The 115,343-nt window shown below is 73.3% G+C and carries 95 protein-coding genes, 1 tRNA gene and 3 pseudogenes (2 of these 99 only partly in view); 35 read left to right on the top strand and 64 right to left on the bottom strand.

All coding sequences use genetic code 11. The features are described from left to right. A protein-coding gene (locus tag C593_RS0117850) for a class I SAM-dependent methyltransferase (RefSeq protein WP_026277802.1) crosses the window boundary here: on the top strand, positions 1 to 349 show its end. The gene continues 476 nt to the left of window position 1, outside the view; 349 of the gene's 825 nt are visible here — the last part of the coding sequence; its start codon lies off the left edge, out of view; its stop codon occupies positions 347 to 349. A 215-nt stretch (positions 350 to 564) separates the two neighbouring features. Then, complete coding sequence (gene hrpB, locus C593_RS0117855; protein WP_018848672.1) at positions 565 to 3,159, top strand: ATP-dependent helicase HrpB; 2,595 nt, start codon at positions 565 to 567, stop codon at positions 3,157 to 3,159. 65 nt (positions 3,160 to 3,224) lie between these two features. Here the strand turns inward: hrpB and C593_RS0117860 are convergent, their stop codons facing one another. Next, positions 3,225 to 4,985: a lytic transglycosylase domain-containing protein gene (locus C593_RS0117860; RefSeq protein WP_037746195.1), complete on the bottom strand. Its 1,761-nt coding sequence runs from the start codon at positions 4,983 to 4,985 to the stop codon at positions 3,225 to 3,227. A gap of 252 nt (positions 4,986 to 5,237) precedes the next feature. On the opposite strand from C593_RS0117860, the gene C593_RS0117865 reads away from it, so the two are divergent. Beyond that, the gene (locus tag C593_RS0117865) at positions 5,238 to 6,260 is read left to right on the top strand and encodes a DUF4184 family protein (protein ID WP_026277803.1); all 1,023 of its coding nucleotides are present in this window, start codon (positions 5,238 to 5,240) and stop codon (positions 6,258 to 6,260) included. Here C593_RS0117865 and polA read toward each other — a convergent pair. Next, positions 6,173 to 8,830, bottom strand: a complete 2,658-nt coding sequence (gene polA, locus C593_RS0117870) for a DNA polymerase I (protein ID WP_078521652.1) — start codon at positions 8,828 to 8,830, stop codon at positions 6,173 to 6,175. The two genes, C593_RS0117865 and polA, sit on opposite strands and share 88 nt — an antisense overlap. 311 nt (positions 8,831 to 9,141) lie before the next feature. Here polA and C593_RS0117875 point away from each other — a divergent pair, with 311 nt between their 5' ends. The 8 genes from C593_RS0117875 (at position 9,142) to C593_RS0117910 (ending at position 19,023) form a co-directional block, all read left to right on the top strand. After that, positions 9,142 to 11,421 carry an FdhF/YdeP family oxidoreductase gene (locus C593_RS0117875; protein ID WP_018848675.1) on the top strand — a complete coding sequence of 760 codons (2,280 nt, stop codon included), beginning with the start codon at positions 9,142 to 9,144 and terminating at the stop codon, positions 11,419 to 11,421. Positions 11,422 to 11,501: 80 nt separating this feature from the next. After that, entirely contained in the window at positions 11,502 to 11,969 is a 468-nt protein-coding gene (locus tag C593_RS0117880) for a hotdog fold thioesterase (RefSeq protein WP_018848676.1), read from the top strand. 284 nt (positions 11,970 to 12,253) lie between these two features. After that, on the top strand, positions 12,254 to 12,871 hold the full coding sequence (locus C593_RS0117885) for a hypothetical protein (RefSeq protein WP_018848677.1): 618 nt from the start codon (positions 12,254 to 12,256) through the stop codon (positions 12,869 to 12,871). A gap of 281 nt (positions 12,872 to 13,152) precedes the next feature. Then, a complete protein-coding gene (locus C593_RS0117890; protein WP_020610346.1) occupies positions 13,153 to 14,385 on the top strand; it encodes a branched-chain amino acid ABC transporter substrate-binding protein in 1,233 nt (410 codons plus the stop codon). Between the two features lie 95 nt (positions 14,386 to 14,480). Further along, a complete protein-coding gene (locus C593_RS0117895) occupies positions 14,481 to 15,410 on the top strand; it encodes a branched-chain amino acid ABC transporter permease (protein ID WP_018848679.1) in 930 nt (309 codons plus the stop codon). Continuing rightward, positions 15,407 to 17,251 carry a branched-chain amino acid ABC transporter permease gene (locus C593_RS0117900; protein ID WP_018848680.1) on the top strand — a complete coding sequence of 615 codons (1,845 nt, stop codon included), beginning with the start codon at positions 15,407 to 15,409 and terminating at the stop codon, positions 17,249 to 17,251. The genes C593_RS0117895 and C593_RS0117900 overlap by 4 nt, the downstream gene beginning before the upstream one ends. Positions 17,252 to 17,254: 3 nt before the next feature. Beyond that, complete coding sequence (locus C593_RS0117905) at positions 17,255 to 18,310, top strand: ABC transporter ATP-binding protein (RefSeq protein ID WP_018848681.1); 1,056 nt, start codon at positions 17,255 to 17,257, stop codon at positions 18,308 to 18,310. Continuing rightward, a complete protein-coding gene (locus tag C593_RS0117910; RefSeq protein WP_018848682.1) occupies positions 18,307 to 19,023 on the top strand; it encodes an ABC transporter ATP-binding protein in 717 nt (238 codons plus the stop codon). The genes C593_RS0117905 and C593_RS0117910 overlap by 4 nt, the downstream gene beginning before the upstream one ends. 149 nt (positions 19,024 to 19,172) lie before the next feature. Here C593_RS0117910 and C593_RS0117915 read toward each other — a convergent pair whose 3' ends face one another. Then, on the bottom strand, positions 19,173 to 19,829 hold the full coding sequence (locus C593_RS0117915) for an ANTAR domain-containing response regulator (protein WP_018848683.1): 657 nt from the start codon (positions 19,827 to 19,829) through the stop codon (positions 19,173 to 19,175). Positions 19,830 to 19,931: 102 nt separating this feature from the next. Between C593_RS0117915 and C593_RS0117920 the strand changes: the two genes are divergently transcribed. Together C593_RS0117920 and C593_RS0117925 are read left to right on the top strand one after the other, a co-directional pair. Then, a tRNA-Leu gene (locus C593_RS0117920) sits at positions 19,932 to 20,004 on the top strand. Between the two features lie 107 nt (positions 20,005 to 20,111). Beyond that, the gene (locus tag C593_RS0117925) at positions 20,112 to 20,882 is read left to right on the top strand and encodes a helix-turn-helix domain-containing protein (protein ID WP_018848684.1); all 771 of its coding nucleotides are present in this window, start codon (positions 20,112 to 20,114) and stop codon (positions 20,880 to 20,882) included. Positions 20,883 to 20,907: 25 nt separating this feature from the next. Here C593_RS0117925 and pyk read toward each other — a convergent pair whose 3' ends face one another. The 7 genes and pseudogenes from pyk to C593_RS33850 form a co-directional block, all read right to left on the bottom strand. Then, entirely contained in the window at positions 20,908 to 22,335 is a 1,428-nt protein-coding gene (gene pyk / locus C593_RS0117930) for a pyruvate kinase (protein WP_026277804.1), read from the bottom strand. Positions 22,336 to 22,458: 123 nt separating this feature from the next. Then, positions 22,459 to 23,181: an SIMPL domain-containing protein gene (locus C593_RS0117935; RefSeq protein WP_018848686.1), complete on the bottom strand. Its 723-nt coding sequence runs from the start codon at positions 23,179 to 23,181 to the stop codon at positions 22,459 to 22,461. A gap of 439 nt (positions 23,182 to 23,620) precedes the next feature. After that, on the bottom strand, positions 23,621 to 25,048 hold the full coding sequence (locus C593_RS0117940; RefSeq protein WP_018848687.1) for a SidA/IucD/PvdA family monooxygenase: 1,428 nt from the start codon (positions 25,046 to 25,048) through the stop codon (positions 23,621 to 23,623). Further along, positions 25,045 to 26,466, bottom strand: coding sequence for a pyridoxal-dependent decarboxylase (locus C593_RS0117945; protein WP_018848688.1), 1,422 nt, complete (start codon positions 26,464 to 26,466; stop codon positions 25,045 to 25,047). Before C593_RS0117945 ends, C593_RS0117940 begins: the two co-directional genes overlap by 4 nt. Before the next feature lie 490 nt (positions 26,467 to 26,956). Then, positions 26,957 to 29,446, bottom strand: coding sequence for an aminopeptidase N (gene pepN / locus C593_RS0117950; protein ID WP_018848689.1), 2,490 nt, complete (start codon positions 29,444 to 29,446; stop codon positions 26,957 to 26,959). Positions 29,447 to 29,636: 190 nt separating this feature from the next. Next, complete coding sequence (locus tag C593_RS0117955; protein WP_018848690.1) at positions 29,637 to 29,963, bottom strand: chorismate mutase; 327 nt, start codon at positions 29,961 to 29,963, stop codon at positions 29,637 to 29,639. An 11-nt stretch (positions 29,964 to 29,974) separates the two neighbouring features. Further along, positions 29,975 to 30,103 (bottom strand): annotated as a pseudogene (locus tag C593_RS33850) (AraC family transcriptional regulator); the annotation flags it as partial. A 38-nt stretch (positions 30,104 to 30,141) separates the two neighbouring features. Between C593_RS33850 and C593_RS33855 the strand changes: the two are divergent. Further along, positions 30,142 to 30,249: pseudogene (locus tag C593_RS33855) on the top strand (hypothetical protein); the annotation flags it as partial. A 139-nt stretch (positions 30,250 to 30,388) separates the two neighbouring features. Here C593_RS33855 and C593_RS0117965 read toward each other — a convergent pair. Next, positions 30,389 to 31,162, bottom strand: coding sequence for a serine protease (locus C593_RS0117965; protein ID WP_018848691.1), 774 nt, complete (start codon positions 31,160 to 31,162; stop codon positions 30,389 to 30,391). 243 nt (positions 31,163 to 31,405) lie between these two features. Here C593_RS0117965 and C593_RS0117970 point away from each other — a divergent pair, with 243 nt between their 5' ends. Beyond that, the gene (locus tag C593_RS0117970; RefSeq protein WP_018848692.1) at positions 31,406 to 32,335 is read left to right on the top strand and encodes a hypothetical protein; all 930 of its coding nucleotides are present in this window, start codon (positions 31,406 to 31,408) and stop codon (positions 32,333 to 32,335) included. Positions 32,336 to 32,565: 230 nt separating this feature from the next. On the opposite strand, the gene C593_RS0117975 is transcribed toward C593_RS0117970, so the two are convergent. The 6 genes from C593_RS0117975 to C593_RS0118000 form a co-directional block, all read right to left on the bottom strand. Next, entirely contained in the window at positions 32,566 to 34,266 is a 1,701-nt protein-coding gene (locus C593_RS0117975; RefSeq protein ID WP_018848693.1) for a DEAD/DEAH box helicase, read from the bottom strand. A 92-nt stretch (positions 34,267 to 34,358) separates the two neighbouring features. Then, entirely contained in the window at positions 34,359 to 34,562 is a 204-nt protein-coding gene (locus tag C593_RS0117980) for a cold-shock protein (protein WP_004985680.1), read from the bottom strand. A 247-nt stretch (positions 34,563 to 34,809) separates the two neighbouring features. After that, positions 34,810 to 35,532: a vWA domain-containing protein gene (locus tag C593_RS0117985; RefSeq protein WP_018848694.1), complete on the bottom strand. Its 723-nt coding sequence runs from the start codon at positions 35,530 to 35,532 to the stop codon at positions 34,810 to 34,812. Between the two features lie 283 nt (positions 35,533 to 35,815). After that, positions 35,816 to 37,276 (bottom strand): glutamate synthase subunit beta, encoded by a 1,461-nt coding sequence (locus tag C593_RS0117990; RefSeq protein WP_018848695.1) that lies wholly within the window; start codon positions 37,274 to 37,276, stop codon positions 35,816 to 35,818. After that, positions 37,269 to 41,828 (bottom strand): glutamate synthase large subunit, encoded by a 4,560-nt coding sequence (gltB, locus tag C593_RS0117995; protein ID WP_026277805.1) that lies wholly within the window; start codon positions 41,826 to 41,828, stop codon positions 37,269 to 37,271. The genes C593_RS0117990 and gltB overlap by 8 nt, the downstream gene beginning before the upstream one ends. Before the next feature lie 433 nt (positions 41,829 to 42,261). Continuing rightward, complete coding sequence (locus C593_RS0118000) at positions 42,262 to 42,990, bottom strand: VIT1/CCC1 transporter family protein (RefSeq protein ID WP_018848697.1); 729 nt, start codon at positions 42,988 to 42,990, stop codon at positions 42,262 to 42,264. A gap of 239 nt (positions 42,991 to 43,229) precedes the next feature. Here C593_RS0118000 and C593_RS0118005 point away from each other — a divergent pair. The 4 genes and pseudogenes from C593_RS0118005 to C593_RS0118020 all read left to right on the top strand — a co-directional run. Beyond that, a pseudogene (locus tag C593_RS0118005) lies at positions 43,230 to 43,634 on the top strand (ADP-ribosylglycohydrolase family protein); the annotation flags it as partial. Next, positions 43,631 to 44,518 carry a ribokinase gene (gene rbsK / locus C593_RS0118010; RefSeq protein WP_018848699.1) on the top strand — a complete coding sequence of 296 codons (888 nt, stop codon included), beginning with the start codon at positions 43,631 to 43,633 and terminating at the stop codon, positions 44,516 to 44,518. The pseudogene C593_RS0118005 and the gene rbsK, both read left to right, overlap by 4 nt. Beyond that, positions 44,515 to 45,756, top strand: coding sequence for a CoA transferase (locus C593_RS0118015; protein ID WP_018848700.1), 1,242 nt, complete (start codon positions 44,515 to 44,517; stop codon positions 45,754 to 45,756). Before rbsK ends, C593_RS0118015 begins: the two co-directional genes overlap by 4 nt. Continuing rightward, the gene (locus tag C593_RS0118020; RefSeq protein WP_018848701.1) at positions 45,753 to 46,553 is read left to right on the top strand and encodes an aldolase/citrate lyase family protein; all 801 of its coding nucleotides are present in this window, start codon (positions 45,753 to 45,755) and stop codon (positions 46,551 to 46,553) included. The genes C593_RS0118015 and C593_RS0118020 overlap by 4 nt, the downstream gene beginning before the upstream one ends. A gap of 600 nt (positions 46,554 to 47,153) precedes the next feature. On the opposite strand, the gene lgt is transcribed toward C593_RS0118020, so the two are convergent. The 11 genes from lgt to hisI form a co-directional block, all read right to left on the bottom strand. Continuing rightward, complete coding sequence (gene lgt, locus C593_RS0118025; protein WP_018848702.1) at positions 47,154 to 48,191, bottom strand: prolipoprotein diacylglyceryl transferase; 1,038 nt, start codon at positions 48,189 to 48,191, stop codon at positions 47,154 to 47,156. A 141-nt stretch (positions 48,192 to 48,332) separates the two neighbouring features. Next, positions 48,333 to 49,169 carry a thioredoxin domain-containing protein gene (locus C593_RS0118030; protein ID WP_018848703.1) on the bottom strand — a complete coding sequence of 279 codons (837 nt, stop codon included), beginning with the start codon at positions 49,167 to 49,169 and terminating at the stop codon, positions 48,333 to 48,335. A gap of 63 nt (positions 49,170 to 49,232) precedes the next feature. Further along, complete coding sequence (trpA, locus tag C593_RS0118035; protein ID WP_018848704.1) at positions 49,233 to 50,048, bottom strand: tryptophan synthase subunit alpha; 816 nt, start codon at positions 50,046 to 50,048, stop codon at positions 49,233 to 49,235. Further along, the gene (trpB, locus tag C593_RS0118040; RefSeq protein WP_018848705.1) at positions 50,045 to 51,346 is read right to left on the bottom strand and encodes a tryptophan synthase subunit beta; all 1,302 of its coding nucleotides are present in this window, start codon (positions 51,344 to 51,346) and stop codon (positions 50,045 to 50,047) included. Before trpB ends, trpA begins: the two co-directional genes overlap by 4 nt. Before the next feature lie 301 nt (positions 51,347 to 51,647). Beyond that, positions 51,648 to 51,905 (bottom strand): tryptophan biosynthesis modulator TrpM, encoded by a 258-nt coding sequence (gene trpM, locus C593_RS0118045; protein ID WP_018848706.1) that lies wholly within the window; start codon positions 51,903 to 51,905, stop codon positions 51,648 to 51,650. A gap of 7 nt (positions 51,906 to 51,912) precedes the next feature. Beyond that, complete coding sequence (trpC, locus tag C593_RS0118050; protein WP_026277806.1) at positions 51,913 to 52,722, bottom strand: indole-3-glycerol phosphate synthase TrpC; 810 nt, start codon at positions 52,720 to 52,722, stop codon at positions 51,913 to 51,915. A gap of 140 nt (positions 52,723 to 52,862) precedes the next feature. After that, a complete protein-coding gene (locus tag C593_RS0118055) occupies positions 52,863 to 53,405 on the bottom strand; it encodes a DUF2752 domain-containing protein (RefSeq protein WP_018848708.1) in 543 nt (180 codons plus the stop codon). A gap of 82 nt (positions 53,406 to 53,487) precedes the next feature. Next, complete coding sequence (locus tag C593_RS0118060; RefSeq protein WP_018848709.1) at positions 53,488 to 53,748, bottom strand: HGxxPAAW family protein; 261 nt, start codon at positions 53,746 to 53,748, stop codon at positions 53,488 to 53,490. 126 nt (positions 53,749 to 53,874) lie between these two features. Continuing rightward, a complete protein-coding gene (locus C593_RS0118065; protein WP_078521641.1) occupies positions 53,875 to 54,531 on the bottom strand; it encodes a TIGR02234 family membrane protein in 657 nt (218 codons plus the stop codon). 41 nt (positions 54,532 to 54,572) lie between these two features. Beyond that, positions 54,573 to 56,078 carry an anthranilate synthase component I gene (locus C593_RS0118070; RefSeq protein WP_018848711.1) on the bottom strand — a complete coding sequence of 502 codons (1,506 nt, stop codon included), beginning with the start codon at positions 56,076 to 56,078 and terminating at the stop codon, positions 54,573 to 54,575. Between the two features lie 11 nt (positions 56,079 to 56,089). Then, positions 56,090 to 56,536 carry a phosphoribosyl-AMP cyclohydrolase gene (gene hisI / locus C593_RS0118075; protein WP_018848712.1) on the bottom strand — a complete coding sequence of 149 codons (447 nt, stop codon included), beginning with the start codon at positions 56,534 to 56,536 and terminating at the stop codon, positions 56,090 to 56,092. 130 nt (positions 56,537 to 56,666) lie between these two features. Between hisI and C593_RS0118080 the strand changes: the two genes are divergently transcribed. Further along, positions 56,667 to 57,299, top strand: coding sequence for a TIGR03085 family metal-binding protein (locus C593_RS0118080; RefSeq protein WP_018848713.1), 633 nt, complete (start codon positions 56,667 to 56,669; stop codon positions 57,297 to 57,299). Between the two features lie 16 nt (positions 57,300 to 57,315). Here C593_RS0118080 and C593_RS0118085 read toward each other — a convergent pair whose 3' ends face one another. The 9 genes from C593_RS0118085 to hisD form a co-directional block, all read right to left on the bottom strand. Then, positions 57,316 to 58,671 (bottom strand): MFS transporter, encoded by a 1,356-nt coding sequence (locus tag C593_RS0118085; RefSeq protein ID WP_486591148.1) that lies wholly within the window; start codon positions 58,669 to 58,671, stop codon positions 57,316 to 57,318. A 225-nt stretch (positions 58,672 to 58,896) separates the two neighbouring features. Next, entirely contained in the window at positions 58,897 to 59,652 is a 756-nt protein-coding gene (gene hisF, locus C593_RS0118090) for an imidazole glycerol phosphate synthase subunit HisF (protein ID WP_018848715.1), read from the bottom strand. Further along, positions 59,649 to 60,101, bottom strand: coding sequence for a RidA family protein (locus tag C593_RS0118095; RefSeq protein ID WP_018848716.1), 453 nt, complete (start codon positions 60,099 to 60,101; stop codon positions 59,649 to 59,651). Before C593_RS0118095 ends, hisF begins: the two co-directional genes overlap by 4 nt. After that, a complete protein-coding gene (gene priA / locus C593_RS0118100; RefSeq protein ID WP_018848717.1) occupies positions 60,098 to 60,838 on the bottom strand; it encodes a bifunctional 1-(5-phosphoribosyl)-5-((5-phosphoribosylamino)methylideneamino)imidazole-4-carboxamide isomerase/phosphoribosylanthranilate isomerase PriA in 741 nt (246 codons plus the stop codon). The genes C593_RS0118095 and priA overlap by 4 nt, the downstream gene beginning before the upstream one ends. After that, positions 60,835 to 61,476, bottom strand: coding sequence for an imidazole glycerol phosphate synthase subunit HisH (gene hisH / locus C593_RS0118105; RefSeq protein ID WP_026277809.1), 642 nt, complete (start codon positions 61,474 to 61,476; stop codon positions 60,835 to 60,837). Before hisH ends, priA begins: the two co-directional genes overlap by 4 nt. 5 nt (positions 61,477 to 61,481) lie before the next feature. Then, positions 61,482 to 61,649, bottom strand: a complete 168-nt coding sequence (locus C593_RS33380) for a hypothetical protein (protein ID WP_018848719.1) — start codon at positions 61,647 to 61,649, stop codon at positions 61,482 to 61,484. Positions 61,650 to 61,653: 4 nt separating this feature from the next. After that, the gene (gene hisB, locus C593_RS0118115; RefSeq protein ID WP_018848720.1) at positions 61,654 to 62,247 is read right to left on the bottom strand and encodes an imidazoleglycerol-phosphate dehydratase HisB; all 594 of its coding nucleotides are present in this window, start codon (positions 62,245 to 62,247) and stop codon (positions 61,654 to 61,656) included. Beyond that, the gene (locus C593_RS0118120) at positions 62,244 to 63,407 is read right to left on the bottom strand and encodes a histidinol-phosphate transaminase (RefSeq protein WP_018848721.1); all 1,164 of its coding nucleotides are present in this window, start codon (positions 63,405 to 63,407) and stop codon (positions 62,244 to 62,246) included. The genes hisB and C593_RS0118120 overlap by 4 nt, the downstream gene beginning before the upstream one ends. Next, the gene (hisD, locus tag C593_RS0118125) at positions 63,404 to 64,726 is read right to left on the bottom strand and encodes a histidinol dehydrogenase (protein ID WP_018848722.1); all 1,323 of its coding nucleotides are present in this window, start codon (positions 64,724 to 64,726) and stop codon (positions 63,404 to 63,406) included. Before hisD ends, C593_RS0118120 begins: the two co-directional genes overlap by 4 nt. 269 nt (positions 64,727 to 64,995) lie before the next feature. Between hisD and C593_RS0118130 the strand changes: the two genes are divergently transcribed. From C593_RS0118130 to C593_RS0118150, 5 genes are all read left to right on the top strand, one after another. Continuing rightward, positions 64,996 to 66,609, top strand: coding sequence for a hypothetical protein (locus C593_RS0118130; protein WP_018848723.1), 1,614 nt, complete (start codon positions 64,996 to 64,998; stop codon positions 66,607 to 66,609). A 121-nt stretch (positions 66,610 to 66,730) separates the two neighbouring features. Further along, positions 66,731 to 67,756, top strand: coding sequence for a hypothetical protein (locus C593_RS0118135; protein ID WP_018848724.1), 1,026 nt, complete (start codon positions 66,731 to 66,733; stop codon positions 67,754 to 67,756). Between the two features lie 5 nt (positions 67,757 to 67,761). Next, positions 67,762 to 68,502: an LON peptidase substrate-binding domain-containing protein gene (locus C593_RS0118140; protein WP_018848725.1), complete on the top strand. Its 741-nt coding sequence runs from the start codon at positions 67,762 to 67,764 to the stop codon at positions 68,500 to 68,502. A 69-nt stretch (positions 68,503 to 68,571) separates the two neighbouring features. Further along, a complete protein-coding gene (gene ybaK, locus C593_RS0118145; RefSeq protein ID WP_018848726.1) occupies positions 68,572 to 69,072 on the top strand; it encodes a Cys-tRNA(Pro) deacylase in 501 nt (166 codons plus the stop codon). Positions 69,073 to 69,267: 195 nt separating this feature from the next. Continuing rightward, a complete protein-coding gene (locus tag C593_RS0118150) occupies positions 69,268 to 69,741 on the top strand; it encodes a carboxymuconolactone decarboxylase family protein (RefSeq protein ID WP_018848727.1) in 474 nt (157 codons plus the stop codon). A gap of 55 nt (positions 69,742 to 69,796) precedes the next feature. Here C593_RS0118150 and C593_RS29965 read toward each other — a convergent pair whose 3' ends face one another. The 4 genes from C593_RS29965 to C593_RS0118170 form a co-directional block, all read right to left on the bottom strand. Further along, positions 69,797 to 70,525 (bottom strand): hypothetical protein, encoded by a 729-nt coding sequence (locus tag C593_RS29965; protein WP_018848728.1) that lies wholly within the window; start codon positions 70,523 to 70,525, stop codon positions 69,797 to 69,799. 124 nt (positions 70,526 to 70,649) lie between these two features. Then, the gene (locus C593_RS0118160) at positions 70,650 to 71,471 is read right to left on the bottom strand and encodes an ABC transporter permease (RefSeq protein ID WP_018848729.1); all 822 of its coding nucleotides are present in this window, start codon (positions 71,469 to 71,471) and stop codon (positions 70,650 to 70,652) included. Further along, on the bottom strand, positions 71,468 to 72,442 hold the full coding sequence (locus C593_RS0118165; protein WP_020610348.1) for an ABC transporter ATP-binding protein: 975 nt from the start codon (positions 72,440 to 72,442) through the stop codon (positions 71,468 to 71,470). Before C593_RS0118165 ends, C593_RS0118160 begins: the two co-directional genes overlap by 4 nt. Before the next feature lie 20 nt (positions 72,443 to 72,462). Next, positions 72,463 to 73,770, bottom strand: coding sequence for an NYN domain-containing protein (locus tag C593_RS0118170; RefSeq protein ID WP_018848731.1), 1,308 nt, complete (start codon positions 73,768 to 73,770; stop codon positions 72,463 to 72,465). A 281-nt stretch (positions 73,771 to 74,051) separates the two neighbouring features. Here C593_RS0118170 and C593_RS33385 point away from each other — a divergent pair, with 281 nt between their 5' ends. Continuing rightward, positions 74,052 to 74,222 (top strand): hypothetical protein, encoded by a 171-nt coding sequence (locus C593_RS33385; RefSeq protein ID WP_018848732.1) that lies wholly within the window; start codon positions 74,052 to 74,054, stop codon positions 74,220 to 74,222. A 185-nt stretch (positions 74,223 to 74,407) separates the two neighbouring features. Here the strand turns inward: C593_RS33385 and dnaE are convergent, their stop codons facing one another. Further along, positions 74,408 to 77,947 (bottom strand): DNA polymerase III subunit alpha, encoded by a 3,540-nt coding sequence (dnaE, locus tag C593_RS0118180; RefSeq protein WP_018848733.1) that lies wholly within the window; start codon positions 77,945 to 77,947, stop codon positions 74,408 to 74,410. A gap of 216 nt (positions 77,948 to 78,163) precedes the next feature. Between dnaE and C593_RS0118185 the strand changes: the two genes are divergently transcribed. From C593_RS0118185 to C593_RS0118205, 5 genes are all read left to right on the top strand, one after another. Continuing rightward, the gene (locus C593_RS0118185) at positions 78,164 to 79,498 is read left to right on the top strand and encodes a DUF2252 domain-containing protein (RefSeq protein ID WP_018848734.1); all 1,335 of its coding nucleotides are present in this window, start codon (positions 78,164 to 78,166) and stop codon (positions 79,496 to 79,498) included. Between the two features lie 108 nt (positions 79,499 to 79,606). Beyond that, a complete protein-coding gene (locus tag C593_RS0118190) occupies positions 79,607 to 80,305 on the top strand; it encodes a hypothetical protein (protein WP_018848735.1) in 699 nt (232 codons plus the stop codon). A gap of 130 nt (positions 80,306 to 80,435) precedes the next feature. Further along, positions 80,436 to 81,251, top strand: a complete 816-nt coding sequence (locus tag C593_RS0118195) for a DsbA family protein (protein WP_018848736.1) — start codon at positions 80,436 to 80,438, stop codon at positions 81,249 to 81,251. A 141-nt stretch (positions 81,252 to 81,392) separates the two neighbouring features. After that, positions 81,393 to 83,039, top strand: a complete 1,647-nt coding sequence (locus tag C593_RS0118200; RefSeq protein ID WP_018848737.1) for an alkaline phosphatase D family protein — start codon at positions 81,393 to 81,395, stop codon at positions 83,037 to 83,039. A gap of 160 nt (positions 83,040 to 83,199) precedes the next feature. Beyond that, entirely contained in the window at positions 83,200 to 84,765 is a 1,566-nt protein-coding gene (locus tag C593_RS0118205) for a serine/threonine-protein kinase (RefSeq protein ID WP_026277810.1), read from the top strand. A 145-nt stretch (positions 84,766 to 84,910) separates the two neighbouring features. Here the strand turns inward: C593_RS0118205 and C593_RS0118210 are convergent, their stop codons facing one another. Next, positions 84,911 to 85,480: a dienelactone hydrolase family protein gene (locus C593_RS0118210; RefSeq protein WP_018848738.1), complete on the bottom strand. Its 570-nt coding sequence runs from the start codon at positions 85,478 to 85,480 to the stop codon at positions 84,911 to 84,913. A gap of 65 nt (positions 85,481 to 85,545) precedes the next feature. Here C593_RS0118210 and C593_RS0118215 point away from each other — a divergent pair, with 65 nt between their 5' ends. Continuing rightward, positions 85,546 to 86,682 carry a mechanosensitive ion channel domain-containing protein gene (locus C593_RS0118215; RefSeq protein ID WP_018848739.1) on the top strand — a complete coding sequence of 379 codons (1,137 nt, stop codon included), beginning with the start codon at positions 85,546 to 85,548 and terminating at the stop codon, positions 86,680 to 86,682. Positions 86,683 to 86,836: 154 nt separating this feature from the next. Here C593_RS0118215 and C593_RS0118220 read toward each other — a convergent pair whose 3' ends face one another. From C593_RS0118220 to C593_RS31825, 5 genes are all read right to left on the bottom strand, one after another. Further along, entirely contained in the window at positions 86,837 to 88,423 is a 1,587-nt protein-coding gene (locus C593_RS0118220; RefSeq protein ID WP_018848740.1) for a Na+/H+ antiporter, read from the bottom strand. 152 nt (positions 88,424 to 88,575) lie between these two features. Further along, complete coding sequence (locus C593_RS0118225) at positions 88,576 to 89,061, bottom strand: GNAT family N-acetyltransferase (protein ID WP_018848741.1); 486 nt, start codon at positions 89,059 to 89,061, stop codon at positions 88,576 to 88,578. Further along, positions 89,058 to 89,999, bottom strand: coding sequence for an RluA family pseudouridine synthase (locus C593_RS0118230; RefSeq protein WP_018848742.1), 942 nt, complete (start codon positions 89,997 to 89,999; stop codon positions 89,058 to 89,060). The genes C593_RS0118225 and C593_RS0118230 overlap by 4 nt, the downstream gene beginning before the upstream one ends. Positions 90,000 to 90,080: 81 nt before the next feature. Beyond that, positions 90,081 to 90,641, bottom strand: a complete 561-nt coding sequence (gene lspA / locus C593_RS0118235) for a signal peptidase II (protein ID WP_018848743.1) — start codon at positions 90,639 to 90,641, stop codon at positions 90,081 to 90,083. 73 nt (positions 90,642 to 90,714) lie between these two features. Next, on the bottom strand, positions 90,715 to 91,710 hold the full coding sequence (locus C593_RS31825) for a TraR/DksA C4-type zinc finger protein (protein WP_078521642.1): 996 nt from the start codon (positions 91,708 to 91,710) through the stop codon (positions 90,715 to 90,717). 620 nt (positions 91,711 to 92,330) lie between these two features. On the opposite strand from C593_RS31825, the gene ileS reads away from it, so the two are divergent. Beyond that, entirely contained in the window at positions 92,331 to 95,480 is a 3,150-nt protein-coding gene (ileS, locus tag C593_RS0118250; RefSeq protein ID WP_018848746.1) for an isoleucine--tRNA ligase, read from the top strand. Between the two features lie 385 nt (positions 95,481 to 95,865). On the opposite strand, the gene C593_RS0118255 is transcribed toward ileS, so the two are convergent. The 16 genes from C593_RS0118255 to rsmH form a co-directional block, all read right to left on the bottom strand. Continuing rightward, positions 95,866 to 96,957 (bottom strand): DivIVA domain-containing protein, encoded by a 1,092-nt coding sequence (locus C593_RS0118255; protein ID WP_018848747.1) that lies wholly within the window; start codon positions 96,955 to 96,957, stop codon positions 95,866 to 95,868. Between the two features lie 49 nt (positions 96,958 to 97,006). After that, positions 97,007 to 97,303: a YggT family protein gene (locus C593_RS0118260; RefSeq protein WP_018848748.1), complete on the bottom strand. Its 297-nt coding sequence runs from the start codon at positions 97,301 to 97,303 to the stop codon at positions 97,007 to 97,009. A gap of 71 nt (positions 97,304 to 97,374) precedes the next feature. Further along, positions 97,375 to 97,980, bottom strand: coding sequence for a cell division protein SepF (locus tag C593_RS0118265; RefSeq protein WP_026277811.1), 606 nt, complete (start codon positions 97,978 to 97,980; stop codon positions 97,375 to 97,377). Between the two features lie 124 nt (positions 97,981 to 98,104). Further along, positions 98,105 to 98,824, bottom strand: a complete 720-nt coding sequence (locus C593_RS0118270; RefSeq protein ID WP_018848750.1) for a YggS family pyridoxal phosphate-dependent enzyme — start codon at positions 98,822 to 98,824, stop codon at positions 98,105 to 98,107. Next, positions 98,821 to 99,579, bottom strand: coding sequence for a peptidoglycan editing factor PgeF (gene pgeF / locus C593_RS0118275; protein ID WP_018848751.1), 759 nt, complete (start codon positions 99,577 to 99,579; stop codon positions 98,821 to 98,823). Before pgeF ends, C593_RS0118270 begins: the two co-directional genes overlap by 4 nt. Further along, positions 99,576 to 100,781, bottom strand: coding sequence for a cell division protein FtsZ (gene ftsZ, locus C593_RS0118280; RefSeq protein ID WP_018848752.1), 1,206 nt, complete (start codon positions 100,779 to 100,781; stop codon positions 99,576 to 99,578). The genes pgeF and ftsZ overlap by 4 nt, the downstream gene beginning before the upstream one ends. A gap of 290 nt (positions 100,782 to 101,071) precedes the next feature. After that, positions 101,072 to 101,896, bottom strand: coding sequence for an FtsQ-type POTRA domain-containing protein (locus C593_RS0118285; protein ID WP_018848753.1), 825 nt, complete (start codon positions 101,894 to 101,896; stop codon positions 101,072 to 101,074). Between the two features lie 13 nt (positions 101,897 to 101,909). Then, complete coding sequence (gene murG / locus C593_RS0118290) at positions 101,910 to 103,004, bottom strand: undecaprenyldiphospho-muramoylpentapeptide beta-N-acetylglucosaminyltransferase (protein WP_018848754.1); 1,095 nt, start codon at positions 103,002 to 103,004, stop codon at positions 101,910 to 101,912. Between the two features lie 6 nt (positions 103,005 to 103,010). Then, positions 103,011 to 104,327, bottom strand: coding sequence for a putative lipid II flippase FtsW (gene ftsW / locus C593_RS0118295; RefSeq protein WP_026277812.1), 1,317 nt, complete (start codon positions 104,325 to 104,327; stop codon positions 103,011 to 103,013). A gap of 335 nt (positions 104,328 to 104,662) precedes the next feature. Then, positions 104,663 to 106,090, bottom strand: coding sequence for a UDP-N-acetylmuramoyl-L-alanine--D-glutamate ligase (gene murD / locus C593_RS0118300; protein ID WP_037746211.1), 1,428 nt, complete (start codon positions 106,088 to 106,090; stop codon positions 104,663 to 104,665). Further along, positions 106,072 to 107,142 (bottom strand): phospho-N-acetylmuramoyl-pentapeptide-transferase, encoded by a 1,071-nt coding sequence (gene mraY / locus C593_RS0118305; protein WP_018848757.1) that lies wholly within the window; start codon positions 107,140 to 107,142, stop codon positions 106,072 to 106,074. The genes murD and mraY overlap by 19 nt, the downstream gene beginning before the upstream one ends. Further along, a complete protein-coding gene (locus C593_RS0118310) occupies positions 107,139 to 108,548 on the bottom strand; it encodes a UDP-N-acetylmuramoyl-tripeptide--D-alanyl-D-alanine ligase (protein WP_018848758.1) in 1,410 nt (469 codons plus the stop codon). Before C593_RS0118310 ends, mraY begins: the two co-directional genes overlap by 4 nt. Positions 108,549 to 108,552: 4 nt before the next feature. Continuing rightward, entirely contained in the window at positions 108,553 to 110,250 is a 1,698-nt protein-coding gene (locus C593_RS0118315; RefSeq protein WP_018848759.1) for a UDP-N-acetylmuramoyl-L-alanyl-D-glutamate--2,6-diaminopimelate ligase, read from the bottom strand. A 136-nt stretch (positions 110,251 to 110,386) separates the two neighbouring features. Next, positions 110,387 to 112,357, bottom strand: coding sequence for a peptidoglycan D,D-transpeptidase FtsI family protein (locus C593_RS0118320; protein ID WP_026277813.1), 1,971 nt, complete (start codon positions 112,355 to 112,357; stop codon positions 110,387 to 110,389). A gap of 4 nt (positions 112,358 to 112,361) precedes the next feature. Next, a complete protein-coding gene (ftsL, locus tag C593_RS0118325) occupies positions 112,362 to 112,922 on the bottom strand; it encodes a cell division protein FtsL (RefSeq protein WP_026277814.1) in 561 nt (186 codons plus the stop codon). A 138-nt stretch (positions 112,923 to 113,060) separates the two neighbouring features. Then, entirely contained in the window at positions 113,061 to 114,047 is a 987-nt protein-coding gene (gene rsmH / locus C593_RS0118330; RefSeq protein WP_018848762.1) for a 16S rRNA (cytosine(1402)-N(4))-methyltransferase RsmH, read from the bottom strand. A 281-nt stretch (positions 114,048 to 114,328) separates the two neighbouring features. Between rsmH and C593_RS0118335 the strand changes: the two genes are divergently transcribed. Next, a complete protein-coding gene (locus C593_RS0118335; protein WP_018848763.1) occupies positions 114,329 to 114,871 on the top strand; it encodes a beta-class carbonic anhydrase in 543 nt (180 codons plus the stop codon). Between the two features lie 211 nt (positions 114,872 to 115,082). Beyond that, a protein-coding gene (locus C593_RS0118340) for an AAA family ATPase (RefSeq protein WP_018848764.1) crosses the window boundary here: on the top strand, positions 115,083 to 115,343 show its start. 786 nt of this gene lie beyond the right edge of the window; 261 of the gene's 1,047 nt are visible here — the first part of the coding sequence; its start codon is at positions 115,083 to 115,085; its stop codon lies beyond the right edge, outside the window.

Below are 115,343 nucleotides of genomic sequence, written 5' to 3' on the forward strand. Positions count from 1 at the left end.
CGAGGTCCGCCGCGTGCTGCGGCCCGGCGGACGGTGGGTGTTCTCGGTGACGCACCCGATCCGCTGGGCCTTCCCCGACGAACCCGGCCCTGAGGGCCTGACCGTCGCGGCCTCCTACTTCGACCGGACCCCGTACGTGGAGCAGGACGGGAACGGCGAGGCGGTCTACGTGGAGCACCACCGCACCCTGGGCGACCGGGTCCGGGACGTGGTCGCGGCGGGGTTCCGCCTGGTGGACCTGGTCGAGCCGGAGTGGCCGGCGTGGAACGGGCAGGAGTGGGGCGGCTGGTCCCCGCTGCGGGGCAATCTGATCCCCGGCACGGCGATCTTCGTCTGCGAACGGGACTGAGGGGCCCGGGAAGAGGGGCCCAGGACCGAGGCACTCAGGGCTGAGGGGCCCGGGACTGAGGTGCTCAGGGCTGAGGTGCTCGGGCTTGGGGGATGGGGGCCGTGGGGTCTGCCCGCAGGCTCCCCGAGGCCGTCGGCCAGTCGTACAAGCACATGATCAACGGTCTCTGTGGACAACGCGGAACGGCGACCCGGCGCCCGTACGAGACTGATGACGTGATCCGAAACGACGCACTCGACCGTCTCCCCGTCCGCCGTGCCGTGCCCGCGCTGCTCTCCGCACTGGAGAGCAGCGGGAGCGCGGTCCTGCACGCCCCGCCCGGCACCGGCAAGACCACGCTGGTGCCGCTGGCGCTGGCCGGTCTGACCGGCGAGGGGCCGCGGCGGAGCGTCATAGTGGCCGAGCCCCGGCGGATGGCCGTGCGGGCGGCCGCGCGGCGGATGGCCTGGCTGCTCGGGCAGGACGTCGGGGAAGAGGTCGGCTTCTCGGTGCGCGGCGAGCGCCGGGCCGGCCCCCGCACCCGGGTCCAGGTGGTCACCACGGGTGTCCTCCTGCAACGGCTCCAGCGCGACCCGGAACTCCCGGGCGTCGACGCCGTGCTGCTGGACGAGTGCCACGAGCGCCATCTGGATGCCGACACCGCCCTGGCGTTCCTGGCCGACGTCCGGGCCACCCTGCGGCCCGAACTGCTGCTCGTCGCCGCCTCGGCCACCACCGACACCGAGCTGTGGTCCCGGCTGCTGGCGGCGGAGGAGAGGGCGGGTCCGGCGCCGGTCGTCCGCAGTGAGGAGGCCGGCCACGGCGTGGAGGTCTTTCACGCGCCGCCGCCGTCCGGGATCCGGCCGCCCCACGGCACCTGGGTGGACTCCCGGCTCCTGGCGCACGTGGCGGCCACGGTGCGCTCGGCCCTCACCAGCCATGACGGCGACGTCCTGTGCTTCCTGCCGGGCACGGGCGAGATCGCGCGGACGGCGGGGATGCTCGGCGGAGTGGGGGCGGAGGTCCTGCAACTCCACGGCCGCGCACCGGCCACTGTCCAGGAGGCGGTCCTGCGCGGCGGGGAGCGCCGGCGGGTGGTGCTGGCGACCTCGGTGGCCGAGTCCAGTCTGACCGTGCCCGGGGTGCGGATCGTGGTCGACTCCGGTCTCGCCCGGGAGCCGAGAGTGGACCACGCCCGGGGTCTGGGGTCCCTGACCACGGTGCCCGTCTCGGCGGCGGGCGCGGAGCAGCGGGCGGGGCGGGCGGGCCGCGAGACGCGTGGGGTGGTGTACCGCTGCTGGGCGGCCGCGGAGGACACTCGCAGGCCGCGCTTCCCCTCCCCCGAGATCCGCATCGCGGACCTCGCCTCGTTCGCACTGAGGGTGGCCTGCTGGGGCGATCCGGAGGCGAGCGGGCTGGCGCTGCCGGACTCCCCGCCGGCGGGTGCGATGGCGGCGGCCCGGGCGGTGCTGGCCGCGGTGGGGGCGGTGGACGAGGGCGGCCGGGCTACGGTGCGGGGCGAGCGGATGGCACGGCTCGGTGTCCACCCGCGACTCGCCCGGGCGCTGCTGGACGGCGCGCCCCGCCTCGGGGCACGGCGCACGGCGGAGGTCGTCGCACTGCTGAGCGAGGAACCACCCCGGGAGTACGGGGACGATCTGTCCGCCGCGTGGCGCGCGGCACGGCGGGGCGGTGACGCGTACGGGACGCGCTGGCGCGCCGAGGCCCGCCGGCTGGAGTCGGCCCTGTCGTCCGTGACGGCGGCGACGACGGCGGCTGCCGGTTCGGGGGCGGGGCTCGGGTCCTCGGCGGCGGACCGGGGTGACCGGGCCGGAGGCGAGGCGTCCGGTCGGGACACGGCGGCGGGGGTGGTCGCGGCCCTGGCGTTCCCGGAGCGGGTGGCGCGCGCTCGCGGCGAGGGGGCGTTCTTGATGGCCTCCGGCACCCGGGCCGAGCTGAGCGGGGAGTCCGGGCTGCGCAAGGCGCCGTGGCTCGCGGTGGCGGTCGCGGACCGGCCGGTCTCGGCCGCCTCGGCCCGGGTGCGGCTGGGGGCGGTGGTGGACGAGGAGACGGCCCGGGAGGCCGCGTCCCATCTGCTGACGGCGTTCGAGGAGGTGCGCTGGGCGGAGGGCGATGTGGTCGCGCGGCGGGTGGAGCGATTGGGCGCCGTGGAGCTGGGAGCCCGGCGGCTGAACGCCCCGGACCGGGTTCTGGTGCGGGAGGCGCTGCTCGACGGGCTGCGGAGCGAGGGCCTGGGGCTGCTCCACTGGTCGCGGGACGCGGAGGGGCTGCGGCAGCGCCTCGCCTTCCTGCACCGGGTGGTGGGGCCGCCGTGGCCGGATGTGTCGGAGGGGGCGCTGCTGGAGCGGCCGGACGACTGGCTGGAGCCGGAGCTGTCCCGGGCCCGGCGGCGGGCGGACCTGGCGCGGATATCCGCCGGGGAGGGGCTGCGGCGGCTGCTGCCGTGGGCCACGGGCGAGGCCGCCCGGCTGGACGAACTCGCCCCCGAGCGGATCGAGGTGCCGAGCGGCTCCCGGGTCCGGCTGGACTACGGTCCGGATCAGCCGGTGCTGGCGGTCAAGCTCCAGGAGTTGTTCGGGCTGCGACGGACACCGGAGGTGGCGGGTACCCCCGTGCTGGTCCACCTGCTCTCTCCGGCCGGGCGGCCCGCGGCGGTCACCGCGGACCTGGCCTCGTTCTGGCAGGACGGCTACCGCGCGGTGCGGGCCGAGTTGCGGGGGCGGTACCCCAAGCACCCCTGGCCCGAGGACCCGTCGACCGCGCGGCCGACCCGGTACACCATGTCCCGCCGGGCGCACGGGGAGGAGTAGCGCCACGACGGCCGCGCACAGGCGGCCGGCGGGTGGCGGGCGCAGGAGCGGGTGGCGGGTGGCGGTCAGTTGGCGGGCGGTTCCGAGGGAGAGGGGGACGGTGCCGGCGAGGGGGTGGTGCCAGGGTCCGGGGTGGGTTCGGCCGGGGCCTTGACGGTGAGGACGACCGTGAGGGTGGCGGCGCCCTTCGTGGTCAGGTGGAGCGTGAAGGTGCCCTCGGTGCCGTCGGCGAACAGCTCGGGCAGGGTCAGCCGGCCGTCCTCGCCGACCGGGAGGCCGGTGAGGGTGCGGACGGGCTCGCCGGAGTCGTCCTTGAAGTAGGGGCCCTGGTCGCCCGGGGCCTGACCGCCTTCGGCGGTCACGGTCGCGGTGACCGTGACACCGGCGGCCGCGGCGCCCTTGCTTGTGGCGGCGACGACCAGCCTGTCGGCGAAAGCCGTCTCGGGGGCGGCCGTCAGTTCCGTCAGCTCGGCGGTGAGCTTGTCGGCCATCCGCTCGGTGACGGTGGCGACGAGGTCGACGGGCTTGTGCTTGGTGCCGTCGAGGGCGGCACGGACCACGAAGGTGCCCGTCTTCTCGCCGGCGCGCAGCGCGGGGGCGGTGACGGTGCCGTCCGCGTCAGTCAGCAGGACCACGCTGGAGGCGCCTTCGGGGAAGCGGGAGTCGGTGTCGCCGATGACGCTGAAGCGGACCTTCTGCCGGGCGACAGGCTCGCCCTCGGAGTCCTTGACCCGGACCTTGGCCCGGACCGCGAAGTTTTGGCCCGCCGTGGCGGTCATCCGGCCGGTGCCGGCGTTCTCCACCGTGTCCACGACGACCGGGGACGGGGTCGGCTTCGGGTCACCGGAGTCACCGGAGTCGCCGGAGTCGCCGCCCGAGCCCTCGCCGGGCTTCGACGGGGACGGCGAGGGGGAGGGCTTGCCGCCCGGCTTCGAGGGGGACGGGGAGGGCTTGGGGCCGGGGCTGTCCGGGCTGGGCACGGGCGTCGGACGCGTCGCGCTGTCGGGGCCGTTGCCCACGGGGAGCGCACCCGTGCCGTCGGGGACCTCGTGCGTGCCGCGCTGGTAGTACTCGAACCAGGACATCACGGTGCGCAGGTACTCACGGGAGTGGTTGTAGCCGAGAACCGCCCGGTCCAGGTCGGACTGGATGGTCAGGTCCCGGTCGCCGTGGCAGAGGTAGCGGCCGGCGGCGAGGGCCGCGTCATAGATGTTGTTCGGGTCCTTGCGGCCGTCGCCGTTGGCGTCCTGGCCCCAGGTCGCCCAGGTGGAGGGGATGAACTGCATGGGACCGACGGCGCGGTCGTGGACCGTGTCGCCGTCGTACTGGCCGCCGTCGGTGTCCGGGATGTTCGCGAAGCCCACGCCGTTGAGGACCGGGCCCAGGATCGGGGAGGAGGTGGTGCCGTTCGCGTCGACGCGTCCGCCGCGGGCCTGGCCGGACTCCACCTTGCCGATGGCGGCGAGGAGTTGCCAGGGAAGACGGCAGGCGGGGTCGGTCTCGGCGACCGTGCTCTCGGCCTGCTTGTAGGCGGCGAGGACGGTCGCGGGTATACCCGCTTCTCCTGCACCGGTGACCGGCTTCCCGGTCGCGAGGTCCAGATTGTTGGGAGTGTTGAGCGGTGGAAGGTCGGTGTAGTACGGGGAGTTGCCCGTCACGGGCGTACCGGGCGGGGGTGTGGCGTCGGCCGCCTCCTGGCCCCCGCCGCCCGCGGTGGCCGGGGTCACGCCCGGTGCCTGGGAAGCGGAGAGAGCGGCCACCGCGGCCGCGGCCACCGCCGTGGTCGTCGCCCCCTTGCGCAGTCGGCGGCCGAATTGAGCTGCCATTTGTCCGGTCCCTCCCCGTCGACACCCCTTCGCGCTCCCCAGCGCGAGATCTGCTCGTGACCCTAGTGCACCGGCCCCGGCCGTGGCACCGGCCCCTGACCGGTATTCACCACTTCGCCACCAACCGGTCGTCGGTGCCGTGCGGTCCGCTGTCCGGTTCGCGGATCCGGCTGTCCCGTTCGCGTCGTCCGAGCGCGCGTCACGCATACTGGGCGCCGCTGATCGAACCGCCGCGCCACGGGGGCACCCACCATGCCGTTCACGCTGAGCCATGCCGCGGCGGTGCTGCCCGCGCTCCGCGGTGACGGCTCGGCACGCGGTCCGCTGCTCGCCTCCGGGCTGGTCCTGGGCTCCGTCGCCCCGGACATGACCTACTTCGCCGCGAGCGTCGCCCCGGCCGCCATGGAGTTCGGCGAGGTGACCCACGGTCTGCCGGGCGTGCTGACGGTCGACGCTGCCGTGGCGGGGCTCCTGCTGCTGCTCTGGCTGGTGGTGCGCGACCCGCTGGTGGCACTGCTGCCGGCCACGGTGCGCGCCCGGACGCACCCCGTGCTGCGCGGCGACGGCGGGTGGCGCCGGCGGGGGCCGTGGGCGTTCGTGTGGCGGTTCTGGCTGTCGGCGGCCCTGGGCGCCGCGACCCATGTGGTGTGGGACGCGTTCACCCACGCCGACCGGTGGGGCGTGCGGCTGTTCCCCGTCCTGGGCGAGGCGATCGGCGGCTTTCCGCTCTACACGTACACGCAGTACGGGAGTTCGGCGGTCGCGCTGGCGGTTCTGGCGTGGTGGGCGGTCTCGGCGGTGCGCCGGGCGGAGCCCGTGCCGGTCATGAGGGCGGGGCGTTCGCGGCGGCGGGCGGCCGTGGCGTTCCTCGGCACGGCCACCGCTGTCGGCGCCGTGCACCGCTGCGTCACCTGGCTCACGCACGGCAACGTCGTCGGGAACCCGCTCGACATCATCCCCACCCTCTGCTTCGGGGCCGGGGCCGGTCTGGCGGCGGGGCTGGTGCTGTACGGCGCCGCGGCCCGGTCCGGGTTCGCGGCGGGGACGACGAAGGCAGGCGCGGGGTCGTGCGGCGCGGCCGAGACCGGGACGGCAACGAAGGCAGGGGCGCAAGCAGGGACGGGGACCGCCACTTTCCCGGCGCCGTCCCCGCCCCCGTCACCGGACGCCGAGGGCGCCCCCGCGCCTCAGTGCGCGGCCGACTCCCAGTCCGTGCCGACGCCGACCGAGACGTCGAGCGGCGCGCGGAGCGTCACCGCGGACGACATCTCCTGACGGACCAGTTCCTCCACCTGCTCGCGCTCGCCCGGGGAGATCTCCAGCACGATTTCGTCGTGGACCTGGAGGAGCAGCCGGGAGGTGAGCTTCGCCTCGGTCAGCGCCCGGTCCACGTTCAGCATGGCGACCTTCACGATGTCCGCCGCCGTGCCCTGGATCGGCGCGTTGAGCGCCATCCGCTCGGCGGCCTCGCGCCGCTGGCGGTTGTCGCTGTTGAGGTCGGGCAGATACCGGCGGCGTCCCAGCATGGTCGCCGTGTACCCCGTCGCCCGGGCCTCGTCGACGACCCGCCGCAGATAGTCGCGCACCCCGCCGAACCGCTCGAAGTAGGTGTCCATCAGGACCCGGGCCTCGGCCGGTTCGATACCGAGCTGCTGGGAGAGACCGAAGGCGGAGAGCCCGTACGCCAGTCCGTAGGACATGGCCTTGATCTTGCGGCGCATCTCCGCGTCGACCGCCGAGCGGTCCACGGCGAACACCTGGGAGGCGACGGTGGTGTGGAGGTCCTCGCCGGAGGTGAACGCCTCGATCAGGCCCTCGTCCTCCGAGAGGTGGGCCATCACCCGCAGTTCGATCTGGCTGTAGTCGGCGGTCATCAGGGACTCGAAGCCCTCGCCGACGACGAACCCTCGGCGGATCGCCCGGCCCTCGTCGGTGCGGACCGGCACGTTCTGCAGGTTGGGCTCGGTGGAGGAGAGCCGTCCGGTGGCGGCGACGGTCTGGCTGAAGGTGGTGTGGATGCGTCCGTCCGCCGCGATCGTCTTGATCAGGCCCTCGACGGTGGACCGCAGCCGGGCCTGCTCGCGGTGGCGCAGCATGATGACCGGCAGCTCGTGGTCGGTCTGCTGGGCGAGCCAGGCGAGGGCGTCCGCGTCCGTCGTGTACCCGGTCTTGGTCTTCTTCGTCTTGGGGAGGTTCAGCTCCCCGAAGAAGACCTCCTGGAGCTGCTTGGGCGAGCCGAGGTTGAACTCGTGGCCGACGGTGGCGTGCGCCTCCTTGACCGCCTGCTGCACCGCCCCGGCGAACTGCTGTTCCATCGCCTCCAGGTGGGACCGGTCGGCGGCGATGCCGTGCCGCTCCATCCGGGCGAGGAGGACGGAGGTGGGCAGTTCGACGTCGTTCAGGAGCCCGGTCGCGCCGACCTCGCCCAGCTTCTCCCCGAGGGCCTCCCCCAGGTCGAGGACGGCCCGCGCCTGCGCCATCAGGGCGTCCGCCTCGGCCTGCTCGTCCTCCGCGCCGAAGGCGAGCTGCCCGTCCGCCGCCGCGGGCGCCAGCTCGCGGTGCAGGTACTCGACGGAGAGGGCGTCCAGCGCGAAGGAGCGGCGGCCCGGCTTGACCAGGTAGGCGGCGAGGGCGGTGTCCATGGTGACACCGTCGATCCGCCAGCCGTGCTCGGGGAACACCCGCAGCGCGTCCTTGGCGTTGTGCATGACCTTGGGCCGGGCCGGGTCGGCGATCCACTCGGCGAAGGCCCGCTCGTCCGCCTCGTCGAGCTGGGTGGTGTCGAACCAGGCCGCGGCTCCCCCGGCGGCGGCCAGCGCGATCTCGCTGACGCTGCCGACACCCAGGGCCCAGCTCGCGACCGTGGCCACGCCGAGCGGCTGGGCGCCGTGCTCCGCGAGCCAGGGGCCCAGCTCCCCGGCGCCGAGGACCGTGCCGTCCAGCTCCACGCCGGCGGCCGGGGCGGGCGCCTCCTCCTCCACGGCCCCCGGGTCGACGGCGAGCAGCCGCTCGCGCAGGCTCGGGTTCCGGATCTCCAGGACCTCCAGGAAGCCCTTGAGGGCGGTGCGGTCGTAGGGGGCGCGCTCCAGGTCGGCGACGGCCTTGTCCAGTTCGACGTCCCGCACCAGTTCGGTGAGGTGGCGGTTGAGCTTCACGGACTCCAGGTGGTCGCGGAGTGCCTGGCCGACCTTGCCCTTCACCTCGTCCGCCCGCTCGACCAGTTCCGCGAAGGAGCCGAACTGGTTGATCCACTTGGTGGCCGTCTTCTCGCCGACGCCGGGGATGCCGGGGAGGTTGTCCGACGGGTCGCCGCGCAGCGCGGCGAAGTCCGGGTACTGGCCGGGGGTGAGCCCGTACTTCTCCTGGACCTTCGCCGGGGTGAAGCGGGTCAGCTCGGAAACGCCCTTGGTCGGGTACAGCACGGTGACGTGGTCGCTGACCAGCTGGAAGGAGTCCCGGTCGCCGGTGACGATCAGCACCTCGAAGCCGGCCGCCTCGGCCTGGGTGGCCAGGGTGGCGATGATGTCGTCGGCCTCGAAGCCGTCGACCGCGAAACGGACCGCGTTCATCGTGTCCAGGAGTTCGCCGATCAGCTCGACCTGGCCCTTGAACTCGTCCGGAGTCTTGGAGCGGTTCGCCTTGTACTCGGGGAAGTCGTTCGAGCGCCAGGTCTTGCGGGACACGTCGAAGGCCACGGCGAAGTGCGTGGGCGCCTCGTCGCGCAGCGTGTTCGCCAGCATCGACGCGAAGCCGTAGACGGCGTTCGTCGTCTGGCCGCTCGCGGAGGTGAAGTTCTCCGCGGGGAGCGCGAAGAACGCCCGGTACGCCAGGGAGTGCCCGTCCATGAGGAGCAGGCGCGGTCGGTTGTCTGCCGTCTTCTTCGATGCCGTCTCAGCCACGGACCCGATCCTGCCACGCCCCACCGACAATCCCGACCCGGCGGCGGCCCCGCCCGACCGCGCCCGACCGCGACGCGACCGCGCCCCCACCGCACCCGCCCCGTTCCCGGTCGCACAGGCGCGCCGGTCCACGCCGGTGCGCAGCCCGCTCCCGGCCCGGCAGGAGCCGGTCCGCACCGGCCCGGGTCCCTTGTCGGTGGGGCGTGAAAGGATTGGACACGGCAGCAGGCAGGAGACGACGCTCGAAGGAGAGCGCGATGGCGACGAAGCCCCCCGAAGGAGACCCGGTCCAGGACGCCCCCCGGGTCGGGGCCCCGCAGCACGCCGCCGCCGGGCTGCCCGCCGTCGCCCACACCCTGCGCATCGGCCGGCAGCAGATGGGCATGGGCCGCACCGCGCGCACCCTGCTCCGGGTCAACCAGAAGGACGGCTTCGACTGCCCGGGCTGCGCCTGGCCCGAGGGCGAGAAGCGCCATGTCGCCGAGTTCTGCGAGAACGGGGCGAAGGCCGTCGCCGAGGAGGCCACCCTGCGCCGGGTCACCCCGGAGTTCTTCGCCGCGCACTCCGTCGCCGACCTGGCCGAGCGCAGCGGGTACTGGCTGGGCCAGCAGGGCCGTATCACGCACCCCGTGCACCTCGCGGAGGGCGCCACCCACTACGCGCCGGTGAGCTGGGAGCGCGCCTTCGCGATCATCGCCGAGGAGCTGGGCGCACTCGGCTCCCCGGACGAGGCCCTCTTCTACACCTCCGGCCGCACCAGCAACGAGGCGGCCTTCCTGCTCCAGCTCTTCGCGCGCGAGTTCGGCACCAACAACCTGCCCGACTGCTCCAACATGTGCCACGAGTCGTCCGGTTCCGCCCTGACCGAGACGATCGGCATCGGCAAGGGCAGCGTCCTGCTGGAGGATCTGCACCGGGCGGACCTGATCATCGTGGCCGGGCAGAACCCGGGCACCAACCACCCCCGGATGCTCTCCGCCCTGGAGAAGGCGAAGACCGCCGGCGCCCGGATCATCTCGGTCAACCCGCTCCCCGAAGCGGGCATGGAGCGCTTCAAGAACCCGCAGACGCCCCGCGGCATGCTCGCCGGCACCGCGCTCAACGACCTCTTCCTCCAGATCCGCATCGGCGGCGACCAGGCCCTGTTCCGGCTGCTGAACAAGCTGGTGCTGGAGAGCGAGGGCGCTGTCGACGAGGAGTTCGTGCGCGAACACACCCACGGCTTCGCGGAGTTCGCCGAAGCCGCCCGCGCCGCCGACTGGGAGGAGACCCTCGCCGCGACCGGCCTCGGCCGCGCCGCGATCGAGCGGGCGCTCGCCATGATCCTCGCCTCGGAGCGCACCATCGTCTGCTGGGCGATGGGCCTGACCCAGCACAAGCACGCGGTGCCCACCATCCGCGAGGTGGTCAACCTCCTGCTGCTGCGAGGGAACATCGGCCGCCCCGGCGCCGGCGTCTGCCCGGTCCGGGGCCACTCCAACGTCCAGGGCGACCGCACCATGGGCATCTTCGAACGCCCGGCCCCCGCCTTCCTGGACGCCCTGGAGAAGGAGTTCGCCTTCGCCCCGCCCCGGCACCACGGCCTCGACGTGGTCCGCTCGATCGAGGCGCTGCGCGACGGGCGGGCCAAGGTCCTCTTCGCCATGGGCGGCAACTTCGTGTGCGCCACCCCCGACACCACCGTCACCGAGGCCGCGGTCCGCCGCGCCCGTCTCACCGTGCACGTCTCCACCAAGCTCAACCGCTCCCACGCGGTCACCGGCCGGCAGGCGCTGATCCTGCCGACGCTGGGCCGGACCGACAAGGACGTCCAGGCGGGCGGGCGGCAGGTGGTCACCGTCGAGGACTCGATGGGCATGGTCCACGCCTCCCGCGGCAACCTCACGCCCGCGAGCGGCCAGTTGCTCTCCGAGCCCGCGATCGTGGCCCGGCTGGCCCGCGCGGTCCTCGGCCCGGCCTCGGCCACCCCCTGGGAGGAGTTCGAGAAGGACTACGCGACGATCCGGGACCGGATCGCCCGCGTGGTGCCCGGCTTCGAGGACTTCAACGCGAAGATCGCCCGCCCGGGCGGCTTCACCCTCCCGCACGCCCCGCGCGACGAGCGCCGCTTCCCCACCGCCACGGGGAAGGCCAACTTCACGGCCGCCCCCGTCGAGTACCCGAAGGTGCCCGAGGGCCGGCTGCTGCTCCAGACCCTGCGCTCCCACGACCAGTACAACACCACGGTCTACGGGCTCGACGACCGCTACCGGGGCATCCGGGGCGGGCGCCGGGTCGTCCTCGTCCACCCGGAGGACGCCCGCGCCCTGGGGTTCGAGGACGGCGCCTACGCGGACCTGGTCGGCGAGTGGCACGACGGCGTCGAGCGCCGCGCCCCCGGTTTCCGGGTGGTCCACTACCCGACCGCGCGCGGCTGCGCCGCCGCCTACTACCCCGAGACCAACGTCCTGGTGCCGCTCGACTCGACCGCCGACACCAGCAACACCCCCGCGAGCAAGTCCGTCGTCGTGCGTCTGGAACAATCACCGTCCGCCTAAGCGTTCGCTCAGGCAGATGGCGTGCCCGGGAGGCCGGGCGCACCGACGGGACACAGCCGTACGACGATCGGAGCAGGTCCATGGGCGAGCAGTCCACCGTGAAGTTCCCGCAGGAGGTCATCGACGAGTACGCGGCACTCGGTGTCGACCTCCCCGCCCTCTTCTCCGCCGGGCACCTCGGCGAGCGGATGGGCGTGCGCATCCTGGAGGCGGCGGCGGACCGGGTCGTCGGCACCATGCCCGTGGAGGGGAACACCCAGCCGTACGGGCTGCTGCACGGCGGGGCGTCCGCCGTCCTCGCCGAGACCCTCGGCTCGGTGGGCTCGATGCTGCACGGAGGCGCGTCCAAGATCGCCGTCGGGGTCGACCTCAACTGCACCCACCACCGGGGGCTGCGCTCCGGCCTGGTCACGGGTGTCGCCACCCCGGTCCACCGCGGCCGGTCCACCGCCACGTACGAGATCGTCATCAGCGACGAGCAGGACCGGCGGGTCTGCACCGCCCGCCTCACCTGCCTGCTCCGGAACGCCGGGGGTCCGACGGGCTGACCCGCCCCCGCGGCCCCGCTGCTCCCCCACGGCCCCACGGCCCCACGACCCCGCAGCGTCCACGGCCCCGGCTCCCCCGCGGCCCCGGCACGGTGTCGGCCGGGGCCGTTGCCGGTCCCGCCGGCGAGCGTCTAGCGTGCCCGCATGAGGAGACGACGGGCACCGTCCACGGGCACCGCGCCCCGTCGCAGTTCCCCCCAACCGCCGCCCTCGCCAAGGCGGTTGACGTCCCTTCGGTTCGCGCCGGGCCCCGCCCGGCCCCGTACGGCACCCGGCCGGCCGGTATGACCTCCATCGGCCCGGTCGAGCCGGGTGAGAATACCTTCGCGGCCGACCCGGCCGCGTCCTCCGGCGTCCGGGCCCGCCACCCCCTCGCCGCCCGGCTCGCGGCACTGCCCCCGTCCCGCCGCCGGGCCCTCCTCGCCGCCGCATGCGCCCTCGCCGTCGCGGCCGGCACCGCCGTGTGGTGGACCGGCCGCCCCGAGCCGCCCCCGCCCGAGCCCGTGCCGTGGCCCGCCCAGGCCGCCACCGTCTCCTACACCGGGCCCGCACCGCGGACGCCCGCACCGGAGCCCGGCACGGCCGCGCCCGCCTTCACCTTCCTGGTCGGCGTCACCGTCCGGACCGGCCCGCCCGTCACCGTGGAGCGGATCGAGCAGACCTCGGCGGCCCTGCGGGTGACCACCTCACCCGCCGGGCCGGTCACCGTACGTACCGAAAAGCCGCGCAACGTACTCGTCAGCATCCATGTGTCCGATTGTTCGAAAGTGGCACGGAATGCCAGCCTCCCATTCCTCGACGTCACATTGCGCAACGCGCGCGCAATACAGAAACAGAGCTACATCCTGGGAGATCGCTATGCCGGCGACCTGGGAAAGGCCCTTGGCACCGCATGCCGCTAGGATTCACACGTCAGGACCAAAAGGGCCGAGAGTCCTGCACATTCTCAGCATGCGGACACGGCGAAACAGCTGGAAATAGGCTGTTCCACCCGCGAAACTCCGCTATCCGTGACCACGCGGCATAACAAGAGCGTCACGCTGTGGCCAGAGACCTCCTCCGTATGCCACTGCCGCGCTTAAAGTCACCGGCAGTCACCGCGCCACCCGATTACCTCGGTTTCCCGCGCTCGACTCGGTGCGTCCCATGAGGGGACTGCCCGTGCCTGGTGAAAGGACTGATCGTGCGTCAACGTTCGCTCATAGCCGTCACGGCTGCGCTCGCTGCGGGAGCCCTCACGCTTACCGCCTGCGGATCCCGCGACGACAGCAACAACGCCTCCGAGGGCAGCAGCGGAGCCACGGTCGTCATCGGCGTGGACGCGCCGCTGACCGGTGACCTCTCCGCGCTCGGCCTCGGCATCAAGAACTCCGTGGACCTCGCCGTCAAGCAGGCCAACGCCAAGAAGTACGTCCCCGGCGTGACCTTCAAGATCGAGGCCCTGGACGACCAGGCCCAGCCGTCCTCCGGGCAGCAGAACGCGAGCAAGCTCGTCGCCAACAAGGACGCCCTCGGCGTCGTCGGCCCGCTGAACTCCTCCGTCGGCGAGTCCATGCAGAAGGTCCTGGCCGACGCCAAGCTCGTCCAGGTCTCCCCGGCCAACACCTCGCCCTCGCTGACCCAGGGCCAGGACTGGAACGGCGGCACCAAGGCCCGTCCGTTCGCCTCCTACTTCCGCACCTCCACCACGGACGCGGTCCAGGGCCCCTTCGCGGCGCAGTACCTCTTCAACGACGCCAAGAAGAAGAAGGTCTACGTCATCGACGACAAGAAGACCTACGGCGCCGGTCTGGCCGCCACCTTCAAGGCCGAGTTCGAGAAGCTCGGCGGCAAGGTCGTCGGCACCGACCACATCGACCCCGAGACCAAGGACTTCTCCTCGGTCGCCACCAAGGTCAAGAGCTCCGGCGCGGACGTCGTCTACTACGGCGGCGAGTACCCGGCGGCCGGCCCGCTCAGCAAGCAGATCAAGAAGGCCGGCGCCAAGATCCCGCTGGCCGGCGGCGACGGCATCTACAGCGGTGAGTACATCAAGCTCTCGGGCGCCGAGGGCGTCGGCGACCTCGCCACCTCCGTGGGCGCGCCGATCGACACCCTGCCCTCCGCCAAGGAGTTCGTCGCCAACTACGAGAAGGGCGGCTACAAGGAGCCCTTCGAGGCGTACGGCGGCTACTCCTACGACGCCGCCTGGTCGATCATCGAGGCCGTCAAGGCGGTCGTCGAGGCGAACGACGGCAAGCTCCCGAGCGACGCCCGCGCCAAGGTCGCCGAGGCCGTCGGCAAGGTCGACTTCGAGGGCGTGACCGGCAAGGTCTCCTTCGACGAGTTCGGTGACACCACCAACAAGCAGCTCACCGTCTACCAGTACAAGGACGGCAACTGGGCCCCGGTCAAGTCGGGTACCTTCACCGGCTGATCCCAGCCACAGCCTCACACCCACCGGCCGCGCGGGGTGCCGCACCAGGCGCCCCGCGCGTCCTCATATCCGGCGAAAGACACGGAGGACCTGCGGTGAACGAACTGCCGCAACAGCTGGTCAACGGCCTGCTACTCGGATCGATGTACGGGCTGGTCGCCATTGGCTACACGATGGTCTACGGCATCGTCCAGCTCATCAACTTCGCCCACGGCGAGATCTTCATGACCGGCGGCTTCGGGGCCCTCACGGTCTGGCTCATACTTCCCAGCGGCACCAGCGTGCTGCTCGCACTGCCCCTCATGATCGTCGGCGCGATCGTCGTCGCCACCACCATCGCGGTCGGAGCGGAACGATTCGCCTACCGGCCACTGCGCGGCGGGCCACGACTCGCCCCGCTCATCACCGCCATCGGCCTGTCACTCGCCCTCCAGCAGGCCGTGTGGGCCTGGTACCCGGGCGCCAAGTCCGCCCGCACCTTCCCCGAGATCCCCGGCGGCCCCTTCGAGCTCGGCCCCGTCACCATCCAGACCGGTGACGTCTTCCTGCTCATCGCCGCCCCCCTGTCGATGGCCTTCCTCGGCTACTTCGTCATGAAGACCCGCACCGGCCGCGGCATGCAGGCCACCGCGCAGGACCCGGACACCGCCAAGCTCATGGGCGTCAACACCGACCGCATCATCGTGGTCGCGTTCGCCCTCGGCGCCGCCTTCGCCGCCATCGGCGCCGTCGCCTACGGCCTCAAGTACGGCGAGGTCCAGTTCCGCATGGGCTTCCTCCTCGGACTCAAGGCGTTCACCGCGGCCGTCCTCGGCGGCATCGGCAACATCTACGGCGCCATGATCGGCGGTCTGACCCTCGGCGTCGCCGAGACCATGGCCGCGGCCTACGTCTCCGAGATCCCCGGCCTCGAGCAGCTCGGCGGCCAGTCCTGGGCCAACGCCTGGGCGTTCGTACTCCTCATCCTCGTGCTCCTCTTCCGGCCCCAGGGCATCCTGGGCGAGCGCGTCGCGGACAGGGCGTGACCACGATGACCACTGCACAGACCACCACCAAGGACACCGCCCCCGCCAAGGCCGCCCCCGCGGCCACCGGCGGCGGCCCCCTCGGCCTGCCCCCGCACCTCGCGCGGGCGACCGCCACGGCCGGCGGCGCGCTCACCGTCGTCTCCGCCTTCCTCGCCTGGACCTGGACCGCCGCCTTCCCCGGCAACCTCACGGTCTACGGCTACCCCGGCGGCCTCCAGTGGCTCGTCCTGGTCAGCGGCGCGCTGCTGACCCTCTTCGGCCTCTCCTCCTACGGGGTCAAGGGCCTGGGCTGGCTCACCCCGCAGGGGGCCGACGCCGCGATCCGGCTCTCCGCCTACGCGGGCCTGGCCACCGCCTGGTTCACGATGATCGCCATCAGCGTCCAGCTCGGCGGCTTCGTCAACCTCGAACCCGGCGCGTACGTCGCCCTGGTGGCCACCCTCGTCGGCTGGATCGGCGCCCGCTCCCTGCCCTACGAGCGGCCCGCCACCACCCCGGCCGACCCCGAGGACAGCACCTTCGATCAGGTCAAGCACGAACTCGGCAACTACTGGACCGTCTACAAGGGCGCCTTCGCCACCGGCACCGCCCGGCCCGCGAAGACCCTCCCCTCGTACGCCGAGATCCTGATCGTCGCCGCGGTCCTCGCCCTCGGCCTGATCGTCTTCACCTACGGCATCACCACCGAGTACGACGAGCTGTTCATCGGCTTCCTGATCACCGCCGGCTTCGGCTTCGCGGCGATCCAGAAGGCCGGACTCATCGCACGGGTCTCCACACTGACCGCGCGCCACCGCAACGTCACCCTCGTCGGCGCCTTCGTCGCCGCCGCAGCATTCCCGTTCACCCAGTCCGACGACCAGTACGCGACCATCGGCGTCAACATCCTGATCTTCGCCACCGTCGCCCTGGGCCTCAACATCGTCGTCGGCCTCGCCGGCCTCCTCGACCTCGGATACGTCGCCTTCCTCGGCGTCGGCGCCTACGCCGCCGCCCTGGTCTCCGGCTCCCCGTCGTCCCCCTTCGGCATCCACCTGCCCTTCTGGCAGGCGATCCTGGTCGGCGCCGCCGCCTCGATGATCTTCGGTGTGCTCATCGGCGCACCCACGCTCCGCCTGCGCGGCGACTACCTCGCCATCGTGACCCTGGGCTTCGGTGAGATCTTCCGCATCGCCGTCCTCAACCTCGACGGCACCTCCGGACCCGACATCACCAACGGCTCCAACGGCATCTCCTCGATCCCGAACCTCAACATGTTCGGCTTCGACTTCGGCGCGACGCACACCATCGCCGGCTTCGCCATCGGCCGCTTCGCGAACTACTTCTTCCTGATGCTGCTGGTCACCCTGATCGTGGTCGTGGTCTTCCGGCGCAGCGCCGAGTCCCGCATCGGCCGCGCCTGGGTCGCCATCCGCGAGGACGAGACCGCCGCCGAGGCCATGGGCATCAACGGCTTCCGCACCAAGCTGATCGCCTTCGCCCTCGGTGCCTGCCTCGCCGGCCTCGCCGGTGCCGTCCAGGCCCACGTCACCTACACCGTGACGCCGGAGCAGTACCAGTTCGCCCACGTCGTCCCGCCCAACTCGGCCTTCCTCCTCGCGGCGGTCGTCCTCGGCGGCATGGGCACCATCAGCGGCCCGCTCGTCGGCGGAGCGCTCCTCTTCCTGATCCCGGCCAAGCTCCAGTTCATGAGCGACTACCAGCTCTTCGCCTTCGGGCTCGCCCTGGTGCTGCTGATGCGCTTCCGCCCCGAGGGCCTCATCCCCAACCGCCGCCGGCAGCTCGAGTTCCACGAGAAGGACGAAGCGCCCGCCACTCCCACCAAGGCAGGGGCCTGACCGATGACCACCGACACCACCACCGCCGAGGCAGGAGCCGTCACCGCACCCGGCGAGACCGTCCTCGACGCCCGCGGCGTCACCATGCGGTTCGGCGGCCTCACCGCCGTCCGGTCCGTCGACCTCACCGTCAACTCCGGTGAGATCGTCGGCCTGATCGGCCCCAACGGCGCCGGCAAGACGACCTTCTTCAACTGCCTCACCGGCCTCTACATCCCCACCGAGGGCGAGGTCCGCTACAAGGGCACCGTGCTGCCCGCCAAGTCCTTCAAGGTCACGGCGGCCGGCATCGCCCGCACCTTCCAGAACATCCGGCTCTTCGCCAACATGACCGTCCTGGAGAACGTCCTCGTCGGACGCCACACCCGCACCCGGGAGGGCCTCTGGTCCGCCCTGCTGCGCGGCCCCGGCTTCCACCGCGCCGAGGCCGCGTCCAAGGCCCGGGCCATGGAACTGCTGGAGTTCGTCGGCCTCGACCACAAGGCCGAGCACCTCTCCCGCAACCTCCCCTACGGCGAGCAGCGCAAGCTGGAGATCGCCCGCGCGCTCGCCAGCGAGCCCGGCCTCCTCCTGCTGGACGAGCCCACCGCCGGTATGAACCCGCAGGAGACCCGCGCGGCCGAGGAACTCATCTTCGCCATCCGCGACAGGGGCATCGCCGTCCTCGTCATCGAGCACGACATGCGCTTCATCTTCAACCTCTGCGACCGGGTGGCCTGCCTGGTCCAGGGCGAGAAGCTGGTCGAGGGCACCGCCGCCGAGGTCCAGGGCGACGAGCGCGTGGTCGCCGCCTACCTCGGCGAGCCCTTCGAGGGCGACCCGGGCGCGGCGGAGGTCGCCGAGGTCGAGGCCGCCGAGGCCCACGCCGCGTCTGCCGCGACACCCACCGCGGACGCCGCCGCGCCGACGACCCCCGAGGCCGGCGCCCCGGACACGGAGGCCCCCGACGCCGCCGGCGCCGACGCGGACGACACCGACCGCCCCGCCCCGGCGGACTCCGGCACCGACGCCCCCGCCACCCCCGGCGAGAGCAGCACCACCAAGGAGAACGACCGATGACCGCACTTCTCGAAGTCGAGGACCTGCGCGTCGCCTACGGCAAGATCGAGGCCGTCAAGGGAATCTCGTTCAAGGTCGAGGCCGGCGAGGTCGTCACCCTCATCGGCACCAACGGCGCCGGCAAGACGACGACGCTGCGCACCCTCTCCGGACTGATCAAGCCGCTCGCCGGCCAGATCAAGTTCAACGGCAAGTCCCTGCGCAAGGTCCCGGCCCACCAGGTCGTGTCCCTGGGACTCGCCCACTCCCCCGAGGGCCGGCACATCTTCCCGCGCATGTCCATCGAGGACAACCTGCGCCTCGGCGCGTTCCTCCGCAAGGACGCCGCGGGCATCGGCAAGGACATCCAGCGCGCCTACGACCTCTTCCCCATCCTGGGAGAGCGCCGCAAGCAGGCCGCGGGCACCCTCTCCGGCGGCGAGCAGCAGATGCTCGCCATGGGGCGGGCGCTGATGTCCCAGCCGAAGCTGCTCATGCTCGACGAGCCCTCCATGGGCCTCTCGCCGATCATGATGCAGAAGATCATGGCGACCATCAAGGAACTGCGCGAGCAGGGCACCACGATCCTGCTCGTCGAGCAGAACGCGCAGGCCGCCCTCTCGCTCGCCAACCACGCGCATGTGATGGAGGTCGGCAGCATCGTCCTCTCCGGCACCGGGGAAGACCTGCTGCACGACGACTCGGTCCGCAAGGCGTACCTCGGCGAGGACTGACGCCGGGCCGCCGCGAGGCGCCACGCACGACGACGAGGGTCCGCGCCCGGGGAGACCGGGGCGCGGACCCTCGTCCGTGCGTGCCGTGCGTTCTGTGGTGCTGTGCGTGGCCTGCCGCATGTGACGGGCCGCGGGTGACGGGCGGCGGGCTACTGGCCCTTGGCCGCCTTCTTCTCCTCGGCGTCCTCGATGACCGCCTCCGCCACCTGCTGCATCGACAGCCGCCGGTCCATCGACGTCTTCTGGATCCAGCGGAACGCGGCGGGCTCGGTCAGGCCGTACTGCGTCTGCAGGATGCTCTTCGCCCGGTCCACCAGCTTGCGCGTCTCCAGGCGCTGCGCGAGGTCCGCGACCTCCTTCTCCAGCGCCTTCAGCTCGGTGAACCGCGAGACCGCCATCTCGATGGCGGGCACCACGTCGCTCTTGGAGAACGGCTTCACCAGGTACGCCATCGCCCCCGCGTCCCGGGCGCGTTCGACGAGGTCGCGCTGGGAGAAGGCGGTGAGCATCAGTACGGGCGCGATGGACTCCTCGGCGATCTTCTCCGCGGCGGAGATGCCGTCCAGGACGGGCATCTTCACATCGAGGATCACCAGATCCGGCCGGTGCTCCCGCGCCAGCTCGATCGCCCGCTGCCCGTCCCCGGCCTCACCGACGACCGCGTACCCCTCCTCCTCCAGCATCTCTTTCAGATCCAGCCGGATGAGGGCCTCGTCCTCGGCGATGACGACACGGGTCGTCGCCGGCGGGACGTGCGACGTGTCGTCGTCTGCGGCGATCGGCTGGGGCGACTCGGGGGCGGTCACGGGGGCTCCTTGTTGCGGGGCAGATACTGCTGCCAAGAGCCTACCCAGCTCCTGTAAGGTAGGGGCACAGCAGGTGATCTCTCACCTTCATTTCCAAGGTATACCCCGGTAGCCCAGCGGTAGAGGCAATGGTCTCAAACACCATCCAGCGTGGGTTCGAATCCCACCCGGGGTACTTTATCTGCGATTCGAATCCTTGCACCGGAGCGGGCGTTCATCGGATCGGGTGACCCGATGTGAATATCCGCGCGACCGGCCTGCCATTCGGCCAGTGTCGGATACATGTACGACATCGAAACGCGTGCAAGGGTTCTCGCCCTCCTCGACCAGGGGCGCAGCCTGAACTCCGTCAGCAAGGAGTCGGGCATCTCCCGGGCGGCCATCCGCGCCTGGCGGGTGCGTCTCGAGCCGGCGCTGCGCGGGTCCGACTGCTCACGGTGCCGCACCGTGCCCACGCTTCCGGCGGAACCCGCCGCATACTCCTACCTGCTCGGCCTGTACCTGGGCGACGGTTGCATCAGCGCGACCCGCCGCGGTGTGTACTTCCTCCGCATCGCGTGCGCCGACGCCTGGCCCGGCCTCATGGAGGCGTGCCACCGGACGATGGAGGTCGTTCTTCCGCACAGCAAGGTCTTCCGGGTCCGAAAGCAGGGCTGCCAGAGCATCACCAGCTACAGCAAACACTGGCCCTGTCTCTTCCCCCAGCACGGCCCCGGCAGGAAGCACGAGCGACGGATCGTTCTCGAACCCTGGCAGCGGGAGGTCGTGGACGCGCACCCATGGGAGTTCGTACGCGGACTCGTGCACTCCGACGGGTGCCGGAACATCAACTGGACGACCAGGGTCGTGAACGGGGAGCGGAAGCGCTACGAGTATCCCCGGTACTTCTTCACCAACGTCTCCGACGACATCCGGCAGTTGTACACGGACACGCTCGACGTCCTCGGCGTCGAGTGGAGGCACTGCACGCGCGGCGGGCGGTCGTACAACATATCCGTGGCCCGACGGGCGTCCGTCGCGCTGATGGACGCGCACATCGGGCCGAAGCACTGAGCCGAAGGCGACGGGCGGGGCCCGGTCAGCCCACGCTCTCGCCGATGCGGTGGACGCGGACCAGGTTGGTGGAGCCCGAGACGCCCGGTGGGGAGCCAGCGGTGATGACGACGACGTCGCCGGGGCTGCAGCGGCCGATGCGGAGGAGTTCCTCGTCGACCTGGGCGACCATCGCGTCGGTGGAGTCGACGTGGGGGCCGAGGAAGGTCTCGACGCCCCAGGTCAGGCTGAGCTGGGAGCGGGTGGCCGGGTCGGGGGTGAAGGCGAGGAGGGGGATCGGGGAGCGGTAGCGGGAGAGGCGGCGGACGGTGTCGCCGGACTGGGTGAAGGCGACGAGGAAGCGGGCGCCGAGGAAGTCGCCCATCTCGGCGGCGGCGCGGGCGACGGCGCCGCCCTGGGTGCGGGGCTTGTTGCGTTCGGTCAGGGGCGGGAGGCCCTTGGCGAGGACGTCCTCCTCGGCGGCCTCGACGATGCGGCTCATGGTGCGGACGGTCTCGACGGGGTACTTGCCGACGCTGGTCTCGCCGGAGAGCATCACCGCGTCGGTGCCGTCGATGACCGCGTTGGCGACGTCGGACGCCTCGGCGCGGGTGGGGCGGCTGTTGTCGATCATCGAGTCGAGCATCTGGGTGGCGACGATGACGGGCTTGGCGTTGCGCTTGGCGAGTTTGATGGCCCGCTTCTGGACGATCGGGACCTGTTCGAGGGGCATCTCGACGCCGAGGTCGCCGCGGGCGACCATGATCCCGTCGAAGGCGGCGACGATGTCGTCGATGCTCTCGACCGCCTGGGGCTTCTCGACCTTGGCGATGACGGGCAGGCGCCGGCCGGTCTCGTCCATGACGTGGTGGACGTCCTCGATGTCCCGGCCGCTGCGGACGAAGGAGAGGGCGATGATGTCGGCGCCCGCGTTCAGGGCCCAGCGCAGGTCCTCGACGTCCTTCTCGGAGAGGGCGGGGACGGAGACGGCGACGCCGGGGAGGTTGAGGCCCTTGTGGTCGGAGACCATGCCGCCCTCGACGACCCGGGTGTGGACGCGGGGTCCGTCGACGCGGAGGACTTCGAGGGCGACCTTTCCGTCGTCGACGAGGATGCGCTCGCCGGGGGTGACGTCCCCGGCGAGGCCCTGGTAGGTGGTGCCGCAGATGTGGCGGTCGCCCTCGATCTCCTCGACGGTGACGGTGAATTCATCGCCGCGTTCGAGAAGTACGGGGCCTTCCTGGAAGCGTCCGAGCCGGATCTTCGGGCCTTGAAGGTCGGCGAGGACGCCGACGCTGCGGCCGGTTTCGTCGGCCGCCTTCCTGACGTGCCGCAAACGCTCCTCGTGATCGGCGTAGACGCCGTGGCTGAGGTTGAGTCGGGCGATGTCCATTCCGGCTTCGACCAATGCCTTGATCTGGTCGTATGTGTCGGTGGCGGGCCCCAGGGTACAGACGATCTTTGCTCGGCGCATGGTTCGAGCCTATGGCTTACCGGCGGGTAGAGAATTGGTGTCTCATGACTGCCCAACAACCTTTGCGTGAAGGGCTATTGACAACTGTTGAATTGTGCGGGGGTGCGCTCTGATGAGCATTTCTCAGAGCTCCGGGGGTGTCATCGTGAAGCGCGCGTTCACCTGGGCGAAGACGGTCTGCCGCTGGGGTTCGAGGTCGAGGGCGGGCGCTGCCTCCGCCTGGGCGCCGGCGAAGCCGCGGACCGCGCCGGCGGGTGAGGCGGGCATCGCGTAGGCGGGGGCGGGGGATTCGGCGCCGAGGTCGGCGAGTTCGAGGAGGGCGTCCAGGGAGGCACCGAGCGCCCCGGCGTACTCGCGGGCGCGGCGCACGGCTTCCCGGACGGCCTCGCGGCGGGCCTCGGCGTGGGCGGCCGAGTCGGGGCGCAGGGACCACCAGGGGCCGCTGACGCGGGTGAGTTCGAGGTCGGCGAGGCGGGTGACGAGTTCGCCGAGGGCGGTGAAGTCGGTGAGGACGGCGTTGACGCGGACGTTGCCGTGGTAGGCGCGGACGCGTTCGCCCCGGCCGCCGCCGAGTTCGGGGCTGATGGAGAAGGCGCCGGTGGAGAGCTTGTCGACGGCGTCGCCGTAGGACTTGACGAGGTCGAGGACGGTGCTGTTGCGGCGGGTGAGGTCGTCGAGGGCGGTGCGCCGGTCGCGGCCGCGGGCGCTGACCTGGATGCCGATGGTGGCGAGTTCGGGGTCGAACTGGAGCTGGGCCTCGCCGCGTACGGCGACCCGGGGCGCGGAGGGGGTTCCGTAGGGGGCGGGCGGGGCGGCGGGGGTGGTCTCGGCGGTGGTGTCGCTCATCCGGGTCTCCTGGGGTGGGTGGTGCCGCGGGTCGACGGGGGCGCGCGTGGTGTGGCGGTTGTGGAGGGCGCGGGGCGGGCCCTCGCAAACCCTTTCGCACCGCGAGGTGTTGCGCCAGAACCTACGCGCGCTGTGCACATGGTGGCGGTGAACGCGATCGGCTACGACGCGGCGGCCCTCGGCAACCACGAGTTCACCTACGGCACCCCGGTGCTGCGCGGGACCTGCCTCGTTCGACGGGAGGCCGCTGGACCCGGCGGCGCGATTCGTGCCGGTGCGGGAGCAGGGGTCGGTCGACCCGGCGGTCTTCGCCTCGGTGGGGTGGCGGCTGACGCGTGCGGGCGAGCCGGTGTTTCCCGCCTGAGCTCCACGATGGCGGCGCCTCCGTGGCGGGACCCGGTCGCGGGTCCCGCCACGGAGGCGCCGTGCGTCCCGAAGCCTAGGCGCGCAGCGGGGTGAGGGCGGGGGCCTGGCCGGGGACGCCGGGGGCCTCACGGCGTTCCAGGCCGAAGCTGGTGAACGCGGTGCGGCGGGGCAGCGGGTAGACCTCGGTGCCGGTGAGGGTGTTGAGGATGGTGGCACTGCGCCAGGCGGCGAGTCCGAGGTCGGGGGCGCCGACGCCGTGGGTGTGGCGCTCGGCGTTCTGGACGTGGACGGCGCCGGTGACGGCGGGGTCGAGTCTCATCCGGTACTGCTCGTCGACGAGGGGGCGGCCCTGGGCGTCGCGCCGCAGATAGGGGTCGAGTCCGGCGAGGAGCCGGCCGAGAGGGCGCTCGCGGTAGCCGGTGGCGAGGACGACGGCGTCGGTGGTGAGGCGGGAGCGGGTGCCCTGGCGGACGTGCTCCAGGTGGAGTTCGACCTTGGTGGTGGCGACGCGGCCGGCGGTGCGCACGGTCACGCCGGGGGTGAGGACGGCGTCGGGCCAGCCGCCGTGCAGGGTGCGCTGGTAGAGCTCCTCGTGGACGGCGGCGATGGTGCCGGCGTCGATGCCCTTGTGGAGCTGCCACTGCCCGGGGGCGAGTTCGTCGCGGACGCGTTCGGGCAGGGCGTGGAAGTAGCGGGTGTAGTCGGGGGTGAAGTGCTCCAGGCCGAGTTTGCTGTACTCCATGGGCGCGAAGCCCTCGGTGCGGGCGAGCCAGTGGAGGCGTTCGCGTCCTGCGGGCCGGGCGCGGAGCAGGTCGAGGAAGACCTCGGCGCCGGACTGTCCGGAGCCGATGACGGTGACGTGCTCGGCGGCGATCAGGGCCTCGCGGTGGGCGAGGTAGTCGGCGGAGTGGAGGACGGGCACGCCGGGGGCGTCGGCGAGGGGGCGCAGGGGTTCGGGGACATGGGGTTCGGTGCCGACGCCGAGGACGAGGTTGCGGGTGTGGGCGCGGCCCAGGGCCTCGGCCTCACCGGCGGGGTCGAGCTGGGTGTAGTCGACCTCGAACAGGTCGCGTTCGGGGTTCCAGCGGACGGCGTCGACCTGGTGGCCGAAGTGGAGGCCGGGGATCCGTTCGGCGGCCCAGCGGCAGTAGGCGTCGTACTCGGCGCGCTGGATGTGGAACTTCTCGGCGAAGTAGAAGGGGAAGAGGCGTTCCTTCGCGCGGAGGTAGGCGAGGAAGGACCAGGGGCTGGCCGGGTCGGCGAGGGTGACCAGGTCGGCGAGGAAGGGGACCTGGAGGGTGGTGCCCTCGATGAGGAGGCCGGGGTGCCAGCGGAAGTCGGGGCGCTGCTCGTAGAAGGCGGTGGCGAGGCCGCCGGGGACGCCGTGGGCGAGGGCGGCGAGGGAGAGGTTGAACGGGCCGATGCCGATGCCCACGAGGTCGTGGGGGCGGTCGGGTTCGGCCGCCGCCGGGGCGGCCTCGGGTGCGGGCGTGGCGGTCATCGGGGGGTGCTGCCTTCCACGAGTGCGAGCAGGGCGTCGAGGTGGTCGGGGGTGGTGTGCGGGTTGAGCAGGGTGGCCTTGAGCCAGACGCGGCCGTCGGCGCGGGCGCGGCCGAGGACGGCCCGGCCCTCGGTGAGGAGGGTGCGGCGGACGGCGGCGGTCTCCTCGTCGGTGGCCCCGGTGGGGCGGAACAGGACGGTCGACAGGGCGGGCCGGGCGTGGAGTTCGAGGCGGGGGTGCTTGTCGACGAGGCCGGCGAGGTCCTGGGCGAGGTCGCAGACGCGGTCGACGAGGGCGCCGAGGCCGCTCCGGCCGAGGGCCCGGAGGGTGACGGCGGTCTTGAGGATGTCGGGGCGGCGAGTGGTGCGCAGGGAGCGGCCGAGGAGGTCGGGCAGTCCGGCGTCGGTGTCGTCCTCGGCGTTGAGGTAGTCGGCGGTGTGCGCGAGGGGGGCGAGCCGGCGGCTGTCGGCCACGGCGAGGAGGCCGGCGGCGACGGGCTGCCAGCCGAGTTTGTGCAGGTCGAGAGTGACGGTGTCGGCGCGGTCCAGTCCGGCGAGGAGGTGGCGGCGGGTGTCGCTGAAGAGGAGCGGGCCGCCGTAGGCGGCGTCGACGTGGAAGGCGGCCCGGTGGCGGGCGGCGAGGCCGGCGATGCCGGGGAGGGGGTCGATGCGGCCGGTGTCGGTGGTTCCGGCGGTGGCGGCGACGAGGAGGGGGCCCGGGGTGGCGGTGAGGACATGGTCCAGGGCCGCGAGGTCGTGGAGGGGGGCGGTGACGGGGGCGGGCAGGCCGAGGAGCCAGGTGGCGCGGCGGACGGAGTGGTGGGAGTCCTCGCCGCACACCACGCGCAGGGGGCCGTGGGGGGCGTGCTGTTCGCGGGCGAGGAGGAGGGCGAGCTGGTTGGACTCGGTGCCACCGGTGGTGACGAGGGCGTCGGGGCCGCCCGGTCCGGCGGGGTCGCGCGGTCGGCCGGGGTTCGGGAACACCTCGGCGGCGAGCGCCCGGGTGAGGGCCGCTTCGAGTTCGGAGGCGGCGGGGGCCTGGTCCCAGGAGTCCATCGACGGGTTGAGCGCGGCGGCGGCGAGGTCGGCGGCGACGGCGAGCGCGAGCGGCGGGGTGTGCAGATGGGCCGCGCACAGGGGGTCGGCGGGGTCGGCGGAGCCGTGGGCGACGGCTTCGACCAGGCGGCGCAGGGCGGCCTCGGGGTCGTCGCCGTGGTCGGGCAGCGGATCGCCGAGGGCGTCGGCCGTCCGTCGCGCGACGGCCTCGGGCCCGCCGGCCGGGAGCGGCCCGCCCCGGGCGGCTGCCCCGGCGCGCAGGGCGTCGAGGGCGGCGTCGAGCAGGGGCCGCAGCGCGTCCGGCCCGCCGGCTCCGCCGGCGAGGGGCGGAAGGTGCGGTGGCGGCAGGGGCGGGGCGGGCATGCGGGGTCCTTCGGCGGTCCGTGACACGGGGGCGGGCGAGTGGCCCGCCACCCGTGCTCAACGAGCCGGAGGCGCGGGGGTATTGGGTACGCCAACCCCCGCGCCGCCCGTGCCCGCGTGCCGGGCCCCGGCGGCCGCTGTGCACCGGGCCGCGCCCGGGGCGCGGCGGCCGCCCGGGCCCGAGGCCGTGGACCGCGCCCGCGGGCCGGCGCAGCGGCCGGGGCGCACGGGGCAGGGACCGCGTGCGGCATGGGGGCAGGCACCGCGTCCGGGGCGCGGCGCTTCCGGGACAGGCACCGCGCCCGGACAGGGACCGCGGCCCGGGCAGGGACCGCGGCCCGGGCAGGCATCGCGCCCCGGACGCGAGGCCCGGGGCCCCGGCCCGCGCGCTGCGCGCACAGGCTGCCCTCGCCACGGGGCCAGGTCCGCCCCGGGCCCCGGGCCCCCGGACACCGGTTCCCAGGGCCCGAGCCCCGCGCCCGCCCCGGCCTCAGGCCCCCCGGACGCGCAGCGCGCGGGCCAGGTCGTCGAGTTGGTCGACCAGTTTGCGGCGCAGGGCCGGGAGGAGTTCGTCGCGGCGCAGGCACTCCTCGCCGAGGCGCAGCGCCTCGGCGGTGACCTCGTGGACGGGGAAGGCGTGGCGTCCGGCGGCCTCCGCGATGGCCGGGCCGCGGCGGGCGGCCAGCGCGGTGGCGTCGGGGTAGTAGCGGGTGACGTACTCCCGGGTGAGGGCGGCCTGTTCGGGCTGCCAGAAGCCCTGGGCGGTGGCGGCGAACAGGTAGTTGGACAGGTCGTCGGTCTCGAAGAGCCGGGACCAGGCGGCGGCCTTGGCCTTCTCGTCGGGCAGGGCGGCCCGGCAGCGGGCCGCCCCCTCCTGGCCGGTCGCGCTCGGATCCCGCGCGAGTTCCGCGTCGATCGCGTGCTCGTCGGCGGCGCCCAGGACGCACAGCCGGGTGAGGATCCGCCAGCGCAGTTCGGGGTCGAGGGCCGGGCCGCCGGGGACGTTGCCGTCGTCCAGCCACTCCTGGAGGGAGCCGGGGTGGGAGGCGGCGTCCACGAAGTGGCGGACGGCGGTCAGGCGCATCCCCGGGTCGCTGCCGTCCTCGGTGCGGCGCAGCAGGGCGCGGCAGGTGTCGGTGACGGCGGCGAGGGCGGCGGGGCGCTGCTCGGGCGGCAGGTAGCAGTCGGCGATCTGGCCGGCGGCGAAGGCGAGGACGCCCTGGACGACGGCGAGGTCGCTCTCGCGCGGCAGATGGGCGCGGGCCGCCTCCAGGTAGGCGGTGGGGGCGAGTTCGCCGTCGCGGACCATGTCGCGGGCGGCGTTCCAGATCACCGCGCGGGTCAGCGGGTCGGGGACGCCGGACAGGGAGGTGAGGGCGGTGGCCCAGGATTCGGTGTCGAGGCGGACCTTGGCGTAGGTGGTGTCGCCGTCGTTGAGGACGATCAGGGCGGGCCGGCGGCCTGGGTGGCGCCGTTCCTCGGCGAGGGGCACGTCGGCCTCGGTGCGGTCGCGCAGGACGAGGGCGCCGGGTTCGACGGGGTCGCGGTCGTAGGTGCCCACGGTGATCCGGTGGGGGCGGCTGCCCTGGTGGCCGATCGCCAGGGACCAGCCGCCGCCGGTCTCGGTGACGGCGGGGGTGAGGGTGTCGACGCCGGTGGTGCGCAGCCATGCGGCGGCCCAGGCGTGCACGTCCCGGTCGGTGGCGTCGGCGAGGGAGTCGAGGAAGTCGGCGAGGGTGGCGTTGCCGAACTTGTGGCGGGCGAAGTGGTTGTTGATGCCCGCGAGGAAGTCCTTCTCGCCGAGCCAGGTGACGAGCTGGCGCAGCGCGGAGGCGCCCTTGGCGTAGGAGATGCCGTCGAAGTTGAGCAGGGCGGAGGCGGTGTCGGGGACGGCCTCCGGGTCGGGTGCGACGGGGTGGGTGGAGGGCCGCTGGTCGGCGTCGTAGCCCCAGGACTTGCGGGCGATGCCGAAGTCGACCCAGGTGTCGGTGAAGCGGGTGGCCTCGGTGAGGGTCTGGTAGCCCATGTACTCGGCGAAGGACTCGTTGAGCCAGATGTCGTCCCACCAGGCGAGGGTGACGAGGTCGCCGAACCACATGTGGGCCATCTCGTGCGCGACGACCATGGCACGGGTCTGGCGCTGGGTGTCGGTGACGGCGGAGCGGTAGACGAACTCGTCGCGGAAGGTGACGAGCCCGGGGTTCTCCATGGCGCCGGCGTTGAACTCGGGGACGAACGCCTGGTCGTAGGAGTCGAAGGGGTACGGCTCCTCGAACTTCTCGTGGTAGCGGTCGAAGCACTGGCGGGTGATCTCGAGGAGTTCGTCCGCGTCGGCGTCGAGATAGGGGGCGAGGGAGCGGCGGACGTGCAGGCCGAAGGGGAGTCCGGCGTGCTCGGTGCGCACGGAGTGCCAGGGGCCGGCGGCGACCGCGACCAGATAGGTGGAGATCGGCGGGGTGGGGGCGCAGGTCCACCGGCCGTCGCCGTCGTGGGTGGCGATGCCGTTGCCGAGGACGGTCCAGCCGGCGGGGGCGGTGACCGCCATCTCGAAGACGGCCTTGAGGTCGGGCTGGTCGAAGGCGGCGAAGACGCGCTGCACGTCCTCCATGAACAGCTGGGTGTAGACGTAGGTCTCGCCGTCGCCGGGGTCGGTGAAGCGGTGCATGCCTTCGCCGGTGCGGGAGTAGCGCATCCGTGCCTCGACGCGCAGCCGGTGCTCGCCGGGGGTGAGGCCGGTGAGCGGGTAGCGGTTGCCGTCGAGGGCGGCGGGGTCGAGGGGCTGTCCGTCGAGCGTGAGGGAGCGCAGCTCGGAGGGCTTGAGCTCGACGAAGGTGTCCCCGGCGGACCGCGCGGTGAAGTGGATGTGGGTCACCGACGCGAAGTCGTCGTCGCCGGTGGTCAGGTCGAGGGCGACCGAGTAGCGGTGGACGTCGATCAGCCGGGCACGGTTCTGCGCTTCGTCGCGCGTGAGTACGGACATGGGGTCATGCTGCCCGATGGGCGCGTTCCGGTACACGGGGGGCCGTTGCGCCGGTGGCGTACGGCGACACGGGGGGCCGTTGCGCCGGTGGCGTACGGCGACACGGGGGGCGGTTGCGCCGGTGGCGTACGGCGCGCGTGGCGTGGGCGGGGCGGCCAGGGGCCCCGATCCGCCCTGCCCGCGCGCCGGGTCACTCCCCCGGGGCGGGCGGAGTCGCCTCCGCGATGGTCTCGTGGTGCCGGATCACCTCGGCGATGATGAAGTTCAGCAGCTTCTCGGCGAAGGCGGGGTCGAGCCGGGCGCTCTCCGCGAGCTGCCGCAGCCGTTCGATCTGGCGCGCCTCGCGGGCCGGGTCGGCGGGGGGAAGCTGGTGCTCGGCCTTGAGGTGGCCGACCTGCTGGGTGCACTTGAAGCGCTCGGCGAGCATGTACACGACTGCGGCGTCGATGTTGTCGATGCTCTCGCGCAGCCGGTTCAGCTCGGCGCGGACGCCGTCGTCGATGTCACTCGTGGTCATGGTCAGCGAGCTTACGTCGAAGGCCCCGGCACGGTGGGAGGGTGTTCGGAGTCCGGGACGCGGTCGCTCCGGCCGCCCGGGACGACGCGTTGCTGCTGCTCGCGGAAGCGCACGGGGGCGAGGCCGACCCGGTGGGTGAAACGGCTTCTGCCTCGGCCGCTACGGGTCCCGGGGCCCGCAGGACGCGCTGTACGTCCCGGGCCCGGTGCTGCGCCGGGGCCGGAGCGAACTGTGGGTGCTGGAGCTGGAGGGCGCGTCCCCCGGCCACGCCGTCCGGCTGGGCTGACGCCCTCGTGCGCACGCCCCCGTCCCCGCCGGGTGCGGCGGGGACGGGGGCGCGGTGTCGACGGATGCGCGGTGTGTACGGATGCGCGGTGCCCGCGGGTACAGCGGGCGCCGAGGACGGCCGGCCGTTCAGCGGGCCGTCACAGACCGGCGGCGGCCGACCTGATCGCGGAGGCGAAGGTGGAGACCTCGGTGTAGACGCCCGGGTAGCCGGCGCGGGCGCAGCCGTAGCCCCAGCTCACGATGCCGACCTGGATCCAGGCGCCGGCGTTGTCGCGGCGGAACATCGGGCCGCCGGAGTCGCCCTGGCAGGTGTCGGTGCCGCCCTGGTTGTAGCCGGCGCAGATCTCCTCGTTGGCGATGAGTTCGTTGCCGTACGCCTGGCGGCAGGTGGCGTCGGAGACGAACGGGACCTGGGCCTTGAGCAGGTAGCGCTGCTGCGCCCCGCCCTCGCGGTTGGCGCCCCAGCCGGCGACCGTGAAGGTGCCGTTGTTGTAGGCGGTGGTGTCGGCGATCTTGAGGGTCGGCAGGTTGATGGGCTGGGCCAGCTTGATCAGCGCCCAGTCCTTCCCGCTGCCGTTGTAGCCGGGCGCGCGCAGGACCTTGGTGGAGCGGACCTTGATCGCGCTGGGGTGCTGGAGGTCCACCTGCCCGGCGGTGGCGGTGATGCTGGTGTTGTTGCCGGAGGCGCCGACGCAGTGGGCGGCGGTCAGGACGATGTCCTGCGTGTAGAGCGAACCGCCGCAGCCCATGGAGAGGCGGACCATGAACGGGAATTCGCCCTGGGCGGCGCGGGTGCCGCCGACGACCGGCGGGGGCGCGGCGAAGGCGGCGGTGGGCTGGAGGCTGACCCCGGCCAGGATGACGGCGGCGGCGGCGACGGATCTCTTGAGGGTGCGCAGGAGTCTCTTCAAGGGACTGCCCTTCGTGGGGGGTTGCGGCGGATGCGACTGCCGTGGCGCATGCGGGGGTGCAGGGGGATGGAGCGGACCGCGATGGGGATCTGACATGCGCTCGACAAGACGTGTTCCGGATTATGAGGACCGCACAACGGACACACAAGGAGTACCTTTCGGCCATTCCCGGGACCGGCGGCGGCGCGCCGTACAGTGGACGACGGCCGGCAGTCACGCACGGGGTGCCACGGGGGTACGGGCATGGCGAACGTCAGCGACACGAGCGAGGTGGCCCGCGGCTACCCCCATCTCGGCACCGTCCGGTCCGCCGTCACCGCGCTGTACCGCAGGATCTCCGCCGACGGGGTGCTCGCCTACGGGCCGAGCGTGCTGCCCGCGGATGTCGCCTTCTCGGACGACGACGACCTGCACCTCGGCGCGCAGCGGGTGGCGCGGGCCCTCGTCACCCATCTGCGCCTGCCGGACGCCCGGGTGATCGTGAGCTTCCGGGACATGGAGCACGCGGCGAGCGTGGAACTCACCGCGGGCCCGGAGTACTTCATCGAGCTGAACAGCCGCTTCATCTCCCACCGCCGGGACATCGGCGCCGCCCTCGCCCACGAGATCACCCATGTCTGGCTGCACCGGCTGGACCTGGCCTTCCCGGACACCCGGGACAACGAGATCCTCACGGACACGGTGACCGCGTATCTGGGCGCGGGGTGGCTGCTGCTGGACGCGTTCCGCGAGGACGGGATGTCCAGCCAGAAGCTGGGCTACCTCACCCCGGAGGAGTTCGGCTACGTGCTGGCCGGGCGGGCGGCGGTCTTCGGCGAGGACCCCTCGCCGTGGTTCACCAGCCCCCAGGGCTACCGCGCCTACACGGCCGGCCGGGAGCGGGCCCTGCGCGACGCCCGGCAGCCGCCGCTCACGGCGGCGGGCCGGATCGGGCGCCTGAAGTACACCCGCGAGCGGCGGCTCGCGGCGGAACGCCTCCCGGAACGGGCCGGGTCCCGCGCGCCGGAGCGCCGCGACGGCCCGGAGCCGTACGCCTTCGAGCGGGGCCCGGACGGGGGGCTCCGCGTCTCCTTCCCCTGCACCACCTGCCACCAGCGCATCCGGGTCCCGGTCCGGGGGCGGGTCCGTGCGCGGTGCGGTCTGTGCCGGACGGTCCTGGAGTGCGACACCTGAGCCGCCGCCGGCGTCTCGGCCCCCCCCTGCCAGCCGTGCGACCGGCCCCGGAGCATCTCACTCCGGGGCCGGTCGCACGGGCGTGAGCCGTCCGCATGGGCGGGGGCGCTCTCAGCGCCGGCACGGGCGTCCCGGGGCGCGTTCCTCGACAGCGGGAACCCGCAGAGCCGAAGAGCCGGGAGGCGTGGGCGCGGGCCGGCGCCCCACGGGCCCCGGTCTCCCGGCCCGGCTCAGGCCGTGGTGCCCCCGCTGCGGCGCGGGCGGCGAGTGCGACCGCCGGACGCGCTCCCCCGGGAGCCCTCCGCCGTGCGGCGGCCCGCCGGGGCGCCGCCCCGGCCGCCGCCGCGGGCCTCGCGGCCCGTACCCGCCCCGGCCGCCGCACGCCCCGAGGCCCCGCGGGCACCCGAAGCAGTGGCCCCGCGGGACGCACCGCCACCGGACCCGCCCGCGCGCTGCGCGGTCGTGCCGCCGGGGGGCGAGTCCTGCGTGCGGCCCGACCGGCGGGCGCCCCCGCGCCCACGGCGGCGGGACGAGGTCGTGGAAGCGGCCGGCGGGGCCGGGGGCTGCGGGAGTTCGATGGTCACCGCGACGCCCGAGGGCTCGCGCGCACCCGTCAGCCGGGCCAGCTCCTCGTCACCGGAGCGGACCCGGGTCGCGCGGGGCGCTATGCCCGCGTGCGCCATCAGCCGCTCGGTCTCCCGGCGCTGCGCCGGGAGCACCAGGGTGACGACCGTGCCGGACTCACCCGCCCGGGCCGTGCGCCCGCCCCGGTGGAGATAGTCCTTGTGGTCCATCGGCGGGTCCACGTTGACGACCAGGTCCAGATCGTCGATGTGGATGCCGCGGGCCGCGACGTTCGTCGCGACCAGGGCGGTGACCTGCCCGTTCTTGAACTGGTCGAGCGTGCGGTTGCGCTGCGGCTGGGAGCGCCCGCCGTGCAGCGCGGCGGCCCGGACGCCGCTCGCGAGGAGCCGCTTGGCGAAGCGGTCCGCGCCCCGCTTGGTGTCGACGAAGAGGATGACCCGGCCGTCGCGCGCCGCGATGCGCAGCGCGACCGCCTTCTTGTCGGTCTCGTCGAGGACGTGCAGCAGATGGTGCTCCATCGTGGTCACCGCGCCCGCGGACGGGTCCACCGAGTGCACCACCGGGTCCGTGAGGAACATCCGCACCAGCCGGTCGATGTTGGCGTCCAGCGTGGCCGAGAACAGCAGGCGCTGCCCGTCCGGCTCGACCTGCTTCATCAGGGCCGTGACCTGGGGCATGAAGCCCATGTCGGCCATCTGGTCGGCCTCGTCCAGGACGGTGATCGCGACTTGGTCGAGCCGGCAGTCGCCCCGGTCGAGCAGGTCGATCAGGCGGCCGGGCGTGGCGACCAGGACCTCGGCGCCGCGCCGCAGCGCGCCCGCCTGCCGGTTGATGGACATCCCGCCGACGACGGTCGCCAGCCGCAGGCCCACCGAGGTCGCGTACGGCGCGAGCGCGTCGCTGACCTGCTGGGCGAGTTCCCGGGTGGGGACGAGGACGAGGGCCAGCGGGGCGCCGGGCTCGGCGCGCCGCCCGGCCGTGCGGGCGAGGAGCGCCAGCCCGAAGGCGAGGGTCTTCCCGGACCCGGTGCGGCCCCGGCCGAGGAGGTCGCGGCCCGCGAGGGAGTTCGGCAGGGTCGCGGCCTGGATCGGGAAGGGCTCGGTGACCCCCTGCGCCGTGAGGGTCTTCAGCAGGGCGGCCGGCATGTCGAGGTCACCGAACGCCTGGACCGCGGGCAGCGCCGGGGTGAGGGTCTGGGGCGGCGTGAAGTCGCGCGGGGGCGCGACACGGGGCGCGGCGGCCGTGCGGGCCGTGCGCTTCCCGGCGGGCGCCGAGGCGCGCGCTCCGCCGCGCCTCCCGCCGGAGGCGGCCGGGCGGTTGCGTGCGGGACGTTCGGGGTGGGTCATGCGGAATTGCCCTCCTGGGCCCTTGGGCAGTGCGCAGCCGGGGCCCGCACCGTGCGGTGCGGGCCCCGGCTGTGGCGTGTGTGTCCGGGCGATCAGGCCGGGACGATGTTCTCCGCCTGCGGGCCCTTCTGGCCCTGGGTGACGTCGAACGTGACCTTCTGGCCTTCCTGGAGCTCACGGAAGCCGGAGGTGGCGATGTTGGAGTAGTGGGCGAAGACGTCGGCGCCGCCGCCGTCCTGCTCGATGAAGCCGAAGCCCTTTTCCGAGTTGAACCACTTCACAGTGCCAGTTGCCATGTCATTCTCCTAAAACGGGGCAAGCCGGGAGCCCGCACTTCGCGGAATCCCTGTCGCTGCCTTGACCCCATCCGGAGAGTGCCCGGAAACAGAACATGCGCCTGAGGAAGCATTCCGTCAGGCGCACACAAAGTATGGGTACCAAAACCGCAACGTCGTCCACCGTAGCACGGTCCCCGGCGAAACCCCGGCACCACGTGTCCCGGTGGCGCCGGCGGGTGCGAGTCCGGCGCCGGCCGCAGGGCCGTCAGTCCCGGACTATCCCCCGGGCCCGCGCGTCCCGCAGCCAGTCCGGGAACTCGCCCAGCAGCCCGTCGTACAGCCGCGCGTCGGAGACCCGGCGCGGGTCCCGGCCCGCGTGGAAGAAGCCCGCGTTGTCCACGACCCGCCGTCCGGGGACCTCCAGGGTGTCCAGGCGGCGCAGGAAGTCGAACTGGGGGCTGCGTTCGTCGCCGAAGCCGATGAACTGCCAGAACAGCGGCAGCCGGGCGGCCTTGCAGAGGTAGCGTTCGGCGGCCGGGCGGCTGCTCGGGCCGCCGTCGGTCTGGAAGACGACGAGGGCGGGGTCGGTGGACCCGCTGTCGAGGTAGTGGTCCACCACCTCGTCCATGGCCAGGTGGTAGTTGGTGCGGCCCATGTGGCCGAGGGAGGCGACGATCTCGGCGATCCGGCCGTGGTGCCCCTCCAGCCGGATCTCGGAGAGGGCGTCGACCTCGGTGGAGAAGAAGACCACGGGCACGATCCCGTCGTCGTCCAGATGGGCGGAGAGCCCGAGGACCCGGTCGGCGAGGGCCTGGACGCTGCCGTCCCGGTAGTAGTCCCGCATCGAGCCGGAGTGGTCCACGACCAGGTACACGGCGGCCCGCCGGCCCTCCAGCCCGTGTTTGCGCAGGCTCACACCGGCGGACTTGTAGAGGCTGACGAGCGCGGGCGCGCGTTCCTCGACCTTCTCCAGACTGATCGCGGCCATGGTGCTCCCCCCTGGGGCCGGGCGCGCCCCTCCGCCGGAGCCCCCGCCCGTCCTGCCGGGATCATATGCGGCCCGGCGGACACGACGGCCGGAAGCGGGAAGCCGCGGGCGCGCGCCCCCCGGTACGCGCCGGAGCGCGTGCCGTCTGGCACGCGCTCCGGAGGACACGGCGCCCGCCCGGAGTCCGGTCGGGGACAGGGCGGGTGCCGCTCAGTTCCGTACGCCGTTGTACGGGACGTCTCAGGGGCCCGGGCCGAACCCGGGCAGGTGGCCCGTCCGGCCGTCAGACCGTCAGGGCACGGTCCGTCGGACGGATCGGGGCGGGCAGGGCGCTCGCTCCCGTGAGGTAGCGGTCGACACCGCGCGCCGCCGACCGCCCCTCGGCGATGGCCCACACGATGAGCGACTGGCCGCGGCCCGCGTCACCGGCGACGTAGACGCCGTCGACACTGGTCGCGAAGTCGCCGTCACGGGCCACGTTACCCCGTTCGTCGAGTTCCAGGCCGAACTGGTCCACCAGCCCGTTGGACCGGTCGATGCCGGTGAAGCCCATCGCGAGGGTGACCAGCTGGGCGGGGATACGGCGCTCGGTGCCCGGCTTCTGCACCGGCTTGCCGTCCTTGAACTCCACCTCGACCAGGTGCAGCGCCTGCACGTTGCCGTCCTCGTCGCCCTCGAAGTGGGTCGTGGAGACCGAGTACACGCGCTCGCCGCCCTCCTCGTGCGCGGAGGTGACCTTGTAGAGCACGGGGAAGGTCGGCCACGGCTGGTTGGCGTTCCGCTCCTCGCCCGGCCGGGGCATGATCTCCAGCTGGGTGACGGAGGCCGCGCCCTGGCGGTGGGCGGTGCCGACGCAGTCCGCGCCGGTGTCGCCACCGCCGATGACGACGACGTGCTTGCCCTCGGCGGTGATCGGGGGCGCCACGAAGTCACCCTCCTGCACCTTGTTGGCGAGCGGCAGGTACTCCATGGCGAAGTGGATGCCGTTCAGCTCGCGGCCGGGGACCGGCAGGTCGCGGGAGACGGTCGCGCCGGCGGCGATGACGACCGCGTCGTAGCGGCGGCGCAGCGCGTCGGCCGGCATGTCGCGGCCGATCTCCACCTCGGTGCGGAACTTGGTGCCCTCCGCGCGCATCTGCTCGATGCGCCGGTTGATGTGCACCTTCTCCATCTTGAACTCGGGGATGCCGTAGCGGAGCAGTCCGCCGATGCGGTCGGCGCGCTCGTAGACGACGACCGTGTGGCCGGCCCGGGTGAGCTGCTGGGCGGCGGCCAGGCCCGCGGGGCCCGAGCCGACGACGGCGACGGTCTTGCCGGACAGGCGCTCCGGGGGCTGCGGGGTGACGTCCCCGGAGTCCCACGCCTTGTCGATGATGGAGACCTCGACGTTCTTGATGGTGACGGCCGGCTGGTTGATGCCGAGGACACAGGCGGCCTCGCAGGGCGCCGGGCAGAGGCGGCCGGTGAACTCCGGGAAGTTGTTGGTCGCGTGCAGCCGCTCGGAGGCGGCGGCCCAGTCCTCGCGGTAGGCGTAGTCGTTCCACTCGGGGATCAGGTTCCCCAGCGGACAGCCGTTGTGGCAGAACGGGATGCCGCAGTCCATGCAGCGGCCGGCCTGCTTGCTGATGATCGGCAGCAGGGAGCCGGGGACGTAGACCTCGTTCCAGTCCTTGACGCGCTCGCCGACCGGGCGGGTCTTGGCGACCTCGCGCCCGGTGGTCAGGAAGCCCTTGGGGTCAGCCATGGGTCGCCGCCTCCATCATCTTCTGGGTGGTCTCCTGCTCGGAGAGACCGGCGAGCTCAGCGGCGTCCTTGGCGGCGAGCACGGCCTTGTACGTGGTCGGGATGATCTTGCTGAAGCGTTCGGCGCTCGCGGGCCAGTCGGCCAGCAGCTTCCCGGCGACGGTCGACCCGGTCTCCTCCTGGTGGCGGCGCACGACGTCGTGCAGCCACTCCTTGTCCGTTTCGGACAGGGCCTCGATCGCCCCCAGGTTGCCGGAGTTGACGTTGTCGCGGTCCAGGTCGACGACGTACGCGACGCCGCCGGACATGCCCGCCGCGAAGTTGCGGCCGGTCTCGCCGAGGACGACCGCGTGGCCGCCGGTCATGTACTCGCAGCCGTGGTCGCCCACGCCCTCGGAGACCACCAGGGCCCCGGAGTTGCGGACGCAGAAGCGTTCGCCGGTGCGGCCGCGGAGGAACATCTCGCCGCCGGTGGCGCCGTAGCCGATGGTGTTGCCGGCGATGGTGGAGTACTCGGCGAGGTGGTCGGCGCCCCGGTCGGGGCGGACGATCACCCGGCCGCCGGAGAGGCCCTTGCCGACGTAGTCGTTGGCGTCGCCCTCCAGGCGCAGGGTGATGCCGCGCGGCACGAAGGCGCCGAAGGACTGGCCGGCGGAGCCGGTGAAGGTGATGTCCACGGTGTCGTCGGGCAGGCCCGCGCCGCCGAACCGCTTGGTCACCTCGTGGCCGAGCATGGTGCCGACCGTGCGGTTGATGTTGCGGATGGCGACCTGGGCGCGGACGGGCTGCGCCTCCTCGGCGCTCGCCGCGTTCAGCGCGTCGGCCGCGAGCTTGATCAGCTCGTTGTCCAGGGCCTTCTCCAGGCCGTGGTCCTGCTCGACGAGCTGGTGGCGGACCGCGCCCTCGGGCAGCTCGGGGACGTGGAAGAGCGGGGCGAGGTCGAGGCCCTGCGCCTTCCAGTGGTTCACCGCGCGGGTGGTGTCGAGGAGTTCGGCGTGGCCGACCGCCTCGTCCAGGGTGCGGAAGCCCAGCTCGGCGAGGAGCTCGCGGACCTCCTCGGCGATGAACTCGAAGAAGTTGACGACGAACTCGGCCTTGCCGGAGAAGCGCTCACGCAGCACCGGGTTCTGGGTGGCGATGCCGACCGGGCAGGTGTCCAGGTGGCAGACGCGCATCATGACGCAGCCGGAGACGACGAGCGGCGCGGTCGCGAAGCCGAACTCCTCGGCACCCAGCAGGGCGGCGATGACCACGTCGCGGCCGGTCTTGAGCTGGCCGTCGGTCTGCACCACGATCCGGTCGCGCAGGCCGTTGAGCAGCAGGGTCTGCTGGGTCTCGGCGAGGCCCAGTTCCCAGGGGCCGCCCGCGTGCTTCAGCGAGGTGAGCGGGGAGGCGCCGGTGCCGCCGTCGTGGCCGGAGATGAGGACGACGTCCGCGTGGGCCTTGGAGACGCCCGCGGCGACCGTGCCGACGCCGACCTCGGAGACCAGCTTCACATGGATGCGGGCGGCCGGGTTGGCGTTCTTGAGGTCGTGGATGAGCTGGGCGAGGTCCTCGATGGAGTAGATGTCGTGGTGCGGCGGCGGGGAGATCAGGCCGACACCGGGCGTCGAGTGACGCGTCTTCGCGACCCACGGGTAGACCTTGTGGCCCGGGAGCTGTCCGCCCTCGCCGGGCTTGGCGCCCTGGGCCATCTTGATCTGGATGTCGTCCGCGTTGACCAGGTACTCGCTGGTGACGCCGAAGCGGCCGGAGGCCACCTGCTTGATGGAGGAGCGGCGCGCCGGGTCGTAGAGGCGCTCCGGGTCCTCGCCGCCCTCGCCGGTGTTGGACTTGCCGCCCAGCTGGTTCATGGCGATGGCGAGGGTCTCGTGCGCCTCCTTGGAGATGGAGCCGTAGCTCATCGCGCCGGTGGAGAAGCGCTTGACGATCTCGGAGGCGGGCTCGACCTCGTCCAGCGGGACGGAGGGGCGGTCGGCGGTGAAGCCGAACAGGCCGCGGAGCGTCATCAGGCGCTCGGACTGCTCGTTCACCCGGTCCGTGTACTGCTTGAAGATGTCGTACCGCTTGTTGCGGGTGGCGTGCTGGAGACGGAAGACGGTCTCCGGGTCGAAGAGGTGCGGCTCGCCCTCGCGGCGCCACTGGTACTCGCCGCCGATCTCCAGCGCGCGGTGCGCGGAGGGGATGCCGGAGGCCGGGTACGCCTTGCCGTGCCGGGCCGCGACCTCCTGGGCGACGATGTCCAGGCCGGCGCCGCCGATCTTGGTGGCGGTGCCGTTGAAGTAGGTGGCCACGAAGGCGTCGTCCAGGCCGACGGCCTCGAAGACCTGGGCACCGCGGTAGGAGGCGACGGTGGAGATGCCCATCTTGGACATGACCTTCAGCACGCCCTTGCCGAGGGCGCGGATGAGGTTGCGGATGGCCTGCTCGGGCTCGATGCCCTCGATGAAGGTGCCTGCGCGGACCAGGTCCTCGACGGACTCCATCGCCAGGTAGGGGTTGACCGCGGCGGCGCCGTAGCCGATCAGCAGGGCGACGTGGTGGACCTCGCGGACGTCCCCGGCCTCGACCAGCAGGCCCACCTGGGTGCGCTGCTTGGTGCGGATGAGGTGGTGGTGGACGGCGGAGGTGAGCAGCAGCGAGGGGATCGGCGCGTGCTCGGCGTCGGAGTGCCGGTCGGAGAGGACGATCAGCCGGGCGCCGTTGGCGATGGCAGCGTCGGCCTCGGCGCAGATCTCCTCGATCCGGGCGGCCAGGGCCTCGCCGCCGCCGGAGACCCGGTAGAGGCCGGAGAGGGTCGCGGCGGTCATGCCGGGCATGTCGCCGTCGGCGTTGATGTGGATGAGCTTGGCCAGCTCGTCGTTGTCGATCACCGGGAAGGGGAGGGTGACGCTGCGGCAGGACGCGGCGGTCGGCTCCAGCAGGTTGCCCTGGGGGCCGAGGGAGGAGTACAGCGAGGTGACGAGCTCCTCGCGGATGGCGTCCAGCGGCGGGTTGGTGACCTGCGCGAAGAGCTGGGTGAAGTAGTCGAACAGCAGCCGCGGCCGGGCGGAGAGGGCGGCGATCGGCGAGTCGGTGCCCATGGAGCCGATCGGCTCGGCGCCGGTGCGGGCCATCGGCGCGAGGAGGACGCGCAGTTCCTCCTCGGTGTAGCCGAAGGTCTGCTGGCGGCGGGTGACCGAGGCGTGGGTGTGCACGATGTGCTCGCGCTCGGGCAGGTCCTCCAGCTCGATCTCGCCGGTCTCCAGCCACTCCGCGTAGGGGGCCTCGGCGGCGAGCGCGGACTTGATCTCGTCGTCCTCGATGATGCGGTGCTCGGCGGTGTCCACGAGGAACATCCGGCCGGGCTGGAGGCGGCCCTTGCGGACGACCTTGGCCGGGTCGATGTCGAGGACGCCGACCTCGGAGGAGAGGACCACGAGGCCGTCGTCGGTGACCCAGTAGCGGCCGGGACGCAGGCCGTTGCGGTCGAGGACCGCGCCGACCTGGGTGCCGTCGGTGAAGGTGACGCAGGCGGGGCCGTCCCAGGGCTCCATCATCGTGGAGTGGTACTGGTAGAAGGCGCGGCGGGCCGGGTCCATGGAGTCGTGGTTCTCCCACGCCTCGGGGACCATCATCAGGACCGCGTGCGGCAGCGACCGGCCGCCGAGGTGGAGCAGCTCCAGCACCTCGTCGAAGGAGGCGGAGTCGGAGGCGTCGGGGGTGCAGACGGGGAAGATGCGCTCCAGGCTGCCCTCGCGGAACAGGTCGGAGGCGAGCTGGGACTCGCGGGCGCGCATCCAGTTGCGGTTGCCCTTGACCGTGTTGATCTCGCCGTTGTGGGCGACGAAGCGGTACGGGTGGGCGAGCGGCCAGCTCGGGAAGGTGTTGGTGGAGAACCGGGAGTGCACCAGGGCGACGGCGCTGGCGCAGCGGCGGTCGGACAGGTCCGGGAAGAAGGGCTCCAGCTGGCCCGTGGTCAGCATGCCCTTGTAGACGAGGGTCCGCGCGGAGAGGGAGGGGAAGTAGACCCCGGCCTCGCGCTCGGCGCGCTTGCGCAGCACGAACGCCTTGCGGTCCAGGGCGATGCCCTCGCTGGCGCCGTCGGTGACGAAGAGCTGGCGGAAGGCCGGCATGGTGGCGCGGGCGCCGTTGCCGAGCAGGTCCGGGGTGACGGGGACCTCGCGCCAGCCGAGGACGGCGAGGCCCTCCTCGGCGGCGATCGTCTCGATCCGTGAGACGGCGTCCGCGTGGTCCTCGGCGGGGAGGAAGGCGGTGCCGACGGCGTAGGAGCCGGGCGCGGGCAGGTCGAATCCGGCCACCTCGCGCAGGAAGGCGTCGGGGACCTGCATCAGGATGCCGGCGCCGTCCCCGGAGTCGGGCTCGGAGCCGGTGGCGCCGCGGTGCTCGAGGTTCCGCAGTACGGTCAGCGCCTGCTCGACCAGCTCATGGCTGGCAACACCGGTGAGGGTGGCCACGAACCCGACACCGCAGGCGTCGTGTTCGTTACGGGGGTCGTACATCCCCTGGGCTGCGGGGCGACCGTCCATGGGCGACCAGGCGTCGGAACGCATCGGCTCTCCCGTCGTCGTCGTGGCATGTGCTGTGCCGAGGGACGACGTTGGCCCTGGCGAAATTTCGTGCAGGTTACATGATGGAGTGATTCTCGGAAAGTGGATAGAGCATTCCAACATGCGGACACCGCGACATGCGGTGAAGGGGTCCCCGGGAGGCAGGGATCGGGTGGTGCCGAGGTTTGCGGACCCGGGAAGGCGGCGCGGGGGCCTCATTGCCCGTAGCGCTTCCGGCTCATGCCCGGTGATTGCGGAACCGAAACCACCGGGTAACGGCTACCTATGTTGCGCATTGCATAGTGTCTCATCGTTACGCCGCCCGGTGGAGAGGGATGTACGTCACAGGGTCGGCCACGGACTGCCTGGACGCGAACGCACCGCCCCTGAGCTGGGGCGGTGCGGGGCCCTGAAGGGCGGCGGAGGGAGGCGCTGGTCAGACCGCGCCACCGATGAGCATGCCGAGACCGTAGGTGAGGGCGGCGGCGGTGCCGCCGAGGGCGAGCTGGCGCAGACCGCTGAACCACCAGCCGCGGGCAGTGACCTTCGCCACCAGCGCGCCGCAGGCGAACAGCCCCAGCAGCGCCAGCAGCACCGCGGGCCAAAGGGCGCTCGCACCGAGCAGATAGGGGAGGACGGGCACCAGGGCGCCCAGCGCGAAGGAGGCGAACGAGGAGACGGCGGCGACGGCGGGCGACGGCAGGTCGTCCGGGTCGATGCCCAGCTCCTCCCGGGCGTGGATCTCCAGCGCCTGGTCCGGGTCGCGCGAGAGCTGCACGGCCACCTCGCGGGCGAGCGCGGGCTCGACACCCCGGGCCACGTAGAGGGCGGCCAGCTCCTCCATCTCGTCGACCGGGTGCTTGCGCAGCTCCCGGCGCTCGACGTCCAGCTCGGCCTGGACCAGCTCCCGCTGGGAGGCGACGGAGGTGTACTCGCCGGCGGCCATGGAGAACGCACCGGCGGCGAGGCCCGCGAGGCCGGTCACCACGATGGTCTGCTGGGAGACGGCGCCACCGGCGACACCGGTCATCAGCGCCAGGTTGGAGACCAGTCCGTCCATCGCGCCGAACACCGCCGGACGCAGCCAGCCGCCGTTGACGTCACGGTGCGTGTGGTTGTCGCGGTGCGCCTCGTGAAGCTCGGCCTCGGTCTGGATGACGGACACGGCTCTCCCCTCTCCGGCGGTGACCCGGTCGCCCCGCCGCCCTCGTCGGACACCTTCGAACTTACGCGGAATGTAAGGGGCCTGCTAGCAAGGCAGGCCGTACTTACCCAGGTCAACGGAGGTGCGGACGGAAGGTCCGCCCGGCGGGGCCGGCCCTCCCGGGGAGGGGGCGGGATGAGTGAAAGGAACGTTTCGTCGAGTGATGCCGGGCATGGCGTGGCACAGACCGGGGAAAGGCCCGCGCGCGAAAGGCCGCCTCCCGCCGCAGGGGCCCGGCGCCCGGTGCCTGGACCGCAGGTAGCCCGCGCGCGAAAGGCCGCCCCATGGAGCTGCACACCGCGTACGGCGGGTACCACTGGGTGCATGCCGTCCCCGACGCGGCCCTGCCCGCCGCCGCCCTCACCCACGCCGACGGCGACTACACCGGCTCGGTCTGCAAGGCGGTCTCCGCCGGTCCGGACACCGACTCCAACGGCGCGCCCGCGGGTTCGATCGCCGGACTGCTCGCCGGCTCCCCCACGGCCCTGCCCGAGCGGTGGACCGCCCCGCTGAAGAACCGTCTCGCCACATCCGTCGCCGGGTTCGACGACGTCGGCTCCGACACCCTCGCCCGGCTCACACCGAAGGAGGCGCTGCGCCCATGACCGGCATCGTGGTGCTCGGCAGCACCAATATGGACCTCGTGGCCTACGCGGCCCGCGCCCCGGGACGCGGGGAGACCGTCACCGGGCGGGAGTTCGCCACCGTCCCCGGCGGGAAGGGCGCCAACCAGGCCGTCGCGGCGGCCCGCGCGGGCGGCGAGGTCACCATGATCGGCGCGGTCGGCTCGGACCACTACGGCGAGATCCTGCGCCACACCCTGGAGGCGTCCGGCGTCGACACCGACCTGCTGCGCACCGCCGAGGGCCCCTCCGGCACCGCCCACATCGTGGTCGACGACGAGGGGGCCAACTCCATCGTCGTGATCCCGGCCGCCAACGGGACCGTCACCGCCCTCGCCCCCGGCGACGAGGCGGTGATCGCGGCAGCCGGGCTTCTCCTGCTCCAGCTCGAACTGCCCCTGGACGCGGTCACCGAGGGCGCCCGGGCCGCCCGCCGCCACGGTGTACGGACCGTCCTGACCCCCGCCCCCGCCCGGCCGCTGCCGCCCGAACTTCTCGGCGCGGTGGACCTGCTGCTCCCCAACGAGCACGAGGCGGCCGCCCTGACCGGCCTCGGCGACCCGCGCGCCGCCGCGGCGGCACTGCTGCGGGAGGTGCCCGAGGTGGTCGTCACCCTGGGCGCGGCGGGCTGTCTGTACGCGGCCCGGGACGCGGAGCCGGTCGCCGTGGCCGCACCCCGGGTCACCCCCGTGGACACCACCGCCGCCGGGGACACCTTCGCCGGGGCGCTCGCGGTCGCCCTCGGCGAGGAAAGGCCGATGCCCGAGGCCCTGACCTGGGCCTGCACCGCCGCCGCCCTGTCCGTCCAACGCCCGGGAGCCTCCACCTCGATGCCGTACCGCCCCGAGATCGACGCCGCCTCATGACCGCCGGCCACCACACGCGGCCGACGCCCGCGCCCCCCACCGCTCCCGCCGGGCCCCTCCCCCTGGCCGGGCTGCGCGTCCTGGACCTGGCCACCCTGTTCGCCGGACCACTGTGCGCGACCCTGCTCGGCGACTACGGCGCCGAGGTCGTCAAGGTGGAGCACCCCCGCCGCCCCGACCCCTCCCGCGGCCACGGCCCCGCCAAGGACGGCGTCGGCCTGTGGTGGAAGGTCCTCGGCCGCAACAAGCGCGCCATCACCCTGGACCTGTCCACCCCCGGCGGCCGGGACACCCTGCTGCGGCTCGCGGCCGGGGCCGACGTGGTCGTGGAGAACTTCCGGCCCGGCACCCTGGAGCGCTGGGGCCTCGGCTGGGAGGAGTTGAGCACGGCCAACCCGCGGCTCGTCCTCGCCCGGGTCACCGGCTTCGGTCAGTTCGGCCCCTACGCGCACCGGCCCGGCTTCGGCACCCTCGCCGAGGCGATGAGCGGCTTCGCCGCGGCGACCGGGGAGCCGGACGGGCCGCCCACCCTGCCTCCGTTCGGCCTGGCCGACTCGGTCGCCGCGCTGGCCACCGCGTACGCCGTGATGACCGCGCTCGCCGCGCGGGCCTCGACCGGCCGGGGCCAGGTCGTCGACATGGCGATCATCGAACCGATCCTGGCGGTGCTGGGCCCGCAGGCCCTCTGGTACGACCAGCTCGGTTACGTCCAGCCGCGCACCGGGAACCGCTCCCGCAACAACGCGCCGCGCAACGTCTACCGCACCCTGGACGGGCGCTGGGTGGCGGTCTCCACGTCCGCGCAGTCCGTCGCCGAGCGGGTGATGCACCTGGTGGGGCGGCCGGAGCTGACCGAGGAGCCGTGGTTCGCCACGGGCAGCGGGCGGGCGGAGCACGCCGAGGAGCTGGACGGCGCGGTCGGCGGCTGGATCGCGCGCAGCAGCTGCGCGGACGCCCTGGCCGCGTTCGAGAAGGCGGAGGCGGCGATCGCGCCGGTGTACGACATCCGCGACGTCCTCACCGACCCGCAGTACCAGGCACTCGGCACGATCACCGAGGTCCCCGACCCCGAACTCGGCACCCTGCGCATGCAGAACGTGCTCTTCCGGCTGTCCGAGACCCCCGGGGCCATCCGCTGGGCCGGGCGCCCGCACGGCGCCGACACCGAGGAGGTGCTCGCCGAACTCGGCCTGACCTCCGCCGACATCACCGCGCTGCGGACCGAAGGAGCGCTATGACCTTCCCGCTCACCTGGCTCTACGCCCCCGGGGACCGCCCCGAGGTCGTGCACAAGGCGATCGCCGCCCGCCCCGACGTCGTGATCGTCGACCTGGAGGACGCGGTCGCCGGGCACCGCAAGGAGTACGCGCTCGCCGCCACGGCCGACCTGCTCGCCGCCCCGCTGCCGCTGCCGGTGCACGTCCGCGTCAACTCGCCGCACGATGTGGACGTCCTGGCCGGGCTGCCGGGCCTGGCCGCCCTGCGCATCCCCAAGGTGGCCTACGCGGCCGACGTCCAGCGGGTCGCCGCGAAGGCGCCGGGGCTGCCGCTGTACCCGCTGCTGGAATCGGCGCTCGCGGTGGAGCACGCGTACGCGGTGGCCACCGCGCACGACGCGGTGCGCGGGATCGCGCTCGGCGAGTCGGACCTGCAGGCGGACCTCGGGGTGGGCGACGACCGGGGCCTGGACTGGCCGCGCCTGCGCACCATCCTGGCGGCCCGCGCGGCCGGACTCGCCCCGCCGGCGCAGTCCGTCTTCCCCGACATCCGCGACCTGGACGCGCTGCACGACTCCTGCGTGCACGGCCGCGCTCTCGGCTTCCTGGGCCGTACCGCGATCCACCCCCGCCAGCTCCCGGTCATCGAGGCCGCCTACCGCCCCACCGAGAAGGAGATCGACGCGGCCGAGGAGATCGTCAAGGCCGCCGCCACCGACCAGGGCGCGATGGCCCTCCCGGACGGCCGCTTCATCGACGCGGCCGTCGTCGCGGCCGCCGAACGCACCCTCGCGATCGCCGCCCGCGACATCACCTGACCCGGCGGCCACCGCACTCGGCCCCCCGCCCGGCCGGCGGGCAGAAGCCGCGCCCCCCGGAGGGCGCGGCCCCGTCCGGCGCGCCGGGCACGGTGCTCCGGGCCTGCGCACGGCTCCGCCGTGGCCGGCCGGCCCGAGGGGCACCGCCCGGCCGACGGGGGCCCGCCGGTTCGTTGCCGGCCGGGAAGCCGAGGTGGGCCGACCCCGCCCGGGCGGGGTCGGGACCGCAGTGCCTAGGCGAGGTCGGAACCCGGCAACGCCCGGACGGAGCCGGGGTCGCAGTGCCCGGGCGGGGTCGGAACCCGGCAACGCCCGGAGACGATCGGAACCGCAACGCCCGAACGGGCTCGGAACCGCAGCGCCCGGACGGAGTCGGAACCCGCAACGCACCGGCGGCCACCGCACCCGCCACCGGCCGCCGATCCGGGGGGCATCCGCCCGGCAGGGCCGCGCAGCCGGGCGGCGGACGGGCCCGCGTCCGCGCCGCCCACGGGCACGGCCGCCGTCCCCGGCGGGGGCGCGCAGTCCCACCCGACGCCGGGGGAAACGCGAGGGCCGCCGGGGCGGTGCCCCGGCGGCCCTCGCGTGTGCGGCGGTGGGTCAGCCCTTGCCGGCGGCCGGCTTGGCGTCCGAGCCGGTGCCGGCCGGGTCGGCGGCTGCGGCCGCGCCGGCCGCGCCCTTCCCGGCCGGGTCGGACGCGTCGGCGTCCTCGGAGGGCGCGGCGTCGTCCTTCGCCGGGGAGTCGTCGGACTCGGACTCGGACGGCTCCGCCAGCGCCTTCGCCGTGGCCGGGCCCGGCTTCGACGGGTCGGAGGGGTCCGGCTCGACGATCTCCTCGCGGCCCGGGCGCAGCCGCGCCGAGACGATCATGTAGGCGACCGCGGCGACGAAGACGATGATCGAGGTCCACAGGTTCAGGCGCAGGCCCAGGATGTGGTGGGCCTCGTCGACCCGCATGTACTCGATCCAGCCCCGGCCCGCCGTGTACCCCGCGACGTACAGCGCGAAGGCCCGTCCGTGGCCCAGGCGGAAGCGCCGGTCGGCCCAGAAGACGAGGGCGGCCACGCCGAGGCACCACAGCGACTCGTAGAGGAAGGTCGGGTGGTAGGTCGCCAGGTCGACCGTCGCGTCCGGGCGGTGCTCCGGGTCGATGCGCAGGCCCCAGGGCAGGTCGGTGGGGCGGCCGAAGAGCTCCTGGTTGAACCAGTTGCCCCAGCGCCCGATGGCCTGCGCGATCGCCAGCGCCGGCGCCACCGCGTCGGCGTACGGCGGGAGCGCGATGCCCCGGCGGCGGCAGCCGATCCACGCGCCGAGCGCGCCGAGCGCGACCGCGCCCCAGATACCGAGGCCGCCTTCCCAGATCTTGAAGGCGTCGACCCAGTCCCGGCCCTCGCCGAAGTACAGCTGGTAGTCGGTGACGACGTGGTAGAGACGTCCGCCGATCAGACCGAAGGGCACCGCCCAGACGGCGATGTCCCAGGTGGTGCCCTTCCTTCCGCCGCGCGCGACCCAGCGGCGGTCGACGATCCAGAGGGCGGTGAAGAGACCGACGAGGATGCAGAAGGCGTAGCCGCGCAGCGGGATCGGTCCGAGTTCGAGGACCCCGGTCGACGGGCTGGGAATGTAGGCGATGTCCATGGCAGACCCGACGCTACCCTGCCGGGCAGGGCCCACGGCAACCCACCCGGCAACGTCTGGGTAACGGGGGCCTGCCCGTGCGGGCAGCGCCCCGGCCCCGCGGGGCAGCGCACCCGCGGCCCGGGCGGCGGGTGGCGCCGGTCAGGACGGCGAGGGGCCGCTGCCCGCCGGGGACGGCTGCCGGGTGCCCGGCTGCTTGCCCTTGTTCGCCTCCGCGACCCACTTCTTGAAGTTGGCAACCGAGATCTGCTCGTCGCCCTTCGTCGGGAAGACGGACTCCCCGTTGAGCAGAACGGTGGGCGTGCCCCGGAAGCCGCCGTTCTGGAAGGCGGTGTTGGACTTCTCCACCCAGCTGTCGTGGGTGCCGTCCTCCACACAGGTGCGGAAGGCGGGGGTGACCAGGCCGTCGACCTTGCCCGCCAGCTCGATCAGCTTGGCGTTGTCCGCGAAGGCGTCGTCCGGCTCGGGGGGCTGGTTCATGAAGAGCACGTCGTGGTACTCGGCGAACTTCCCCGCGTCCTGCGCGCAGGCCGCCGCGTTCGCCGCGCGCAGGGAGCCGGTGCCGCCCATGTTGCCGTCGATGATCGTGGCGAGGTGGTACTCGACCTTGATCTGGCCGGACTCCACGAGGTCGTGGATGGTGCTCCGCAGCGCGTTCTCGAACTGGGCGCAGGCGGGGCAGCGGAAGTCCTCCCACACCGTGAGGGTGGAGGGTGCGTCGCTCGCGCCGACGGGGATCGCGAGCTGCTCCTCGCCCTGGACGCCGCTGGGCGCGCTGAGCGGGCCCGCCTCGCTGGAGCCGTCGTCCTTGCCGGCGTTGGCCGCGACGAGACCGACGACCGCGGCCAGGCCGAGGACACCGACCACGGCGGCGGCCACGATCAGGGTGCGGCGGCGGCGCTCGCGCGCCTTGTCCTTCTCTCGTTCGCGCTGGAGCCGCTCGCGCGCGGTCCCTCGGCGTTCTTGGTTGTCGCTCACGCCCCGCAAACGAACCGGGGAGGCATCCGCGTGCCTCCCCGGCCGGGTTTCCACCCGTTCGAGTTACTTCGGGGCGCGGACCCCGGCGGCCAGTTCGCCCGCCAGTTCCCGTACGGCTGCGACGGCGGCCTCGTCGCCGTCCGCGTCGAGCATCCGCTTGACGAACGCGGAGCCGACGATGACGCCGTCGGCGAAGGCGGCCACCTCGGCGGCCTGGTCCGGGTCGGAGACCCCGAGCCCGACGCAGACCGGCAGGTCGGTGGTGGCCCGGGTGCGCCGCACCAGGTCCGCCGCCTGGGCGCCGACCGACGCCCGCGTGCCGGTCACCCCCATCAGGGAGGCCGCGTAGACGAAGCCGCTGCCTGCCGCGGTGATGGTGGCGAGGCGTTCGTCGCGGCTGCTCGGGGCGACCACGAAGACGGTGGCCAGCCCGTGCTTCTCGGCGTGCTCGCGCCACAGCGCCGACTCCTGGACCGGCAGGTCGGGCAGGATGCACCCGGCGCCGCCCGCCTCGGCCAGCTCGGCGGTGAAGCGTTCCACGCCGTAGCGGTCGACCGGGTTCCAGTAGGTCATCACCAGCACCGGCTTCCCGGTCGCCGCGTGCGCCTCGCGGACGGTGCGCAGCACGTCGGCGATCCGGACCCCACCGCGCAGGGCGATGTCGTCGGCGGTCTGGATGACGGGCCCGTCGAGGACCGGATCGCTGTGCGGGAGGCCGACCTCGACCACGTCCGCGCCGCCGTCCAGCGCCGCCTTGACGGCCTCGATGCCGACCTCGACGGTGGGGAAGCCGGCGGGCAGATAGGCGATCAGGGCGGCGCGGCCCTCCGCACGGGCCCCGGCGAGGGTGCGGTTCAGCAGGTCGATGGTGCCGCTCACTTCGCGTCCCCCTGGATCTCGGCGGCGCCGTCGTCGGCGGAGGCGTCGGCCTCCACCTCGGCGTCGGTGTCGTAGAGCCCGAAATAGCGGGCGGCGGTGTCCATGTCCTTGTCGCCGCGGCCGGAGAGGTTGACGACGATCAGCCCCTCGGGGCCGAGTTCGCGGCCGACCTCCAGCGCGCCGGCGAGGGCGTGCGCGGACTCGATGGCCGGGATGATGCCCTCGGTGCGCGACAGCAGCCGCAGCGCCTGCATCGCCGCGTCGTCGGTGACGGCCCGGTACTCGCCGCGGCCGGAGTCCTTCAGATAGGCGTGCTCGGGGCCGATGCCCGGGTAGTCGAGACCGGCGGAGATCGAGTACGGCTCGGTGATCTGGCCCTCGTCGTCCTGGAGGACGTAGCTGCGCGAGCCGTGCAGGATGCCCGGCTCCCCGGCGGTGAGGGTGGCCGCGTGTTCGCCGGACTCCACGCCGTGCCCGGCCGGTTCGCAGCCGATCAGGCGCACCCCGGCGTCGGGGACGAAGGCGTGGAAGAGGCCGATGGCGTTGGAGCCGCCGCCGACGCAGGCGACGGCCGCGTCGGGCAGCCGCCCGGCGCGCTCCAGGAGCTGGCGGCGGGCCTCAACGCCGATGACCCGGTGGAAGTCGCGGACCATGGCCGGGAAGGGGTGCGGGCCGGCGACCGTGCCGAAGAGGTAGTGGGTGTGGTCCACGTTGGCGACCCAGTCGCGGAACGCCTCGTTGATGGCGTCCTTCAGGGTGCGGCTGCCGGACTTCACGGCGACGACCTCGGCGCCGAGCATCCGCATCCGGGCGACGTTGAGGGCCTGGCGCCGGGTGTCGATCTCGCCCATGTAGATGGTGCAGTCGAGGCCGAACAGGGCGCAGGCGGTGGCCGTGGCGACGCCGTGCTGGCCTGCGCCGGTCTCGGCGATGACCCGGGTCTTGCCCATGCGGCGGGTCAGCAGGGCCTGGCCCAGCACGTTGTTGATCTTGTGCGAGCCGGTGTGGTTGAGGTCCTCGCGCTTGAGGAACACCCGGGCGCCGCCCGCGTGCCCGGCGAAGCGGGGGACCTCGGTCAGGGCGCTGGGACGGCCGGTGTAGTCGGCGAGCAGTTCGCCGAGTTCGGCGACGAAGGCGGGGTCGGACTTGGCCTTGTCGTACTCGACGGCCACCTCGTCGACGGCCGCGACGAGGGCCTCGGGGATGAACTTGCCGCCGAAGGCGCCGAAGTAGCCCTCGCGGTTCGGGACCGAGCCGTCGGGATCGGGAACGAAGTAGTCACTGGGGTCGCTGGACATGGCGACGGTGCTCCTTGGGCGGGGGCGGGCGCCCCCGAAGGTGTCGGTTGGGTGCGGAGACGGATACGCGCGGGCGGACCGGGCGGGCCCGGGCGGGGTGCGTTTCCGGCTCGGGTGCGTACCGGGTCGCGTCCGGGTGCGGGCCGCGGTGGCGCGACGGACCGCCCCGTGGGGGGCGGGAGCGCACGGCGGGCGGCCGGAGGCCGGACCGGTTCGCGACGGGCGGACGGACGCGGCCGGGACACGGACGCGGCCTGCGGGCGGACGCGGCCGGGGCGGTCACGTCACCGCCGGAGCGGCCTCACACCGTGCGGGCACCGCCGTGGTCCGTGCCGCGCGCGAGCGGGCCGCGCCATCGCATGCCGTTGACCTGGCCGGGCTCGTCGCCTATGACATAGCGGACCCGGCGTCCGTGGACGCGCCGGGCGGGGGCCCGGCAGCCGCGGGGCCGGCAGCCCCGGGCGAGGCGGGCGTAGGCGCCGCCGGTCGCCGCGGGCGCGCCCGCGGCCCCCGGGCGGGGGCCCGGGGTGCTGCGGCGCGTGCGGCGGACGGCGGTCATACCGGGGTCAGCCCCGGCCGTGGCGCAGCGCGGGGTGGGCGCCGGCGGCGACGAGGTCCGCGACGGCCGCCTTGGGGTCGCGGCCGGTGACCAGGGACTCGCCGACGAGGACGGCGTCCGCGCCCGCGCGGGCGTACTCGATGAGGTCGTGCGGTCCGCGCACACCGGACTCGGCGACCTTGACGATGTGCGCCGGGATCTCGGGGGCGACGGTCTCGAAGGTGGACCGGTCGACCTTGAGCGTCTTCAGGTCGCGGGCGTTGACGCCGATGATCTTCGCTCCGGCGTCCACCGCGCGCTCGACCTCGTCCTCGTCGTGGACCTCCACGAGCGGGGTGAGGCCGATGGACTCGGCGCGCTCGATCAGGGAGACGAGTGCCTCCTGGTCCAGCGCGGCGACGATCAGCAGGGCGAGGTCCGCGCCGTACGCGCGCGCCTCCCACAGCTGGTAGGCGGTGACGATGAAGTCCTTGCGCAGGACGGGAATGTCGACCCGGGCCCGGACGGCCTCCAGGTCGGCGAGCGAACCGCCGAAGCGGCGCTCCTCGGTCAGCACGGAGATGACGGCCGCGCCGCCCGCCTCGTAGTCCGCGGCCAGTCCGGCCGGGTCGGCGATGGCGGCGAGGGCGCCCTTGGAGGGGCTGGAGCGCTTGACCTCGCAGATGACCTTGACGCCGTCGCCGCGCAGCGCTGCCACGCCGTCCTTGGCCGCGGGGGCCGTGGCGGCGCGCTCCTTGAGCTCGTCGAGGCTGACACGCGCCTGCCGTCCCGCGAGGTCGGCGCGCACACCTTCGATGATCTCGTCGAGCACACTCACGCGAGCGGCCCCCTTCCGGGACGGTGGCGAAACGGTCTGATTCAGCCCCTCGATGGTATCCGCAGGAGCGCCCGGGAACCGCATCCGGTCGCCGTCCGTCCCATTGTGTGGGACTTCCGCCCCCGCTCCCACCTGCCGTCTCAGGGCGCGAGGGCCGAGCCGAACGGCAGGTTCCGGACGACCGAGAACACCACGAGCACGCCCCCGAGGACCCACCCCCACAGCGGCGGGACCCCGATCCTCATGGGCCTCCCGCGCACCGCGCGCACCACCCAGACGGCCCACAGCACGGCGAAGACGAGATATCCGACGACGGCGGCGGCGTTCGCCGCGAACGCGGCCGCGAGGTCCCCGTGCGCGAAGGCGTGCGCGCTGCGCAGCCCGCCGCAGCCGGGGCAGTACAGCCCCGTCACGCTCAGCAGCGGGCACACGGGATAGTGCCCGGGCTCGTTCGGATCGACGGCCGCGACGAACGCGAACGCGCCCCCGACCCCGCCGAGCACCGCCAGCGGCGCGAGAAGCCGCCGTGCGAGGGGGGCCGGGGCGGCGGGGCCGCCCGGTGGGGCGGTGAGTGCCGCACGGCCCTCCGGTCCGGGCACGCCCGCCACGGCGTCACCCGGCACGCCGGGGGCGTCGGGGCCGGGCGGGGGCAGGGGCCGGGAAGGTGCGGGGTCCGGGGTCACGGGGTGATTGTGCACGGGGGAACGGCAGCGGCGCAGCCCGGCGTGCCGGGCTGCGCCGCTCGTCGGCGTCGGGGCCGGCGCGTCAGGCGGTGACGCCCTCGCGCGCGGCGGCGCGGTCGCGGGCGGCCAGCACGGCCTCGGACTCCTTCGGCGTGCCGAGGCCCGCCATCTTCATGGCGCCGCCGGCGATCGCGCCGAGGGCGATCACGGCGCAGCCGGCCCAGAAGCCCACCGGGCTGTCCGCGACCATGAAGACGCCCGCGACGCAGAAGCCGATGAAGGAGATGATGACGCCCGTCCATGCGGCCGGGGTGTGTCCGTGTCCGTGGCTGCTGCCCGCCATGAGTGTGCTCCTCGTCTGAATGTGCGCTGTCGTGAGCCGCCGCTCGTGCTGAGCCGGTCGTGCTGCGGGCCCGGGGCCCTTTCGTCATTGTCCCGCACCCGGTCGGGCGCGGTGACCGGGGGTCGGTCAGGACTCGCGGGTTGGGTCCTCGCCCCGGTCCAGGGCCTTCCACAGGTCCTCGGGCCGGTCCGGGTCGACCACGGGCGGGGCGGTGCGCCGACGGGGCGTGCCGTCGCGCTCGTAGCGGCCGGACATCGTGGGCCAGGACGCCCCGTACCGCAGGGCCAGCACCCCGGCCAGCAGGATCAGCAGTCCGCCCGCGGCCGTGACGTACGGCCAGACCGTGTGCGTCAGCGCGTCCACCGTGGCGGCGGCGTCGCCCGTGGTGCGCCCGGCCCTCTCGTCGAGCGCGGCCCGGTCGGAGGCGCCGAGCAGGGCCGCGGCCACCGCGCCGGCGCCGCTCAGGGCGAGCAGCCCGGAGACGATCAGCCGGCTTCGGCGGCGGACGGCGAAGACGGCCACCAGCGCGGCCAGTCCGACGATCGCGAGGGCGGTCGGGACGCCGGTGACGTCACCGCCCTTCGCCGCCAGGCCGACGGTCCCGCCACCGACGGACGCGGTGCCCTCGGCCCAGATCCGCCCGGCGGCGAGGAGGACGACGGTGGCGCCCGCCGCGCCGAGCAGCAGGGCCGCGGCGAGGCTGCGGCGGCCACGCCGCGCGGTCGGCTCCGCCGGGGCGGCGGCGCGGGGCTGGGGTACGGGTACGGCACTCACGCGTCCCACTATCCCCCAGCCGCCCGTGGGCCCGGTCGGCGGGCCGGGGGTCAGCCCGTGGTGGGCGTGGGCGCGAGCCGGTTCGCGGTGTGCACCGCGCGCAGGACGGCCGCCGCCTTGTTCCGGCACTCGGTGTCCTCCGCGACCGGGTCGGAGTCGGCGACGACACCCGCCCCGGCCTGGACGTACGCCGTGCCGTCGCGGAGGACGGCGGTGCGGATGGCGATGGCGGTGTCGGAGTCCCCGGCGAAGTCCAGGTAGCCGACCGCGCCGCCGTACAGGCCGCGCCGGGAGGGCTCCAGCTCGTCGATGATCTGCATGGCGCGCGGCTTGGGCGCGCCGGAGAGCGTCCCGGCGGGGAAGCAGGCGGTGAGCACGTCGAACGCGGTCCGGCCCTCGGCGACCCGGCCGGTGACGGTGGAGACGATGTGCATGACGTGGGAGTAGCGCTCGATCGACATGAAGTCGACCACCTCGACGGTGCCGGGCGCGCAGACCCGGCCCAGGTCGTTGCGCCCGAGGTCGACGAGCATCAGGTGCTCGGCGCGCTCCTTGGGGTCGGCGAGGAGTTCCTCGGCGAGGTCGTGGTCCTCCTGAGGCGTCGCGCCGCGATGGCGGGTGCCGGCGATCGGATGGACCATGGCGTGCCCGTCCTCGACCTTGACCAGGGCCTCGGGGCTGGAGCCGACGACGTCGAAGCCGTCGAAGCGGAGCAGGTACATGTACGGCGAGGGGTTGGTGGCCCGCAGCACCCGGTACACGTCCAGGGCGCTCGCCGTGCAGGGGGTCTCGAACCGCTGGGAGGGCACCACCTGGAAGGCCTCGCCGGCCCGGATGCGCTCCTTGATGTCCTCGACGGCGTCCTGGTAGTCGGCCCCGCCCCACAGCGCGGTGAACTCGGGCAGCTCGGAGGGCGGCAGCGCGGACGGGGCGGAGACCAGCGGCCGGGCGAGGTCCGCCTCCATCGCGTCGAGGCGGGCGACGGCGCCGGCGTGGGCCTCGTCGACGCCGGTGTCCGTGTCGTTGTGGTTGATCGCGTTGGCGATCAGCAGGACGCTGCCGTCCCAGTGGTCGAGGACCGCGAGGTCGGAGGTGAGGAGCATGGTCAGCTCGGGGAGCTTCAGGTCGTCGCGTTCACCGGGGCCGATCCGCTCCAGGCGGCGCACGATGTCGTAGCCGAGGTAGCCGACCATGCCGCCGGTGAAGGGGGGCATGGTCACGGCGGGGTCGTGGGTGTGCGGGGTGTGCAGGGTCTCGACGGTCGCGCGCAGGGCGTGCAGCGGGTCGCCCCCGGTGGGGACGCCGACGGGCGGGGTGCCGAGCCAGTGCGCCTCGCCGTCCCGGACGGTGAGGGTCGCGTCGGAGCGGACGCCGATGAAGGAGTAGCGGGACCAGGAGCGGCCCTGTTCGGCGGATTCCAGCAGGAAGGTGCCGGGGCGTTCGGCGGCCAGCTTGCGGTAGAGCCCGACGGGCGTGTCACCGTCGGCGAGCAGGCGGCGGACGACGGGGATGACGCGGCGGTCGGCGGCCAGCTTGCGGAACGTCTCGAGATCCATGGCGGCCGACCCTACTGGGCGGTGCGGCCGGACCGCGCGCCGGTGCCCGGGGCGGTGCCGGCGTCGGTGGTGCCGGAGGCGTCGGCGTTGCCGGTGCCCGCGTCGAGGAGCACGTCCGCGTCGAAGCAGGTGCGGTCGCCGGTGTGGCAGGCGGCACCGATCTGGTCGACCTTGACGAGGACCGTGTCCGCGTCGCAGTCGAGGGCCACCGATTTCACCCACTGGACGTGCCCGGAGGTGTCGCCCTTGACCCAGTACTCCCGGCGGCTGCGGGACCAGTAGGTGGCGCGGCCGGTGGTCAGGGTGCGGTGCAGGGCCTCGTCGTCCATCCACCCGAGCATGAGCACCTCTCCGGTGTCGTACTGCTGGGCGACGGCGGGCACCAGGCCGTCGGCGCCGCGCTTGAGGCGGGCCGCGACGGCCGGGTCGAGGGCACTGGCGGGGACACTGCTGGTCATGGGGACATTGTGCCGTGCCGGGCGGGGTGGACGTGCGGACCGTCCACGGGACGGAACCGCCGGGCGGCCGGGCCCCGCGGGGGCGGAGTCCACTGGGCGGGCGCACCGGGACCGCCGTACGCTGGCAGGCATGTCGACCCATGCCAAGCGTGAACGACTTCTGCTCGCCGATCTGTTGGAGGCCGCGGGCCCGGACGCCGCCACCCTGTGCGAGGGCTGGCGTACCCACGACCTCGCCGCCCATGTGGTCGTACGGGAGCGCCGCCCCGACGCGACCGGCGGGGCCCTGCTCAAGGCGCTCAAGGACCGGGCTGAGCGCATCCGGGCGGAGTTCACCGCCCTCCCCTACGACGAGCTGCTGCGGATGATCCGTACGGGCCCGACCCGGATGTCGCCTTTCGCGCTCAAGCAGGTGGACGAGGCGGCTAACACCGTGGAGTTCTTCGTGCACGCGGAGGACGTGCGCCGTGCGCAGCCCGACTGGACGCCCCGTGACCTGGACCCGGTCTTCGAGAGCGTGCTCTGGTCGCGGCTGGAGAAGAGCGCGCGGCTGCTCGGCCGGAAGGCGCCGGTGGGGCTGGTGCTGCGCCGCCCGGACGGGCAGACGGCGGTCGCGCGCCGCGGCACACCGGTGGTGACCGTGACCGGGGACCCCGGGGAGCTGACCCTGTTCCTCTTCGGGCGGCAGGAGGCGGCGCGGGTGGACCTGGAGGGCGAGAAGGCGGCCGTGGAGCGCATCCGGACGGCCCGGCTCGGGGTCTGAGGCGCGTCCGCGCCGGTCAGGTGGGCAGTTCGGCGCGGCGCAGGGGCGGGGAGCACAGCCCGTACACCGCTCCCGCCGCGCACACCAGGGCGCTCACCGCGAAGACGGGGGTGGTGCCCCACAGCCCGACGGCCGCACCGGTCAGGGGGAAGCTCAGCGGGGCGAGGCCGAGGCTGACGAAGGTCGCCAGCGAGGTGACCCGGCCGAGGTGCGAGGGCTCGGTGAGGGTCTGCATCAGCGCGCCGCAGAGCGAGCCGCTGACGCCGGTCAGGACGCCGACCCCGGCAGCCACGGCGACGGCGACGGCCACCTGGGGCACCAGGGCGAGGGCCGCGACGGCGGCCGAGCCGGTGAGCAGGGCCAGGCCCATGACCAGCCCGGCCCGGGGTATCCGGCCGCGTACGGCGAGCAGCAGGGAGGCGGCTCCGGAGCCCGCGGCGAAGCCCGCGAGCACCCAGCCGAGCCCCGCGGCGCCCCAGTCCCGGGCGTCGGCGAGGAGCGCGAGGCCCACGCCGAGGGGGCCGACGAAGCCGAGGTCGCCGACGGCGACGACGACGAGGAGCGGGGCGAGGACGCGGTGGCGGCGGACGTACCGGAGGCCGTCGACCAGGTCCCGCAGGAACGATCCGCCGGGGCGCGCTCCCGGCCCGCCCGCCGTGGCCGCCGCCACCGCCCCGGGGTCGCCGTCCCACGCGCCCGGCCCGGGGGCGGTGAGGCTCTCCGGGACGTCCGCCGGGGTCCGGGAGCCCGGCAGGGGCGCGATCCGCAGGGTCAGCAGCAGCGGGAGGGCGAGGGCGAAGAGCGCGCCCGCGAGCAGGAAGGCTCCGGACGCACCCCCTGCGGCCATCGCGACGCCGCCCAGGGGCGCGCCGACCACGGTGGCCCCGCGCCCGGCGAGACCGCGCATGCCCTGGATCCGGGCGAGCTGCCCGGGGGCGGCGATCCTGGGCGGCAGGGCGCCCACGGCGGGCATGAAGACCGCGTCCAGGGCCCCGAAGACCACGGCCACGGCGGCCAGCAGCCACAGTCCGGGCGCCGAGGCCCACAGCAGCGCGGCAAGCGCCAGCACGATCACGGCCCGGGCCGCGTCGCTGGTGACGACCACACGGCGCGGGCCGAGCCGGTCCGCGAGGACGCCCCCGCCGAGCATCAGCAGCGCGCGCGGCACGGCGCTCACCGCGAGCACGGCCCCCGCCTCGGCGGCGCTTCCGCCCCGGGTGGCGGCCCAGGTCAGGGCCAGGTAGTAGACGCTGTCCCCGGCGGCGGAGGCGGTGTACGCGCCGAGCCAGCGCAGCACGTTCGGGTCCCGGTGCGCGGGCCGCTCCCGCCCGTCCCCGCGAGCGGGAGCGGCGACGTCCTCGGGTGCGGGCACGGTGATCGGGGCCTCTCGGGACGTGCGGGCGGTGTGCGGGCGGTGTGCGGGCGGGCCGGTAGCGTCCCCCGGGGCCGGGGGACGCTACCGGCCCGCCCCAAAACCGGAACCACCGGGTCCGCCCTCGGTCGGCCGGGGTCGGGGCGGGGGCGGATCCGGGCCGGACAGGCGCGGGCGCGGCCCGTCTCAGCGGACCGTCTCAGCTGACGGGGTCCCCGGCCCGCCTCAGCGGACCGGGTGCCCCGCGTCCCGCAGCGTGTCCTTGACCTGGCCGATGCGCAGGTCGCCGAAGTGGAAGACGGAGGCCGCGAGGACCGCGTCCGCGCCCGCGCCGATCGCCGGGGCGAAGTCCCCGAGCCTGCCCGCGCCGCCCGAGGCGATCACCGGGATGGTGACGTGCTTGCGGACGGCCGCGATCATCTCCGTGTCGTAGCCGTCCTTGGTGCCGTCCGCGTCCATCGAGTTGAGCAGGATCTCGCCCGCGCCCAGCTTGGCCGCCCGGTGCGCCCACTCGACCGCGTCCAGGCCGGTGCCCTGGCGGCCGCCGTGGGTGGTCACCTCGAAGGAGCCGGACGGGGTGCGCCGGGCGTCCACCGAGAGGACCAGGACCTGGCGGCCGAAGCGCTCCGCGATCTCGCGGATCAGCTCGGGCCGGGCGATGGCCGCCGTGTTGACGCCCACCTTGTCGGCGCCGGCGCGCAGCAGCTTGTCCACGTCCTCGGCGGAGCGGACGCCGCCGCCGACGGTGAGCGGGATGAAGACCTGCTCGGCGGTGCGGCGGACCACGTCGTAGGTGGTCTCCCGGTTGCCGGAGGAGGCGGTGATGTCGAGGAAGGTCAGCTCGTCGGCGCCCTCGGCGTCGTAGAGCTTGGCCATCTCGACCGGGTCGCCCGCGTCCCGCAGGTTCTGGAAGTTGACGCCCTTGACGACGCGTCCGGCGTCGACGTCCAGGCAGGGGATCACACGTACCGCGAGGGTCATGCGGCACCTCCGTCGGTCGCTGCGTCTTCGGGAACGGCGGTCGCCGCGGTGTCGCCGGTGGGGGCCCGGTACGCCTCGACCTCGACCTCCACCACCAGCGAGGGGTCGACGAAGCCGGACACGATCAGCATCGACGCGGCCGGGCGGACCGCGCCGAACAGCTCCTTGTGTGCGCGGCCCACATCCTCGACGTCCCGGGCATGAGTCAGATACATACGGGTGCGGACCACATCCGCGGCGCCCAGGCCGAGTTGGCCCAGCGCGTCGAGGGCCACGCCGAAGGCCGTACGGGCCTGCTCGTACGGGCCCCCGGCGACGATCTCCCCGTCCGCCACGGAGGTGCAGCCGGAGACCAGGACCAGGCCGTTGGGCAGGGCGACGGCCCGGGAGTAGCCGAAGGACTCCTCCCAGGGGGCGTCCGAGCCGAGGCGGCGCACCGACCCGGTCATTCCGCCACCGCCGCGGCCACCGCCGCGAGCGCCTCCTCCAGCGTGAACGCCTTGGCGTAGAGGGCCTTGCCGACGATGGCGCCCTCGACTCCCTCGGGGACCAGCCCGGCGAGGGCGCGCAGGTCGTCCAGGGAGGAGACCCCGCCGGAGGCGACGACGGGCTTGTCGGTGGCGGCGCAGACGTTGCGCAGCAGTTCCAGGTTGGGGCCCTGGAGGGTGCCGTCCTTGGCGATGTCGGTGACGACGTAGCGGGCGCAGCCCTCGGAGTCGAGGCGGGCCAGGGTCTCGTAGAGGTCGCCGCCGTCGCGGGTCCAGCCGCGCCCGCGCAGGGTGGTGCCCCGGACGTCGAGGCCGACGGCGATGCGGTCGCCGTGCTCGGCGATCACCTTGGCGACCCACTCGGGGGTCTCCAGCGCGGCGGTGCCGAGGTTGACGCGCCGGCAGCCGGTGGCGAGGGCGGCGGCGAGGGAGGCGTCGTCGCGGATGCCGCCGGAGAGCTCGACCTTGATGTCCATGGCGGCGGTCACCTCGGCGATGACCTCGCGGTTGTCGCCGGTGCCGAAGGCGGCGTCCAGGTCGACCAGGTGCAGCCACTCGGCGCCGGCGCGCTGCCAGGCGAGGGCGGCCTCCAGCGGGGAGCCGTAGGAGGTCTCGGTGCCGGACTCGCCGTGCACCAGGCGGACCGCCTGGCCGTCGCGGACGTCGACGGCGGGGAGGAGTTCAAGCGTGCTGCTCACAGTGTTCCGATCCAGTTGGTGAGGAGCTGGGCTCCGGCGTCGCCGGACTTCTCGGGGTGGAACTGGGTGGCCCACAGCGCGCCGTTCTCGACGGCGGCGACGAACGGCTCGCCGTGTGTGGACCAGGTGACCTTCGGGGCGCGGATGGCCGCGTTGGCGGTCTCCAGCTCCCACTCGCGCACCGCGTAGGAGTGCACGAAGTAGTAGCGCTCCTCGGGGCCGAGGCCGGCGAAGAGTTCGCTGTCGGCGGGGGCGTCGACGGTGTTCCAGCCCATGTGGGGGACGACGGGGGCGTCCAGCGGGCCGACCGTGCCGGGCCACTCGTCGAGCCCCTCGGTCTCGGTGCCGTGCTCGATGCCCCGGGCGAAGAGGATCTGCATGCCGACGCAGATGCCCATGACGGGCCGGCCGCCGGCCAGGCGGCGGCCGACGACCCAGTCGCCGCGGGCCCGCTTGAGACCGTCCATGCAGGCGGCGAAGGCGCCGACACCGGGGACCAGGAGCCCGTCGGCGTTCATGGCGGTGTCGTAGTCGCGGGTGATCTCGACGTCCGCGCCGACGCGGGCGAGGGCGCGCTCGGCGGAGCGCACGTTGCCGAAGCCGTAGTCGAAGACGACGACCTTCTTCATTCCGCTCACTCCGCTCACTCCCAGATTCCCTGGATCCGCAGCACTCCGGCGACCAGGCACATGAACGAGGCCCCGGCGAGGAGCACGATCACGCCCCGGGGCATGCCCTGCCTGGAGAAGGAGTAGACGCCCCCGGCGAGGAAGAGTCCGACGACGATGAGGATGGTGGACAGACCGGTCATCGAGTTACAGGGCGCCCTTCGTGGAAGGCAGGATGCCGGCCGCGCGCGGGTCACGCTCCGAGGCGTAGCGCAGGGCTCGGGCGAGGGCCTTGAACTGGCACTCGACGATGTGGTGGGCGTTGCGTCCGTAGGGGACGTGGATGTGCAGGGCGATCTGCGCCTGGGCCACGAAGGACTCGAAGATGTGCCGCGTCATCGTGGTGTCGTAGGTGCCGATCATGGGCGCCATGTTCTCGGGCTCGGTGTGCACGAGGTACGGGCGGCCGGAGAGGTCCACGGTCACCTGGGCGAGGGACTCGTCCAGCGGCACGGTGCAGTTGCCGAAGCGGTAGATGCCGACCTTGTCGCCGAGGGCCTGCCGGAAGGCGGCGCCGAGGGCGAGGGCGGTGTCCTCGATGGTGTGGTGGGTGTCGATGTGCAGGTCGCCGTCGGTCTTGACGGTGAGGTCGAACAGACCGTGGCGGCCGAGCTGGTCGAGCATGTGGTCGTAGAAGCCGACGCCGGTCGCGACATCGACCTTGCCGGTGCCGTCGAGGTCGATCTCGACGACGACCGAGGTCTCCTTGGTGGTCCGCTCCACGCGGCCGATGCGGCTCATGCGCTCTGCTCCTTCGGGGGTGTGGGGCCGTCCCCCACGAGAGACTTCACTTCACGGACGGCGGCGAGGAAGACGTCGTTCTCCTCGGGGGTCCCGGCGGTGACCCGCAGCCGGCCGGGGACGCCGTTGTCCCGGACGAGGACGCCCTGGTCGAGGATGCGCCGCCATGCCTCGTGGGCGTCCTCGAAGCGGCCGAACTGGACGAAGTTGGCGTCGGACTCGGTCACGTCGAAGCCCATGCCGCGCAGTTCGGCGACCAGCCGGTCCCGCTCGGTCTTCAGCCGGTCGACGTAGCCGAGCAGGGTGTCGGTGTGCTCCAGCGCGGCCAGTGCGGTGGCCTGGGTGACGGCGGAGAGGTGGTACGGCAGGCGGACCAGCTGCACCGCGTCGACCACGGCCGGGTGCGCGGCGAGGTAGCCGAGGCGGAGCCCGGCCGCGCCGAAGGCCTTGGACATGGTGCGGGAGACGACCAGATGGGGGCGCCCGTCGAGCAGGGAGAGCAGTGACTCGCGGTGGCTGAACTCGACGTACGCCTCGTCCACCACGACCAGTGAGGGCCGGGCGGCCTGCGCCGCCTCGTACAGGGCCTCGACCGTGGCACGGTCCACGGCGGTGCCGGTGGGGTTGTTGGGCGAGGTGATGAACACGACGTGCGGGCGGTGCTCGGCGATCGCGGCCGAGGCGGCGGCGGTGTCGAGGGTGAAGTCCTCGCGGCGGGGGCCGGAGATCCAGCCGGTGCCGGTGCCCCGGGAGATCAGTCCGTGCATCGAGTACGAGGGCTCGAAGCCGATGGCGGTGCGGCCGGGCCCGGCGAAGGTCTGCAGCAGCTGCTGGATGACCTCGTTGGAGCCGTTGGCCGCCCACACCTGGGCGCTGCCGACCTCGTAGCCGGTGGTGCGGGTGAGGTAGCGGGCCAGTTCGGTGCGCAGCTCGACCGCGTCCCGGTCGGGGTAGCGGTTGAGGTGGCGGGCGGCCTCGCGGACCCGTTCGGCGATCCGCTCGACGAGCGGATCCGGGAGCGGGTACGGGTTCTCGTTGGTGTTGAGGCGGACGGGGACGTCCAGCTGGGGCGCGCCGTAGGGGGACTTGCCGCGCAGCTCCTCGCGGATGGGCAGGTCGTCGATGCCGAGGGGCGCCCGGGTGGCGGGGGTGGCGGTCACTGTCCGGGGACCTTCCAGTCGAAGCGCGCCTTCATGGCGGCGCCGTGCGCGGGCAGGTCCTCGGCCTCGGCGAGGGTCACCACGTGGCGGGTGATCTCGGCGAGGGCGTCCCGGGTGTAGTCGACGACGTGGATGCCGCGCAGGAAGGACTGCACGGAGAGCCCGGAGGAGTGGCAGGCGCAGCCGCCGGTGGGCAGGACGTGGTTGGACCCGGCGGCGTAGTCGCCGAGGGAGACGGGCGCCCAGGGGCCGACGAAGATCGCGCCGGCGTTGCGGACGCGGTCGGCGAGGGCGGCCGCGTCGGCGGTCTGGATCTCCAGGTGTTCGGCGCCGTACGCGTCGACCACCTTGAGGCCGTCCTCGATGCCGGAGACCAGGACGACGGCGGACTGGCGGCCGGCGAGGGCGGGCTTGATCCGGTCCTCGACGTGCTTGGTCGCGGCGACCTGCGGGACGAGTTCGCGCTCGACGGCGGCGGCCAGTTCCTCGGAGTCGGTGACGAGGACGGCGGCGGCAAGCGGGTCGTGCTCGGCCTGGCTGATCAGGTCGGCGGCGACGTGCACCGGGTCGGCGGTGGCGTCGGCGAGGATCGCGATCTCGGTCGGACCGGCCTCGGCGTCGATGCCGATACGGCCGGTGAAGTAGCGCTTGGCGGCGGCGACCCAGATGTTGCCGGGGCCGGTGACCATGTTCGCGGGGGCGCAGGACTCGGTGCCGTAGGCGAACATCGCGACGGCGGTGGCGCCGCCGGCCGCGTAGACCTCGTCGACGCCGAGGAGGGCGCAGGCGGCCAGGATGGTCGGGTGGGGCAGGCCGCCGAACTCCTGCTGCGCCGGGGAGGCGAGGGCGAGGGAGGGTACCCCGGCCTCCTGCGCCGGGACCACGTTCATGATCACGGACGAGGGGTAGACGGAGCGGCCGCCGGGCGCGTACAGGCCGACGCGGTCGACCGGAACCCACTTCTCGGTCACGGTGCCGCCGGGCACGACCTGGGTGGTGTGGTCCTTGCGGCGCTGGGCGCGGTGGACGATCCGGGCGCGGCGGACGGACTCCTCCAGCGCCTCCCTGACCGCGGGGTCCAGCTCGGCGAGGGCCTTCTCCAGGGCCTGGCGCGGCACCCGGACGCTCTCCAGCTCGACGCCGTCGAACCGGCGGGCGTACTCGATCAGCGCCGCGTCGCCCCGATGGTGCACGTCCTCGCAGATCGGGCGCACCTTCTCCAGGGCGGCCGCGACGTCGAAGTCGGCACGGGGCAGCAGCTCGCGCAGGGCGGTTCCCTCGGGGAGGGCGTCGCCGCGCAGATCGATTCGAGAGATCACGCGGTCAATTCTCTCAGACGCCCAGAGGCGTCCGTTTCCCGTATCAGTGGCTGATACGGAACGGGTCGCGGACGGGACGCGTGAAGGGCGGTGGCGGGTGCCGGGCAGGTGGCTTCCCGGAGGCGGAACCGCGCGTCACATCCGCACCGTCCCTCCCGGCGGCTCGATCGAGCCACCCCGTTTCCCTCGGGACGACCATCACCACTAGCGTTCAGGCCGTCACGCAGCGGGAAGAACGTCTGTACGAGCCAAGGAAGCGGAGGGCGGCAGTGACCGAGCCGCGCGACGGCGGGCCGCCGGAGGATCTGAGCCCGGCCGAAGCAGCCATGTGGAACGCCTACCGGAACGGCAGCACCCTCGATCTCAGCGACACCGACCCGCTGCAGAACAACCCCTTCTCCCCCTTCCCCTGGGGGCCGGAACGTATCGTGCGCGCCTCCGTGGTGGCCCGGCTGCTGCTGCACGGCCCGGAGGCGCGGCCCGGGCGGGTGGCCGCGCTGAAGCTCCGGGGCCTGCAGATCACCGGCACCCTCAAGCTCGCGGGCGGCAGCATCGCCCCGTACGTGGAGCTGAGCGGCTGCCGCTTCGAGAGCGAACTCCTCATGCCCGAGGCGCACTTCGCGACCGTGCGGCTGATCAGTTGCGCGATCCCGCGGATCGAGGCGGCCCGGCTGCGCACCGAGGGCGATCTGCATCTGCCGCGCTGCCGGGTGGACCACGGCATCCGGCTGACCGACGCGCAGATCGGCACGGACCTGCTGATGAACCAGATCCACGTACGGCCGGACCGGCGCGGCCGGGCGATCACGGCGGACGGGCTGTCGGTGGCGCAGGACCTCCAGGCCGAGCTGATCGAGACCTACGGGGAGGTCAGTCTGCGCGGCGCCAAGATCGGCGTGTCGCTGAGCCTGCGCGGCAGCCGGCTGCGCGCGGCGGCGGACCGGCGGGCGCTGAACGCGCCGCAGCTCAGTGTGGAGCGGACGCTCTACCTGACCGGGGCGTGGGTCAGCGAGGCGACCGGCGACCAGGGGGCCACTCCCCCGTTCGGCACGGTGACCGGCGGCGCGGTGGGCGGGGCGGCCGGGCGCGGGTCGCGGCTGCAGCCCTTCGAGTGCCACGGCGGGGCGCGGCTGGACGACGGCCGTTTCGGCGACTCCGTCGACCTGAACGGCGCCCGGTTCCTGCTCGGGCCGCGCGAGGAGCTGTCGCTGCGCCGGATCACCTCGCCGGAGCTGCGGTTCAACGCGGAGCGGCCCGAGGAGGGCCGGGTGGTCCTCAACGGCGCCAAGGTGGTCACCCTGATCGACCTGGCGGCGAGCTGGCCGGGGCCGGGCGGGCTGGCGATGAACGGCTTCGTCTACGAGAACCTGGTGCCGCAGGAGCTGTTCCCCCTCTCCCGGCGGCTGGAATGGGTCGCCTCGGCCACCCCGGAGTACTCCCCGGAGCCGTACGAGCGCCTGGCGACCGTGCTGCGCAACAGCGGCGAGGACGCGGACGCACGCGAGGTCCTGCTGGCCAAGCAGCGGCGGCGGCGCGAGACCCTGCCGCTGGCGGCGAAGCTGTGGGGTTTCCTCCAGGACTGGACGGTGGCCTACGGCTACCGGCCGGGGCGGGCGGCCCTGTGGATGGCGGTGCTGTGGGGGGTGGGGACGCTGACCTTCGCGCAGGTCGATCCGCCGCCGTTCAAGAAGGACGAGCACCCGGTGTGGAATCCGGCGCTCTACTCCCTGGACCTCCTCGTCCCGGTGATCAATCTCGGCCAGGACGGCCACTGGAGACTTGACGGCAGATGGCAGTGGGCCGCGGCGGCTCTGGTGTTGCTGGGGTGGATTCTGGCGACCACCGTGGCGGCCGGGGCGTCGCGGCTCCTGCGTCGCAGCTGAGGTCTCCGGGACAGCCGAGGCCGCTTCCTTTACCTTCTCTTGACCTGCTCCCGAGCAACCTTCCCGCCGCCACCAAAGCTTCACAGCGACCCTCTGGCGCCTGGTTCACCTGCGGTTTTCAATGGTCCGCACCATGTCTCTGCTGCGAGCCGCGATGCGTACCGCGCGCATGATCCGGCACACCCCCCGGTTGTCCGACGGCCTCGTGCCGGACGACGCGGTGCTGCTCGACGCCCCCGACGCCCGCCTCGGCCCGGCTCTGGTCGCGGCCGCCGACGGCGCCTTCGGACAGGTCGCGGCGCTGCTCGCGACCACACGGAATTCAGCCGAATGGGAGACCCGGGACCGCTATGTGCTGCGGCTGGCCGCCTTCGCCCGGAACCGGGACGACTGGCTCGCCGACTGGCTGCGCGCCGCGCCCCGGGACGCCGACGCGCTGCTGGTGAAGGCGCAGCTCGCGGTGGACCGCGCCTGGGAGTCGCCGGCCCGCGCAGAACGGCTGCGCGAGCTGGGCCCGCTGATCGACGCGGCGGCCCTGGCCGCGCCCGGGGACCCGGTGCCCTGGCGCCTCGCCCTGGACCACGCCCGGGGCACCCACGCCTCGCACTCGGCCTTCGAGGCCCTGTGGGAGCAGGCGCTGCGCCGTTCCCCGCACCACTACGGCTGCCATGTGGCGGCCCTGACGTACCTGTCCGCGCAGTGGTACGGCTCGCACCGGGAGTGCTTCGCCTTCGCCGAGGACGCCGCCCTGGACGCGCTGCCCGGGTCCTTGGTGCGGGCGCTGCCGGTGCGGGCGGCCTTCGCGCAGCTGATGACCGGCCGGGTGGCGTCCTCGGTGCAGGCCGACCGGGTGGAGGCCGCCGCCGACCTGGCCATCGAGCTGTCCGCGGACTACGCACCCGGCGATCCCTGGCCGGCCGAGGTCCGCAATCTCCTCGCCCATGTCCTGGTGGCCCGGGGCCGGTGGGCGGACGCCCTGGAGCAGTTCCGGCGGATCGGCCCGTACGCCGCCTCCTTCCCGTGGGCCGCGGTCGCGGAGGACCCGCTCGGCCAGTTCCTGAGGGTGCGGGACGCGGTGCGGATCGAGGTCGCGTGCGGGATGCCCCTGCGCGGGGTCCGCCGCCGGCCGGCCGGCCATTACGCTTGACCGCTGTGACCACCGCTCGCCTGCCCCTCTTCCCCCTGAACACGGTGCTGTTCCCGGGCCTCGTGCTGCCGCTGAACGTCTTCGAGGAGCGTTATCGCGCCATGATGCGCGAGTTGCTGAAGGCGGACGGGGAGGAGCCCCGGCGCTTCGCCGTCGTCGCCATCCGCGACGGCCGGGAGGTGGCCCCCACCTCCCCCGGTATGCCCGACCCGACGGCCGTGCGGGAGCTGGGCCCGGCGGCGGGCTTCGGCGCGGACCCGATCCAGGCGTTCCACCGGGTGGGCTGTGTCGCGGACGCGGCGACGATCCGGGAGCGGGCGGACGGCAGCTTCGAGGTGCTGGCCACCGGGACGACCCGGGTCCGGATCCTGTCGGTGGACGCGAGCGGGCCCTTCCTGACCGCCGAGCTGGAGGAGATCCCCGAGGCGGCCGGAGACGGCGCGGGCACCCTCGCGGAGGGCGTGCTCCGGGCCTTCCGCAGCTACCAGCAGCGGCTGGCGGGCGCGACCGAGCGGTCCCTGTCCACGGGGGCCGAACTGCCGGACGACCCCTCGGTGGTGTCCTATCTGGTCGCCTCGGCGGCGAGGCTGGACATCCCGGCCAAGCAGCGCCTGCTCCAGGCCCCGGACACCGCGACCCGGCTGCGCGAGGAGCTGACGGTGCTGCGCGCGGAGACGGCGGTCCTGCGGCACCTGCCGTCGCTGCCGGCGACCGAGCTGACGCAGCGGCCGACCAGCCCGAACTGACCGCCCGGCACCGGCCGGCGGGCGGGTTCCGCCGAGCGGTACCGACCGACGCGAGAGACGACGACCGACGTGGCGAAGAAGGCGCAGAAGCGGCAGCCGGGCGGCACCCCGGCGACGGTGGCCCTGGCGGCGGCCGGCACCCCCTACACCCTCCACTCCTACGAGCACGACCCCGCCTCCCCCTCCTACGGCGAGGAGGCGGCCGAGGCCCTCGGGGTCTCCCCGGACCGGGTGTTCAAGACCCTGGTCGCGGACGTCGACGGCACCCTGACCGTGGCGGTGGTCCCGGTCGCGGGCCGGCTCGACCTGAAGGCCCTGGCGACCGCGGTCGGCGGGAAGCGCGCCACGATGGCGGACCCGGCCGCGGCCGAGCGCACCACGGGCTACGTGCGGGGCGGCATCTCCCCGCTGGGCCAGCGCAAGCGGCTGCCCACGGTGCTGGACGCCTCGGCGTCGGAGCACGAGACGATCTGCGTCTCGGCGGGCCGCCGGGGCCTGGAGGTCGAACTGGCCCCGGACTCCCTGCGCACCCTGACCGCGGCGACCCTGGCCCCGATCACCCGGCCCTGAGGCCTGTCCGAGCGCTCCCGCAGGACCTCGGTGTCCGACCCGGTCTTCCGCCGGGTGCAGGGCCGGCCGGGCCGGCGGAGTGCGGACCGGCTCCCGGAGACGTGCGACGCAGGTCACATCCGGGCCGTGTCACATCCCGTGAGCCGGAATCCGTCACAGGGGTGAATCCATCGGCACGGCGAAGGAGCACCCACCATGGACGCCCGTCTGAACGTCGTCGCGAGCCCGACGGCCGGCAAGCTCGTCAAGCACCTGGTCGCGGCGAACGCGGCGCTCTCGGACTCCGGTCTGCCTCTCACCACCCAGGAGCTGGTGAAGATCCGCGCCAGCCAGATCAACGGCTGCGGCGCCTGCCTCGACATGCACACCAAGGAGGCCGAGGCGGCGGGTGAGACCGCCCTGCGGCTGCACCTCGTCGCCGCCTGGCGGGAGGCCACCGTCTTCACCGAGGCCGAACGCGCGGCCCTGGAGCTGACCGAGCAGGGCACCCGGATCGCGGACGCGGCCGGCGGGGTGTCCGACGAGGTCTGGGCGAACGCGGCCCGGCACTACGACGAGGAGCAGCTCGTCGCGCTGGTGTCCCTGATCGCCCTGATCAACACCTTCAACCGGCTGAACGTCATCACCCGCCGGCCCGGCGGCGACTACCGCCCCGGCCGGTTCTCCTGACCGTCCGGACCGGGTCCGCCGCCGGCGCGCGTCCGCACCGGCGGCAAAGCCGCGTTCACGCGTCCCGCGGGGGCCAGTGCTGATCGGCCCCGGGCGCGGGCCAGGAGTGCTCCGGCTCGGGGTCGTCCGGGGCGAAGAGGGCGGTGAGGCCCAGATGGGTCACCATCGCGGTCAGCGACCAGGCCAGCAGGGCGCCCTTGGCCCGCAGCTGGAGGTACGCGTCGAAGGTGACGCCCTCACCGGCCTCGCGCGCCCGCTCGGCCACGTCCTGGCCGGGGCCGAGCCAGACGCCGATGCCCCACCCCACCAGCGAGGCCAGCAGCCCGCCGAGGGCGAGGGCCACCACCAGCGCGACACCGCCGCGCCGCCGGAAGAGGAAGACGGCCGCCGCGCTGAGCACACCCAGCCCGGCCGCCAGCAGGACGAACGTTCCGTCCGCCCCGATGGACTCCTCGCCCTCCGTGTTCCTGAGGAAGACCGCGGTACCGTCCGAGACCAGCGGCACCCGCGGCGCGAGCCACAGCCACAGCAGCCCGAGGACGACACCGAGGACGGTGACACCGGCCAGCACGATCCCCGCGTCCCGCAGGTCCCGGCGCAGCTCCGCGCGCCTGGCCTCCGCGTCCTGCGGGCCCTCGCCCCAGGGTTTGCCGGGGGGCACGGGTCCGGCCTCGGGCGCCCGCCACGGGTTGCCGTCGCCGTTCCCGTTCCCCTTGCCGGACGAGGACGACGAGGAGGACGAGGAGGACGACGGCTGGTGCGGTGGCGTCAGAGGTGCGGTCACCCCGCCATCGTGCCAGGCCCGCCCGAGTGACGCCTCACCGGACCGGGACCCCGCACATGAGGGGCCGGGGTGGTGTCCGGCACTGATCCGCCGGACGCGTCCCCGAGCTCACCGGGCCGTACACCTAGCGGACCGCGGCCCGCCGGTACGCCCAGGTCGCCACCGCCAGGGAGACCACGCCGACGACCGCGCACACCGTGAGGTCGACGGCGACCGCCGCCCAGTCCGGGTGGGCGTCGAAGGTGCGCGCCAGGGCCTCGACCCCGTAGGTGGAGGGGAGCAGGTCGCGCGCGTAGGAGATTGGTCCGGGCATCCGCTCTGCCGGGAGGACGCCGAGCAGCAGGGCGGCCGACATCCCGAGCTGCCCTAGCAGGGTGGCCAGCTCCTGGCGCGGCGCGAGGAGGCCCAGCGCCGCGCCCAGCCCCGCGAGGGCGGCCCCGGAGAGCGGGACGACGGCGACGAGCACCCACAGATGCGTCAGCGGCAGCCCGAAGAGGACCGACCCGGCCACGGCGGTGACGACGGTCCCCGGCACGGTGAAGGAGGCGTACGCGCCCGCCGCGCCGAGCACCACGGCCGCCGGTGGCACCGGCAGCGTCGCGTAGTGGTCGAGCCCGCCGCCGGCCCGCAGCTGCCCGAAGTACTGGGCGAGGAGGTTGAGCGCGACGAAGGCGACCACGAGGACGCTGGCGCCCGCGACGACCGCCCGGGCCTCCGAGCCGCCGTCCACCACCCCGCGCATCAGGACCATGATCCCGACGGACTGGAAGGTGGCGACGAAGAGCAGCGGTATCCGCGCGACCCGGGCCCGGGAGAGCTGCGCCCGGTAGACCGCGGCGAGCGCGGGCAGCAGCCTGGCCGCGGGAGCGAGCGGTGCGGCGGTGCGCTCCCGCGTCCCGCCACGTGCGGTGGTCGTCCCGGGGGACTCAGCGGACACGATGCTCACGCCTTGACCAGACCTTTCGTCGCATTTCCACCGAGGGCCAAGTAGACGTCCTCCAGGCTCGGGGTGGCCAGGGTGAAGTCGTCCAGCGCGGCGAACGCGGCACCACCGGTCACGGCGGCGACGGCGGCCCGCGCGTGGTCGGGGGCCAGCCGCAGGACCCAGCGCCGCCCGGACTCCTGGGCGAGGTCGCGCAGGGCGGCGACCTCGGGGACGTCGATGGGCGCCCGCTCCCGCCAGACCAGTTCGACGCGGACCTCTCCGGCCACCCGCTCCTTCAGCCCGGCGGGGGTGTCGCAGGCGATGACCCGGCCGCGGTCGAGGACGGCGACCCGGTCGAGGACCGTCTCCGCCTCGATGACGTTGTGGGTGACGAGCAGGACGGTGGCGCCGTGCTGCTCCCGGCGGCGGTCGACGGCCGCCCAGACCGCCCGTCGGGCGACCGGGTCCATGCCGGTGGTCGGCTCGTCCAGGACCAGCACCGGCCGGTGGCCCACCAGGGCGGCGGCGAAGCAGGCGAGCCGCCGCTGGCCCCCGGAGAGGCGGCGGACGGGACGGGAGGCGAGGTCGTCGAGTCCGAGTTCGCCGAGGACCGCGTCCCGCTCGGCGCGTGCCTCGGCCGCCGCGAGCCCGCGCAGCCGCCCGGTGGTCTCGGCGGCGAGGGCGACGGTCATGTCGTCGAGGGCGGTGGACTCCTGGCCGAGGTAGCCGATCAGGCGGGCGGCCCGCTCGGGGTGCCGCACCAGGTCGTGGCCGAGGACCTCGACACTGCCGGAGTCGGGGCGCATCAGCCCGGTGAGCTGGCGCACCACGGTGGACTTCCCGGCCCCGTTGGGGCCGAGCAGGCCGAAGATCTCGCCCTCCCGGACGTCGAGGCAGATCCCGTCGCTGGCCCGGACCTCGGGCGTTCCCGGCGCCCCCCGGCGTCCGCGCACGGCGGGGTACGTCTTGACCAGGTCCCGCACCTCGCACACCGTACTCACGAGGTACGAGACTACGGGGTCCGCCCGCCCCGGATGCCCTCGGGCCCCGGCTGCTCACCCCGGGGGGTGTGTTCGGCGGCCGTGCGCAGGTCGATCTCGCGCCAGAAACCGGCCCGGATCGCGTACCGGTCGTGCTCGTCGATCTGGTCGTCCTTGTGGGCGAGGAGGCCGAACCGGGCCGCGTAGCGCAGGAGTTCCCCGTCGATCCGGTGCGGAATGCGGGGGTAGAGGACGGAGAGGCCCTGGACGTGCCCGGCCTCGGGGAGCCGTTCGACCCAGCGGCGGGCGAAGACCTGGCCCACTTCGAAGGGGTCGCCGCCGACGGTGGTGATGTCCTCCTCGCGGTCCGCCCAGCGCTGCTCGGCGCTGGTGAGCTGGGCGAGGGTGGGCAGGGACGCGGTCTCGGGCGGTTCGCCCGGGCCGCCGCCGGGGCGCTCGACCCAGCCCTTGTCGGAGGACCAGCGCAGGGTGGCGCCCGCCGGGGGGTGCGCGGGCGGCGCGGTCGGCGGATGCGCGTGGGCGTGCAGGGAGGAGGCGAGGTCCTTGGGGGTGGGAACGCCCTTGTGCCCGGCCGCGGGCGGGGCGGCCGGGGGGCCCGGGTGCTGCTCGGCGGCGGGGGCGGTGCCGTTGCGCGAGGCGGCCTCGGCGGCCTCCGCGGCGCGCTCGGCGGAGGCGGCGAGGGCCGACTCGGGCAGCGGCGCGGAGAGGATGGCGGCGATCTCGGGCCGGGGCGCGGGCTGCGGGGCGCAGACGCCGCCGAGGTCCTTGGCGCGGACCGCGCGGGTGATCCACGCCCGGTCCAGTACGCGCCGTTCGTCGGCCTCGGCGACCAGGTCCTCGGACTGGTTGTAGTCGCCGTCGGCGGCCTGCACGGCCCAGAGGTGGACGGCGACGCCGTGTTCCTTGGCGGACATCAGACCGGGCAGCAGATCGCCGTCGCCGGTGACCAGGACGACGTCCGAGCAGGCCCGGTTGCGGGCCAGTTCGGTGAGTTCGGCGTGCATGGCCGCGTCGACGCCCTTCTGCGCCCAGCGGCCGTCGCTGCGGGTCAGGGCGCCGAGCCGGACGGTGACCCGGGGCATCACGCGCAGTCTGCGGTGCTCGGGCTGGGGCACGCGGTCGGGCGCCCCGTCGAACCAGTAGATGCGCAGCAGGGGGCGTTCGGTGTCGGCCTCGGCGAGGTCGCGCAGGCCCTGGACGAGCGAGGCGTGGTCGACGGTGATCCGTGACCGGGCCGGTTCTCCCGCGAGAAGGCTCGCGGCGGCGCCGAGCAGATATCCGGCGTCCACCAGGACGACGCAGCGGTCCACGCGTTCCACCCTCTTTCGGGGACTCCTCCGCGGACGGCTCCGGGAGCCGCGCGGGCTTCGGGTGTTCAGGGCCGGAAGAGGCCCGGACCAGGGATCGTTCCGGCTCTCCTTCGAGTCTGCCCGACCGGGGGAGGCTTGACGGCCGGAACTCGATCTTCGGCGTGGCGGATCGGTCGGGGAAGGGTCCCGGACGGTCGACTACGGTCCGCAATGATCCAAAATGCGCGGGTAATTCCGGTGTGTGAGTCTGGTCGCGGCCCAAGGTCCAGACCCTCACAGGAGGCACCATCATGGCCAAGAACAAGAACCGAGATCGCGACCGGAAGCAGTCGCCCGCCGAGCGCGGCCAGCAGGCGGCCCGCAAGTCCTCGATGGAGGCGGAGGCGGAGCACCGCATGACGCAGGTCACGCCCGCCGACGTGGCGAGCAAGGGCCGGCAGAAGCGCTTCGGCCACAACTGACGCCGGTCCGGGACCGACGCAGGTACTGATCAGCAGAAGGGGCGCGCCCGTGACGACGGGCGCGCCCCTTCTGCGTGCGCCGAGGCGCTGCGCCGGCTCCCTGCGCCAACCCGCTGCGACGGAAGGCGCGTACGGTCTCCGCGTGTACGACGGGTGCGGGTGAGGGCCGGGACCGGCGTGGGCGGTCAGCCCGCCAGGCAGGACGGTCCGAGCAGCACCTTCAGGTCGCCGAAGAGCGCCGGGTCCGGCTGCACCCGGTGCCGGTCGAGCCGCAGCACGGTGGTCTTGCGCGGCCCCTGGAGCTTGATCCGCACCTCGGTGTTCCCCTTGTGGTGACTGAGGATCTCGCCGAGCCGGGTCACCATCGGCGGGGTGACCTTGACCGTCGGAATGGTCACCACCACCGGCGCGTTGGTCCCGGCCGAGGACAGGTCGGGGACCTGGAGTTCCATCGCGACCAGCCGGGGCACGTCCTCCCGCTTGTCCAGGCGGCCCTTGACGAAGACGACGGTGTCCTCGACGAGCTGGGTGGAGACCAGCTGGTAGGTGGCCGGGAAGAACATGCACTCGATCGAGCCGGCCAGGTCCTCCACCGTGGCGATGGCCCAGGCGTTGCCCTGCTTGGTCATCTTCCGCTGGAGGCCGGAGATGATGCCGCCGATGGTGACGACCGCGCCGTCCGCGTGCTCACCGCCGGTGAGCTGGGAGATCGCCGCGTCCGCCTTGTCGGACAGGACGTGCTCGATACCGAAGAGGGGGTGGTCGGAGACATAGAGGCCGAGCATCTCGCGCTCCTGCGCGAGGAGGTAGGACTTGTCCCACTCCACGTCGGAGAACTCGACGTCCAGGCCGAAGCCCGGCTCGTCGCTCTCCTCCTCGCCCATGCCGCCGAAGAGGTCGAACTGCCCCTCGGCCTCCTTGCGCTTGACCGCCACCACGTTGTCGATCATCGGTTCGTGGTGGGCGACCAGGCCCTTGCGGGTGTGGCCCATCTCGTCGAAGGCGCCGGCCTTGATCAGGGACTCGATGGTGCGCTTGTTGCAGACCACGGCCTCGACCTTGTCGAGGAAGTCGGGGAAGGAGCTGTACTTCCCCTTCGCCTTGCGGCTCTTGATGATCGACTCGACCACGTTCTGTCCGACGTTGCGGACGGCGGTGAGACCGAAGAGGATCACGTCGTCGCCCTGGGCGGCGAAGTTGGACATGGACTCGTTGACATTGGGCGGCAGGACCCGGATGCCCATGCGGCGGCACTCGTTCAGATAGACGGCCGACTTGTCCTTGTCGTCCTTCACCGAGGTGAGCAGGGCCGCCATGTACTCGGCGGGGTGGTTGGCCTTGAGGTAGGCCGTCCAGTAGGAGACCAGGCCGTACGCGGCGGAGTGCGCCTTGTTGAACGCGTATCCGGCGAACGGGACCAGCACGTCCCACAGGGCCTGGATGGCCTCGTCGCTGTAGCCCTTCTTCCGGGCGCCCGCCTGGAAGAGGACGAAGTTCTTCGCCAGTTCCTCGGGCTTCTTCTTGCCCATCACGCGGCGGAGGATGTCGGCCTCGCCGAGCGAGTACCCGGCGATGATCTGGGCGGCCTTCTGCACCTGCTCCTGGTAGACGATCAGGCCGTAGGTGACGTCGAGGACCTCCCTGAGGGGTTCCTCGAGCTCCTTGTGGATCGGCGTGATCTCCTGCTGCTTGTTCTTGCGCAGCGCGTAGTTGGTGTGCGAGTTCATGCCCATCGGGCCCGGGCGGTAGAGCGCGGACACGGCGGAGATGTCTTCGAAGTTGTCGGGCTTCATCAGCCGCAGCAGGGACCGCATGGGCCCGCCGTCGAACTGGAAGACACCGAGGGTGTCGCCGCGCTGGAGGAGTTCGAAGGTCTTGGGGTCGTCCAGCGGCAGGGAGAGCATCTCCAGGTCGATGCCCTTGTTGGACTTCACCATCTTGACGGCGTCGTCCATGATCGTCAGGTTGCGCAGGCCGAGGAAGTCCATCTTGAGCAGGCCGAGGGCCTCGCACTGCGGGTAGTCCCACTGCGTGATGGTGACGCCGTCGGTGTGCCGGACCCATACGGGGACGTGCTCGGTGATGGTCTCGCTGGACATGATGACGCCGGCGGCGTGCACGCCCATCTGCCGGACCAGGCCCTCGACGCCCTTGGCGGTGTCGATGACCTTCTTCACGTCCGGCTCGTTCTCGTACATGCTCCGGATCTCGCCCGCCTCGCTGTAGCGCGGGTGGGAGGGGTCCGTGATGCCGTTGAGGTCGATGCCCTTGCCGAGGACGTCCGCGGGCATCGCCTTGGTGAGCCGGTCGCCCATCGCGTACGGGTAGCCGAGGACGCGGGCCGAGTCCTTGATGGCGTTCTTCGCCTTGATCTTGCCGTAGGTGCCGATCATGGCCACCTTGTCGGCGCCGTACTTCTCGGTCACGTACCGGATCACCTCGACGCGCCTGCGCTCGTCGAAGTCGATGTCGACGTCGGGCATCGAGACGCGCTCGGGGTTGAGGAACCGCTCGAAGATCAGCCCGTGGGTGAGCGGGTCGAGGTCGGTGATGCCCATGGCGTACGCGACGATCGAGCCGGCCGCCGAACCACGGCCGGGGCCGACCGCGATGCCCTGCTTCTTCGCCCACATGATGAAGTCGGCGACCACGAGGAAGTACCCGGGGAAGCCCATCGAGATGATGGTGTCCATCTCGTACTCGGCCTGCTTGAGGCGGTCCTCCGGGATGCCGTCCGGGTAGCGGCGGTGCATGCCGCGCATGGTCTCCTCGCGGAACCAGCTCACCTCGGTGTGGCCCTCGGGGATGTCGAACTTCGGCATCAGGTTGCGCTCGACGAACATGCCCTCGGTGTCGACCTGCTCGGCTACGAGGAGGGTGTTGGCGCAGCCCTCCTGCCAGGCGTCCGAGGAGTCGATGGCGTACATCTCGTCCGTGGACTTCAGGTAGTAGCCGGTGCCGTCGAACTTGAAGCGGTCGGGGTCCGAGAGGTTCTTGCCGGTCTGGATGCACAGCAGGGCGTCGTGGGCGGTGGCCTCGTGCGCGTAGGTGTAGTGCGAGTCGTTGGTGACCAGGGGCGGGATGCCGAGCTTCTTGCCGATCTCCAGCAGGCCGTCGCGGACCCGGCGCTCGATCTCGATGCCGTGGTCCATCAGCTCCAGGAAGTACCGGTCCTTGCCGAAGATGTCCTGGTACTCGGAGGCGGACTTCAGGGCCTCGTCGAACTGGCCGAGGCGCAGCCGGGTCTGGAGCTCGCCGGAGGGGCAGCCGGTGGAGGCGATCAGGCCCTCGGACCACTGGGCGATGGTCTCCTTGTCCATCCGCGGCCACTTCTGGAGCCAGCCCTCGGCATACGCGTCGGAGGAGAGGCGGAAGAGGTTGTGCAGGCCCGTCGCGTTCGCCGCCCAGATGGTCTTGTGGGTGTAGCCACCGGAACCGGAAACGTCGTCCCGCTTCTGGTGCGGCTGGCCCCACAGGATCTTGCGCTTGTTCCGCCGGGACTCGGGGGCGACGTACGCCTCGATGCCGATGATCGGGGTGACCCCGGCCTTCTTCGCGGAGTGGAAGAAGTCGTACGCGCCGTGCAGGTTGCCGTGGTCGGACATGGCGATATGGGTCATGCCCATCTCGTTGCACGCCTCGAACATGTCCTTGAGCCGCGCCGCACCGTCCAGCAGGGAGTACTGGGTGTGGACGTGAAGGTGCGTGAAGGGCGGCTTCGTCACGGCGGCTGGCCTCCTGCGGACGGATCGGGGGGACAGCGTGGAAGTCTACGTCGCGGGACCGACAGCGGGCGGGCACCCGCCCCGTCGTCCGGGGCGGGTCCGCGTGCCTGCCGAGGCGCGCCCCGGGGCCGTCCGGGACGGGCACTCAAAGGCGCCCTCGCGCGTTGGTAAGGATCGGACAGCCGTCCGATCGTCCCGCACCAGGAGGCCCACCCGATGCCGGTCCCGCACCCTGCCGCCGAGCAGCGCGGCGAGGAGATCCTCGCCGTCTTCGACACCGCCTTCGGGGAGCTGCTGACCGCGGACCCGGCCGCGTTCCGGGTCAAGTTCCGCAAGATGGCGGCCTCGGCCTTCGCCTTCTACCGCGGCACGGCGTGCCTGTTCTACCGGGACCTGGAGGCGGCCGGGGACGGCCCCGACAGCGGCCCCTTCCTCGACGAGCGCACCGGCCGGGTGTGGATCCACGGCGACCTCCACGCGGAGAACTTCGGCACCTACATGGACGCCGGCGGCCGCCTGGTCTTCAACGTCAACGACTTCGACGAGGCGTACGTCGGCCCGTTCACCTGGGACCTGAAGCGCCTCGCCGCCTCCCTCGCGCTGATCGGGTACACCAAGGCCCTCGCCGACGAGCAGATCACGGACCTGGTGCGGATCTGCGCCGCCGCGTACCGGGAGCGGATCCACGCCCTGGCGGCGGGCTCCACCTCGGATGACCTGCCTCCGTTCACCCTGGACACGGCGGACGGGCCGCTGCTCGGCGCGCTGCGCACGGCCCGCTCGCTGACCCGGTTCTCGCTGCTGGACTCGATGACGGAGATCCGCGACTTCGAGCGCCGCTTCAGCCCCGGCGGCGGGGCGGTCGAGCTGGACGCCGCGATGCGCTACAAGGTCCTGGACGCCTTCGACGGCTATCTGGAGACGCTGCCGGAGTCCAGCCTCGCCCGGCCCGACTCGTACCGGGTGAAGGACGTGGTGGGGCGGCGCGGCGTGGGGATCGGCTCGGCGGGTCTGCCCTCGTACAACATCCTGCTGGAGGGCAACAGCGACGCCCTGGAGAACGACGTCGTGATCTATCTGAAGCAGGCGCAGACCCCGGCGGTCTCCCGGCACATCACGGACCCGGCGGTGCGCGGGTACTTCCGGCACGAGGGCCACCGCACGGTGATCTCCCAGCGGGCCCTGCAGGCGCACGCCGACCCCTGGCTCGGCTGGACCGAGCTGGACGGCACGGGCCAGCTCGTCGCCGAGGTCTCCCCGTACGCGGTGGACCTGGACTGGTCGGACCTGGACGACCCGGCCGAGATGGCGGCGGTCGTCGCGGACCTCGGGCGGGCGGCGGCCACCATGCACGCGGCGGCGGACGACGAGAGCGGCCACTCGCTCGTGCCGTTCTCCACCGAGCGGGCGATCGACGCGGCGGTGGCGGCGGACGAGGAGGGCTTCGGCGAGCTGCTGGTGGACTTCGCGCACGAGTACGGCACCCGGGCGCGGGCGGACCATCAGATCTTCGTGGACCTCTTCCGCAACGGCCGGATACCCGGCCTGTGAGCCGCACGAAGGCCCCCGTCCCCACCGGCCGTGGGGCCCCCGGCGGCGGGCGCTCCCACCCGGACCTTTAGGGATCTCTTACCGGAGGGCATGGCACACTCACCGACGATGGACATATCCGGGACGCAGACACGGGCGCTGCGGGCGGCGATCTTCACGGCTCTCGTCGTGACGCTGTCCGCCGCCTCCCATGTGCTGCTCTCGGGGGCTCCCCTGCCGCTGGGCACGGTGGCCCTGCTGTCGGCGGCCGTCTTCGGCCTCGCGTACGCCCTGTCCGGGCGGGAGCGGGGCTTCTGGCGCATCGCGGCGCTCCTGGTCCCGCTGGAACTGGCGGCGGACACCGTGTTCACCGCCGGTCAGCAGACCTGTTACGGCGCGGCCGGCGGCCCGGTCACCGGCTCGCTGCGCTCGGTCGGCCTGGACGTGCTCTGCGGCGGGTCGGTGGGCACCTCGCTGCCCGGTGTCGCCGACCCGGCGGGCGCGGGCGGCACGGCGGGGCTCGGCGCCCTGCTCGACTCCCCCGGCCCGGCCGTGCCCTGGCTGCTGCTCGGGGCCCATGTCGCCACCGGGCTGCTGGCGTCCCTGTGGCTGCGGCGCGGGGAGGCGGCTCTCGCCTCGCTGCTGCGCACGGCCTGCGCGCTCGCCTTCCGGCCGCTGCTGCTGGCCGTCGCGGCGGTGGCCGGACCCCGCCCGCACCGCACCGGCCCCCGGCCCCGCACCGGGGCCCCGCGCACCGCGCGCACCCGCCTGCTGGTGCACTCGGTGGGCCGGCGCGGACCGCCGCGCCCCGTGGCGCTCTGCGCCTGACCGCGCGACCGCGCGGTCCCTCACCCCGACGTCCCCGGCCCCGCGCCGGTCCCGCGATCCCGCGACGTCCCCTTTCTTCCCGGTCTTACCGGTCTTCCGACCCCACGTCCCCACACGGAGTGAACCCACCATGAGCAAGCGCAACAGCCAGGCGAACAAGGCGGCGGCCCGCGAGCGGCTGCGCCAGGAGCGCGAGCGCCAGGCCAGGAAGGACAAGCTGCGCCGGCAACTGGTCGTCGCCGGCACCGGCGTCCTGGTCCTGGCCCTCGCCGGCGGTGTCGGCTACGGCATCATGCAGGCCAACAAGCCCTCCCACTGGGAGGCCGCGGCGGACGCCAAGAACATCACCGCCCCGAAGAACACCGAGGGCGAGAACGGCACCACCGTCGTCATCGGCAAGCCGTCCGCGAAGAAGACCCTGGAGCTCTACGAGGACTCCCGCTGCCCGGTCTGCGCCGTCTTCGAACAGGCCGTCGGCCCGACCCTGGACAAGGACGTCGAGGCGGGCAAGTACAAGGTCAAGTACGTGGGCGCGACCTTCATCGACAACGCCGCCGGCGGCGAGGGCTCCCGGAACGCGCTGAGCGCCCTCGGGGCCGCCCTGGACGTGAGCCCGGAGGCGTTCACCGCCTACAAGTCGGCCCTCTACTCGAAGGAGTTCCACCCGGAGGAGACCGAGGACGACTTCGGCAAGGACTCCTACCTCCTGAAGGTGGCGGACTCCGTCCCCGCGCTGAAGGGCAACGCCGAGTTCAGGAAGAACGTCGAGGACGGCACCTTCGACGCCTGGGCGATGAAGATGTCCGACGCCTTCGACAAGAGCGGTGTCCGCGGTACCCCGACCCTGATGATGGACGGCAAGAAGGTCACCGCCGAGGGCAGCCAGAACGCCCCCATGACGGCGGAGCAGTTCACCGCAGCCGTGGACAAGGCCCTCAAGGGCTGACCGGCTCGCGCCCCGGGCGCGCGAGGGCGGCGGCCGGGCCGGCCGCCGCCCGGTGAACCACGGACGGCCGTCCGGAAGGGGTGGACGAACTTTCGGTGTTCGCCCACCCCTTCGGGCTACCGGCCAGTAGTCTGATCGGCCGTGACCAGTCGATTCCTGTCAACTCCCCGCCGCCGCACGGTCGTCAAGGCCGCCGCCACCGCCGCCGTCCTGCCCGTCGCGGCGGCCCACACCCCCTCCGCCGCGGCCGCGCAGCAGGCCGCCCCCGCTTTCGCGCACGGTGTCGCCTCCGGCGATCCACTGCCCGACGGCGTGCTGCTCTGGACCCGGGTCACGCCCGGGCCGGAGGCCGTGCCCGGTTCCGGTCTGGGCGCGGACACGCCCGTCGCCTGGGAGGTGGCCGAGGACCGGGCGTTCACCCGGGTCGTCGCCGACGGGACGGTGACCGCGCGGGCCGCGTCCGACCACATCGTCAAGGTGGACGTCCGGGGCCTGCGCCCCGCGACCGCCTACCACTACCGCTTCACCGCCGGCGGCACGCACTCCCCCGCCGGGCGCACCCGCACCGCCCCCGCCGACGGCGCGTCCGTGCCCGGGGTCCGTTTCGGGGTGGTGTCCTGCTCCAACTGGGAGGCGGGCTGGTTCTCCGCCTACCGCCACCTCGCCGGGCGGCCCGACCTGGACGCGGTGCTGCATCTCGGCGACTACGTCTACGAGTACGGGACGGGCCAGTACCCGGCCGAGGGCAAGGGCGTGCGCCGGCACGAGCCGCGCCACGAGATCGTCACCCTCGCCGACTACCGGCTGCGCCACGCCACCTACAAGACCGACCCCGACCTCCAGGCCCTGCACGCCGCCCACCCCGTGATCGCGATCTGGGACGACCACGAGATCGCCAACGACGCCTGGTCGGGCGGCGCGGAGAACCACACCCCGGGCGCGGAGGGCGACTGGGCGGCCCGGGCCGCGGCGGCCAAGCAGGCGTACTTCGAGTGGATGCCGGTGCGCGCCTCCACCGAGGGCACCGTCTACCGGCGGCTGCGCTTCGGCCGGCTCGCCGATCTGCACCTGCTGGACCTGCGCTCGTTCCGCTCCCGGCAGACCGGCATCGGCAGCGGCGAGGTGGACGACCCGGAGCGCACGATCACCGGCCGCGCCCAGCTGGACTGGCTGAAGGCCGGCCTCGCCTCCTCGGACGCGGCGTGGAAGCTGGTGGGCACCTCGGTGATGGTCTCCCCGGTGGCCTTCGGCTCACTGCCGGCCCATCTGCTGGGCCCGCTCGCCGACTTGCTGGGGATACCGAAGGAGGGCCTGGCGGTCAACGTCGACCAGTGGGACGGCTACACGGACGACCGCCGGGAACTCCTCGCGCACCTCACCGGGCGGGGCATCACCAACACCGTCTTCCTCACCGGCGACATCCACATGGCGTGGGCCAACGACGTCCCGGTGCGGGCGGCGACCTACCCGCTGTCCCGGTCGGCCGCGACCGAGTTCGTGGTGACCTCGGTGACCTCGGACAACCTGGACGACCTCCTCGGGGTGGCGCCCGACACCGTCTCCCTGGTCGCCGAGACCGCCGTCCGGGCCGCCAACCGCCATGTGAGGTGGGTGGACATGGACTCCCACGGCTACGGCGTCCTGGACGTCACGGCCGAGCGGACGCAGATGGACTACTACACCGTCTCCGACCGCACCCGCCGGGACGCGACCAGCGCCTGGGCCCGGTCGTACCGCACGCGCACCGGGACGCAGCGGATCGAGCGGGCGGACCGGCCGGTGCGCTGAGCCGCTCGCCAGGGGTGCGGGGGCGCAGGGCGCCAGGGGTGCGGGGAGCGCAGGGGCCCGGGGCGCGGGGAAGTTCGTGCGCCCCCGCCCCGCGGCCGCGCACGCCCCCGCACCCGTACGAGCACCCCCGGCCCCCCGCCCCGGCCGATAATCTGGCGCCATGAACACGCCGGGGGACCTGATCGACGAGCGTTTCGAACTGACGGGAAAGCTGGGCAGCGGGGGGATGGGCACGGTGTGGCGCGCCCGCGACACCGTCCTCCACCGGGACGTCGCCCTGAAGGCCGTCCGGTCCGACGCGAGCACATCCGGCGCGGTGCGCGAGCGCGTCCTGCGCGAGGCACGGGCCCTCGCCCGGCTGAGCCATCCCCATGTGGTGACGGTCCACCACATCGTGGACTCCGGCCCCCATCCGTGGATCGTGATGGAACTCGTCGAGGGGGTCAGCCTCCAGGACCGCCTGGAGCAGGGGCCGTTGTCCCCCGCGGAAGCGGCCCGCACCGGCCGCCAGATCCTCTCCGCGCTGCGCGCCGCACACACGGCGGGCATCCAGCACCGGGACGTGAAGCCGGCCAACGTGCTGCTGCGCCAGGACGGCACCGCGGTCCTCACGGACTTCGGCATCGCCGCCCTGCACGGCTCGACCGCCCTGACGGCGACCGGCGAACTCGTCGGCTCCCCCGAGTACATGGCCCCGGAGCGCGTCCGCGGCACCGGCGACGACCCGGCCGCGGACCTGTGGTCCCTGGGGCTGGTGCTGTACGTGTGCGTGGAGGGCGTCAGCCCGATGCGGCGTGCCACCACCCTGGCCACCCTCGCCGCCGTCCTGGACGAGCCGGTCCCGCCGCCGGTGCGGTGCGGGCCGCTCACCCCCGTACTTCTGGCGCTGCTGGTCCGGGACCCGGCCGCCCGCCCGGACGCCGCCGCGCTGGACGCCCTGCTCGCCCGGGTCGAGGAGGACGACCGGGCTCCGCTGTGGGCGCAGCCGACCACCGGGGTCCCCGTCCCGCCGCGCGCCCCGACCGCCGTGGACAGCCCCCGCCCCACGATTCCGCGGCAGCCGCCGCACCCGCCCGCCGCCCCACCGGAGCGGCGCGGCGGCCGGACCCCGCTGGTGGTCACGGCCGTGGCGGTGGCCGTGGCCCTCACGGCAGTCGCCGGGCTGGTGTTCGCGCTCCGGGAGCGGGACACCCCGTCGGACGCCAAGGCCCCGGCCCCGCCCGGGAGTTCCGTCTCCTCCGCGTCCGGGTCGTCCCCGGCGTCGTCCCCGTCCGTCTCGGTCTCCGGGACGCCGAGCCCGTCCGGGGCGCCCTCGCCGTCCGTCACGCGGTCCGGCCCGGCCTTCCCCTCGCCCACGGCGAGCGCCGCTCCCCCGCCGCCGTCCGAGCCGCCCGGCGGCCGGTGGATCGCCCAGCTGTTCTCGGAGCCGGTCGGTTCGGGGACGGCGGCCCGGGACCTGCGGCTGGCCCGCGTCCGGGAGAGCGTGCCCGAGGCCGAGTACGTGCGCAGCGACGACTACGCCTCGCTGCGGCCGGGGTTCTGGGTCATCTACGCGCCCGGCCCCTTCGAGGACGGCCGGGCGGCCCTCCGCTTCTGCGCGGACCGCGGCCGTACCACCCCCAACACCTGCATCGGGCGCTATCTGAGCGAGAGCCAGGACGACTACGCCCTCCAGTGCCGGCCCCCGGCGAGCGACCCGGGCGGCTACTGCACCCGACGGGACTGAGCACAGGACCGAGCGCCGGGGCCAACACCAGGACCGAGCGCCAGGACCGAGCGCCAGGACCGAGCGCCGGGGGCCGGCACCGGAGCCGGGCACCAGAGGCCCCGGAACCGGCGGCCCCGGCACTCGGAGCGCGTCCTCGGCCCGCTCAGAGCGAGTCGAGGAAGCCGAGCGCCACCCGCCAGGTCGCCTCCGCGGCCTCGGCGTCGTAGTCGTCCAGGTCCGGGTCGGTGTAGAGGTGGCCCGCGCCCGCGTACCGGTGGACCTCCACGTCCGCCCCGGCCCGGCCCATCCGCAGGTACCAGGCGTTCAGCCAGTCGTCGGGCTCGAAGGGGTCGGGGTCGGCGACATGGAGCTGCACGGGCAGGCCGTCGGCCAAGGCGTCGTCCGGAACGTCGGAGGTGCCGTGCAGGAGCAGCAGCCCGCGGGCCTTCTCGTCGGCGAGGGCGAGCTGCTGGGCGACGGCGCCGCCGAGCGAGAACCCCGCGTACACCAGGCCCTGGTCGGAGTGGGGCGCGGCGGCCGCGACCGCCCTGCGCAGCAGCTCGTCCCGGCCGATCGCCTCCCCCAGCTCCCGGCCCCCTTCCACAGACTCGGCGGTTTGCCCGTCGAACAGGTCGGGCACGCGCACCTCGTGCCCGGAGGCCCGCAGCCGGTCGGCGGCGGCATGCACCGCGGGCCGGAGCCCATAGGTGGAGTGGAAGAGGATGACGTTCATCCCGCCATCCTGCCACCCGCCCCGAGCGGGACGTCCGGGACAGGGAGACAGGGATACAGGGAGACATGGAGAACCTACTGCGCCCGTTGATCGTCGTCGGCGGCTCGGTGCTGCTGACGCTGCTCGTCGGACTCGCCGTCGACCGGCTGCTGCGCCGCGCCGACACCCGCCACCCGGAGACGCCCCTGTGGGGTCTGCTGCGCCGCTGCCGGCTGCCGTTGCAAGTGGTGATCCTCACGGCGGTGCTGCGCGCCTCCTACGGTGAGATACGCCACCCGCTGGTGGCGGACCACCGGGCCGGCATCGGCCATGTCCTGTGGCTGGTGCTGATCGCGGCGAGCGCCTGGCTGGTGGTGCACGTCGCCTCGGCGGCGGTGGAGTCGACGTACGCGCGCTACGCCTCGGCCACCCGGGACCCCGCGCGGGTCCGCAGGGTGCGCACCCAGGTGACGCTGATCATGCGGATCGTGACGGCCGTGGTCGCGGTGGTGGCCGCCGCGGCGATGCTGCTGACCTTCCCCGGCATGGAGAAGCTCGGCACGTCGATGCTGGCCTCCGCCGGCATCATCGGCATCGTGGCCGGTGTCGCCGCCCAGTCCACCCTGGGCAACCTCTTCGCCGGCTTCCAGATCGCCTTCGGCGACATGGTCCGCATCGGCGACACGGTCGTGGTGGACGGCGAGTGGGGCACGGTGGAGGAGGTCACCCTCACCTTCCTCGCCGTGCGGACCTGGGACGAGCGGCGGATCACCATGCCGGTGTCGTACTTCACCAGCAAGCCCTTCGAGAACTGGTCCCGGGGCGGTGCCCAGATGACGGGCACGGTCTTCTTCCACCTGGACCACTCCGCCCCGATCCCGCTGATGAGGGAGAAGCTGAGGGAGCTCCTCGACGACTGCGAGGCCTGGGACCGCCGGGACTGGAGCCTCGCGGTGACCGACACCACACCGACCACGATCCAGGTGCGGGCCGTGGTCACCGCGAAGGACGCGGACGACATCTGGACCGCCCGCTGCACGATCCGCGAGCAGTTGCTGGCCTGGCTGCACGAGAAGCACCCGTACGCGCTGCCGAAGGTGGCCACGGGCGACGCGGCCCGGCCGCCGGGCCCCGCGTCCGGCCTGCCCGGGTCACGGAGCCGCCCGGCCCAGCACCCGGTGCCCGAGCAGAACGGCGAGGCCCCGCGCACGGGCCGCGGCTGACGCACCCGCCCCGGCCCGCCACCGCCTGCCCGGCGCGGTCTGCCCCGGCCCGGCGCGGGGCGTCGGCCTGCTCCGGCCCGGGGCCGGGTCTCATCCGGCGGGCCCGTTCCGGGCCCGCCGGCCCCTCAGGTCGGGCCCCGGCCCGGTCGTCCGCTCAGCGCAGACTGCGGATGTCCAGGTGGTGCAGCACCCGGTCGACGACCTCCGGGTCCGCGCCCGGTTCGCTGCGCGCCGACAGGACCTCGTGCCGGGCCGCCGACAGCATCTCCCGCTGAATCCGGTGCACCGCCGCGAAGCGGTCCGCCCGCTTGGCGAAGGCGTCCCACCGCTCCTCGTCCACGATGTCCGGGCTGATCCGGGTACCGATGTCGAAGGCGCCGCGCAGCAGCCGCTCGCTGACCTCCTCCGGCAGGTCCTCCGTCTCCTCGATCTCCCGCAGCCGCCGCCTGGCCGCCTTCGCCGCCCGGACGGCGAGTTCGCGTTCCAGGTCCCGTTCCGCGTCGGCGTCGGCCCGCACCCCCAGCCGGCGCACCAGCCAGGGCAGGGTCAGCCCCTGGCACACCAGGGTGGTCAGGATGACGGCGAAGGCGATGAAGATGATGGTCTCGCGCATCGGGAACGCCCCGCCGTCGTCCGTCTCCAGCGGGATCGCCAGCGCCAGCGCGACGGACGCCACGCCGCGCATCCCGGACCACCAGACGACGACCGTCTCCCGCCAGCCGGTGGGCACCTCCTCGTCGTAGTCCCGCCGCGTGTGCAGTCGTTCGGCGAGCCGTGCGGCGGGCAGCAGCCACAGCAGGCGGACGCCGACGACGACCGCGATCACCACCGCGCTCCACAGCAGCAGTTCGCCCGCGTGGCCGTCGGCCGTGCCGAAGACGTTGTGCAGCTCCAGCCCGATGAGCCCGAAGGCGACCCCCGTGACCAGGGTGTCCACGATCTCCCAGAAGGTGCGGGAGGCGAGCCGGCCCATCACGTCGTCCGCGTCGGCGGCACGCTCCGCCAGGTAGAGGGCGGTGGTCAGCACGGCGAGGACCCCGGAGCCCAGCAACTCCTCGGCGAGGGCGTAGGAGGCGAACGGCACCATCAGGGTCAGCCCGGTCTGGAGGGTCGGGTCGCCCAGCATCCCCATCAGCTTGTTGGTCACCCAGCCGAGTGCCAGCCCCACGGCGACGGCGACGACCGCGGAGAGCACCAGCTCCCCGGCCGCCTCGCCCCAGGAGAAGCTCCCGCTGACGGCCGCGGCGACGGCCACGTGGTACAGCACGATCGCGGTGACGTCGTTGAACAGCCCCTCCCCCTCCATGATCGACACCAGTCGGCGGGGCAGCCCGAGCGACCCCGCGACGGCCGTGGCCGCCACCGGGTCGGGCGGGGCGATCAGCGCGCCCAGGACGACGGCGGCGGCGATCGGCAGCCCGGGGACGACGGAGTGCGCCACGGCCGCGACGGCCGCCGTGGTCACGAACACCAGGGCGACGGCGAGCAGCAGGATCGGCCGCGCGTTGGCCGCGAACTGCCGCCAGGAGGTGCGCTGCACGGCCGCGTAGAGGAGCGGCGGGAGCAGCAGCGGCAGGATCAGGTCGGGCGGTACGTCGATGTCGGGGACGAACGGCACGAAGGCCAGCACGATCCCGGCGAGGGTCATCAGCACCGGCGCCGGCAGCCCGAGTCTGCGTCCCAGCGGGACGGTCACCACCGACCCGAACAACAGCGTGAACACCAGCGCCAGTTGGTCCACAGCGTGCCCTCCGGCCGTGTCGAAACCAGTGGATCAAGGTCTCAACCCTGCCACGGGCCCGGCCCGGACGGCCCCCGACGCCACCGGCCCCCCGCGCCGGTCCCGCACCGCGGGCGCGCCGCACGCGTCGGCTGCTTCGGCGGGCGGGGGCGTCAGACGTGGAGCGGCCGCCTCATCGAGCGGTGCGCGATCCCCGCGTCCGGGAACTCCTCGCCGTACGCCGTGTACCCGAGCCGCTCGTAGAACCCGAGCGCGTGCGTCTGTGCGTGCAGGTCGACCGCGGCGAGGCCCAGCCCGCGCGCCGCCTCCTCGACCGCGCGGACCAGGGCGACGCCGACGCCCAGCCCCCGCGCGTCGGCGGTCACCGCGAGACGGCCCAGGGAGCCGACGGAGAGGTCCCCGCCGGTGCGGTCCGCGGCGGCCGGACCGTGCAGCAGCCGGCCGGTGCCGAGCGGGGTGCCGTCCTCGCGCACCGCCAGCACGTGCACGGTCGCGGCGTCCTCCGCGTCGTGCGCGTCGTACTCGACCTCCTCGGGCACCCGCTGCTCGGCGACGAAGACGGCCTTGCGGACGGCGAAGCACGCCTCCCGGTCGGCGGGCCCGGTGGCGACCCGGACGCTCCAGCCCCCGGCGCTCACGCGCTCTCCGCCGCGATGGTGTCCAGGGCGAGGCGCAGGTCGTCCGGGTAGCCGCTCTCGAACTCGACCCAGCGGCCGTCGGAGGGGTGCTCGAAGCCGAGGCGCACCGCGTGCAGCCACTGACGCGTGAGCCGCAGCCGCTTGGCGAGCGTCGGGTCCGCGCCGTAGGTCAGATCGCCGACGCAGGGGTGGCGGTGGGCGGCCATGTGCACCCGGATCTGGTGGGTGCGGCCGGTCTCCAGCTTGATGTCGAGCAGGGAGGCCGCCCGGAACGCCTCGATCAGGTCGTAGTGGGTCACCGAGGGCTTGCCCTCGGCGGTGACGGCCCACTTGTAGTCGAGGTTGGGGTGGCGTCCGATGGGGGCGTCGATGGTGCCGCTCAGCGGGTCCGGGTGGCCCTGGACGAGGGCGTGGTAGCGCTTGTCGACCGTACGGTCCCGGAACTGCTGCTTCAGCAGGGTGTACGCCCGCTCCGACTTGGCGACCACCATCAGCCCGGAGGTGCCCACGTCGAGCCGGTGCACGATGCCCTGGCGCTCGGCGGCGCCGGAGGTGGAGATCCGGTAGCCGGCGGCGGCCAGCCCGCCGATGACGGTGGTGCCCGTCCAGCCGGGGCTGGGGTGGGCCGCGACGCCGACCGGCTTGACGATCACCACGATGTCCTCGTCGTCGTGGATAATCTCCATGCCCTCGACGGGCTCGGCGACGATCTGCACGGGCGCGGGCGCCTGCGGCATCTCGACCTCCAGCCAGGCGCCGCCGCTGACCCGCTCGGACTTCCCCACGACCGCCCCGTCCACCTGCACCTTCCCCGCGGCGGCCAGCTCGGCGGCCTTGGTGCGGGAGAAGCCGAACATGCGGGAGATGGCGGCGTCGACGCGCTCGCCCTCCAGGCCGTCGGGTACGGGAAGGGTGCGGATCTCGGGAAGGGTGCTCACCCGTCGAGTATGCCTTGCCGCCCGGGTGCCCCGGCTCCCGGTCGGGACCCCCCGTCCGGACCGGCGGCCGGTGGCGTCACGTCAGTCCTTGTGGACGGTCCCGTCGGGGTCCAGGCCGCGGAAGGACAGCAGGACGATCAGGATGCCGCCGCAGACGATCGCGGAGTCGGCCAGGTTGAAGACCGCGAAGTGCGCGGGGGCGATGAAGTCGACGACGGCGCCCTCGAAGACGCCCGGCGAGCGGAAGATCCGGTCGGTGAGGTTCCCCAGGGCGCCGCCGAGCAGCAGACCGAGGGCGATCGCCCAGGGCAGGCTGTAGAGCTTGCGTGCCAGCCGGATGATCACCACGATCACCACGGCGGCGATGCAGGTGAAGATGACGGTGAACGCCTCGCCCATGCCGAAGGCGGCGCCGGGGTTGCGCACCGCCTCGAACTTCAGCAGGTCCCCGATGATCTCGATCGGCGGGTGGTGCTCCAGCTTCTCCACCACGATGATCTTGCTGATCAGATCGAGCAGATAGGCCACGGCGGCCACCACGAACAGCGCGAGGATCCTGCGCGGACCCCTGGGCTGCCCGGCGGGCTTGCCCGCGTCGTCGTCAACGTCCGGCGTACCGATGGTGCGCTCCGCCTCTGCCACGTGTGTCCCTCAACCTCGGGTCTGCCGTTTAGGTTGAGGGTACGACACGCCGTCGGGGACAGGTCCGCAGGCGTCAGCCCCGGCGTTCCTGCTTCTGCTTGCACTCCACACAGAGCGTGGCCCGGGGGAACGCCTGCATCCGGGCCTTGCCGATGGCCTTGCCGCAGCTCTCGCAGAGCCCGTAGGTCCCGGCGTCCAGACGCTCCAGAGCGCGTTCGGTCTGCTCCAGCATCTCGCGGGCGTTGGCGGCGAGGGCCATCTCGTGCTCGCGGGTGATGTTCTTGGTGCCGGTGTCGGCCTCGTCGTCGCCGGCACCGTCGTTGGAGTCGCGCATCATGCCGACGAGCGCGCTCTCGGCGGCGGTGATCTCGGCGGTGAGGCGGGTGGCCTCGCTCTCCAGGTCCGCGCGGGCCTCGGCGACCTCGGTCGCGGTCCAGGGGTCCTCCCCGGGCCGTACCGCCAGCTCGTCGGGCGGTGTGGCGGCGGCCATGGGCGCTTTCACCGCGGTCTTCTTCGTTCCCACCGTGCCGGCTCCTGTCTGCTCCGCGGCCTGCGCCGCCCCCTCGGCCGCGGGCGCGGCCACTGTGGTGCCGGCCGCGGATGCGGCGGCCGGCGTTCTCGCTGCGGCGGCCTCGCCGGCCGCCGCCTTCTTCGTCCCGCGCTTCGACGCCGTGCGCTTCCCGGCCGCCGCTTCCGCGGCCGCGGTCTTCTTGGCGGCGGACTTCTTCGCCGCGGTTTTCTTCGCTGCGGTTTTCTTCGCCGCGGTTTTCTTCGGCGCCGCAGTCCCCGCCGTGGCCTTCTGCGCCGCCGCCGTGCCGCCGGGCGCCGTCTTTGAGGCCGGGGCCTTCCTGGCGGCCTTCTTCGCGGCGGTCGCCTTCCCGGCAGGGGTCTTCCCGGCGGCAGCCTTCTTCGCGGGGGCCTTGGCGGCGGGTGTCTTCTTCGCGGGGGCCCGGGCGCCGGGAGCGGGCTCCTGTGCGGGGACCGCGTCCATGGCCTCCTCCGCCTCCGCCGCCTTCTTTGCGGTCCTCTTCGCCGCGGCCTTCTTCGCCGTGGTCTTCTTCGCCACCATGGCCGCGGCCCCTTCACACATTGTGATCTTGCTCGCGATTCGTGCTGGGACGATAAATCGACACCAGCCCGGCGGCAACGGGGCACGCCGCCGAGAGCACCGGGCCCGGGCTGCGACGCGCCGGGTCTGCATCCGTTGTGCCCAGCTCCCCGCCGCGTAATCCGCCCGGACCCGCCCCGGGCACCCGCGGGCGGCCCCGGTACGGCATTCGGGCCAACGCCGGCCGGCCCCGGCCCGGCCCGGCCACATGCCGGTCCCGCCCCCGGCCGACGTCCCCGGCCCCGCCCCCCGCGCGGCGGAAAACCGGTCCGCCCGGCGCCCCGGGCCCCGTACACTGGGCCCAGCGAAAGGCGTGGATGGGGACGAGTAGCGTCGTCCGCGGCCATGAGCGACCCGGGGACGGTGCGAGCCCGGGGGCCAGCGCGAGGTGAAGGATCACCCCGGAGCCGCCGGAAGAAAACCCAGCACACACGGTGAGCGGGCGAGTAGAACCGGCATCGCGACCCCAATGAGGGGGTCCGGGCCCTGTGCCCGGGCCAAGGAGGGTGGTACCGCGGGAGCGCAGCGTTCTGCTCTCGTCCCTCCGGACGGAACGACGCACAGTCCGCCGGAGGAGACCGATGACGCCGCCGCAGTACCGCCAGGTACCCGCACAGGTAGACCTGCCCGCCCTGGAGCACGCCGTGCTCGACTTCTGGCGCGAGAGCAAGATCTTCGCCAAGAGCCTGGACCAGTCCGAGGGCCGCCCCGAGTGGGTCTTCTACGAGGGCCCGCCCACGGCGAACGGCATGCCCGGCGCGCACCACATCGAGGCCCGCGTCTTCAAGGACGTCTTCCCCCGCTTCCGGACCATGCGCGGCTACCACGTCGCCCGCAAGGCCGGCTGGGACTGCCACGGCCTGCCCGTGGAGCTGGCCGTCGAGAAGGAGCTGGGCTTCTCCGGCAAGAAGGACATCGAGGCGTACGGCATCGCCGAGTTCAACGCGAAGTGCCGGGAGTCGGTGACCCGGCACACCGACGCCTTCGCCGAGCTGACGACCCGCATGGGCTACTGGGTCGACCTGGACGACGCCTACCGCACCATGGACCCGGACTACGTCCAGTCCGTGTGGTGGTCGCTCAAGGAGATCTTCGGCAAGGGCCTGCTGGTGCAGGACCACCGGGTCGCCCCCTGGTGCCCGCGCTGCGGCACCGGCCTCTCCGACCACGAGCTGGCGCAGGGCTACGAGACGGTCGTCGACCCCTCCGTCTTCGTGCGCTTCCCGCTGACCTCCGGCCCGCTGGCGGGCGAGGCGGCCCTGCTGGTGTGGACGACGACCCCGTGGACCCTGGTCTCCAACACGGCCGTCGCCGCGCACCCCGGCGTCACGTACGTCGTCGCGACGAACGGGGAGGAGAAGCTGGTCGTCGCCGAACCGCTGCTGGAGAAGGCCCTCGGCGAGGGCTGGGAGGCGACGGGGCAGACCTTCACCGGCGCCGAGATGGAGCGCTGGACCTACCGGCGGCCCTTCGAGCTGGTGGAGTTCCCGGAGCCGGCGCACTACGTGGTGAACGCCGAGTACGTCACCACCGAGGACGGCACCGGTCTGGTCCACCAGTCCCCCGCCTTCGGTGAGGACGACCTCAAGGTCTGCCGCTCCTACGGCCTGCCCGTGGTGAACCCGGTGCGCGCCGACGGCACCTTCGAGGAGGACGTCCCGCTGGTCGGCGGCGTCTTCTTCAAGAAGGCCGACGAGGCGCTCACCGCCGACCTGGACGCGCGCGGGCTGCTGTTCCGCCACGTCCCGTACGAGCACAGCTACCCGCACTGCTGGCGCTGCCACACCGCGCTGCTCTACTACGCGCAGCCGTCCTGGTACATCCGCACCACCGCGGTCAAGGACCGGCTGCTCGCCGAGAACGAGGCGACCAACTGGTTCCCGGACTCGGTGAAGCAGGGCCGCTTCGGCGACTGGCTGAACAACAACATCGACTGGGCGCTCTCCCGGAACCGCTACTGGGGCACCCCGCTGCCCGTCTGGCGCTGCGAGGAGGACCACCTCACCTGCGTCGGTTCGCTGGCCGAGCTGTCCGAGCTGACCGGCACCGACCAGTCCGGCCTGGACCCGCACCGCCCGTACATCGACGCGGTGACCTTCGCCTGCCCGCACGAGGGCTGCGGGCTGACCGCGACCCGTGTCCCGGAGGTCATCGACGCCTGGTACGACTCGGGATCGATGCCGTTCGCGCAGTGGGGCTACCCGTACAAGAACAAGGAGATCTTCGAGAAGCGCTACCCGGCGCAGTTCATCTCGGAGGCCATCGACCAGACCCGCGGCTGGTTCTACACGCTGATGGCGGTCGGCACCCTGGTCTTCGACAAGTCGTCCTACGAGAACGTGGTCTGCCTCGGCCACATCCTCGCCGAGGACGGCCGCAAGATGTCCAAGCACCTGGGCAACATCCTCCAGCCGATCCCGCTGATGGACCAGCACGGCGCGGACGCGGTCCGCTGGTTCATGGCGGCCGGCGGCTCCCCCTGGGCGGCCCGCCGGGTGGGCCACGGCACCATCCAGGAGGTCGTCCGCAAGACCCTGCTGACGTACTGGAACACGGTCGCCTTCCAGGCCCTGTACGCCCGCACCTCGGGCTGGGCCCCCTCGGCGGCCGACCCGGCGCCGGCGGAGCGCACGGTGCTGGACCGCTGGCTGCTGAGCGAGCTGCACGCGCTGGTGGACCAGGTCACCCAGGCACTGGAGGCGTACGACACCCAGCGCGCCGGCAAGCTGCTCTCGGCCTTCGTCGACGACCTGTCGAACTGGTACGTGCGCCGCTCCCGCCGCCGCTTCTGGCAGGGCGACAAGGCGGCGCTGCGCACGCTGCACGACGTCGTGGAGACGGTGACCCGGCTGATGGCCCCGCTGACGCCGTTCATCAGCGAGCGGGTCTGGCAGGACCTGGTGGTGCCGGTGACCCCGGACGCGCCGGAGTCGGTGCACCTGGCGAGCTGGCCGGAGGCGGACCTGACGGCGGTCGACCCGGTGCTGTCGCGGCAGATGGTGCTGGTACGGCGGCTGGTGGAGCTGGGCCGGGCCACCCGCGCGGAGTCGGGCGTCAAGACCCGTCAGCCGCTGTCCCGGGCCCTGGTGGGTGCGACCGGCTTCGGCGAGCTGTCGCCGGAGCTGCGGGCGCAGATCACCGAGGAGCTGAACGTCTCCTCGCTGGCGGCCCTCTCCGAGGTCGGCGGCTCGCTGGTCGACACCACGGCGAAGGCCAACTTCCGGGCTCTGGGCAAGCGGTTCGGCAAGGGTGTCCAGGACGTGGCCAAGGCGGTCGCGGCGGCGGACGCGGCGGCCCTGTCGCTGGCCCTGCGCTCCGGCGAGGCGACGCTGGAGGTGGGCGGCGAGACGATCACCCTCTCCCCCGAGGAGGTCATCATCACCGAGACCCCGCGCGAAGGCTGGTCGGTGGCCTCCGACGCGGGCGCCACGGTCGCCCTGGACCTGGAGATCACGCCGGAGCTGCGGCGCGCGGGCCTGGCCCGGGACGCGATCCGGCTGATCCAGGAGGCCCGCAAGAACAGCGGCCTGGACGTGGCGGACCGGATCGCCCTGCGCTGGTCCTCGGCGGACGCGGAGGTCGCCTCGGCGCTCTCGGAGCACGCGCAGCTGATCGCGGACGAGGTCCTGGCGACGGACTTCGCGACGGGCGACGCGGCGGCGGACGCCTCGTACGGGGAGCCGTTCACGGACGAGGGCCTGTCCCTCACCTTCCGGCTGCGCAAGGCGTAGCAGCCGCCCCGCACCACCGGCCGCGCCCGGCCCCGGCCCCCGCGAGGGGCGCCGGGGCCGGGCGCGGTCCGTTTCCGAGGTGTCCGGGCTCGGCCGGCGGCGGCCCCGCCCGCCCGGTGAGGGACCGGTCACGGCGTCGCCGTCGGGGACGGCCGGGCGAGGGAGAGCCGCCGGCCGCTCTCCGGCACCCGGTCACCCCCGGCGGCCCGCCGCCGGTGCGCCACCCGCGGCCGGCTGCGGGTGGCACACCGGCGACGACCGGGCGGTCGCGGGCGCCGGTCCGGCGGCCGCGCGCACGGAAAAGGGCCGGGCCCGGAGTGCTGGTGCACTCCGGGCCCGGCCCCGCTGTCTGCCGACGGCTACGCGCGCTGCGCGCGCATGCCCGTCAGTTGTCGTCCTCGTCGATCAGGAAGCCGCGCATCGGCGAGGGAGCCTGCTGCATCGGCTGCGGCGCCTGCGGCCGGACCGGTGCCATCGGCTGGGTCATCGCCGGGGACATCTGCTGCTGACCGCCGTAGGACGGGCCGGCCGGCGAGGGGCCGCCGTGGCCGCCCATCGACTGGCCGCCGTAGGACGGCGCGCTCGCGCCGGCCGGGGCCATCGAGGGCGCCGGGGACGGCGGCAGCGACGCGGCGGCCGGGGTGCGCGGCGGGGCGAGCGAGTCGTCGGACTGCGTCTCCAGCTGACGGAGCTGGGACTCCAGGTACGACTTCAGGCGCGTGCGGTACTCGCGCTCGAAGCCCCGGAGGTCCTCGACCTTGCGCTCCAGCGTGGCGCGGGCGGACTCCAGGGAGCCCATCGCGACGCGGTGCTTCTCCTGCGCGTCCCGCTCCAGGGCGTCGGCCTTGGCGCGGGCGTCCCGCTCCAGGCCCTCGGCACGCGAACGGGCCTCGCCGACGATCTTGTTGGCCTCGGAGCGGGCCTCGGCGATCGCCTGGTCGGCGGTCTGCTGGGCCAGCGAAAGGACGCGCGCGGCGCTGTCACCACCGGGACCCTGGCCCATCGGGCCGGGACCCTGCGGGCCGCCGTGACCGCCCATGGGGCCGCCCATCGGGCCACCCATGGGACCGCCCTGCATCGGGCCGGGGCCCATCGGGCCGCCGGGACCCTGCGGACCGCCGTGGCTCGGACCGGCCGGAAGCTGCGGAGCACCACCGGGCAGCTGGGGGGGACCCATCTGCGGGGGCTGCTGCTGGACCGGAGGCCCCGATATGGCGGCGGGGACGGGAGCGCCGGGACCGCCGCGGCCGTCCTGGGGTTCCGGCGGTTTGCGCATGCCCTGCTGTTGCTGGTTCTGCGCGGCCGCACGGGTCGCCGCGGCCAGCTTGGCGCGCAGGTCCTCGTTCTCGCGGAGCAGGCGGGTCAGTTCGGCTTCGACCTCGTCGAGGAAGGCATCGACCTCGTCCTCGTCATAGCCTTCTCGGAGGCGGACGGTCGTGAACTGCTTGTTCCGCACGTCCTCGGGGGTCAGCGGCATCTCTTCTTCACCTCTACGTAGTCGTCGGCAGTCGGCAGGACCGTATCGCTCACATCGAGCTCCCCACGCCGCGGACGACGGAGATCAGGATGTAGACGATGATCATCAGAACGAAGAAGGACAGGTCGAGTGCCACGCCCCCGAGACGCAACGGCGGGATGAACCGCCGCAGAAGCTTGAGCGGTGGATCGGTGACAGTGTAGGTGGCCTCCAGAACGACCACCATCGCCTTGCCGGGTTGCCATGAACGTGCGAACTGGAAGACGTAGTCCATGACCAGCCGGAAGATCAGCACGACCAGGAAGCACATCAGCGCGATGTAGATCACCTGCAGTGCGACGCCCATCCCGCGCTTCCCTCTCCCCTGGTCTACTCGTTGCCGGCCGCTCGCGGCCGGGTCGTTCCCGGTGTCTTTCCTCAGCTCTGGTTGAAGAATCCGCCCTCTGCGATGCGGGCCTTGTCCTCAGCCGTGACATCGACGTTAGCAGGCGACAACAGGAACACCTTCTGCGTCACTCGCTCAATGCTGCCATGCAGGCCGAAGACGAGTCCCGCGGCAAAGTCGACAAGTCGCTTCGCGTCGGTGTCGTCCATCTCCGTGAGGTTCATGATCACCGGGGTGCCCTCACGGAAGTGTTCCCCGATGGTACGGGCCTCGTTGTAGGTCCGCGGGTGCAGTGTGGTGATGCGGTAGGGCTCCCGCTCGGACACGACCTTGGGCATGATCACCGGTGCGTTCTTCTCCAGGCTGGGGCGTTCAGGTGTGATGGATGCCACGGGGGCGATGCGTGCCGGACGGGGGCTCTCGACGGGCAGTGCGACCGGCTCGCGCTGCGGGGGCGGGGCGACCGCCCGGACCGGCTCCTCCCGCTCGGCCTGGTGCGGGGGTGCGTGCCGGCGGTGGTCCCGCTCCGGCTCGGGCTCGGGCTCGAAGTCGTCATCGGGGTCGAAGCCCCGGCCGTCGTACCCATCGTCCTCCACGAGGCCGAGGTAGACCGCCATCTTGCGCATAGCGCCGGCCATTCTCTGAGTCCTCCGCTCTGTGGTGGATCGGCATTCGTCACCAAGTGCCCGTATCCACGTGGTCCGCCCGCTCCTGAGCGGGAATGACCATATTTTCTACTGTGGTCCGACTTGCTTCGCGACGTTACCGGAGCCCCGGGCGGTCTCCGAGTACCGCGGTACCGACGCGCACATGTGTCGCTCCGGCCGCCACGGCCTGCTCGAGGTCCGCACTCATCCCTGCTGACACCATGTTCGCAGCCGGATGGGCCGCGCGCAGGCCGGACGAGAATTCCATCAGCCGCTCGAACGCCGCCTGTTGCCGTCCCCTGTACGGTCCGGCGAGCGGCGCGACGGTCATCAGGCCGCCGAGCCGCAGTCCCGGTGATCCGGCCACGGCGTCGGCCAACTCCTCGATGCCGTCCGGCGCGACGCCGCCACGCTTCCCCTGCTGACCGGACTCCGCGTCCAGCGCGACCTGCACCAGGCAGTCGATCCCGCGCCCGGCCCGGACCGCCGCCTTCGACAGGGCCGAGACCAGCCGGAGCCGGTCGACGGACTGTACGACATCGGCATAACTCGCAACAGAACGGACTTTGTTGGTCTGGAGCTGGCCGACGAAATGCCAGGTGATGTCCAGATCCGCACAGGCGGCCGCCTTGGGCGCCGCGTCCTGGTCCCGGTTCTCCGCCATGTGCCGGACGCCCAGTCCGTGCAGGATGCGGACATCGGAGGCCGGGTAGGTCTTGGTGACCACGATCAGGGTCACATCCTCGCGCGGGCGGCCGGCGGCGGCGCAGGCGGCCGCGATCCGCTCCTCCACCCGGGCCAGGTTGGCGGCGAGTTCGGCGCTGCGGTCGGTCATGACGCTTCCCTGCTGTCGCTCGGCGGTTCCTCCAGCCAGACGTATCCGGCGAGCCGGCCGGTGGTCCGGTCACGGCGGTAGGAGAAGTGGTCACGGGACTCGAAGGTGCAGATCCCCGTGGCGGCGACGTCCCGGACACCGAGCGCCGCCAGTTGCGCGTGCACTACGGCGGCGACGTCGACGGCCGGCGTGCCCCAGCTCGTCTCGGACCAGGCAGCGGGTTCCGCTTCGGCGACTTCCGAGCGCATCCGCTCGGGAACTTCGTAGCAGCGACCGCAAACGGCCGGTCCGGTACGGGCGATGATGCGTTCCGGTTCGGCCCCGAGCCGTTGCATCTCGGCGACCGTCGCGGGAACCACGCCGGCGACGGCGCCGGGCCGTCCCGCGTGGGCCGCGCCGGTGACGCCGGCCACCGGGTCGGCGAGCAGGACGGGGACGCAGTCCGCGGTGAGCACCGCGAGCGGGAGCCCGCGGCGGGCGGTCACCACCGCGTCCACCGAGGGGGCGGTGCCCCAGGGGCCGTCGACCACGGCCACGTCCCGGCCGTGCACCTGGTTCATCCAGACGACCCGGCCGGGGTCGAGGTCCAGCGCCTTCGCCGCGGCCGCGCGGTTCGCGAGGACGGCGGCGGGGTCGTCGCCGACCGCGCCGCCGAGGTTGAGCTCCTCGTACGGAGCGGCGCTCACCCCGCCCCACCGGTCGGTGAAGGCGAAGTGGGCGCCGCTCTCGCGTATGGCGTCGTGCTGCACGGTCACTTCAGGAAGTCCGGGACGTCCAGCTCTTCGGCCTGGGTGTCGTACGGACGCGCCGAGGGGACCTGCGGGGAGGAGGCCGGGGGCGTGATGTCGGCGACGGGCGCAGGCTCGGCCGGGACCGCCGGGACCTCCTCGCGGACCGGGACCGTGCCGAGACCGCTCGACGGACGGGACGGCTCGGCGCGCTGCGGGGCCGGGGCCTCCTCGCGCTTGGCCGAGGCCGAGCCGATGACGTTCTCCCGGCGGGTCGGCGGCTGTCCGCCGTCGAAGCCGGCGGCGATGACGGTGACCCGGACCTCGTCCCCGAGGGCGTCGTCGATGACCGCGCCGAAGATGATGTTGGCCTCGGGGTGGGCGGCCTCACTCACCAGCTGGGCGGCCTCGTTGATCTCGAAGAGACCGAGGTCGCTGCCGCCGGAGATGGAGAGGAGCACACCGCGGGCGCCGTCGATGGACGCCTCCAGCAGCGGGGAGGAGATGGCCATCTCCGCCGCGGCCACCGCGCGGTCGTCGCCGCGGGCGGAACCGATGCCCATGAGGGCCGATCCGGCCTCGGACATCACGGACTTGACGTCCGCGAAGTCGAGGTTGATGAGGCCGGGGGTGGTGATGAGGTCGGTGATGCCCTGGACGCCGGAGAGGAGGACCTGGTCCGCCGACTTGAAGGCGTCGAGAACGCTCACCTGGCGGTCCGAGATGGACAGCAGGCGGTCGTTGGGGATCACGATGAGGGTGTCGACCTCTTCGCGGAGCTCGGCGATGCCGTCCTCCGCCTGGTTCGCGCGCCGGCGGCCCTCGAAGGTGAAGGGGCGCGTCACGACGCCGATGGTCAGCGCGCCCAGCGAGCGGGCGATGTTGGCCACGACGGGCGCGCCGCCGGTGCCGGTGCCGCCGCCCTCGCCGGCGGTGACGAAGACCATGTCGGCCCCCTTGAGGACCTCCTCGATCTCCTCGCGGTGGTCCTCTGCCGCCTTGCGACCGACGGCCGGGTTGGCTCCGGCGCCGAGGCCCCGGGTGAGTTCGCGGCCGACGTCGAGCTTGACGTCGGCGTCGCTCATCAACAGCGCTTGCGCGTCGGTGTTGATCGCGATGAACTCGACGCCCTTGAGACCGACCTCGATCATTCGGTTGATGGCATTGACACCACCGCCGCCGACACCGATGACCTTGATGACTGCGAGGTAGTTCTGCGGTGCTGCCACGTCGAAGGCCTCTCGCCTCGAGTTACGTGTCGCCGCCTCGCGGGGCCGCGATGCGACGAACTGATGTCGAATGGGGACGGACGGCCCGACAAGCCCGGCTGCCGACCCGAACCCTAACGGTGAAGTTTAGGGTTATCAGTGTGCCTGTTCCCTGGACTCTTCCGAACAGGACACTAAGTCGACAAGCGGCGCCCGTACAACGAACACGCCGAACCTCCCGTTTTTCTTTTCACCCTATGTGATCACGCCGCGCAACGCCCAACCAGGGTGCTGGCCTGCGCAGATGTGCGTCAACCGCCCGTCGCGGCAGGGGCGGTGGGGGCGCTCACGTCGAAGTGGCGGGCCTTCGGGGAGGCTTTCAGAAGGGCCGTGAGTGTGCGAGCCTTCGCCGCGCCGTCCTCGGAACTCCCCCACAGGACCGTGCGATCACCACTGAGCTTCAGGGAAATATCGTCGTAAGAACGGACTTGAAGGGCGGTCAGTGCCTTCAGGGCCGCCTCGGGCAGGTCGCCGCGGACGGTGACGGCCTCCCCGAGCAGCCGGTCCGCGCCGAAGCGCGCCCGGCTCGGCGAGGCGGCGGCGTCCAGTTCCAGCAGCGGAACGCCCCGCGGTGCGCGGTCGACGGTGGCGAACTGCACTCCCTCCGCGTCGACTTCGCCGAACCGGGTGCCCTTCTTCAGCAGCAGGACGGGGGTGCGCTCGGTGACCCTGAGTTCGATGCGGTGCGGCCAGGAGCGGTCGACCTCGACGGAGCGGATGCGCGGCAGGGCCGTGCGCAGGCGCGAGGCGACGGCGTCCGTGTCGACGGAGGCCAGGGGGGCGCCGAGGGGGACGCGGGCGGCGCGCTCCACCGCGTCCGCCTTGAGGACGCCGGTCCCCGAGACGCGTACGTCCTCGGTGCGCAGCCAGTCGGATCCGTAGAGGACCCAGGTGCCGCCCGCCGCGAGGAGGGCGGTGGCGACGGCGGCGGCGAGCACCCGGCGGACCAGCCGCCGGCGGTCGCCGCCGCCCGGGCGGGGCGGGCGGACCGGCCCCCCGGAGCCGTCGGATCCGTCGGATCCGGATTCGCCCCGGGGCGGTCGTGCACCGCGCTCGGCGGTGGTCGGTCCGGCCACGCTCCCTGCCTTCTCACGCCTGGTGGCGTGCAGCGATCGCCTCGTACACCATGCCGACGAGGAGGTCGTCGGCGTCCCGGCGGCCGAACTCGGCGGCCGCACGGGACATCTCGTACAGCCGGTGCGGATCGGCGAGCACGGGAAGGACGTTGCCCTGGACCCACTCGGGGGTCAGCTCGGCGTCGTCCACCAGCAGGCCGCCGCCCGCCTTGACCACCGGCTGGGCGTTGAGCCGCTGTTCGCCGTTGCCGATGGGCAGCGGGACGTAGGCGGCGGGCAGCCCGACGGCGGACAGCTCGGCGACGGTCATGGCGCCCGCCCGGCAGAGCATCATGTCGGCCGCGGCGTACGCGAGATCCATCCGGTCCACGTACGGTACCGGGACATAGGGCGGCATCCCGGGCATGTTGTCCACGCGCGGCAGTTCGTTCTTGGGGCCGACCGCGTGCAGGATCTGGATTCCCGAGCGCTGGAGGACCGGGGCGATCTGCTGGACCACCTCGTTGAGCCGGCGCGCGCCCTGGGAACCGCCGGAGACCAGCAGGGTCGGCAGGTTGGGGTCGAGGCCGAAGGCGGCGCGCGCCTCGGGCCGGACCCGGGCGCGGTCCAGGGTCGCGATGGAGTGACGCAGCGGGATGCCGATGTAGCGGGCGCCGCGCAGCTTGCTGTCCGGGGTGGCGACGGCGACGGAGGCCGCGTAGCGCGAACCGATCTTGTTGGCCAGGCCCGGGCGGGCGTTGGCCTCGTGCACCACGATCGGGACGCCGAGGCGCTTGGCCGCGAGGTAGCCGGGCAGGGCGACGTAGCCGCCGAAGCCGACCACGCAGTCCGCCTTGGTGCGCTCCAGGACCTGCTCGGCGGCCTTGATGGTGCCGCGCAGCCGCCCGGGGACGGTGATCAGCTCCGGGGTGGGTTTGCGCGGCAGCGGCACGGCGGGGATGAGCGCCAGCTCGTAGCCCCGCTCGGGGACGAGCCGGGTCTCCAGGCCGCGCTCCGTCCCGAGCGCTGTGATGCCCGTGGTCGGGTCCTGCCTGCGCAGGGCGTCCGCGAGGGCGAGCGCGGGCTCGATGTGGCCGGCGGTCCCCCCACCGGCGAGTACGACATGCACCGAAATTCACCGCTCTCCGGACGGACGCTTCGTGACGCGCCGTCTCATCGACTTCCATCTCACCCCGGGCCTCCGCGTGGCCAGGGCCGCTTTCGCGGCGGGCTCCGCTCGCGCGAAGGCGATCAGCAGCCCGACGGCGAACATCGTCGGCAGCAGGGCCGACCCCCCGTAGGAGAACAGCGGAAGCGGGACTCCGGCGATCGGCAGCAGACCGAGCACCGCACCGATGTTGACCACGGCCTGGGCCGTGATCCAGGTGGTCACACCTCCCGCCGCATACCTCACGAAGGGGTCCTCCGTGCGTCCGGCGACGCGGATACCCGCATAGCCTAGGGCCGCGAACAACGCGAGCACCGACAGCGTCCCCGCGAGGCCCAGTTCCTCCCCGGCGACGGCGAAGATGAAGTCGGTGTGCGGTTCGGGCAGTTGGCCCCATTTTTCCACACTCGCGCCGAGGCCGGAACCGAACCATCCGCCGGAGGCAAGAGCATAGATGCCGTGCACGGCCTGCCAGCACTCGCCTTTGGGCCCGAGGTCGGTGGCACCGATGCACTCCAGCCGGGACATCCTGTTGGCGCTGGTCCTGATCAGCAGCAGGCCGACGACGAGGGCGAAGCCGAGCACTCCGGCGAAGAGGCGGGTGGGGGCACCGGCCAGCCACAGCAGACCGAACAGGATCGCGGCGAGGATGATGGCGGTGCCCATGTCACCGCCGAGCATGATCAGGCCGAGGAGCAGGAAGGCGACGGGGACCAGCGGCACGAGCAGGTGCTTCCACTGGGTCAGCAGCCGCTTGTCCTGCTTGCGCGCGAGCAGGTCCGCGCCCCACAGGATGAGCGCCAGCTTGCCGAACTCGCTGGGCTGGAGCTGGAAGGGGCCGCCGAGGGAGATCCAGTTCTGGTTGCCGTTCACCGAGTGCCCGACGCCGGGGATCTGGACGAGCACCATCAGGAACACGGCGCCCAGCAGCAGCGGATAGGACAGCGCGCGGTGCAGCCGCAGGGGCATCCGGGACGCGGCGAAGAGGAGGACGGCGCCGATGACGGCGGCGAGGAGCTGCTTGCGGAAGAAGTACGAGGCGGAGAGGGAGTACTGGAGCGCCTGGATTATCGACGCGGAGTAGACCATCACGAGGCCGAGCACGGTGATCAGCAGGCTGCTGCCGAGGATCAGGTAGTACGCGGTGAGCGGCCGGTCCCAGGCCCGGCGCGCCTGCTCGTACAGCCGCCGGGGGCCGCGCGGCGCGGCGAGGGCGGCGGGAGCGGCGGCCCCGCCCCGGGGCGCCCGGCCGCGCGGCGGCGCGCCGCCGGTCCGGCTCCGCATCACGACGTGCGCGGCGGGCCCGCCGGCGTAGGCGGGGACGGGCCCCGCGACGACGGCGTGCAGCCACGCGGCGACGGGCGCCCACCACGGGGCCGGGCGCCGCCCCGGGGGCGCGGTGGCAGTGCGCCCGCCACGGGGCCGGTTCGCGGCGGGAGGAGAAGGCACCCCGCCCTCGCGGCCCGGGGCGGCGGTGGCCCGGGCCATGGCGGGCGAGGTGGAGGCCTCGGGCTCACGGCCCGGGGCGGGGGGCGGGGCCCCGGTCGGATTGTGGGTGGTGGGCGGCATCGTCGCTGTCCCCTCCAGTCGTGCCCGGCGGCGGCCGGGCCCGGTGGCCGTCAGCCGCGCTCGGCGGCGAGTGCGCGGACCGCTTCCGCGAACGCCTCGCCCCGCTTGGTGTAGTTGGTGAACATGTCCATCGAGGCGCAGGCCGGGGCGAGCAGGACGGTGTCGCCCGGCCGGGCCAGCCCCGCCGCCTCCGCGACCGCCGCGGACATCGCCCCAGTGTCGGTCCGGTCGAGGTCGACCACCGGGACCTCGGGCGCGTGTCGCGTCAGGGCCTCGCGGATCAGGGCACGGTCCGCGCCCATGAGGACCACGCCCCGCAGCCGCTTCGCCGAGGCCGACACCAGTTCGTCGAAGGTCGCCCCCTTCGCCAGCCCGCCCGCGATCCACACGATCGGCTCGTAGGCGGCCAGTGAGGCCTCCGCCGCGTGCGTGTTGGTGGCCTTGGAGTCGTCCACGTACGCCACCCCGCCCACGTCCGCGACATGCTCGATGCGGTGCGGGTCGGGCCGGAAGGCGCGCAGTCCGTCGCGGACCGCCGTCGCCGGGACGCCGAAGGCGCGCGCCAGGGCCGCCGCGGCCAGCGCGTTGGCGATGTTGTGCGGGGCCGGCGGCTGCACGTCCGCGACCTCGGCCAGTTCCTGCGCCTGCTTGTGCCGCTGCTCGACGAAGGCGCGGTCGACCAGCAGGCCCTCCACCACGCCGAGTTGGGACGGCCCGGGGGTGCCGAGGGTGAAGCCGATCGCCCGGCAGCCCTCCTCGACGTCCGCCTCACGCACCAGGTCCTCGGTCGCCTTGTCGGCCGCGTTGTAGACGCAGGCGACCGTGTTGCCCTCGTAGACCCGGCCCTTGTCGGCCGCGTACGCCTCCATGGAGCCGTGCCAGTCCAGGTGGTCCGGGGCGAGGTTGAGGACGACCGCGGAGTGGGCGCGCAGCGAGGGCGCCCAGTGGAGCTGGTAGCTGGAGAGTTCGACGGCGAGGACGTCGTACGTCTCGCCGCCGGTGACCACGTCCACGATCGGCGTGCCGATGTTCCCGATCGCGGCGGTCCGCAGCCCGGCCGCGGTGAGGATCGAGGCGAGCATCCGCGTGGTGGTCGTCTTGCCGTTGGTGCCGGTGACGGCGAGCCACGGCGGGGCGTCCGGCCCGCGCAGCCGCCACGCGATCTCCACGTCGCCTACGACGTCCACCCCGGCCGCCGCCGCGGCGGCGAACAGCGGCGCGGACGGCGGCCAGCCGGGCGAGGTGACCACCAGTCCGGTGCCCTCGGGCAGGGTCTCCGCGTCCCCGAGGCGCACGCCGATCCCGGCGGCCTCCAGATCGGCGGCCCGTGCCCGGTGGGTGTCGCCCGAGCCGCCGTCCACGACGGTGACCTCGGCGCCCAGCCCGGCCAGGGCGCGCGCGGCGCTGACGCCGCTGACGCCGAGGCCGGCGACGGTGATCTTCCTGCCCTGCCAGTCGCTCACTTGTCGGCTGCCCATCCCGCGTAGAAGAGGCCCAGTCCCACGATCACGCACATGCCCTGGATGATCCAGAAGCGGACCACCACAAGGACTTCGGACCACCCCTTGAGTTCGAAGTGGTGCTGGAGCGGCGCCATCCGGAAGACCCGCTTCCCGGTCATCCGGAACGAACCGACCTGGATCACCACGGACATGGTGATGAGGACGAAGAGGCCGCCGAGGAGGGCGAGCAGGAACTCGGTGCGCGAGCAGATCGCGAGGCCCGCCAGCGCGCCGCCGAGCGCCAGCGAACCGGTGTCGCCCATGAAGATCTTGGCCGGTGAGGTGTTCCACCACAGGAAGCCGAAGCAGGCGCCCATCAGCGCCGAGGCGACGACCGCGAGATCGAGGGGGTCGCGCACCTCGAAGCAGGCGTTGGGGTTGGTCAGGGTCTCCGCGTTGGCGCAGGACTCCTGGAACTGCCACAGGCCGATGAACGTGTACGCGCCGAAGACCATCACCGAGGCGCCGGTGGCGAGTCCGTCGAGGCCGTCGGTGAGGTTCACGCCGTTCGACATGGCGAGGATCATGAACAGCGCCCAGACCACGAACAGCACCGGGCCGATGGACCAGCCGAAGTCGGTGATGAACGAGAGCTTGGTGGAGGCCGGGGTGAGCCCGCGCTTGTCCGCGAACTGGAGCGACAGCACGGCGAAGGCGATGCCGACGATGAGCTGGCCGGCCATCTTCGCCTTGGCCCGCAGCCCGAGCGACCGCTGCTTGACGATCTTGATGTAGTCGTCGAGGAAGCCGACGAGGCCCATGCCCGCCATCAGGAAGAGCACCAGGATGCCCGAGAAGCTCGGGTCCTCACCGGTGATCACCTTGGCGAGGGCGTACGCGATGAGCGTGGCGAGGATGAAGGAGATGCCGCCCATGGTGGGCGTGCCCTTCTTGCTGCCGTGCGTGCGCGGGCCGTCGTCGCGGATGAACTGCCCGTACCCCTTGCGGGCGAGCAGTTTGATGAGCAGCGGGGTCCCGATCAGGGTCAGGAACAGGCCGATGGCTCCCGCGAAGAGGATCTGCCTCATCGGACGGCACCCTCACCCTCGAGCAGCGCCTCGGCGATCCGCTCCAGGCCGACCGACCGGGACGCCTTCACCAGCACGACGTCACCCGGGCGCAACTCTGCGCGCAACAGGTCGACCGCCGCCTGCGCGTCGGACACGTGCACCGACTCCTCACCCCACGAACCCTCGTTGTATGCGCCCAGTTGCAACCAGGACGCCTCCCTGCCCCCGACCGCGACGAGCTTGCCGACGTTGAGCCGGACGGCGAGCCGCCCGACCGCGTCGTGCTCGGCCAGCGCCTCGTCGCCGAGCTCGGCCATCATGCCGAGCACCGCCCACGTGCGGCCCCCCCTGGCCTTGGCGGCCTCGCCCATGGCGGCCAGCGCACGCAGCGCGGCACGCATGGACTCGGGGTTCGCGTTGTAGGCGTCGTTGACGACCGTCACGCCGTCGGAGCGCTCGGTGACCTCCATGCGCCAGCGGGAGAGGGAGCCCGCCTCGGAGAGCGCGAGGGCGATCTCGTCGACGGGCATGCCCAGCTCATGGGCGACGGCGGCCGCGGCGAGCGCGTTCGACACGTGGTGCTCACCGTACAGCCGCATGGTCACGTCACTGCACCCGGTGGGTGTGTGAAGCGTGAAGGCGGGCTGTCCGACCCCCGTGAGCCGGACGTTCTCGGCGCGGACGGCGGCTTCGGCTGACTCCCCGAAGAGCAGGACGCGGGCCTTGGTGCGGTCGGCCATGGCGCGGACCAGCGGGTCGTCGGCGTTGAGCACGGCGACGCCGTCGTCCGGCAGGGACTCGACCAGTTCGCCCTTGGCGAGGGCGATCTGCTCGCGTCCGCCGAACTCGCCGATGTGCGCGCTGCCCACGTTCAGCACGAGTCCGATCCGCGGCGGGGTGAGCTGCGTGAGGTACCGGATGTGGCCGATTCCGCGCGCACCCATCTCCAGGACCAGGTGCTCGGTCTCGGCGGTGGCGGTGAGCGCGGTGAGGGGCAGGCCGATCTCGTTGTTGAGGGACCCGGGGGTGAACACGGTCGGGGCCTTGCGCCGCAGGACCTGCGCGAGAAGGTCCTTGGTGCTGGTCTTGCCGGCCGAGCCGGTGAGCGCCACGACCTGGGTGCCCAGGCGCTCGACGACGGCGCGGGCGAGGCGCCCGAGGGCGGTCTGCACGTCGTCGACGACGATCGCGGGCACGCCGAGGGTCCGGGTGGCGAGCACCGCGACGGCGCCCTGCGCGACGGCGCGTTCGGCGTAGTCGTGGCCGTCGACGCGCTCGCCGCGGAAGGCGGCGAACAGGCTGCCGGGCTCCACGGCCCGGGAGTCGATGACGACGCTGCCGGTGACCTCGGTGGCCGGATCCGGTATGTCGTGGGACTGCCCGCCGACGATTTCGGCGATCTCGGCGAGGGTGAGGGCGATCACTGGGTCATCCCTGACTGTTCTCGGGTGCGGTGGCGCGTTCGTCCGGGCGGCCGGCTGCCCGGTGCGCCTCGATGGCGGCGCGCAGGACCTCGCGGTCGTCGAACGGGCGGATCACGCCGGCGATGTCCTGGCCCTGTTCGTGGCCCTTGCCGGCGACGAGGACGGTGTCCCCGGCTCCGGCTCGGGCGACGGCGGCCTCGACGGCGGCCGCTCGCTCCTCGAAGACCAGGACGTCCCCGCGCTGGTGCGCGGGGACCTCCGCGGCCCCGGCGAGCATGGCGGCGAGGATGGCGAGGGGGTCCTCGGAGCGGGGGTTGTCCGAGGTCAGTACGGCGGTGTCGGCGAGCCGGGCGGCGGCGGCGCCCATCGGGCCGCGCTTGGTGGTGTCCCGGTCGCCGCCGCAGCCGAGGACGATGTGCAGCTTGCCCTCGGTGACCTTGCGCAGCGAGCGCAGGACGGACTCGACGGCGTCCGTCTTGTGCGCGTAGTCGACGACGGCGAGGTACGGCTGCCCGGCGTCGACCCGCTCCAGCCGGCCCGGCACCCCGGGGACGGCGGCGATGCCGTCGGCCGCGGTCTGGGGGTCGATTCCGGCCACCGCGAGGACGGCGACGGCGGCGAGGGTGTTGGCGACGTTGAACGGGCCGGGCAGCGGCGAACGGGCCCTGATCCGCTCCCCCTTGGGGCCGACCGCGGTGAAGTCCGAGCCGAGCGAGCCGACCCGGACGTCCTCGGCCCGCCAGTCGGCGTCCGGGTGACCCTCGGCGGAGAAGGTGGTGATCGGCACGGACGCCTCGGTGACGAGCCGCCTGCCGTACTCGTCGTCCAGGTTGACGACGCCCTCCCGGCTCCGCGCCGGGGTGAAGAGCTGCGCCTTGGCCTGGAAGTAGTCCTCCATCCCGGAGTGGAACTCCATGTGCTCCGGGCTGAGGTTGTTGAAGACGGCGACGTCGAAGACGCAGCCGTCGACCCGGCCGAGGACCAGGGCGTGGCTGGAGACCTCCATGGCCACGGCGTCCACGCCGCGTTCGCGCATCACGGCGAAGAGGGCCTGGAGGTCGGTCGCCTCGGGTGTGGTGCGCTCGGACTTGATGCGGTCGTCGCCGACGCGCATCTCGACGGTGCCGATGAGGCCGGTGGCCCGGTCGGCGGCGCGCAGCCCGCCTTCGACGAGGTAGGCGGTGGTGGTCTTGCCGGAGGTGCCGGTGATGCCGATCTGGAGGAGGTCGGTGCCCGGGCGGCCGTAGATCTCGGCGGCGAGTTCGCCCATCCGGGCGCGCGGGTCGTCGGTCACCAGGACCGGCAGGCCGGTGGCGGCGGCGCGTTCGGCGCCCGCCGGGTCGGTGAGGACGGCGGCGGCGCCGAGGTCGGCGGCCTGCGGGGCGAAGTCGGCCCCGTGGAAGCGGGCGCCGGGCAGGGCGGCGTACACATCGCCGGGGCGGACCGCGCGGGAGTCGTGCGTGATGCCCGTGATCTGCGTGTCTGCCGGGGCCTCGGCCTCCAGCCGGGCCGCGAGTTCCGCGAGGCCGGTCGGGCGGACCCGGTCCGGGCGGGGAGGTCCCGGGCGGTCGGCTGCGGGCTGGGGTGTGGGGGACTGATCAGCGTGTGGCACGGCGGTGAGCGTACCGGGCGCGGGCGGCCCGGGGGAAAAAGAGGGGGCGGCCCCGGGGCGGTTCCCGGAACCGGGGGTGATCGTGGTCACTGGAGTCTCCTGGTGGTTCGCCGGAGGCCGTTCGCCCGGTCGTGCGTCGTGCGAGGTGCGTTGTGCGTTATTCGTCTTGCGGGGTGCGGGGTGCGGGGTGCGGGGTGCGTCGTGCGGGGTCGGTGTCGGTCGCCGGTCAGTCGCCGGGGTCGAAGGTGACGGGCAGCCGCGCGGGGGCCTTGCCCGTCGGCGGGACCTGGAGGGTCTTGAGGGAGAACTCCATGACCTTCCGGTAGACGGGTCCGCAGATCTGGCCGCCGAAGTAGCTGCCCTTGGTGGGGTTCTGGATGGCGCAGTAGACGGTGATCTCCGGGTTGTCGGCGGGCGCGAAGCCGGCGAAGGAGGCCGTGTAGCCCTTGTAGCGGCCGAGTTCGGGGTCGACGCGGTTGGCGGTGCCGGTCTTCCCGGCGACCCGGTAGCCGGGGATGCGGGCCTTGGTGCCGGTGCCCTCCTGGTCGTCGACGACGGACTCCAGCATGGTGGCGAGGGTCCTGGCGGTGGACTCGCTGACCACCCGGGTCTTCTTGGGCGCGGGCGCGGCGGCGAAGCGCCCGTCGGGCCCGGTGGTGCCGCGGACGAGGGTGGGCTCGATACGCACCCCGCCGTTGGCGACGGTGGAGTACACCGAGGCGGCCTGGAGGGCGTTGATGGACATGCCCTGGCCGAAGGGGATCGTGTACTGCTGCGAGGTGGACCAGTCCTGGGGCTTGGCGAGGATGCCGGGGGTCTCGCCGGGGTAGCCGAGGCCGCTGGTGGCCCCCATCCCGAACTTGCGCAGATAGGAGTGGAGGACGCGGTTGGCCTCGGGCTGGGTCTTCCCGAGCTGCCCGGTGGCCAGGATGGTGCCGATGTTGCTGGACTTGGCGAGGACCCCGTTGAGGGTGAGGTACCAGGTGGGGTGGTCGATGTCGTCCTTGAAGAGCCGGTCGCCGCGGTGCAGGCGGTTGGGGACGACGACATGGGTCCCGGGGGTGGCCTTCTTCTCCTCCAGGACGGCCGCGATCGACATGACCTTGGCGGTGGAGCCGGGCTCGTAGGCGTCCTGGAGGGCCGCGTTGCCCATGGCGGCGGAGTCGGCCTGGCTCAGGTCGTTGGGGTCGAAGCCGGGCGCGTTGGCCATGGCGAGGATCTCGCCGGTACGGGTGTTCTGGACGATGACATAGCCGCGGTCCGCCTGGGAGCGGGTCACCTGGTCGGTGATGGCCTGCTGGGCGGCCCACTGGATGTCCCGGTCGATGGTCAGCTCGATGTCGGAGCCGGGCACGGCGGGTTCCTCGCGGGAGCCGGCCGTGGGGATGCGCCGGCCGCCGGACTGGACGTAGGTCATGGTGCCGTCCTGGCCGGCGAGTTCGGTGTCGAGCATGGACTCGATCCCGCCGCCGCCGCGCCCCTCGGCGTTGACGTAGCCCAGTATCCCGGCGGCCAGGTCGCCGTTGGGGTAGACGCGTTTGCTGCTGGGCTCCTGGAAGATCCCGGCCAGGACGTTGGCGCCGGGGCCGCCGGCCCGTCTGTCGGCGGCGGCCTTCTCGGCGTAGACGCTCTTGAGGTCCTTGATCTGCCGCCAGACCTGGGGGGTCTGCCGGCGGGCGAGGACGGCGTAGCGTGAGCCGGGCCTCTTCAGCTTCTTGACGATGTCCGCCGGGTCCGCGTCCAGGACGGGGGCGAGCAGGGCGGCGGCCTGTTCCGGGGCGTCGGGGGCCTTGCTGTCCTTCGGCGTGAACATCTTGGGGTCGGCGGTGATGTCGTGCGCGTCCACGGAGGTGGCGAGCGCGATGCCGGACCGGTCGGTGATCTCGCCGCGCTCGGCGGCCAGGGTGACGCTGTCGTAGCGGTTCTTGTCCGCCTTCGCGGCGTACGCGTCGGCGTCGACGGCCTGCACCTGGAGGAGGCGGACCACGAAGACCAGCATCACCAGGGTGAGTCCGAGGCTGACCAGCCGCAGCCGGGGCCGCGGGTCGCCGAGGGTGAGGGTGCGCGCGGCGGGGCGCCGGGGCGCGGGGCGCGGCCGGCGGCCGTCGGGGCGGCGCGCGGGCCGGCGGCCGGACGGGGGCGCGGGGCGCCTGGCGGGGCCCGGCACGCGACGGCGCGGTGGTTCCTTGGGGGGCACTGCGTCACCTGCCGGTGGGGGTCGGGGTCGGCTGCGGGGACGGGGAGGCCGCCGGGGCCGGTCCGGCGGGGGCGGTCGGGTCGGGGGCCGGGGCGGGGTCCGGCGAGGCGGCGGCCGACGCGGCGGGGGCGGGGACCTGCTGCGGCTTCGGGTCCGGCTCGGGGTCCCCGGCGGGCTTCGCGGGCGGCGAGGGCTGCGCGGTCGCGCGTCCCGGCACCCCCCGGACCGTCCCGTCGGGTCCGAGGAAGGCGGGGCTGCCACCGGGGACCATGCCGAGTTCGCGGGCCCGGCGCTCCAGGGCACCGGGCGCGGAACGGTCGTCGACGTCCCGCTGGAGGGCCTGCTGCTCGTCGGTGAGTTCGGTGGTCTCCTTCTTCAGCTCGCTGAGCCGGAAGGAGCCCTGGCTGAGGGAGGAGTTGAGGACCAGCAGGGTGATCAGACCGCCGGCCAGCAGCAGGACGACCAGCAGGACGAAGGGGGTGCGGGCGGCGCTGCTGGGCCCGGACGGCATCAGCCGTGCGAGCCGCGCGGCCCGTCCCCGCAACTGCTTGCCCGCTGTGCTCAAGGTGTCCTCCGCATCGCTTCCCTGGCCGTGCCGTGACGTCCCGTGCCGCGTCCGCGTCCGTGACCGCCGTCCGGCCGTACCGCCCGTCTCCGCCCGCGCCGGGTGCCGGCCCGGCCCGCGGGGCCGGACCGGCCGGGCCTACGGGGTCCGGGCCACTTCCTCGCGGATCCGTTCCGCCCCTCTCAGACGCGCGGGCGCCGCCCGGCGGTTCTCGGCCACCTCGTCCTCGGTGGGCAGTTCGGCGCCCCGGGTGAGGAGCTTCAGGCGCGGCTGGTACTCCTCGGGGACCACCGGGAGGCCGGGCGGCGCGGTGGTCGCGGCGCCCGCCGCGAAGACCTGCTTGACCAGCCGGTCCTCCAGCGAGTGGTAGGAGAGCACGGCGATCCGGCCGCTCACGGCGAGGGCCGCGACGGCTGCGGGGATCGCCCGCTCCAGCACCGACAGCTCGCCGTTGACCTCGATGCGCAGTGCCTGGAAGGTGCGCTTGGCCGGATTGCCACCGGTCCGCTTGGCGGCCTGGGGCAGCGCGTCCCGGATCAGCTCGACGAGCCGGGCGCTGCGGCTGAACGGTTCCTTCTCGCGTTCCCGCACGATCGCGGAGACGATCCGCTTGGCCTGCTTCTCCTCGCCGTAGGCGCGCAGGATCCGGACCAGTTCGCCGGGCGGGTAGGTGTTCAGCACCTCCGCGGCGCTGACCCCGGAGGTCTGGTCCATCCGCATGTCGAGGGGGGCGTCCTGGGCGTAGGCGAAGCCGCGGTCGGCCTCGTCCAGCTGCATGGAGGAGACGCCGAGGTCGAAGAGGACGCCGTCCACCCGCTTCAGGCCCAGCCGGTCGAGGACGGCGGGGAGTTCGTCGTAGACGGCGTGCACCAGGGTGGCGCGGTCCCCGAACGGCGCGAGGCGCTCGCGGGAGAGCCGCAGGGCCTCGGTGTCGCGGTCGAGGGCGACGAGCCGGGCGTCGGGGAAGCGGGTCAGCAGGGCCTCGCTGTGGCCGCCGAGGCCGAGGGTGCAGTCGACGACGACGGGGCCGCCCCCGCCTGCGGAGGACTCGGGGCGGTCGAGCGCCGGGGCCAACAGGTCCAGGCACCGCTGGAGCATCACCGGGACGTGTCGGGTCTGGCTCATGCGCCCTCTCAGGTCCGGCGTGGAGCGGGGCAGGGCCGGGCCGTGCGTACGCCGCGCACGCGGAATGCGGGGAGAATCTCGGGGGATGCCGCCGCGCGGGGCGGGGGCGTCCGGAACTCCGCGTCACTTTAGTCCACCGGTACGCCCGGTCAATCAACCGGGCAGCGCGTCGCGCGAGGCTCCCCGCGGGGGCTGTGGATTAGCTCACAGCAGGCGGCTTGCCGCTGTTTGTCCGCTTCTCCTTCCGGGTCCGGAGCGGCTGTGACCGCTACCTTCGAGCCATGTCGACTTCTGCGCACGCAACAACCGGCACCGCCCTCGGCGAGGGCACCGTCACCGACCGTCTCGTCGAGGCGAACCAGCGGTACGCCGCCGGCTTCCAGGACCCGGGGATGGACGCGCGCCCGGTCCTCAAGGTCGCCGTCGTGGCCTGCATGGACGCCCGTCTCGACCTGCACGCCGCGCTCGGCCTGGAGCTGGGCGACTGCCACACCATCCGCAACGCGGGCGGCGTGGTCACCGACGACGTGATCCGCTCCCTCACCATCAGCCAGCGGGCGCTGGGCACCCGCAGCGTGGTCCTGGTGCACCACACGGGCTGCGGCCTTGAGACGATCACCGAGGAGTTCCGTATGGAACTCGAGGAGGAGGTCGGGCAGCGGCCGGCGTGGGCCGTCGAGGCGTTCCGCGACGTCGACCAGGATGTGCGCCAGTCGATGCAGCGGGTGCGCACCTCGCCCTTCCTGCTCCACAAGGACGACGTGCGGGGCTTCGTCTTCGATGTGAGGACGGGGGCGCTGCGGGAGGTCGAGCCCGCGGTGTGATCCGGTACGGCGGGTGACGACGGGTAGCACAAAACCCACCGAACCCGTCATTTCGGCCTCAGTTGTCCACAGGCAAGTGACACGACACCGTGCCGCCAACAAGAATGACCGGTGTGGCGCCCTCCGGAACTGTCCGGGGACGGTGTCCGTGTTTCGTGGTGGGCCGTGCCGGCTGACGTGCACAGGCCCCGGACGGGCCGAGGAGGGCCGGGTGACGACCTATGACGATCGAGCGAGCCTCACTGATCTGACCACGACCGCGGAGCGTGTCCGCGGTTCGGTGGAGAGTGTGATCGAGGGCAAGCCTGAGGTCGTACGGCTTTCGCTGACCGTGCTGCTCGCCGAGGGACATCTTCTGATCGAGGATGTCCCCGGCGTCGGCAAGACCATGCTGGCCAAGGCGCTGGCGCGTTCCGTCGACTGCTCGGTGCGGCGCATCCAGTTCACGCCGGACCTGCTGCCGTCGGACATC

The sequence above is a fragment of the Streptomyces sp. CNT372 genome (genome assembly GCF_000377145.1).

Bases quoted from the DNA above. Each gene is read 5' to 3' on its own strand.
- gltB (WP_026277805.1), bottom strand. From the start codon at position 41,828: ATGCGTTCCGACGCCTGGTCGCCCATGGACGGTCGCCCCGCAGCCCAG.
- C593_RS0118060 (WP_018848709.1), bottom strand. From the start codon at position 53,748: ATGGCGGGCAGCAGCCACGGACACGGACACACCCCGGCCGCATGGACG.
- C593_RS0117935 (WP_018848686.1), bottom strand. From the start codon at position 23,181: ATGAGCGACACCACCGCCGAGACCACCCCCGCCGCCCCGCCCGCCCCC.
- polA (WP_078521652.1), bottom strand. From the start codon at position 8,830: ATGGACGGGCACTCCCTGGCGTACCGGGCGTTCTTCGCGCTCCCCGCG.
- rsmH (WP_018848762.1), bottom strand. From the start codon at position 114,047: ATGAGCCAGACCCGACACGTCCCGGTGATGCTCCAGCGGTGCCTGGAC.
- C593_RS0118265 (WP_026277811.1), bottom strand. From the start codon at position 97,980: ATGGCCGGCGCTATGCGCAAGATGGCGGTCTACCTCGGCCTCGTGGAG.
- C593_RS0118185 (WP_018848734.1), top strand. From the start codon at position 78,164: ATGCCGGTCCCGCACCCTGCCGCCGAGCAGCGCGGCGAGGAGATCCTC.
- C593_RS0118260 (WP_018848748.1), bottom strand. From the start codon at position 97,303: ATGGGCGTCGCACTGCAGGTGATCTACATCGCGCTGATGTGCTTCCTG.
- C593_RS0117945 (WP_018848688.1), bottom strand. From the start codon at position 26,466: ATGCCCGCCCCGCCCCTGCCGCCACCGCACCTTCCGCCCCTCGCCGGC.
- C593_RS0118255 (WP_018848747.1), bottom strand. From the start codon at position 96,957: ATGCCGCTGACCCCCGAGGACGTGCGGAACAAGCAGTTCACGACCGTC.
- C593_RS0117910 (WP_018848682.1), top strand. From the start codon at position 18,307: ATGACCGCACTTCTCGAAGTCGAGGACCTGCGCGTCGCCTACGGCAAG.
- C593_RS0117990 (WP_018848695.1), bottom strand. From the start codon at position 37,276: ATGGCTGACCCCAAGGGCTTCCTGACCACCGGGCGCGAGGTCGCCAAG.
- C593_RS0117970 (WP_018848692.1), top strand. From the start codon at position 31,406: ATGGCGAACGTCAGCGACACGAGCGAGGTGGCCCGCGGCTACCCCCAT.
- ileS (WP_018848746.1), top strand. From the start codon at position 92,331: ATGACGCCGCCGCAGTACCGCCAGGTACCCGCACAGGTAGACCTGCCC.
- C593_RS0117980 (WP_004985680.1), bottom strand. From the start codon at position 34,562: ATGGCAACTGGCACTGTGAAGTGGTTCAACTCGGAAAAGGGCTTCGGC.
- C593_RS0118215 (WP_018848739.1), top strand. From the start codon at position 85,546: ATGGAGAACCTACTGCGCCCGTTGATCGTCGTCGGCGGCTCGGTGCTG.
- C593_RS0117865 (WP_026277803.1), top strand. From the start codon at position 5,238: ATGCCGTTCACGCTGAGCCATGCCGCGGCGGTGCTGCCCGCGCTCCGC.
- C593_RS0118195 (WP_018848736.1), top strand. From the start codon at position 80,436: ATGAGCAAGCGCAACAGCCAGGCGAACAAGGCGGCGGCCCGCGAGCGG.
- C593_RS0117985 (WP_018848694.1), bottom strand. From the start codon at position 35,532: ATGGCCGCGATCAGTCTGGAGAAGGTCGAGGAACGCGCGCCCGCGCTC.
- C593_RS0117940 (WP_018848687.1), bottom strand. From the start codon at position 25,048: ATGACCGCCACGCCCGCACCCGAGGCCGCCCCGGCGGCGGCCGAACCC.
- C593_RS33380 (WP_018848719.1), bottom strand. From the start codon at position 61,649: ATGACCGGTCTGTCCACCATCCTCATCGTCGTCGGACTCTTCCTCGCC.
- mraY (WP_018848757.1), bottom strand. From the start codon at position 107,142: ATGAGGCAGATCCTCTTCGCGGGAGCCATCGGCCTGTTCCTGACCCTG.
- C593_RS0118210 (WP_018848738.1), bottom strand. From the start codon at position 85,480: ATGAACGTCATCCTCTTCCACTCCACCTATGGGCTCCGGCCCGCGGTG.
- C593_RS0118205 (WP_026277810.1), top strand. From the start codon at position 83,200: ATGAACACGCCGGGGGACCTGATCGACGAGCGTTTCGAACTGACGGGA.
- rbsK (WP_018848699.1), top strand. From the start codon at position 43,631: ATGACCGGCATCGTGGTGCTCGGCAGCACCAATATGGACCTCGTGGCC.
- C593_RS0118020 (WP_018848701.1), top strand. From the start codon at position 45,753: ATGACCTTCCCGCTCACCTGGCTCTACGCCCCCGGGGACCGCCCCGAG.
- C593_RS0118070 (WP_018848711.1), bottom strand. From the start codon at position 56,078: ATGGATCTCGAGACGTTCCGCAAGCTGGCCGCCGACCGCCGCGTCATC.
- C593_RS0117975 (WP_018848693.1), bottom strand. From the start codon at position 34,266: ATGACCCACCCCGAACGTCCCGCACGCAACCGCCCGGCCGCCTCCGGC.
- C593_RS0118080 (WP_018848713.1), top strand. From the start codon at position 56,667: ATGTCGACCCATGCCAAGCGTGAACGACTTCTGCTCGCCGATCTGTTG.
- C593_RS31825 (WP_078521642.1), bottom strand. From the start codon at position 91,710: ATGGTGGCGAAGAAGACCACGGCGAAGAAGGCCGCGGCGAAGAGGACC.
- pepN (WP_018848689.1), bottom strand. From the start codon at position 29,446: ATGTCCGTACTCACGCGCGACGAAGCGCAGAACCGTGCCCGGCTGATC.
- ftsW (WP_026277812.1), bottom strand. From the start codon at position 104,327: ATGCGGAGCCGGACCGGCGGCGCGCCGCCGCGCGGCCGGGCGCCCCGG.
- C593_RS0117860 (WP_037746195.1), bottom strand. From the start codon at position 4,985: ATGGCAGCTCAATTCGGCCGCCGACTGCGCAAGGGGGCGACGACCACG.
- C593_RS0117925 (WP_018848684.1), top strand. From the start codon at position 20,112: ATGTACGACATCGAAACGCGTGCAAGGGTTCTCGCCCTCCTCGACCAG.
- C593_RS0117955 (WP_018848690.1), bottom strand. From the start codon at position 29,963: ATGACCACGAGTGACATCGACGACGGCGTCCGCGCCGAGCTGAACCGG.
- C593_RS0117905 (WP_018848681.1), top strand. From the start codon at position 17,255: ATGACCACCGACACCACCACCGCCGAGGCAGGAGCCGTCACCGCACCC.
- C593_RS0118150 (WP_018848727.1), top strand. From the start codon at position 69,268: ATGGACGCCCGTCTGAACGTCGTCGCGAGCCCGACGGCCGGCAAGCTC.
- hisB (WP_018848720.1), bottom strand. From the start codon at position 62,247: ATGAGCCGCATCGGCCGCGTGGAGCGGACCACCAAGGAGACCTCGGTC.
- C593_RS0118270 (WP_018848750.1), bottom strand. From the start codon at position 98,824: ATGACCGACCGCAGCGCCGAACTCGCCGCCAACCTGGCCCGGGTGGAG.
- pyk (WP_026277804.1), bottom strand. From the start codon at position 22,335: ATGCGCCGAGCAAAGATCGTCTGTACCCTGGGGCCCGCCACCGACACA.
- C593_RS0117875 (WP_018848675.1), top strand. From the start codon at position 9,142: ATGGCGACGAAGCCCCCCGAAGGAGACCCGGTCCAGGACGCCCCCCGG.
- lgt (WP_018848702.1), bottom strand. From the start codon at position 48,191: ATGGACATCGCCTACATTCCCAGCCCGTCGACCGGGGTCCTCGAACTC.
- C593_RS0118335 (WP_018848763.1), top strand. From the start codon at position 114,329: ATGTCGACTTCTGCGCACGCAACAACCGGCACCGCCCTCGGCGAGGGC.
- C593_RS33385 (WP_018848732.1), top strand. From the start codon at position 74,052: ATGGCCAAGAACAAGAACCGAGATCGCGACCGGAAGCAGTCGCCCGCC.
- murD (WP_037746211.1), bottom strand. From the start codon at position 106,090: ATGGGCAGCCGACAAGTGAGCGACTGGCAGGGCAGGAAGATCACCGTC.
- C593_RS0117885 (WP_018848677.1), top strand. From the start codon at position 12,254: ATGACCTCCATCGGCCCGGTCGAGCCGGGTGAGAATACCTTCGCGGCC.
- C593_RS0118015 (WP_018848700.1), top strand. From the start codon at position 44,515: ATGACCGCCGGCCACCACACGCGGCCGACGCCCGCGCCCCCCACCGCT.
- C593_RS0118190 (WP_018848735.1), top strand. From the start codon at position 79,607: ATGGACATATCCGGGACGCAGACACGGGCGCTGCGGGCGGCGATCTTC.
- hisI (WP_018848712.1), bottom strand. From the start codon at position 56,536: ATGACCAGCAGTGTCCCCGCCAGTGCCCTCGACCCGGCCGTCGCGGCC.
- hisF (WP_018848715.1), bottom strand. From the start codon at position 59,652: ATGACCCTCGCGGTACGTGTGATCCCCTGCCTGGACGTCGACGCCGGA.
- C593_RS0118135 (WP_018848724.1), top strand. From the start codon at position 66,731: ATGGTCCGCACCATGTCTCTGCTGCGAGCCGCGATGCGTACCGCGCGC.
- trpB (WP_018848705.1), bottom strand. From the start codon at position 51,346: ATGTCCAGCGACCCCAGTGACTACTTCGTTCCCGATCCCGACGGCTCG.
- trpM (WP_018848706.1), bottom strand. From the start codon at position 51,905: ATGACCGCCGTCCGCCGCACGCGCCGCAGCACCCCGGGCCCCCGCCCG.
- C593_RS0117880 (WP_018848676.1), top strand. From the start codon at position 11,502: ATGGGCGAGCAGTCCACCGTGAAGTTCCCGCAGGAGGTCATCGACGAG.
- C593_RS0118095 (WP_018848716.1), bottom strand. From the start codon at position 60,101: ATGACCGGGTCGGTGCGCCGCCTCGGCTCGGACGCCCCCTGGGAGGAG.